This is a genomic window from Sphingomonas arvum (assembly GCF_026013565.1).
GTDB classification, from domain to species: domain Bacteria; phylum Pseudomonadota; class Alphaproteobacteria; order Sphingomonadales; family Sphingomonadaceae; genus Sphingomicrobium; species Sphingomicrobium arvum.
Map to the genome: position 1 here is coordinate 1,191,611 of NZ_JAPDOB010000001.1, position 115,343 is coordinate 1,306,953.

Genomic DNA, 115,343 nt, shown 5'->3' on the forward strand with positions numbered 1-115,343 from the left:
CCGGCAATCACCACGTTCGATGCCACGGTAATGGCGGTGGACCCGCTGGTCGCGCGCAACAGCATCCGCCTGCTGGTCCGGCCGGCCGATCCAAGCCTGCCGCCCTTGCTGCGGATCAATGTCCGCGAGCAGGATGCGCCAACTCGAGGCCTCGGTCCGGGCGCGCGGGTCCGGGTCAAGACCCGGCTCGCCCCACCCATGCCGATGCCACTGCCCGGTGCCCACGATTATGCGCGCGACGCGTGGTTCGCTGGCATCGGCGGCACCGGAAAGGCGCTGGGCGCGGTGGAGCTGCTGGAGCCGGCCACCGGCGGCGGGCTGGATGCGCTGCGTGACCGGCTGGACCGCCACATACGATCGCAGCTAGGCGCCAGCGAAGGCGGCATCGCGACAGCCCTTGTCACCGGCGACCAGGGCGCGCTGCCCGACGCCGACGCAAACGCCATGCGCCGCTCGGGCCTGGCGCACCTGCTGTCCGTCAGCGGCCTCCACATCGCGGCGGCGATCGGTGCTGCTTTCCTACTCACCTTGCGGCTCCTGGCCCTCTCGGAGCGCCTGGCCTTGCGGGTCAATCTGGTGCTTGCTGCATCCGGAGCCGGTGCGCTGGCCGGCGTCGGCTATACCCTGCTGACCGGAATGCAGGTGCCGACGGTGCGCAGCTGCATCGCGGCCGTTCTGGTCCTGATCGGCATTGCCCTCGGGCGGGAGGCGATCAGCATGCGGCTGATTGCCGCGGCGGCGCTGGCGGTGCTGCTGGTCCGGCCGGAGGCCTTGTACGGCGCCAGCTTCCAACTCAGCTTCGCGGCGGTGACCACGCTGGTCGCGCTATATAGCTGGCCCTGGTTCAAGCGGGTCAGCGAGCCCCGCGAGGACGGCATGGTCGGGCGGGTCGGCCGAAACCTCACGACCATGGTGGTGACCGGCCTGGCGATTGAGGTGGCGCTGCTGCCCTTCGCCCTTTACCACTTCCACAAGGCCGGGCTGTATGGCGTTGCCGCCAACCTCGTGGCCATACCGCTTACCACCTTCGCCATTATGCCGCTCGAGGCCGCAGCGCTGCTGTTGGACCTGCTTGGCCTGGGCGGACCGATGTGGGCGGCCACCGGGTGGTCGGTCGGACTGCTTTTGAAGCTGGCGCATGCGGCGGCGTCCGCGCCGGGTTCGGTCGCGCTGCTGCCGGCCATGCCGGCCTGGGCCTTCGGCGCCATGGTGGGGGGCGGTCTGTGGCTCTGCCTGTGGAGCGGTCGGTTTCGCCTGGCGGGCTTTGCTCCGATCCTCCTCGGCGCTGCGGCGGCGGCGCTGGCGCCCCGGCCGGACCTGCTGGTAACGGGCGACGGGCGGCACCTTGCGATCATCGGCGAGGACGGCACGCCGTACGTGTTGCGGGAGCGGGCAGGGGACTTCGTCCGCGACATGCTCGGCGAAAGCGCGGGCTTCGATGGCGAACTGCCGGCGCTGGATGATGCCCCGGGCAGCAATTGCAGCCGGGACAGTTGCGTGGCGTCGGTCGAGCGAGGCGGCCGGACGTGGCGACTGTTGGCGATCCGGTCCAGCCAGCGGCTCGATTGGGCGGAGCTCACCGCCGCCTGCAGCGTCGCGGACATCGTGGTTGCCGATCGCCGCCTGCCCCGGGCCTGCCAACCGCGCGCGCTGAAGCTGGACGGACCGGCGCTGGCGAGGCTCGGCGGAGTCGCCATCCGCCTCGATGACGAGCCGATCGTCGATAGCGTGGCCGGACGGATCGCCGGCCACCCGTGGGCGATCAGGCCGAGGTGAGCCCAACCGACAGGAACCCAGGCAGCGGCCCGTTCCAGCCCTCGTTGCCGGACGTGGGCTGCGGCTCGGGCTGGCGCCGCGGTTCCGGCCTGGGCTGGCGCCCGGGTTCGGCGGAACGTGCCGGGCGATCTTGGTCAGGCGCCGCTCGCGGCTCCTCCCGCGGCGGCCGCGGGTCGGCGCGGGAAGGGCCGGCCTTCCGGCGCGGCGCTCGCGCAGGCTTCTCGGCAGCAGCAGCAGCAGCAGCAGCAGGCGCCGCCTCTTGCGACTCGACCTCGTCCGCCGCACCCGTCTTCACCCGGGCGATCGGCTGACCGATCAACTTTTCGATCCGGGACAGGGCCTCCGCATCCTCGCGGGTGGCCAGGGTGATCGCGATCCCCTTGGCGCCTGCGCGCCCGGTGCGCCCGATCCGGTGGACATAGTCGTCCGGCTGCCACGGCACGTCGAAGTTTACCACATGGCTGACACCCCGCACGTCCAACCCGCGGGCGGCGACGTCGGAGGCGACCAGCACGGTGATCTCGTCCTGCTTGAATCGGTCGAACTCGGCGATCCGGTCGGCTTGCTCCATGTCGCCGTGGATCTGGCCGACGGCGAAGCCGGAGCGCTTGAGGCTGGTGTAGAGGTCACGAACCGTGGTCTTGCGATTGCTGAACACAATGGCATTCTTGACCTCGTCCGCGCGCAGCAGGTCGCGCAAGACGTCCCGCTTCTTGTCGGAGCGGACCTCGACCACCCGCTGCTCGATGTTGATGTTGGCCGTCGCCGGCCGCGCCACCTCGACCGTCTTCGGGTCGGTCAGGAACTTGGACGCCAGCTTCTGGATGGGCGGCGGCATGGTTGCCGAGAACAGCAGGGTTTGGCGCTGCTTGGGCAGCCGGCTGCAGATTTCCTCGATGTCCGGGATGAACCCCATGTCGAGCATCCGGTCGGCCTCGTCGATCACCAGCAGGTTGCAGCCGGTCAGCATGATCTTGCCGCGGCCATACAGGTCCATCAGGCGCCCGGGCGTAGCAATCAGCACGTCCACGCCCTTTTCGAGCGCCTTGACCTGGTCGCCCATCTGCACGCCGCCGATGAGCAGCGCCATGGAGAGCTTGTGGTACTTGCCGTACTTCTCGAAGTTCTCGGCGACCTGCGCCGCGAGCTCGCGGGTCGGCTCCAGGATCAGGCTGCGCGGCATGCGGGCGCGGCTGCGACCGTGGCCCAGGATATCGATCATGGGCAGCACAAATGCGGCCGTCTTGCCGGTGCCGGTCTGGGCGATGCCGACCAGGTCCTTGTTCATCAGGACGGGCGGGATCGCCTTCGCCTGAATAGGCGTAGGCTCGGAGTAGCCGCTTTCGCCTACGGCGCGCAGAAGTTCGTCGGAAAGGCCGAGGTCGGCAAAGGTCATGCAATATCCGGATAAAGGGGCCGCGAACCGCTGTCGCCGCCGGCGCTTCGCGCCCTGCGGAACCGCGCGCGAAAAGTCAAGGAGTCAGGTCTATTTGGGCGCCCGCGGCACCATTAGCCGGAACTTGTCGATCTGGCAGCTCCCGCCGATCCGGTTGCGGATTTCCTCGCGATCGGCGCAGATTTTGCCGCCGTCCGGCTGCAGATAGAAGCCACCGTAGAAGTCCAGCGTCGGGCACTGGCTTTCCAGCTTGGCCCGCATGCGTTGACCCCGGCGCAGCAGGAAATCGATGCTGCCATCGTCCACCAGCGCGGCCGCCAGAACGTCATTGGCCTTGATGCACTTGGGACCGCGCTTCTCTACCCAGCGGACCGGCCAGCCGACGTGCGGGCGGACCACCGGCACCCGCATGATCACCTCATCGCGCACCATCACGCGGGTGACCGACACGCCGGAAGGCGCCAGGCCGAATAGCGACAGAATGGCCGGGAAGAGGGTCAGGGTCGACAGGAACAAGCTCTTGCCTTCAGGAGGACGGGAGCGCCGGCTTCGGGGCAAGGCGTTGAACGATCAATGAACTTGCCCACCCCTTGCCATGGCCCGCTGCGCCACTTAGAGCGCGCTCCGCCCGCGACGGGTAGTGATTTTCAGGAGTATTTGTCACCATGGCGACTGCCGCGCCCGCCGGACTGCCGATCCTCTACAATCAGTTGGAGCCGCTCAACAGCCAGGAGCATGGTTCGCTGAAGGTCCGCGGTCTGCAGACGCTGCCGGCGCTGGCCACGCTGCACGCCGTGCCGGTGACCGTGGACGAATTCGCCTCGGCCCAGCGCCATTACCCGATCATCTTCTCGGTTGGCGACGACAGCGTGCCGCTGGCGCTGATGGGCCTCAACGAGGGCGTGAACACCTTTGTCGATACAGACGGCAAGCCGACTGATCCGAGCGTCTACATGCCGGCCTACCTGCGCCGCTATCCGTTCATGCTCGCCCGCCTGCGCCAGGACTCGGACGAGCTGTCGCTGTGCTTCGACCCGAGCGCCGGCGCCGTTGGCGACTTCGAGGATGGGCAGCCCCTTTTCGACGGCGACCAGCCGAGCGAGGCGACCAACACGATCCTGCAGTTCTGCGAGCAGTTCGAACAGGCCGGCCAGCGCACCCAGATGTTCATGGCCGAGCTCAAGAAGGCGGGGCTGATCATGGACGGCGAGGTGGCGATCCAGCCGGAGGGCTTCGATCAGCCGTTCGTGTACCGCGGCTTCCAGATGGTCGACGAAGAGAAGTTCCGCGAACTGCGCGGCGACGAACTGCGCAAGATGAACCAGAGCGGCTTATTGCCACTGGTCTACGCGCACCTCTTCTCGCTCGGGCAGATCCGCGACGTCTTCGCCCGCCAAGTCCAACAGGGGAAGGGGCCTGTGCCAGCGCCGGCGCAGCAGCCCGCGCTGGAGACCGCCGCCGAGGCCTGACCTCGGTAGGCCGTCTACTCGGCGGCCTCGGGCAGGGCCGCTCGGGCGAGCAACGCTTCGCCAAGTGTGCGGGCGACTGCCTCCAGCATCCTGGCCGTGCCGTCGAACCCCTTGCCGGGCGTCCGCTGGTCCCGTCCAAGATAGCAGGCGCGATCCAATTCGAGCTGCAGGGCGTGAACGCCAGCGGCCGGCCGGCCGTGTTGCTCGACCACATGGCCGCCTGCATAAGGGTCGTTGAAGGCCGTCCGATAGCCGAGACTCTCGGCCGTGCGCCGGGTCAGGTCGCCCAGCCAAGCACTGGCCGTCCGCCCATGCCGGTCGCCGATCACCAGCCGCGGCAGCAATGGACTGCGGGCGGGCATGCTGTGCACATCCAGCAGCATCACCTCGGCGTGCCGCACCCGTAACTTGCCTAGCTGGTTGGCGACCAGCTCATGGTACGGCAGCCAGGCCTCCGCCATTCGGCGATCGATCTCGTCTGCGCTCACCGGATGCTTCCACAGCTCGCCATGGCGAGGGGTGCGTGAGGGGATCAATCCCAGGCCACCGCGCGCCCTTGGTCCAGGGTCGGCGGCCCCCATGGCGGCGGGACCTTCCATCTCATGCGGCCCACGGTTGCAGTCGACCGCCGCCCGTGGCGCGCAGGCAACCACCACGCCGATGCCCAGCCCGGCGGCCCGCCACACCAATCGGTTGACCAGCGGATCCTCGAGCGGCTCCAGCGACGGACGGCCCTGCCGTGACTCCCGGAGCAGCCATTCCGGATAATTGGTGCCCGCATGCGGCACCGACAGCAGCAGCGGCCACTGACCAGTGCCAGGCAGATAGATGGGAGGGGCAAGCGCGGCGCGGGTCACCGTCAGGTCTCGGCTCGTCTGGATCACTGCACATGGCAACCCACCAGCCGACCGAATCGGTCCAGCCTTGGGCGAACCTTCGGCAGAAAAAGCGCGGAGGGCCCGTCCTGCTCTGGCACGGGCCACACGAAAGCATGGAAATCATTAAGCAGGAGGCGCATAGATTGCCGGCCATGTTCCGAATCCTCCTCGCCGAAGACGACACCTCCATGCGCGAGTACCTGGCGCGTGCGCTCACTCGCGTCGGCTATGAGGTGGCGGCGGTCGGCTGCGGCACCGAGGCGATGCCGCTGCTCGAGGCGGAGCGCTTCGACCTGCTGCTGACCGACATCGTCATGCCGGAGATGGACGGAATCGAGCTGGCCCAGAAGGCGGCCCACATCGACCCAAGCATCCGCGTCATGTTCATCACGGGCTTCGCCGCCGTAGCACTGCAAAGCGGCCGAACCGCGCCGGAAGCCAAGCTGCTGAGCAAGCCCTTCCACCTCAAGGACCTCGTGGCGGAAGTCGACCGCATCTTCCAGACCGAGGACGCGCACGGGCGCCTGTAGAAGGCGCCAACCTCGTCCGTCAGCTGAACCGGTTGCTTCTTGGAAAGCCGAGCGGCGCCATGCGGCCACTCGCTCCCCTGATCCCCTTCCATGCAGTCAGGTCGGCCTCCGTCCGCACCCGTCCGGTCTCGCCGCCCATGCTCCAGCTCAGCCCGTCGGCGAAGCGGATCGGCTTGAGGTCTGCCAGCCCACCCTGACGATAGCGCTGCAACTGCACGCCGGCGCCACGGCCCATCTCGGGTAACTCGGCGAGATTGAAGACCAGCAGCTTGCGGTTCTCACCGACAACCGCGACCGCGTCCGCTTCCTCCGGAACGATGCGCAGGGTCGCCAGCTTCGCATCCGCGCGCAGGTTCATCAGCTGCTTGCCCTTGCGGGTTTCCGCCAGCACTGCTTCGCCGCTGGTGACAAACCCGCGGCCGTCCGTGGACGCCGCCAGCAGCTTCATCGCCGGGCGTACCACGAACAGGTCGGCAATCTCGACGTCGGCGGGCAAGTCGATCGACAGCCGCACCGGCTCGCCGAACCCGCGCCCGCCCGGCAGCTTGTCGCCACCTAGTGTGTAGACCCGCCCATTCTCGCCGACGAGCAGCAGCTTGTCGGTGGTCTGGGCATGGAAGATGCGCGCCAACCCGTCACCCTCGCGGAACTTCAGCGTTTCGGCGTCGTCCAGCCCGACATGGCCCTTCATCGCCCGAATCCAGCCGCGCTGCGACAGGATCACGGTGATCGGCTCCTTCTCGATCATGCGCGACCAGTCGATCTCGGCACGGGTTGCGGGACCTTCCTCGATGCGAGTGCGGCGGTCATCACCGAACTTGTCGCGAACGGTACTCAGATCCTTCTTTAGTCGGGTACGCTGGCGCGCCGGGCTCTCGATCAGCTTGACGAGCTCTTCTCGCTCTTTCGCCAGCGCGGTCCGCTCGCGGCTGATCTCCATTTCCTCCAGCTTGCGCAGCGAGCGCAGCCGCATGTTGAGGATTGCCTCGGCCTGCCGGTCAGTTAGGCTGAACTCGGCAATCATCACGGCCTTGGGTTCGTCCTCCGTGCGGATGATCTCGATGACGCGGTCGAGGTTCAGGAAGGCGATCAGGAACCCGTCCAGCAGCTCCAGCCGGTCGTCGATCTTCGCCACCCGCGTCCGCGAACGGTTCAGCATGACATCGATCTGGAACGCCAACCAGGCGGTCAGGCACTGCTTCAGGCTCATCACGCCGGGCGTGCGATTGGCGTCCAGCACGTTGAGGTTGAGCGGGAAACGAAGCTCCAGGTCTGTCAGCCGATAGAGGCTTTCCAGCAGCAGCTCAGGCTCGACCGTGCGGCTGCGCGGCTCCAGTACGATGCGGATGTCCTCGGCGCTCTCGTCCCGGACATCGGCAAGGATCGGCAGCTTCTTGTTAGCGATCAGGTCGGCGATCTGCTCGATCAACTTGCCTTTTTGAACGCCATAAGGGACCTCGCTCACCAGCAAGTGCCAGCCGCCGCCCTTTTCCTTCTCCTGGGTAACGGTGGCGCGCAGGCGAAAGCTGCCGCGGCCCGTCTCGTAAGCGTGGGTGATCGCCTGCCGACTATCGACCACCACGCCGCCCGTTGGAAAATCAGGACCGGACACGAAATCCATCAAGTCGCGCGTCTCGGCGTGCGGGTTGTCGATCAGGTGGGTGGCGGCGTCGATCAGCTCCGCGACGTTGTGCGGCGGAATACTGGTCGCCATGCCGACCGCGATACCGCTTGCGCCATTCGCTAGCAGGTTGGGGAACAAGCCGGGGAAGACCTCTGGCTCTTCTTCCTCGCCATTGTACGTCGGACGGAACTCGACCGTACCTTCGTCGAGGCCGGCCATGAGCTGCATGGCAATCGGAGTCAGCTTCGCTTCGGTGTACCGGTAGGCCGCGGCGTTATCGCCGTCGATGTTGCCGAAATTGCCCTGGCCGTCGACCAGCGGGTAGCGGAGGGCGAAGCTCTGCGCGAGGCGGACCATCGCGTCGTAGACCGACGCATCGCCATGCGGGTGGTACTTGCCGATGACATCGCCGACCACGCGCGCCGACTTCTTGTAGGCGCCGGCGGGGTCCAGCCGCAGCAGCCGCATCGCCCACAGCAGGCGGCGGTGTACCGGCTTCAGTCCGTCGCGGACGTCCGGCAATGACCGGGCCGTGATCGTCGACAACGCGTAAACGAGGTAGCGCTCCGACAAGGCGGCCTCGAACGGCGTGTCGATGGTCGAAGAGGAGTCCGGTTCCATTGGCCCGGCTTAGCAAGCGGGCCGGAAGGGCGGAAGGGACTAGGAGGTGAACTTGGCTCCCCGAGTTGGATTCGAACCAACGACCAAGTGATTAACAGTCACCTACTCTACCGCTGAGCTATCGGGGAGCAGTCCGTTCGGACGCCGGCGCCTATGACTTAGCGCCAATCCTTTGGCAAGCCCCTCATGAGGCGAACTGTTCCATCGCGATCCGTTCGTCCAACGCATGCTCGGGATCGAACAAGAGCGTGAGCTGGCGTCCGCGATCGAGCCGGACCTCCACCTCGGCAACGTCGCGGACCTCGAACTGGTCCGCGACGGCGGCGACCAGCCGGTCGGTCGGCGAATGGATGCGGAAGCAGACCCGCGTGTCGTCCGGCAGGATCGCGCCGGACCAGCGGCGCGGGCGGAAGGGCGCGATCGGAGTCAATGCCAGCATCCGGGCCGACAGGGGCAGGATCGGACCACGGGCCGACAGGTTGTAGGCAGTGGAGCCCGCCGGCGTGGAGACCAGTACCCCGTCCCCGACCAGCTCCGGCAGAGCCACACGACCGTTCACCAGCACCTCCATCTTGGCGGCCTGGCGGGTCTCACGGAGCAGGGAGACCTCGTTGATGGCCGCGTGCGTCCATTCGTCGCCATGGATGGTGCGGGCGATCATGGTCAGCGGCGCGACGCTGATCATCTTGGCGTTCCCGATCCGGTCGGCGAGCCGGTCCAGGCGCCATTCGTTCATAAGGAAGCCGACCGTGCCGCGGTTCATCCCGAACACCGGGCGGAACTCCCCGCCATCCAGCATCTGGTGCAGCACGTGGAGCATGAAGCCGTCCCCGCCCAAGGCCACCAGCACCCTCGCATCGCGTTCTTCGGCCCAGCTGTATCGCCGGCGGAGCATGGCCGCGGCCGCCTGCGCCGCCTCGTTGTGACTGGCGACCAAGGCGATACCCCGAGCGGCAAGGTCGCGCTCGGCCGCGTGGCTGCTGGACAGCAGTTCGGCGCTCAACCTCGTCTCCTTCCTGTCGCTGGCGGCGCAGCATAGGGAGGGAAGGGGACCCGCGCCACCGTCCCGTTGTGGCACGCCCTCGACAGGGCCGATGCCATCACAAGCCACGTGACCTACAACGCGGCATGGTTGCGTCCTGCACTTTCCCCCGGCGCGGCAAGCGGTCGTCCGATCGTCTTGCCGCGCCACTTCCACCGCTTCCCGACAAGGCGTTGGAGGAAGCCATGGCGGGTGACGACCTGGGCCTTCACTTCCAACCGCAATTCGATGTGCGAAGTGGCGCGGTGATCGGCGTCGAGGCTCTCGCCAGGTGGCCTGGGGTGGCATCCCCGGAAGAGCTGTTCGCCCGCGCCGACTGCGCCAGTCTGTCCGAACGGCTATCGCGCACCATGCAGCGCAAGGCCTTGCAGGCCGCGGGACGCTGGACGGGCGACCTGGCGAGCCTCAAACTGTCGGTAAACGTGCTTGCCGAGGATCTCGCCCGTCCTGGTTACGAGTGCTGGCTGCTGGACGAAATCACCGCGGCCAAAGTCGATCCGCAGCGGATCACCGCGGAGATCATTGAAAGCAGCCTTGTCGCCGACCCGATCGCCGCCGCGGGGCGGCTGGCGCGGCTGCGCGCTGCCGGAGTCCGCATTGCGGTGGACGATTTCGGCACCGGTTACGCCAGCCTTGCCTATCTCACCACCTTGCCGCTCGACCTCATCAAGATCGACCGGGCGCTAATCCGGGACGTGGTCGGCGGCACCCGCGACCGCATCGTGGTCCGGGCGCTGATTGCGATGGCCCGTGAATTGGGTCTCCAGGTGCTGGTGGAAGGGGTCGAGGACCCAGCCCAGTTGGCGCTCCTGCAGGATTGGGGTTGCGACTACTACCAGGGCTTCCTTGGCGCCCAGGCGCTCGACGAGGAGGCGCTCGCCCGTTTCGTCAGCGCGGCGAGAAGCGGGCCGTCAGCGCCGCCAGCGAAGGATCGTGCGTGAGGTCGAGGTGTAGCGGCGTGACCGACACGAAGCCGTCGGCCACGGCCTCAAGGTCGGTCTGGTGCCCGGGCGTCTCGACCATGGGTCCCAATCCCAGCCAATAATAAGGAAAGCCGCGCGGGTCCGTCCGCTGGATGATCTTGGTGCGGCCATAGTCGCGGATGCCTTGGCGGCAGACGCGGACGCCCTGCACCTGCTCGGGCGGCAAGGCGGGGAAGTTGACGTTGACCAGCGTGCCGGCCGGCATCTCGGATTCCAGCAGGGGCCCAAGAACCTTTTCCGCCCACACCTCCGCCGCCGCGAAAGGTACGGTGTCGCCCATGCCCTCGCGGGCATAGGCCTGGCTGAGCGCGATCGACTTCACCCCGGCCAGCGCGCCTTCCATGGTGGCCGACACCGTCCCTGAGTACGTGACATCCTCGCCTAAGTTCGCACCCCTGTTGATGCCCGAAAGGATCACGTCCGGCCGCGCCTCCTCCATGACGTGGAACAGCGCCATTAGCACCGAGTCGGTCGGCGTTCCCGCGACCGCAAACCTCTTCTCGCCCAGCCGGCGCAGCCGGATGGGGCGGGTCAGCGTCAGCGAGTGACCAGTCCCCGACTGTTCCTCGAGCGGTGCTACCACCCAGATGTCGTCGGAGAACCGGCGCGCGACCTCTTCCAGCAGCCTAAGGCCGCTGGCGTTCACGCCGTCGTCGTTGGTGAGAAGAATCCGCATGAACGGGCCATGGCGGAGCGGACCCGACCCGGCAAGTGTCCCAACTTGCGCCATTTTAGCAACAAGAACGACGTTTTACATCTTTCTGCTTTGATATGGTGCTTGTTCGGAACTTTAACCGAAAGTATAGGCGCCGGTGGGGAATGGCCGACTTGCCCGGGTCCTAAGTCCCGGAAAAGTCTAGTGTTCGCTTCCGGCTGTCCGGTGGCCCGGATAGCGGTAGCGCCGTGCTTGTGAAGCCTCGTGGCGGCGATTGTGCCTGCGCACGGGCCTAAGGGAGGGGACTATGGCCACGGCTCTGGTCGAGATCTACGGGGATCAGCCCACTTCGTTCGACAGCGTAATCCTGCCGCCCGGCTACAAGCCGAGCGAAGACGAAGAATTCATGTGCGCGGCGCACAAGGCCTACTTCCTGCGCAAGCTGCTCGATTGGAAGGAAGCAATCGTCGAAGAGAGCCGGGCCACCATGGCCCAGCTCCAGGTCGACTCGCTTCGTGAGCCGGACCTCGCCGATCGAGCCTCGAGCGAGACCGACTGGGGCATCGAGCTTCGCACCCGCGACCGCCAGCGCAAGCTGATTGCTAAAATCGACGCCGCTATCCGCCGGCTCTACGCCGACGAATATGGCTACTGCGAAGTAAGCGGCGAACCGATCAGCCTGGGCCGGCTGGAGGCGCGTCCGATCGCCACCATGACTTTGGAGGCGCAGGAGCGGCACGAGCGCATCGAAAAGGTCAGCCGCGAGGACTGACCAGTTCGCCCCTCCCGTCCGTGGACAGGAGGGGCGGCGCAAATTCTAATGGACGAGACTGATGTTCAGCATTTCGTCCTTCAGGCGAAGCTTCTCTTTTTTCAGCCGGTGAAGAAGCACGGCGTCGGGGTAGCGTCGCTGCTCTTCCGCGTCGATCTGCGACTGGAGAGCGGCATGTTTGGATGCGAGGGCGTCGACGTGTGCTTTTTCCATCTGTGTCATTCCCTTCGTCGGTAGCGACCACATCAGAAAACCATAGAACCGTGGCTTTGTCTCGCAGCAAACGATCCGTTGGTCGCGGCGCGGCTCTCGTTCCGCCGTTTTGCTTGCGCTAGGGGAAGGGCGTGAACGACGACCTTCCGCTGGCCCGCCTGGCCCAACTCCGCGCCGAGCACCGTGTGCTTGACGAGCGGCTCTCCAAGCTCAGGGCTGAGCCGCTCGGCAATCAGCTGGAACTGGCGCGATTGAAGCGTACCAAGCTACGGCTGAAGGACGAGATCGCCTTTCTGGAGGACCAGGCGGTGCCCGACATCATCGCCTGAGCTGTGCCGGCGGCGACGCGCCAAACCTGACACATCGGGAGCATTGACCCGTTTTCACGGGGCTCGTTTGCTGTCAGATACGCACTCATGTTCGATCCGTCTGATCAGTCCAGCGCGCGTGCCCGCATCACTCCGCGGCTGATCGAAAGCCTGTACACCGAGGCCATGCTGCTGGCCGACGAGGCGCGGACCTATTTCGACCAGGAGGGCCGTGGCGAGCGGTCGGAACTGGATCCGTTCGTCCGCGTCGGCTTCGCTTGCGAATCGCTCAAAGTGACGACTCGCATCATGCACATCGTTGCATGGCTGCTGACCCAACGGGCGGTGGAAAGCGGTGAGCTCCCGTCGGGGGTCGAGCGCCGGCCTGAGCGGCGGCTGGGCCACGCGGCCGAAAGCGACCACGCCGTGGTTCAGCAACTGCCCCCATCGGCCCAGCGACTCGTGAATGCGAGCGTAGACCTTTATGCGCGCGTCAGTCGGCTGGACGAGGACGGCTTCGACGAGGCACCCGTGCCGAGCCCAGCGCGGGCGCTGATGGGGCGGCTGGAGCGGGACCTTCGGCGCGGCAGCGGCGACTCGCAATAGGCGCTGGATTCCGCAGCGCCGGCGAGTAGGAGCGGGGCCATGACCCCCTTCACTTTCTACCCTGGACCCCGGGTACTGAACGGCGCCGGGCGCAGCGGCGAGCTGGTCGACAAGCTGCCGTTCGGGCCAGTGCTATTCGTGACCGACGCCGACGTTCGGCGGTTCGGACTGCCCGACGACCTGCTGGCGGCTCTCGAGAGCAGCGGCCGGGCCGTCACCCTATTCGATGCCGTCGAAGCCGATCCGTCGAAGGCTACCCTCCTCGCCGCCGTGGAGCAGGGTCGGGTCGCCGGGGCCGCCAGCGTCGTCGGGTTCGGCGGTGGCAGTCCGATGGACGTGGCCAAGCTCGCGGCCTACCTGCTCGGCTCCGGCGACGAGCTGGACAGCATCTGGGGTGTCGGCCTGGTCAGGGGCATCCGCCTGCCGCTCGCCCTGGTTCCGACCACTGCCGGAACTGGCAGCGAGGCGACGCCGGTGGCGGTAATCACCGTGGAAGGCGCCGAGAAGCGCGGCGTCAACAGCCCCGCACTGATCGCGGACTGGGCGGTCCTTGATGCCGAGCTGACTGTCGGTAAACCGCGTGCGCTCACCGCCGCGACGGGGATCGATGCTATTGTCCATGCCGTGGAAGCATACACTTCGGCCAAGGCCAAGAACCCGTTGTCCGACATGTATGCGCGAGAGGCGTTGCGCCTGCTCGGCGCAAACCTGCTTGCCGCGTGCGAGCGGCCGCACGATCAGGACGCCCGCTCGGCGATGCTGCTGGGCGCCCACCTTGCGGGGCTCGCCTTTGCCAATGCGCCGGTGGCTGGGGTCCACGCGCTGGCTTACCCGCTCGGTGGCTTGCACCACTTGCCGCATGGCCTAAGCAACGCCCTGATGCTGCGCCATGTGCTGGCCTTCAACGCCGAAGCGGCGCGCGAACACTATGCCGAGCTAGCCGAGGTGCTGGAGCCCGATTGCGCGGGACAGAGCAATCAATCGAAAGCGGCGCTGCTGATCGAGCGATTGGATGAGCTGGTGACAGCCAGCGGCCTCCAGCCCCGCCTTCGCGATCACGGCATCGCATTCGAGCAGGCACCGCTGCTCGCGAGCGAGGCCATGAAGCAGCAGCGGCTGCTGGTGAACAATCCGGTTGAGATCCGCGAAGAGGACGCACGCCGGCTCTACGAGGCCGCCTGGTGAGCCGGCCAACGGCCCCGATCCGAGCCGACTTCCGCCATTGGCAACGGTTCACGACGCGGTGGGCCGACAACGACGCCTACGGGCACGTCAACAACACGGTTTATTACCAGTGGTTCGATAGTGCGGTGAACGCCTGGCTCGTTGGTCAGGGGCTGCTCAACATCGTTGCCGGCGATCCCATTGCCTTGGTGGTGGAGACCCGCTGCAGCTACTTCGCCGGGCTCGAGTTCCCCGGCGACGTCGAGGTCGGCCTAGCCATTGCTGAGCTCGGTCGTTCGTCGGTGCGCTACCGCATCGGGGTGTTTGCTCCCGCCCACGATCACCCGGCCGCGGCCGGCGAGTTCGTCCATGTCGCCGTCGAACGGGCAGGGCGCCGTCCCACCCCCTGGCCAGAGGCCTGGCGCGCCGCCTTCGCCACTATCAGCTAGCGCAGAGCTGCGCCTTGGCGGCCTGATACTCCGCGGTCCATCGCCCGATCAGTTCGGCCGCGGGCTGGACCTTGTCGATGACGCCGATGCCCTGGCCCGACCCCCAGATGTCGCGCCACGCCTTGGCGCCGGACGAGCCGGCGAAGGTCATCGCTTCCGGCCCGCTGCTAGGCAGGTTGTCGGGGTCAAGTCCGGCGTTCTCAATCGAGGAGCGCAGGTAGTTGCCGTGAATGCCGGTGAACAGGTTGGAGTAGACGATATCTCCCGCGCCGCCCTCGACGATACCCTGCTTGTACTCGTCGCTGGCGCGCGCTTCGTTGGTGGCGATGAATGGCGAGCCGACGTAGGCGAAATCGGCGCCCATCGCCTGCGCCGCCAGGATAGCGCCGCCGGTGGCGATCGAGCCCGACAGCGCCAGCGGGCCGTCGAACCAGCGACGAATCTCCGCCACCAGCGCGAACGGCGACCAGCGGCCCGCATGGCCACCAGCGCCCGCCGCAACCGCGATCAGCCCGTCCGCACCCTTTTCGATCGCCTTGCGCGCATAGCGGTCGTCGATCACGTCGTGCAGGGTGATCCCGCCCCAGTCGTGCACGGCGTGGTTGAGCTCTTCGCGCGCCCCCAATGAGGTGATCACGACCGGCACCTTCCACTTGGCGCAGGTCGCAACGTCCTCCTCGAACCGTTCATTGGAGCGGTGCACGATCTGGTTCACGGCATAGGGCGCGGCGGGCCGGTCGGGATCCGTGCGGTCGTGCTCCGCCAGTGCCTCGGTGATCTCGTGCAGCCACTCGTCCAGCTGGCTCTGCGGCCGCGCGTTCAGCGCGGGAAAGCTGCCCACCACGCCCGCCTTGCATTGGGCGATCACCAGCGCGGGATTGGAAACGATGAAAAGCGGCGCCCCGATCACGGGCAGGCGCAGGCGTTGGAGAACGGCGGGCACGGACATCGACAACTATCTCCCGGAACGGTGGCTGCAGCTACCAACGGCTTGCAGCGGTGGCAAACCGCCGTAGGACCTATCGCGACCGAAGATCGTTACGGCAATGCGCCCAGGAGGGCGCGAGCGGGAACTCTTGAGCATGGATGACATCACCCGACTTCGCGGCTCGGCCTCGGCCGGGGATCCGCTGGGGATGTGGCAGACCCTCGCCGATAATCTTCCGCAGCTCGCATGGATCGCCGGGCCGGACGGGAACTTCGAGTGGTTCAACCGCCGCTGGCACGAATATGTGGGCGAGGCCGGCGACACCCCGGGGACGGTCTGGAGCCTTGTCGATCCGGAGCAGCGGCAGCGCGCACTGGACGGCTGGTCCGCCGCCAGGGCGGCCGAGACGCCGTGGGAAGACGTGATCGCACTGCGTGGTCGCAGTGGAGAATATCGCCACTTCCTCAGCCGGGCGAACCCGGCGCGCGACCCGAACGGGCGGATCATCCACTGGGTGGGCACGCACACGGACGTAACGGCGCTGCGCGGGGCGCGGCGGCGCGACCGCTTCCTGATCAGGCTCGACGAAGGCCTGCGCGGGCTGGGCGATCCTGCCGCGATCAAGAAGATGGCGGTGGATCTTCTCGGCTCTGAACTGCAGGCCAGTCGGGTGCTCTATTCTGCGCCCGACGTCTGGCGCCGCGAGTTCACGGTTCACGAGGAATTCCTGTCGGCAGGGGTTTCATCGATCGCCGGGACGCATGTGCTTCCGACGGAGGTCTTTGCCGCCTACGTGAAGGGCGACCCGGTCGTCGTCGAGGATTGTTGCCGCGACCCCCTGTTCAGCGAGGCAGCGAATGATCCTGCCGCCGTGGCGCTGGCGATCCGGGCCGTGCTTGACGTGCCGCTGGTCCTTGATGGCGAGCTGAAGGGTATCCTGTCGGTTCACGATATCGCACCGCGCCGGTGGACCGCCGACGAGGTCGATCTGGTCGCGGCGACGGCCAACCGCACCTGGCAAGCCGTGGAGCGCGCCCGGGCCGAAGCCGAGGCAAGAGCGGCGGCCGAGGAGATCACGGCCATCTACGAAAGCGCGCCCGTCGGCCTGACAGTGCTGGATCGCGATCTTCGCTACGTGCGGATCAACGAGCGTCTGGCCGAGATGAACGGCCTTCCTGCCGCCGAGCACATCGGCCGGTCGGTGCGGGAGGTGGTGCCCGAATTGGCCGACCAGGCGGAGGTGACCCTGCGCGAGGTGCTGGCTGGGCGTGAGATCTGGGGGCTGGAAATAAGCGGGTCGACCCGCGCCGAGCCGGACCTGGTCAAGACTTGGCGCGAGAACTGGCTGCCGCTGCGGCGGGCGGACGGCGAGATCATCGGTGTGGCGATCTCCGCTGAGGACGTCTCTCGGGAAAAGGCTTCGGACCGGCTGCTGCGCGACAGCGAGGAACGCTTCCGCTTTACGCTGGAAGCGGCCAACGGCATCGGAACATGGGACTGGGATGTCCCGAAGGACGTGGTGTTCACCAGTGCCCAGTTCGCGCGCATGTACGGGGTCGATCCGGAGCGCGGGGCCAAGGGTCTGCCGGTTCGCGAGTATCTGGATGCAATCCATCCCGACGATCGGGCGAGCGTCCAGGAACTGATCGCCGAAGCGGTCGCCAGCGGAGTAGACTACAGGGCTGAGTACCGCATTCTGTCAACGGACGGCACGGTTCATTGGGTTATCGCCAGAGGGCGTTGCCTCATGGGTGAAGACGGGAATCCGATCCGCTTCCCCGGTGTGACCTTCGACATCACTGACCGCCGCCGCGTCGAGGAGCAGCTTCGCGAGACCTCGGTCCGCCTCAATGCCATTCTCGACAATACCAGCATGGCGGTCTTCCTGTTGGACGCTGAGCAGCGTTGCACCTTCGCCAATGCGGCCGCCGAGAAGCTGACGGGCTATAGCGCCGCCGAGCTGCTCGGGCGACCGTTGCAAAGCGTCGTGCACCGGATGCTGCCGGACGGAACGCCCTACCAGCCCGAGCAGAGCCTGTTTCGCCGGGCCTTCACCGAACGCGCGCAGACCCGCGGCGAGAAATTGTTCGTCGCTCCGGACGGAAGCTTCTACCCGATCGCCTTCACGGCCAGCCCGTTGCTTGATGCGTCGGGCCAAGCGCTGGGTACGGTCGTTGAGGCACGCAACATCGCCGAGGAGAAGGCGCAGAACGCGGCTCTCCGGGCGAGCGAGGAACGATATCGCGCCTTGTTCGAGTCGATGGAGCAGGGCTTCTGCGTAATCGAGGTCATGTTCGACGGCGACCAAGCGATCGATCACCGATTCATCGAGATCAATCCGGCCTTCAGCAAGCAGAGCGGGCTGCCGCCAGAGGTCCTCGGCAAATCCATCCGCGAGGCGGTGCCCGACCTGGAGGAAAGCTGGTTCCGGCGATACGGAAACATCGCGGTGAGCGGGCAATCCGAGCGCTTCGTGCAAGAAGCCGCGGCCCTTGGCCGCTGGTTCGAGGTCTATGGGTTCCGCATCGGCGACCCAGCCGACCGGCACGTCGCCATCCTCTTTACGGACGTGACCGATCGGGTGCAGCACGAACGAGATCTGCAGCTGCGGTTGAATGCCATTCCGCAGATGGTGTGGTCGACGCGCCCGGACGGATTCCACGACTTCTACAATGATCGCTGGTACGAGTTCACGGGCACACCAAATGGCTCGACAGACGGTGAGGGCTGGACCGGGATGTTCCATCCCGACGATCAGCCCGCAGCGCGGGAGCGTTGGCGCCGCTCGCTTGCGTCTGGCGAGCCGTATGAAATCGAATACCGCCTGCGGCACCATAGCGGTCAGTATCGGTGGGTGCTTGGTCGAGCGCTGCCGATCCGCGACGAGAACGACGCCATCGTGCGCTGGATGGGCACCTGCACCGACATCCACGATGCCGTGGAAGCCCGGAAGGCGCTGACCGAATCCGAGGCTCGCCTGCGCGCAGTGATCGACGCTGCTCCTGTGGGCCTGGTGTTCGCCGACGCCTCCGGCCAGATCACCGGCGGCAACAATCGTGTCGAGGAAATCTTGGGGCACCCCGTCCTGCCATCCAAGGACGTTGCGTCGTACAATGAGTGGATCGGCTTCCATGAGGATGGTCGGCGGGTCGAGGGCCACGAATATCCGCTTGGCCGGGTCCTGTCGGAGAACCTTTCTTCCGCTGAGCTCCTGACCCACTATCGCCGCGGCGACGGAACCATGACCTGGATCTGGTTCTCGGCTGCGCCCGTGCGCGACCTTGAGGGCAAGGTCATCGGCGGGGTGGTCGCCTCCGTCAACGTCGACCGGGAGAAGCGCCTTACTGAAAGCCTCGAGCGGGAAGTCGAAAAGGTCGTTGCCGAACGCGAAGCGGCGCAGGAAGCTTTGCGGCAGAGCCAGAAACTTGAGGCCATGGGCCAGCTCACCGGGGGCGTTGCGCACGACTTCAACAACCTGCTGACCCCGATCATCGGCAGCCTCGACCTGCTCCAGCGCAAGCCGATCGGCGACGCCCGGATGCAACGCCTGATCGACGGCGCACTTCAATCCGCCGAGCGCGCCAAGACCCTCGTACAGCGACTGCTGGCCTTTGCTCGGCGCCAGCCGTTGCAGCCGACCGCCGTGGATGTCGGCCGGATTGTGACCGACATGGCAGACCTTGTCGCCCGCACGTCCGGGCCACGGGTGCGGGTTGATGTCGACGTGCCGCCCGAGCTGCCCCCCGCCCGGGCCGACTCCAACCAGCTTGAGATGGCGCTGCTCAACCTCAGCGTGAACGCGCGTGACGCCATGCCCGATGGCGGAACCCTGTCGATCAGCCTTCGCCAGGTCGACGAACCGCCCGCCGACTTGCCGGAACTCGGCCGTCGACCGCATGTGGTGCTATCCGTTGCCGACAACGGGAGGGGCATGGACGAGGAAACGTTGGCCCGCTGCATCGAGCCGTTCTTTTCGACCAAAGGTGTCGGCAAGGGCACGGGCCTTGGTCTATCGATGGTCCACGGCCTTGCTGCGCAGCTCGGCGGAGCGCTCCGCATCACCAGCCGCGAAGGGGTCGGCACCGCTATCGAGCTCTGGCTTCCAGTCTCCAGCGACGAAGTATCGACTGGTGACGAAGATCGGCCGGCGGCCCGTGATGCTGGCCGGGGCCTCGTCCTGCTGGTCGACGACGAGGATCTCGTGCGTGAGTCCACGGCCTCCATGCTCGCTGATCTCGGCTACGAGGTTGTCGAGGCAGGCTCGGCCGAGCAGGCGCTCCGGATGGTCAAGGACGGACTCCGGCCCGACCTGCTTGTGTCCGACCACCTGATGCCGGGGCTGAGCGGCACCGACCTCGCCGTCCGGCTGCGCGGCCGCATGCCCGGCCTCCCAGTCCTGATCGTGTCGGGCTACGCCGACGTCGACGGGCTTGCTCCGGCCTTTCCTCGCTTGGCCAAGCCTTTCCGCCAGGCCGATCTCGCCGCCAGCGTCGGCGCGCTCCGCGGCGAGCGGGCGGTCAGCCCCAGCGCGGGCTCAACGGAGTAGGCAAGGAAGGCAGCGCTACCACGCGACTGAGGTACGCGCCGCTTCAGCTGGCGAGGCGCCGATCGAGGGCCGCGTGCAGCAGGGCGTCCAATGCGTTCGCCACGCTCTCTATCGAGAAGCGCTGCTCGACCAATTCGCGGCCGTGGTGACCCAGGGTACGGCGCAGGGCCGGATCGTCGCGGAGCCGCCCGATTGCCGCCGCGAGCATCGCGACATTTTCGCTCGGAAACAGCAAGCCGACGGCCGGTCCCTCGCTCGCCAACATGTCCGCCAGCCCCTGTGCCGTGGAGCCAATCACCGGCAACCCGCACGCCATGGCTTCCAGCGGCGCCACCGGCATGCCTTCGATCCGCGACGCCGAGACATAGACGTCTGAGGCCGATAGCCAGCGGCGGATGAACTCTCGATCGTTGGTGTAGGTATCGATCCATCGCACGCCGGTTCGCCCCTCAACCATGGTCGCGAGCTGCTCGCGATCCTGACCGGACCCGATCAGCACCAGCTCGCCCGGTCCGGTCCAGGCGGCGAGCAAGAGGTCCAGCCCCTTGCGGTGAATGTCGATACGGCCGTGCGTGACGGCGACGAAAGTGTCGTTCGCCAGCCCGAGCGCCGCGCGCGCCTCTGCCGGCGGGAACGGCCGCCATTCCTGGACGTCGATAGGGTTGGGGATGTTAGCCACCCGGGCGCGCCGATAAGCCGCAGCGACCCGCTCGCGCTCGGCCGACGCGGCGATGATCAGGCCGGCAGCCTCCGCGATCGAGCGCGCTCTGATCAGGCGTTCGACCCGAGACAGGGTGCGGTCGCCGCCCTGGAAGGTAGCGAACACCGGCACCCGCAGGGACCGGCCGAGCGCTACCAGGGCGTCGAATTGCGGTCGTTCATAGTCCTGCACGAGGAGGGCGTGGCAGCGCTCCTGCCGCAGCACTTGGCGAAAGGCGCGCAGGGGAGTCGCCCGCCATTGCCGAATTGCCTGCCGGCTGGGACTCGCGGTCCCCTGGCTCGAGTAGCCCGGCACCAGCCAGATCGGCGCGCCTGTGGCGGCATGCGTCAATCGCTCGACCTGCCGCACGGTGGAGGACGGAGCCAGCACGAGCGGCGACCAGCCCGCCTGCTGCAGCGCCTCGACATAGCCGAACAGCCACCCTCCGGACATGTCTTGCGCCAACTGGTGGACTGTCAGGCCGATGGGATCGAGGAAGTCTTCGATCACGTCGCCCCACGGAATGATGGCGACGACCTTATTCATTTGCGCCAGGCCAGCGCTATTTCCGTCCCCTTGGTGCGGTTTCCGTGCAGCGCATAGGCGCCCAGCACCAGCGGCGCTGCCGCCGCATAGAGCAGGGTGCGCGACCGGCGGCCCAGCCGAGAGAAGGCGACATCGTGGTAGAAGGCCGTTGCGGCGTTGATGAAGCTGGCACTGGCAACCGGCGCCGCTCCGAACAGCTTCGTCAACTCCTCCACCGTGTAGCCACGACGGACGTGGCCCCACTCGTCCATCAACTCGCGCTCGTGCGGGGCATGGCGGCGCAGCCAGCCGTACATTGGGTAATGCCAATCCGCCGCCGGCGTACTGACCAGCACGAAACCGCCTGGGCGAGTGACCCTCAGTGCTTCCGCGGCGGCCTGCTCGTGCTCGAGGATATGTTCCAGCACATCGAACAGAGTGACGACCGTAAAATGCTCATCCGCGAAGGGCAGGGCGCGGGCATCGCCGCACACGAAGCGGTTTCGGGCACCCGCAGGTTGATTGGCCGCATATTGCGGGTCGAGGTCGAGCGTCGTGACATCCGCGCCAGGGTAGAGCATCGCGGCCAGTCCGCTCCGCCCGCCGCCGATCTCCAGCACCCGATCGTCGGGCCCGAGCGAAGGCGGCGCGATGCGGTGGATGGCGCGCATCTTCTCGCGGTAGAACAGGCCCTCCGTCCAGCCGTGCGGAAAGGGATTGCCCGCCAGGAAGGGGCGCAAGCGCGCGCGTGCAATCACAGCTTCTGCCATTCGCCTCTCCGCCGCCGCCAGCCGGGCCGAGCCAGATAGGTAAGCCCCGCCAGCCAGCCCCTGATCTCGGCCGTCATCAGGCTCAGCCGCGTCCAACGGCCGTGCAGGAGCGAGCCTAGGCCGGTACGGACGAAATATTTCGGCAACTGCAGCCCGATCCGCCGCAGGTTGCCGCGATCGCCGAAGGCGTCGTGCTGCGCCACCAGCGCCGACACATGACCCCGCATGTAGACCCGCACCTGGCTTTTCAGCTCCTGCCATTCCGAACGATGATGATGCAGCACCACCGCGCGCGGCTCGTACAGGCAGCTGCCGCCCAGCGCGAGCAAGCGGTACCAGAATTCGGAATCCTCCGAGCACCCCGAGGCACCCGCGCCGAGCCGCTCGTCAAACAGCCCCGCGCGATCGAACGCGGAGCGGCGGAAGGCCATGTTCGCCCCAGCACCGATCCGCCAGACGTGGGCGCCATGTGGCCGAGTCTCGGCAAAGAAGCGTTCGTCGAACAGCAGCGGCACGAACGAATTGCCGAACGCACCCAAGGCAAACTGGAAGTTGCGCTGGGCCTTCGTCCCGAGGGTCGCAGGTAGCACCAGGCCGGTGACGCACTCCACGTCATGCTGCCGGAAGGCTCGGCTTACCTCCGAGAGCCAGGCGGGATGCGGCTCCACATCGTCGTCGGTAAAGGCCAGCACAGGCCGGCGCGCGGCCCGGATGCCAGCGTTGCGAGCCCGGCTCAGGCCTGGGGCAGGCTCGTGCACATAGTCGATCCCGCCATAGTTGGCGCATAGCGCTCTTGCCGAGCCGCTGGCGCTATTGTCGACAACGATGAACTGGCCCGGCTCGCTCACCTGCCGGGGGAGGCTGGCAAGGCAGCGTTCCAGTGCCCGGGGCCGGTCACGCGTGCAGATGATAAGGGCAATATCGGAGGCATCGCAGGGCGGAAGGGATGTCAGCTCTTCGAGCCGCTCCTCGAGGTGGTCCATGGTCGCCGCACTCTGCAGGCTCAGGGCGCGATGAGGCTGCCCCTCGCTGCCGGCGACCAGCGGCGCGCCGAGCGCGGGCTCGCGGCCGGCCAACTGGCGGGCGAGCAGGTCCGCGGCAAGTGCGCGCAACTGTCCGACGCCCAGCGGCAGCTCGCCCCGGGCGCTCGCTTTCGCGCCGATGGGCAAGTCCCCCCACCAGAACACGTCATAGACCAGCTCCGCGCTTGGAACGGGCGGCTCTTTCCGGCGCAGATCCAGGTGCCGAATGGCGGCTGTTTCGCTCATGCAGCGCTCGCACGAATGGCCGCGACCCGCGCCTGGGAGCGGTCATATTCGCCCCATACCCCCATTAGGCCGCCCCTCAGCTCCGCCAAGCCGAAGCTGGCGGCAGTGAGGTCGCCACGGCGCAGAGCACGCAACAAGGACCGCAGCTGATCAGCGAACCACCAGCGGACCATGGCCCGATGACGCTGCGCTAGGGCGCGGTCCGTGCGTCCGCTCTTCGCCAGGAACGCCATCAGACCGAGCCCCCAAGACCAGTACTGCCGCTTCAGCTCCGCCATCCCCTCGCGATGCTCGTGATAGACGGCGTAGTCCGGCTCGTAGATCATGGGCCGGCCGGAGCGCAGCACCCGATAGAAGATATCCAGGTCCCCGCCTCCGGGCAGCGGCGCGCCGGTGTCCAGCGCTTCGTCGAACCCGCCGAGGTCAAGCAGGAGCTGGCGATCGAACGCCATGTTGCAGCCCGCGCCGACCGAGCCCGCACCAACGGGGAACAGCGGATTGGCGTAGCTTTCCGAACGGAACTCGATGCGGCTGAAGCCCCGCCCGAAACCGCCGCGTTGCTCGAACAGCACCTGCGCCTCCGTGCTGAGCCGGTAGGGCAGGGCGAGCCCCGTGAACCCGCCCGCGTCAGGGCGGCTGCGCCACGCTCTCGCGAGGCCACCCAGCCACTTCCGGTCCACCACGACATCGTCGTCGAGGTAAGCGAGCAGGTCGCCGGTTGCGGTTCGAAGTGCCGCATTGCGTCCGAAATTGAGCCCTGCTCGTGGTTCGTGAACGTACCGCGCGTCAGCGAAGCTCGCCACGGTACCCCGCGTGTCGTCGCTCGAGCCGTTGTCGACGACGACTACCTCGACCGACCGGAAGGACGGGTCCGGATCGGCGACCTGAAGCGAGTGGAGTAGGCGGCCGAGCCGCGCGGCGCGGTTGCGGGTGCAGATGGCGATGCTGAGGCTCGGCCGCTCGGCTGGAGGCTGAGGCTCGGGTAGCGCTGCTTCGAGCCGTAGCTCCAGCACCTTAGCCGCGAACTCACGGTCGGCGAGGTCCCGCAGCTGGGCGGAAGAAAGCGTCGCGCCAAGAGGAAGCTGGATCATCTGAAAGCCGGCCAGGCGCCCCTGCCAGCGGGCGATTATGCCGCACCCACCCTGGTCCGGCGCCAACCGGACGGGCTCCAGCGGGCGCGACAACTCGACCTCCAGCAGCTGGTACCCCATCAGCCAAGCACGCTCGCGCCCTGCTGCTGCAGTTCGTACATCTGCTCGAAACGGCCGTTTGCGCGAACCAAGGCTGCCGGCGGCCCTACTTCGACGATGGCACCATGCTCAATCACCACGACCTGATCGGCACGCAGCACCGTGCTCAGACGGTGCGCGATGACGACGACGGTGCGCCCTTGCGAGAAGACAGCAAGCGCTTCCTGGAAGGCTCGCTCGGACTCGGGATCGAGCGCGTTGGTCGGCTCATCCAGCAACAGCACATCGGGGTCGCGCAGGATGGTTCGGGCCAGCGCGATCCGCTGGCGCTGGCCGCCGGACAGGCGGATCCCGCGATCCCCGACGATCGTTTGGTAACCCTCCGGCATGGCTTCGATGAACTCGTCGGCATGAGCCACCCTTGCGGCAGCCTTGATCTGGTCGTCCGACGCGCCCGGACGCGCGTAGGCGATGTTGGCCAGGATGGTGTCGTTGAACAGCTGCACGTCCTGCGACATCAGCGACAGGCGGCCGCGCCACGTCGCCAGCCGCAGTTGGTCCAGGCGGACGCCGTCGATCCTGATTTCACCGCCGCTCGGATCGTGGAAGCGGTGCAGCAGCGCCAGCAGGGTCGACTTGCCTGCACCCGACCGGCCCACGATTGCCGTCGTTTTCCCACCCGGGATGGTGAACGAGAGGTCTCGCAGCGCCAGCGCGCCAATTGGTGCGTAACCGAAATCTACGTTCCTGAGCTCGATGCCGTGCTTGACGGGCCCAGCTTCGAGCTCACCGTCGCGGAGGAACGGCGTACTAGTTTCCGCAAGCAGGTCGTCGACGTCGCGCACGGCGGCGGCGGCGCCATCCAGCGCGACCCGCGCCTCCATTAGCTCGCGGGCGGGTGCCTGCAGGCGATAGAGCAAGGTCAGGAAGGCGGCGAGCGAGGCGACGCCGACACCGGTACGCTGGGCCACCAGGATCAGCCCGCCGATCAGCACCAGGATGCCGGCTTCCGTCAGTGGTCCCGGCAGGCCCCACAACAGGTCAAGACGCAGCAGCCGTCCGCGCACCCGATTGGACAGATCGGCGAACCGGGCCTCCTCGTCACGCTCACGGCCAAACGTCCGGATCAGTTGCAGCATCTGGATGCTCTCCCAGATGTGCAGACCGAACGCCTTGTTTTCACGCACGACCTCCTCACCAACCGCAGCGGCGCTGCGGGTGGTCATTCGGACGATCAGCCCACCGATGGCGAGGAACAGTGCGGCGAACAGCAGCAAACGGATCGAAACCAGAGCGAGCAGCGCGGAGAAGACCAGGATCGTCCCGACCGCGATGACCAGCCGAAACCCCAGCCCAAGCGCCTTCGACACCTGCCAGCTGTTTTCCGCCAGTGTCGTGACGATTTCGGACCGGCGATGACCCGGCCTATAATCGATGCAGCTGCTCAGGACCTGCTCAAACATGCGGCAGCGCAAGCGGTGCGCTACCTGTCCTTCCGTTCGCCGGCTCACTGACATGCCGCCAAAGGCTGCGGCGTTCTTCGCGACTACCAGCAGCCACAGCAAAGCGACGCTGAGGACCACCCGTTGCCCCGGCGATACGGGAGCCAGCAGGTCGGCGAAGCGTCGCTCCAGGCCACCGCCGGACCAGGAGCCTCCCGACAGGCTCTGGATCAGCGGAATGAACAGCAGCAGGGCGAGGCCTTCGAATACGGCGGCAAGTGCACCAAGGCCCAGCACAGCGGCCGTGGGTGCAACTGGTCGCTCGGCCAACCTCCAGGTGCGCCGGAGAGTGCCGTGAACGGCGGTCACCCCTTCCTTGATCATTACACTAAGCCCACTGGGTGCCTTGCCTTGCCCTGTCCCAAGCTGCTGGCGATCACGAGACGAGGGAGCGCCGGTAACGTTCCGGCTTCGTATCACAAAGAGACAGAAGTGGGATGTTTTTCCGCATCTTTCTGTGATTATGGGGGTTAGCGCATCGCGCCCCTACTCTGAAGGGGACGACATCATGCCCGCCCGGCAGATGTGGTGCTCAGCGGGACGAAGGAGTTGCGTCGGCTTGCCCCTGGTCAGCGTCATCGTTCCGGCGTTCAATGCCGAGCGGACCATCGATCGTACGCTGCTCAGCGTGCGGTCGCAGACCCATCGCGAGCTCGAGATCATCGTGGTGGACGACGGCTCGTTCGACGCGACCGCGCAACACGTTCTAGCCCAGGCGGCCGAGGACTCCCGGATCCGGCTGGTCACTCAGCCCAACAATGGGGTCGCCGCCGCGCGCAACCGCGGGATCGCCGAGAGCTGCGCCGACTACGTGGCGCCAATCGACGCCGACGACCTCTGGCACCCAGAAAAGATCGCCCGGCAGTTGGCCGCCATGGACGGGCATGATGAGGTCGGGCTGGTGGCCACTGCCTATTGCGTGATCGACGAACATGACCGGGTCGTCGCTGAGATCGGCGGCCGCCCGCCCCGAAGGACCGGCTTCAAGGACCTTTGCCGCCGCAATTTCATCGGCAACGGCAGCTCGGCCCTGATGCGCCGTTCGATGGTGCAGCAGGTTGGCGGGTATGATCGGACGCTGCGAGCCCGCGGTGGACAGGGTTGCGAGGATCTGAAGCTCTATCTTCAGCTTGCCGAGGGCTCGAAGATCTCGTTCCTGACCGATCCTCTCACCGCTTATCGCCGAGGGCCGGCGAACATGTCGGGAGACACGGCGCAGATGCTGCGCTCGTTCGACATGGTGGCCGACGAATTCTGCGGCCGTCGGCCGGAACTGCGGCAATGCTTCAATGCCCACCGCGTCCACATGCTGTGCTGGCTGATCAATGGCACCCTGCGTTCCGGCAGCTATGCCCATGCCGCGCGCCTTGGCGGTCACCTGATCTCCACGCCGAGCCTGGCGCTGCCCCATGCCCTTGCGGGTGCGGCCAAGCGCCGGCTCAAAGTCGCGTCGGGCCGAGCGACAGGCAAGACCGCTCGTCGCCGCAAGCTCGGCTGGGTTCATCCCGTTGGCAGGTCAGGCGTATCGAACGCCTAATCGAAGGGTAGGACGCTGGTGGACGCTCTAGAGCGCGAACCCAGGGTCCGCGCTTCGCAGCAATGTGCGTTCTTTAGTGCTTGTGGCCGCCTAGCACCCATCCTGAAGGCGCAAGGCGACTGAACGATAGGTCGTGATCTTACGCGGCTGACGAGCCGCCCTCAGGCATGGTCTGGCGCGGGTACTCGGGACCGCTCGATCCCGTGCCTTTCTTCACCACGCTTTGATTGTTAACGCTCTTTCGGGGTGAGTAGCGGCCAACCTCGCTAGTGCGGCTGCAGTTGCTGGATTGAGTTGCGGATGAACCTGCACGACGCGTTATTACGAGAACCATCGCCTGGGTCCCTCCATGAAGGAGAGATGGCCAGGCTGGTGCGGGAGCACGACTGGTCGGCAACCCCGCTTGGTCCCATCAACGGCTGGCCGCAGAGCCTTCGGACAGCTGTCGATCTCATGCTCAGCTCGCGCCAGCCAGTCTATGTTGCCTGGGGTCCGGAGCTCACCTCGATATACAACGACGGCTACATTCCAATCCTGGGCGCCAAGCACCCGACCGGCTTGGGCCAGCCCTTCGACGAGCTCTGGTCTGAGATCCGAGAGGAATATCGCCCGCTGGTGAAAGCGGTGATGGCGGGCGCGGCGCAGCACTTCGTGGACCGGCCCGCTGCCCTTGCCGGCCGCGAGGGCGTCAAGGTCGGCTATTTCACATTCTCCTGGACGCCCCTGCGGGACGAGGATGGCGTGATCCGGGGCTTCCTCTGCAACGGTCTGGAGACGACGGAGAGAGTGGAAGCGGGCCGCTCATTCCGCCGCATGTTTGAAGCTTCGCCCACGCCTTTCCTGGTCGTTGCGCCCGATGCGCCCCGCTTCACCATCGTCGAGGTCAACGACGCTTATCTGGCCGCCGTCATGCGGACGCGCGAGGACCTTCTCGGCCGCGGCTTGTTCGAGGCGATGCCGGACAACCCCGATTTTGCGGGCGCTACGGGCGTCGGCAATCTCCGGGCCTCAATCGAGCGAGCGATCGCGAGCAAGCGTCCCGACACCATGCTTCGGCAGAGATATGACATCCCTCACCCGAGCGGCGGCTTCGAAGAGCGTTGGTGGGACCCCGTCAACTCGCCACTGCTGGACGAAGACGGCAAGGTCGAGGCGATCATCCACCATGTCGTTGACGTTACCCAAACGGCGAAAGCCGAGGAGGCGCTCCGCGAGACGGCCGAGCGCAATGTCGAGATTCTCGAAAGCATCTCGGACGCCTTCTACGCGGTCGATGCTGAATGGCGGTTCACCTACATCAACCGGAAGGCCGAGCAATGGTGGGGCCGCTCCCGCGAGGAACTGCTCGGCAAGGTCTACTGGGATGAGTTCCCGCAGGCAGTCGGTTCGGAGCCGTACAAGGCGCATCTCAGAGCGGCGGAGACGCGCGAGCCCGTCCGAATTGAAAGCGTCTCGCCCATAATCGGTCGCTGGGTCGACATCAGCATCTATCCTGCCGACCAGGGTGGATTGAGCGTCTACTTCCGCGACATATCCGGGCGAAAGCAGATCGAAACTGCGCACCGCGAGAGCGAGGCGCGCTTCCGCAACATGGCCGACCACGCACCGGTCATGATGTGGGTGACGAATGCCTTCGGTCGCTGCACCTACCTGAACCGCCGCTGGTACGAGTTCACGGGGCAGGCGGAGGGCGCAGGCGAGGGCTTCGGGTGGCTTGACGCAGTACATCCCGAAGATCGCCCGGCGGCGGAGGAGGCGTTCGTCTCCGCTAACGCCGAGTGTCGTGACTACCGGGTCGATTTTCGGCTCCGGCGCGCCGATGGGGTCTACCGCTGGTCCATCGATGCTGCGGCCGCGCGCTTCAGCGCGGACGGTGACTTCCTGGGCTACGTCGGCTCGGTCATCGACATCGATGAGCGTCGCGAAATGGAAGATGTCCTGCGCGAGCGCGAGGAGAGATTGAGGCTCGCCGTCGACAATGCCGAAGTCGGGTTTTGGGATGTCGACGTGGTCAACGACGTGCTGATCTGGCCACCGCGCACCAAGGCCATGTTCGGCATCTCGCCCGACGTGCCGGTTACCATGCGCGACTTCTACGAGGGACTTCACCCCGATGACCGGGACGCCACCTCCGAGGCCTACGCTGCGGCTGCCGATCCCAAGCAGCGCGCCCTTTACGACGTCGAGTATCGCACGATCGGCCAAGAGGATGGCGTGGTTCGTTGGGTGGCGGCCAAGGGCCGCGGGGTGTTCAAGGGCACGGGTGAGGACGCACGCTGCGTCCGGATCATCGGCACCGCCATCGACATCACGGCCCGCAAGACTACCGAGGATCGCCTACGCGAACTCAACGACAGGCTGGAAAGCGAAATCGAGGCGCGGACGGCAGAACGCAACCGCATCTGGGAGATGAGCCGCGACCTGTTCGCCGTGATGGGCTTCGATGGCCACCTGAAGGCCATCAATCCGGCATGGGAAAGCACGCTAGGCATGGACACGGCGACGCTGCTGTCGCTGCCATTCACCGAACAGGTGCACCCGGGGGATCATGACGCTGTAGAGGCGGCCATGGAGGTCCTTCTTCGAGGTGAGAGCGTCGGTCGCTTCGAAGACCGCCTGCTTCATGCTGACGGTTCGTGGCGCTGGATATCGTGGGCGCTCGTGCCCGAAGGCGACGTATTCTACGCGGTCGGCCGCGATGTCACGGCAGAGAAGGAAGCAGCGGCCGAGCTTGAGGCTGCGCAGGAAGCGCTTCGACAATCGCAAAAGATGGAAGCCATGGGTCAGCTCACCGGCGGCGTCGCCCACGACTTCAATAACTTGCTTACGCCCATCGTGGGCTCTCTCGACATGCTTCAGCGACGCGGCGTCGGAAGCGAACGCGAGCAGCGACTGATTGCTGGCGCTGCCATGTCGGCGGAGCGCGCCAGAACGCTGGTCCAGCGCCTGCTCGCCTTTGCCCGCCGTCAGCCGCTGCAACCTGTCCCCGTTGATCTTCGCAAGCTCGTCACCGGCATGGTCGACCTCGTAGCCAGCACGTCTGGGCCGCGGGTGAAGGTTGAGGTCGATCTTGCGCCCGAGAACCTGGCCGTGATTGCCGATCCCAATCAGCTTGAAATGGCGATCCTGAACCTCGCGGTGAACGCGCGGGACGCGATGCCGGATGGGGGTTCCCTGAACGTCGCTGCTCGCGAAGAGGCACTAGCGGACGGCGCCGCCCTGAGGCTTGAACCCGGCCGTTACGTGCGTCTCTCGGTTTCGGACAGCGGGGTCGGCATGGATGCGGGCACCGTCAGGCGTGCAGTTGAACCGTTCTTCTCGACCAAGGGTGTGGGCCGAGGCACGGGCCTGGGCCTGTCGATGGTACACGGACTCGCAGCGCAGCTGGGCGGCGCGATGAGAATCGACAGCCGCTTGGGTGTCGGGACAACTGTTGAGCTGTGGCTGCCTGTGTCCAAGGCGGTTGCACCTGAGGCGGAGCAAAGCAATCGCATGGTTGCTGCTGCAACCGCCGGGACCGCGCTTCTTGTAGATGACGAAGAGCTCGTTCGCGCGTCGACGGCCGACATGTTATTCGATCTTGGCTACGAGGTCCGGGAAGCAGCTTCTGCGGAGGAGGCGTTGCGGCTGATCGACAACGGCTTGGCAGCGGACGTGGTGGTGACCGATCACCTCATGCCAGGGCTCACCGGCACTGAATTGGCAAGGATCCTCAAGGAGCGCCAGCCGGCAGTGAAGATCCTCGTGATTTCGGGCTATGCCGAGGACGAAGGGGTGTCGGCTGACCTGCCGCGACTGACCAAGCCGTTCCGCCAGGCCGAACTAGCAGACAGCCTTGCCAATCTGACTGGAGTGGGCGGCACACCTTCTTGAGCAAACTCTCCAGCTCCACATTCTGCGTGCCGCGCAACAGAGTAGCTCCTCCCATTGCGCCGACCTGCTCGAAGTTGAAGAGAAGGCCGCAAGCACATGCCCGCGGCCTCCTCTTTGACTTTCTGCCTTAAGCGTCGATGTTGCGGATCGGCATGGTTTCTCAGTTCGTTAGCAAGGGCAAGGTGCCTGTCTTGTCGGCGTGCACCGACGCTCCAAAAGGCCAGCAATCCATATCGAAGCCGCAGCCACTGCCGCGCCGCCGACCAAGTCCACAAAGTAGTGCCCGCCTACAAACATGGCAGAGAAGGCCATGCCGACGTTGAGAGCGATCATTGGCCACCGCAGGTAACGAACCGGCCACGCAGCCCACGCGAAGATGCATCCGGCCGCCACATGGTAACTGGGGAACGTAACCAGCCCGGCGAGCAGGTCGCTAGTAACCAGCCGCTGCCCACCTTTGATGGCAAGGATCGAGTGGGCATAGTTCGTGCCCCAGTTGGTGTACTCCTTAGCGGGCGTGATGCCAAAATGGACGTAGGCACCGAGCGCCGGGACGAAGGGGTATATGGCGGCGGTGAGAGCGAGAGCGACTAGCCCTGCCAATACCAGCTGCCATGCTCGGTTGGGCTGCCGCAAGTAGAACAGGGTCGCGAGGATCAGGACAGGCTGCCACTCGAAGCTGCGATAAAACCTCGACAGGAGCGAAGGGTGGCCGGGAGGCAAGGCTGCAAGAATCGCCGGCCAATTGAAGCCAAGCGCCTGGTCCGCACTTGCAAGCAGGGGATCGGCAAGCGGTGCGCTGATGGTGGTGAGGGCAAGAATGAGACCCATGCACCCGCCGCCGTTAAGCATCACCAGACCGATCGCTTCCAGTGTATCGCCAATCCTACCGTGACCGACCCGGCGAACAGCCCACGCGCTGAAGATCAACCATAGGGGAATGAGCGGCAAGCCGACCGACATGGCCGGGTCTAAGTCCAGTCCCGCAAGCTGGAACGCCAGGATCGCAAGACCGACCTGGAGCAGTGATAAGACGTAGACCGGGACCGTGGCCGGGTTGAAGGCCGATTGCATCTCATCAGCCGGAACGCCGTGCCTCAGCCGGTACAGTATAGCCTGCATGTGCGCCCCCTATGGATTAGAGGCGTAACACGAGAGCGGGTTAACGCAAAGTATGCTGCACAACTTCGTGGGCGACCCGCAGGATCTGATGCGTTCTTCCTTCGCGAGGACGGCTGGAAGAAGACAATCCAGCTCAAAGGATTATGAAGGTCCGGCTTCCTCCGTCTTGATCTGCGGCATGCTCGGCAGCAGCAGCCATGAGGTGTTACCCACACCGTACCCGAACTTAATTCACGAAGAGCCCCAAATAGAGACCGAAGCTCTCATCCAAGGTCAAACTGAAAGGTGGTGGACGCACTAGGGCTCGAACCTAGGACCCGCTGATTAAGAGTTTGCCTAGACTTACGTTAGTGCAGGTTGTTTTAGGTTCTCGTAAGTAAGAAGAGTCGCAGTTTTCCTTGCTAAACACTTCGGAGACGTAAGACGTAGATTATCGTAAGTTCGGCCCATCGACTTACGGGCAACTTATGGAGGCGTCTCATGCCGGTGCTTAAGCTTACCAAGACCAACATCGACCGGGTCGCCAAGCCGGGCGGCAAGAAGGACGTGCTCTACTGGGACCGTGATACCAAAGGCTTCGGCCTCCGCGTCACGCCGACCGGGCTATCCAAGTTCATCGCCCAAGGCCGCGTCCGGGGCACCAGCAAAGACGTGCGGGTTACCATTGGTTCCTACGGAGCTTGGACCGTGGACGAGGCCCGACGCCGCGCCGACGAGTACCGCCACCAGTTCGAACAGGGCATTGATCCCAAGGACGTTGAGCGGGAGCGCAAGGCAGCAAGCATCACGCTTCAGCAGGTGCTCGACGATTACGTAGGCCGCCCCGGCAAGCTCAAGGACAGCACCGCCAAGGAGATGCGCCGGCACGTTGCCAAGGCGTACCCCGATTGGGCGGCTAAGCCGGTGGCCACCATCACCAGAGAGATGGTCAAGAGCCGGCACCAGCAGATCGCTACTGAAGGTCTGAACGGTAAACCGGCGCCAGCCAGCGCCAACGCCTGCATGGTGACTCTGCGTATCCTCGTGAACTTCGCCATGGACGAACACCGCCGTCCCAATGGATCGCCGATCATCAGTCACAACCCCGTGGGCGCTCTGAAGCGTCACTGGTCAAAGCTGGGAAGTCGCACCGAGCGCTACATCGACAAGGCGAAGGTGGGCGCGGTTTGGAACGCGCTACAGGCCGCCCGCGAATGCCCGAAGAACCGCGACGCACTGGCCGGAACCGATCTCACGATCTTTGCTCTTTTGACGGGGTGCCGCCGAGATGAGGGGGCAGCGCTGACCTGGGACCGGGTCATTCTGTCGGACGATCCTGCCGAGTGCCGCTGGCACCTGACTAATCGAAAGGTGGGCCAGGACATTTATTTGCCGCTGGCCAGCCAAGCGGTGTCACTGCTTCGCCAGCGCTTGGCTGCCGCAGACGCCCTTGCGGCCGCCCCTGAAGAGGAGCGCGATCCGTTCGTCTTCCCGAGCTGGTCTCGAGCAGGCCGGATCATGGATGCCCGGAGTGCGATGGCCACGGTTAGCGAGATCGTGGGCAAGCACCTCAGCCTCCACGACCTCCGACGTACCTTCACGAACATCGCGATGCGGGAATGCCGAATTGAGAAGTTCCGCACGGACCTTCTAACGGGTCACAAGCCAGCGCAGGCTGACACCACATCGCGAAATTACTTGGACCTTACCAACCTAAGCTGGCTTCACCCTGAGATTCAGGAAGTAGGCAGCTGGATCGAGCAGCAGGGCAGGGTGGCCGCCGCCCAGGCGTCCGGAGCTAACGTCGTGGCACTCCGAGCGTAGCTCAGTGGGCCGGAAAAGGGGCGTCCAGCGCCGATAGGCTTTCCAAGCTACGCAGGTAGCGGCACGTGGCTGGTGAGCGTGGACACCCCCTTGAAATTGGCAGAAAATAGCGCTTGCGCTTACGCACCTTTGCTAACTAAAACCTACCCCTGACACCCGATCACGGTGTTCGTTGCCACACTGGGGCGCGCCCGCGAGGAAAATTCCAGAGACCTAGCCGGTGAGGAGCAGGGGGGAAGTGCCCCGAGGCCCCGGACACTGCTAGCCGACTATGACGGTCTGCTGGTGCTGGTGGCCACAGCGCAATCCTAACAGCTTGCCCTGGGAGCTCCCCATGCACCAACCGATACAGCAGCTGCGTCTGCTCGACAGCGTTCACGTCGCCGCGATGCTCGGCATCACGCCCGGCACTCTCAAGTTCTGGCGCCATAAAAATCGTGGACCAAAATTCGTGAAACTGGGGGACTCTCCTCAGGCTGGTGTTGCCTACGACGAGGCCGATGTTCGGGCGTTCATCGAGAGCCGTAAGTTCGCCAGCACCAGTGCGTACAGCCCCGCCGGGCTGGCGAACGTCAGACCAACTATCAGCCGGACACCCGAGCTAACTCGCTGATCTGACTCGCCTATCCGCGAGCGGCGGCGAACCCGGAAGAATGTCGTCAGTCGCGCAAAGAGAAAGCGGCGAGACGCGCGAACGTCCCGCCGCTCGGAACCCCAAAGCCATCACACTCGGAGCATCCATGACAATGGACCCTATACCAGCAGCCAGCGGGGCCGGACAGCCCGATCGTGGCCCCAACCTACTCGACGAACTCAAGGCTCAGCTGGTCTGGCTGCTATGGAGGTCCGAGCCCAACCCCGACCCGACGAAGAAGCCGATTAAGGTGCCTTACTACGTAGGAGGTGGACGACGAAATGGGCAGCTGGACGGTCCTGAAGACCGCTCCAGGCTCGTAACCCACGCAGTCGCCGAAGCTAAGTTCGAGGAGCTGGCAGGGGCTTACACCGGGCTTGCGATAGCCTTGGGTCCCGATGGAAGAGGGGGATGCTGGCAAGGGATCGACCTTGACGACATCGAAGCCAAGGGTCTGTCAGATCTTGCTACACAATGGGTCCGCGGCGACAGCGCCGGGTGGGGGTACATTGAGATCACGCCCAGTGGTGAGGGCGCTCACGTGCTCGGATACGGGCAGGAGTTTCGCACCCTGGGTTCCAATGCCAGCGGCATTGAGGCCTACTCTGGCGAGCGCTTCTTCACCTTCACTGGAGTGAGTGCCAAGCACGATAGTCCTCACCGACCCATCGACCTAGCCCCATATGTCGAGAAGGTGCTTGCGCCTCGTCACAGCTGCGGTCGATCAAAGGCCCAGTCGGAAAGCGCTACCACTTCCGTTGACCCGAAGACCGTCACGGAACTGCGCTCCGCTCTTGCTCACATGCGATCGGATGACCGCGACATGTGGATGCGGATGGGCATGGCGCTCAAGGATCTTGGGGAGATTGGGCGAGGCCTTTGGTTCGAGTGGTCGCAGACCTCGGAAAGCTACGAGCCGCGTCAGGCCAGCCGGGATTGGGACAGCTTCGAACCTCGCGACACCGGCTACAAAGCCGTGTTCGCCGAGGCTCAACGCCAAGGCTGGGTCAACCCGGCTAGCAAGGAAGCGGCACTAGTACCGAGCGCTGCCGCCCCAGACAACGGCCGTCGAGAGCTAGTCTGCCGGCCTTTGGGGGGTGTCCAGCCTCGGGCAATCGACTGGCTTTGGACGGGCTGGATACCCCAAGGCTACATCACGATCCTTGCGGGTGAGAGCGGCGCGGGTAAGTCCACCGTGCTCGCCGACATAGCGGCACGCGTAACCACCGGACGCCCATGGCCCGGAGAGCGGCTTGACGCCCTGCGAGTCCCTGGCCGGGTTCTGTGGCTTGGCAGTGAGGACAGCGTTGAAGAGATGACCGTCCCGCGCCTGATGGCCTGCGGAGCGGCGTTAGACAACGTGACCGCGATCGACGGCGTAGCCTTGGCCGGTAAGCGAACAACCTTCTCCATGCAGGACGACTTAGAAGAGGTGTCGCGGCTGCTCGGGGCCGCCAAGGTGGAGCAACGGCCCTTCGCCATGCTCGTGATCGACCCCGTGACCAGCTACCTGCCCGGCCAGAAGCTGCGCAAGGTCGACCTCAACGATTCCGGCCAGATGCGCACCATTCTTGAGCCTTGGCTTGCCCTAGCTCAGCAGCACAACATCGCCATCGTATGCGTGACGCACTTCGCCAAGGATACGTCGCGGCAGATGATGCACCGTGTGCTTGGATCTGGTGCCTTTGTGGCAACGTGTCGCAGCCTGTGTGTCGTAATCGAGCGACAAGCGACGGAGGACTTCGAGCCTGAGCCTAACGAGAAGCTGATGCTGCAAGTGAAGACCAACTTGCCCGAAGACCCTGGTGGTAGCTGGCGTTTGGTCACCGAGAAGGTCGAGGTTTCCACCGACCCGCGCAACAGCAAGCCGATTGCGGCCACTCGCCCGAGCTGGCTGGAGCTCGACGCCACGTTGTCGGCTAGGACGGTTGTCGGGCCGAAGCGGGGGCCGAAGAGCCAGAAGGCTGAGGGGTTTGGCATTTGGGTCCGGGCTCAGTTCGCGCAGAACCCGCCGGAATGGCTCCCTGTCTCGGTGGTGCTTGCCGCTGCCAAGAAGGTCGGCGTCAGTGACAGCTGGTGGAACAAGAACTCATCCGACTTCCTCGACCGCGACAACCAAGGGGGAACGTGGATGTGTAGGCCCAAGAGCCTCCATTGAGGGGAGGTAAGGTGGGTTAACTGGGTAAGGTGGGTGGAATGTGGAAACTGGGTCATGTGAGTAAAAGCAAGCAGTTAGGCACCACCTTACCCAGTTTCCCACCTAGCCCACCCCACCCAGCTTGGCGGGGTCCTAGGCCAAAGTTCAGCCCGGTGGCACACGCCCATGGCATCCCGCCGATACCTAATCAGGTGTATACCCTAATCATATCCTTGAAATACAACAGGAATATGCGCCAGAGGCCAGATGCAAACTGCTGTCGTAAGCGTGAGTGCTCCAAAGCGAATACTTTAATACATTAATGCCAACTTTGCCTAGGAACGGGTGCACGCGTCACTGGGGCCTACCCGTAGAGTCATGGCATCGCGTAGGTGTTTACGTGCAGATACGTCGCGTTATGCTGCATCAGCCGTTCTGGAGGTTTAGCTTGAATTTCGAAGAAGCCGCGCGACGAATACATCTCGGACGCTCAATCGCTTTCTTTGGAGCGGGCTTCTCTCGCGATGCCAAGAACCACCAGGGCAGGAGCCTGGCGGACGCGGCGGACCTCGCCTTGGAGCTTTCTCAGGCAGCAGGAGAAGAGGAGGAGCTACCACTACGGTTGGCTGCTCAGATATACGAGAGTAGGAAGTGTGAACCCGGCATTCGGAACTTGATCCGGGAGTTCTACCGCGCTGCTGAAGTTAGCACTGGTCAGCTACACATCGCCAGCCTGCCTTGGGCGCAAATCTATACCACTAACTATGATGATGTGATTGAGGAGTGCCGCCGACGAGAAGGCACCTCCGTAAACAGTGTGACCGTCTTGGATCGCCCGCGCGATCTCGCTGGGTATACGAACATCGCTCATCTGCACGGGTATGTAGAGCGAATCTCTGATGCTGACTGGGAGTCTGCATTCGCTCTAACCGACCGCCAGTACGCAGCTGACATACTCACTCATTCGGGATGGCCAGAACGCTTTCGAAGCGATGCCGCGTATGCAGACGCGATCTTCTTCTTCGGCTACTCTCTCTCAGATCTAGACATCGCCCGGTTACTGTACCGAGACCCTTCGCTTCGGGCCAAAACGTTTTTCGTGATCGGCGAGAGCGCCGGCCGGGCCACTGAGCTTACAGTCGAGCCCTACGGAACTGTAGTCCCTAGGAACATAGAAGACGTCGCAACCATCTTTCCAGTGGCAGACGCGGCCGAAGCTGCTAGGCCGACGCCGTTCTTGGCTAGCTTGGTAGAGCAGGAACTCGCCGTCGCTGAATCCGCACCGACCCGCGAGCAGGTGACCGACTTTCTGGTGAAGGGGCAAGTCGAGTCGAAGCTGATCATCAGAGACCTAGTGAATGGCAGTCACGATTACTACGTCGCTCGAGAGGCCATTTCCGAGGCTACTCGACTACTCGACGCTGGTCCGATGCGAGTGCTGTTTCACTCACGCCTTGGCGAGGGTAAGACCACTGCGCTGATCGAGTTCGAGCACTATTGTCTGGCGGAAGGACGCCGGGTCCTAGTGTTCAATGGAGACCCCGACGGCCTTCCACACGATGTAAACTACCTTGCGAGTCTTGGATCTGCCGATCAGCAAAAGATCGTTGTGATTTTTGAACACTGCTTCTCATTTTCTCGACAGATAAAGCATCTCCTTGAGCGATTTCCACTCCTGTCGGTCATTTTGACAACGCGCAGTGGAGCGCTACAAACTCGGATCGGCGACCTGAACGAAGCCTTCGGAGACGACTTTCGGATCTTCGACATTGATGGAATTGGTGACCAAGAGGCTCCGGAATTTGATGATATTCTATACGCTAATGGTCTGTGGGGTCCTCGTCAGGGCGATCGGACTGAGGAGCGGCTCAGGTACATCGAGCGAGAATGCAAATCAAATCTAGCTACTCTTTTAGTGCACGTATGCCGATCTTCGGATCTCTTCGAGCGCATCAAGAGGGAATTCGTAGGGCTGGACAAGCAGCCGCCTGACATCAAACGGTCTGTCCTCGCAGCACTGAGCGCCGCGCACAGTGGTGTTAAACTCAACGTCGCTCAGTTGTGCGAAGTCGTTCAATCAGACCTATTTAAGTACGGCGCCAACCAAGCCAACGAGATCGTTCGCGAGTTTGTCGACTTTGCTCACCAGCAGGTATCAGTCCGATCACCGGCGTTTGCGCAAGCAGTTCTTCAAGACGTAGTTCCTGACCACGTGATTTTAGAGCACGTGCCAGGGCTCTTGGTGCGCTTGGATAGATTGAGAGAGAACTCGGCCGCGTACGATGATCTCTTCAAAGGCCTGATGAGATTTGGGTTCATCGAGAACATCATCACCAACCCTGACAAGGAACGAAAGCTAGTCGCTTATTTCGAAGCCATTCGGGCTAGCGGTGTTGGACTAAATAACCCTCAGTTTTGGCTTCAGTATGCGATTGCCTGCATGTCGTTCGAGGATTACCGAAACGCGGCCGATCATTTTGCCACCGCTTTCGGTCTCGCGAGCCGACGCGGAGGTTACGACCCCTACCAGATCGAAAACCATTACGCGAAATTTTTGCTGAGATCGCGACTTAATTCGAATTACTGGGACGACTATTTCGACGCCTTCGCAAAAGCCAACGACATACTTCAGCGACAGGTTCGTAATTTTCAAGAGGGGTTCTACCCATACCGGGTGGCCTCAAATTATCTAGACTATGTGGAGGCGCACCACAGTAAGTTCAGTGCCGATCAGTTGGAGCGCGTTGCAGATTGGTGCGCGCAAATTCTAGCGGTCTCTGAATCCGCACCACCTGCAGTTCGTAGATCAATCTACTGGTCTAGAGCACGAAAAACCTTGCAGGCGGCGCGGGATATCATCTCTGAGGTTCAACCGAGAGCCCGACGAATTCCTGCCGCTTAGGGCGCCCTAGATGCTTCTGGAAAGGCTCATGGGATCAGCCGTGGGCAGAAACTTGGCAGCGATTTGCCTGCCGAACCTGCACCCAGACGATTGAGGCCAGCCGGAAGACCTCGCAGGATGTCGAGGGCAGCCGTCCAGAACGGGCCGAGCATTGGCGAATTGCCGCGCGGGCTCTGACCACTTGTTCGCCAAAGCTATGCTTGCGCGCGCCCGACGGTGGGAGGCTGGCGCGGGTGCCCGAATCACCAATAGAGCGTGAGTTCGGCAGCTTTGAAGCTTGGGCCGACAGAATGGTCGCCGAGGAAATTTTCGACCCAGAGATTCGGTCAGTCATCGCCGCTGTTTGGAGGTGGTAACGACGAGCGTTTCAGCTACGAAGACGTACCAGATTGGAGACGCAAGTGTCTGAGGGGTACGTGTACGTTCTGACTAATGAAGCTATGCCGGGGTATGTGAAGCTCGGCCTTACACAAGGCGACGATGTCATGTCGCGAGTAAGGCAGCTGGATACAACGGCGGTTCCCCTACCTTTCGAGTGTTACTTCGCGGCGAAGGTGCCGGATTGTGCACGGCTCGAGCGAACTCTCCATTTCGTCTTCGGGGAACGACGGGTGCGGCGCAGTCGCGAGTTCTTTCAGATCGAGCCTGATCTGGCGAAGGCCATAATCGAGCTGGTCGCCATTGAGGATGTTCAGCTCTCTGATGCTCAGCAGGCGATCGATTCTGAGCAGCGACGGGATATTGAAGAGGTTCGGAAGAGGCGTGAGATCCGTACCTTCACAAGCCTGAACATCCCAATAGGAAGCAAGCTCACCTTCGCCAAGAATCCTGACGTGGTTTGTGCCGTCACGAGTCCTCGGAAGGTGCAATTCCGAGGTCAGGAGATGAGCCCATCTAGAGCAGCACTCGAGGCCGTCCACGAGATGGGTTACGACTGGAGCGCAGTCAGCGGCATGGATTACTGGCTCTTCAACGGAGTTCGCTTGTCGCGATTGTCGGAGGGAAGCGCGGAAATCGACCCTGCTGACGACTTAAGACTGATCGAAGGCGAGGGTTTGTAATGCCTGATCTTTCCGTGGGCGCTCGCTACTACACCATCGATGATCCGGAGCATGGTGTCACCCATACTGAACTAGGTGCAATGCCTCCCGACGAGCAACGAGAATACATGTTGAGTTGGTTTCGAGGGATGTTCGAGGACCCGGCCAACGAGACCCCGTATCAAAGCAGCGAGGGCGGGTATTTATATATCTGGGGTGGTCCCTACGACGCGCGCGAAGAAATAGAAGGCCAATTCCACGATGTGGTCAGCCAGGAGACCATGGAAGACGTCATAGATGAGCTGGAACGAAGCGGAATTACAGAGTGGGCACCCGGTCCGAAGCATCCCGATCACGTGCGTGCGGCTGAAGATTATGACGCCGCGATGGAGGAGCCTCCGCCTCAATTCGAAGAAGCGGTCAGGCAGCTTGAGGCCGGCAACGTGCCAGCCTTCGGTGCTGCGGTAGAAGTTGAGTTACGAGGCGCTCTTCACAAGAGCGCGAATGATCTACTTTCTCTCGTAAACTCACAGGAGCCGGTCCATGGCGGCATGGGCCACAACAAGCCACCGTTGGATGAGCATGAATATGAGCTCGCACTCATCGTGGGCGAAGTGCGCGCAGCTGCCACGATTATAGCGGCTGGAACTGCCAGCGAGACGCCTGATGCACTTGAAATTGCTAAGGCCAGCGGTCGACTTGCTAAACTAATTGGGTGGACAGGCAGCAAGTTAGACGCAGCCGCTAACGAATTCGCGAAGAGCTTTGGAAAGGCTGCAGGCAATGCAGCCGGTGTTGCTTTCGGCGCTCTGCTCTTGGCGGGGATCGCCCATCTTCTAGGGCTCAGCTGGGACTGGTTGATGGCCATCTTGCCGGGTCTCTGAGACAAGCCGTAGGAAGCCTGACAACCAATCAGAGGGTCGCCTCGGCTAAGCCCTTGGCGCTCCCACACTGGTAACCGTCGAAAAACGGCACGTCAGAGCATCGTAAGGATTGGCGCCACCTTATTTCCGTGATCTCTGAAACAAGCTGCTCCAATTTCCTGTGGATAACGTGCCGGTGGGACTGAACGGGGGAGGGCCGCGGCTTGCACCTGCCAGCGGGATTCCCGAAGCACCGGGGTATGGCCAAATTCAAGACGAACAAGCTCGATCCTACACTGCAGAAGCTCCGAGGTGGGTACTACACGCCGCTTCCTCTCGCGGACTTTCTGGCATCGTGGGCGATCCGTACAGGAGCCGAGTCAGTTCTTGAGCCGAGTTGTGGTGACGGCAATTTCATCGAGGTAGCGGCCAAGCACCTTACCGTTCACGGCAGTATCACGGGGGTCGAGCTCCTAGAGCAGGAGCTTGAGCGCGCTAAGAATCGTGGATCAACTGAGGCAAAAACGCGCTGGATACAGGGTGATTTCTTCGAGCGATTCGATGAGGTCCGAGCTGCGGGTCCCTACGACGCCATCCTTGGGAATCCGCCGTTTATAAGATTTCAGCACTTTGATGCCGAAGTGCGTGATCGGGCTTTCGGTTACCTGAAATCCTTCGGCTACCATCCAACGAAGCTCGCAAACGCTTGGTGCGCGTTTGTTCAACTTTGTGCAGAGCTTGTAGCGCCGGGCGGGCGGATGGCGTTGGTTCTACCAGCCGAACTCCTGCAGGTAGGCTACGCCAGAGAACTGCGCGAAAAATTGCCCCACATGTTCCGTGATATACTTCTCGTCGCATTCGACGAGCTGGTGTTTCCAGATATTCAGCAAGAGGTGGTTTTGCTGTTAGCTGAGGACCGTACGGAGCGAGCAGCTAGAAACGGCACCTTCCACACTGTGCAGGTGCGCAACGGGGCGGACCTGCTGCGGTCCAATCTGCTTCAGGACAAGGTAGGTCACCTCCCAGCTCGTCATACTCGTAGTGGAATGAAGTGGACTTCGCTTTTTCTAGATCCTGCAACGTTCGACATTCTGGACGAGGTGCAGCGTCAGCCGAATGTTCGCCCACTCAGCGACTTTGCTGAAGTCGATGTCGGTGTAGTCACCGGTAGGAACAGCTTCTTTGTCGTAACGAAGGAGCAAGCCGATCAGATTGGCGTGAACGGCTTCGCGCTGCCTACGGTAGGGCGAACAAGCGCGCTGAAATCGATCTACTTCAACGAAGCAGACCTCGATAATTATCAGATTAAAAACCCGTCGCGTCTTATCAATCTACGTGGTGTTCACCCGGACAGGTTCTCTCCCGAGCTCCGCACATATCTTGATGCCGGAGAAGCGGAAGGCGTACACAAGGGTTATAAGTGCAGTGTGCGGCCACGCTGGTATGACGTACCCTCAATATACGTCCCGGACGCGTTCATGTTTCGGCAGATACACAACGCTCCTTTCTTGGTGGCCAACTGCGCAAATGCTACTGCGACTGACACCATTCACCGCGTAAGAATAAGGAGTGGCATCGACCGAGATCGCCTCTGCGCCTCCTCGATCAACTCGCTTTCCTTCGCGTGGGCAGAAGTTTGCGGCAGGTCGTACGGCGGTGGTGTCCTAGAATTGGAGCCGAGAGAGGCAGAAGAATTGCCATCTCTGTACGACTTCAGTCATAAGCTGGACGTCGCTTACATAGATGCAAGCCTCAGGAGCGGCGATCTGAAGAAGGCCCTGCAGCACTCAGATCAAGTGCTACTAAGAGATGGCTTGGGCCTATCTGGAACAGACGTAGCGCGCATTAGCGCTGGTTGGGATACCTTGCGCAACAGACGCCAAGGACGTCGGCGCACTGCTGACTAGGCATCTCAGTTCAGGTTCTCGGGTCGGTGTTGGTGATGGCTAGCCCAAATCGACCCGACGCGTCCTTCGTGAGCTGAAGCCACTTATCAGTTAGGTTTCGATCCCGGAACTCGTCGGAAATCCCCTCGATGTGCAGAAGCGACGTGTAGTTGTTCTGGTCTGCCTCACGATTAGGTGCATAGCTGACCATCAAGGGTACCGTGCCCAGGTCTATACCGAGCACGGTGGTAGCAAATTGAATAGTCGCAGTCTCGCGAGGTACTCCGGTAGACGTAGTGCCCTTGACCCATGGCTCGCCCGCAAAGAAATTGCGGCGAAAGTACTTCTGCGCGTCAATGTTGTAGCCAGCCCTGACTAGCGAGATGCTACCGCGCTGATTACCCGCCTTCTTACGCTGCGCATCCGAAGCACTGAGCTTTTTGGTCCACTCAGCGACTGGCGCAGACAGTGGAGCGGGAGCAGCCGCCTCCGGTGGAGCAGGTGCTGGCACCTTCACGAGCGGCTTCAAACGAGTCCCATGGCGAGATTTCATCTTGGCGTCGGTGGGTGGGCTTGGAGGTGGCAACGGCCGGTCCAGCACGCCTGCGGTAATCAGCGCGTCGACTTCCTGGGTGCCCTGGACAACCGTCATGCCTTCGCGCTTGGCCGCAAACCACCAGTCCACCGCGGCGGCGATATCGGCTAGGCAGCCCACATCGTCCCCATCGCGAGAGTCTAGTAGGATGCCCGCTTCGATGTTGAGGGAAGTGATTCCGTTCTTCGTCAGATTGGCGGAGCCTACGTAAGCGGCTGCTGATCCGTCCATCCTCGTGATGTGAACGGTCTTTGGATGGTAGAGACCACCGGTGAAGCTTACCACCCCAATGCTGCGATCAGCTCGCGGCGGCCCAGCCAGTTGCAGCAGCTGCGTGATGTCTTTTGAGCGAGTGACGCCGTTGTTTGAGCCGATGAGAACTCGGAGAGGCCCACCGCTGGTCCTCAGGCTTGCAATTGACGGCGCAAAATAATCAAGGATCTCGCCGCCAAAGAAGCCTGCTTGCCACCTGAGTGCCGCTAGCTCTTTGTTCAACACATGCTGCTCAAGCCAGGAGCCAAGAGCATCAGCCGCGTCTCTAGAATTGCTGTCGATATAACGCATCGACGCGGCGTGATAATCACCGGCCGGTCGTGGTCAACTGCTTACGACCAGCTTACGAGTCTCACGTAGGTGCCAGCACTCTTCGCCGGACCAGGTGCAAACACCTGATTTTACTTCAGAAAGGTGGTGGACGCACTAGGGCTCGAACCTAGGACCCGCTGATTAAGAGTCAGCTGCTCTACCAACTGAGCTATGCGTCCATGCCTGTGAGGCGGTGCGCTGGTCCGCCCTGAGCGGCTGCGCGAGCGGGCATGTAGCGAGGCCTACCACCCTTTGCAACCGCTTTAGCTGAGGGTTGAACGAGTTCGCTGCTGGCGCTCGAAACTCATCAGGAGGCCGAGGCAGATCATCACGGTCATGACTGCCGAGCCGCCGTAGCTGATGAGGGGCAGGGGAATGCCCACCACCGGCGCCAGACCCATCACCATCAGCAGGTTGATCGCGAAATAGGAGAAGAGCACGGCCGCCAAGCCCGCGCACGACAGCTGGGCGAAGCGGGTCGGCGCATTGGCCGCGACCTTCATCGCCCAGCGGATCACGAACAGGTAGGCGAGGACCACGATCGTGCCGCCGACCATGCCCCACTCCTCGGTAAGCGTCGCGAATGCAAAGTCGGTGTGGCCTTCGGGCAGATACTGAAGATGGCTCTGGCTACCTTGGAGGTAACCTTTGCCGAACAGCCCGCCGGAGCCGATCGCAATCTTGCTCTGGGTGATGTGGTAGCCGGCGCCCATCGGGTCGCTTTCGGGGTCGAGAAAGATGTCGATCCGCTTTTTCTGATAGCCGTGCAGCAGGAACTGGTAGATGATCGGGATCGCCGCCGCGATCGCGCCTCCCGGGATCAGGAACCACTTCACCGGGAGGCCGGCCAGGAACATCACGGTCACGCCGGCGAATACCACCATCAGGCCGGTGCCAAGGTCCGGCTGCAGGATTACGAGACCAGCGGGGACCCCGATCAACGCGGCCGCGGGCCAGATCGCGCGGAAACTGCGGATATCCCCGGCGGGCAGCAGCTCGTAGAAGCGCGCCAGCATCAGGGCGATGGTGGGTTTCATGAACTCCGATGGCTGCAGCCGGATGATGCCGAGATCCAGCCAGCGCTGCGCACCCTTTCCGACGAACCCCAGCATGTCGGTCAGCACCAGCATGATTACGATCGATCCATAGATCGGAATCACCAGCTGCTTGACCGTCTCCTCGCGCACCTTGGACAGCGCGATGGCCAGGCTGAGGAACAGCAGCAGCGCGGCGCCCTGGCGCATGGCCCAGGGCTGGATCGACCCGCCGGCGGCCGAGTAGAGGTTCACCAGCCCGAACAGGCCGATGCCCATGATCAGGAAGATCAGCCGCCAGGGCAGGCGGGCGAGCGGTTGCGGGATGATGGCGGACGAGATCATGCGCTGGCCGCCGGTGGCACTTGTGCCGCGGCCTTGAAGGCGGCTGCCTGCCGCGCGTTGCGCTCGGCCAGGCTGCCGCCCCACTGTTTCTCCAGCGGCTCAAGCGTCGCCCAGGCCTTCTCCTGGTCAAACAGGTAAGTCATGCTGTCGCGCACGATCGGCGCCGCGGCCGAAGCGCCAAACCCGCCATGCTCGATGATGCAGCCGATGGCGTACTTCGGCTTGTCCGCGGGGGCGAACGCGATGAACAAGGCATGGTCCCGCAATGCCCAATTGGAGTTGGCCACCCCGCGGGCGGTGAGGCGGAACACCTGCGCGGTTCCGGTCTTGCCGGCCATCTGGATGCCGTCGAGCGGCAGCTTCGACCCAACGGCGGTGCCGCTGCCGTTGACCACGGCCGCCATGGCATTGCGAACGATCGCGAGGTGCTCCGGATCGACGGCGACCGGTGCAATCCGTTGGCGTCGCGCCCCCGCCAGCAGGCGCGGCTGAATGAGTTTGCCGGACGCCAGCCGCCCGGGCATCACGGCCAGTTGCAGCGGGTTGATCAGGACGTAGCCCTGGCCGATCGACGTGTTGGCCGAATCGAACCCTTGCCACTTGCGCTTGTACTTCTTCTCCAGCCACTTGGGGTTCGGCATGGTGCCGTAACGCTGGCTGATCGGCAGCTGGTCGAATTCCTGCCCGTAGCCGAGATAGTTGACCATCTCGGTGGTCAGCTCCGGATCGGTGCGCAGGCCCATGGCCCAGAAGTAGGTGTTGCAGCTACGCTCGATTGCCACGTGCATGTCGACCGAGCCATGCCGGGCGTCGCAGCTGAAGAAGCGGTTGCCGATCCTCAGGCCGCCCGGACAGAAGACCCGCTGCCGCGGGTCGATGCCCTGCTTCAGGAACGCCAATGCCATGGCAGGCTTGATGGTCGAGCCCGAGGGGTAGAGCCCCTGTGAAACCTTGTTGATCAGCGGCTTGTGGTCGTCCTCTGACAGCATCCGCCATTCGGTCCGGCCGATGCCCGCACTGAAGCTGTTGGGATCGAACGCAGGCATGGAGACGAAGGCCAGCGTGTCGCCCGTGTCCACATCCAATGCGACCAGTGCGCCCGAGTTGTCGCCCATGCGCCGCGCCACATATTCCTGCAGACCGGCGTCGATTGTAAGCTGCACCGTTCCGCCGCTGCGATCGGGCTTAGGGTCGAGTTCCTTGACGAGGCGGCCGCTCGCCGTGACTTCGATCCGCTGCCCGCCCGGGGTCCCCCGGAGGTTGGGCTCCAACGTCTTTTCAAGCCCTTGCTTGCCGATCTTGAACCCGGGAGTGAGGAACAGTGGGTCCTTGCTCTTCTGGTAATCCTCGGCCGACGGGGTGCCGACATAGCCGACCAAGTGGGCTACGGCGGGGCCAGCCGGGTAGAAGCGGGAAAAGCCCCGCATCGGCTGAACGCCTGGAAGTTCGGGCAGGCGGACAGTGACCGCCGCATAGCGCTCGTACGGCACGTTCTCGGCGACCTGTACCGGCTGGTAGCCGCGCGCAGCCTTGATGTCCCGATTGATCCGGTCGACCTCGTCAGGAGTGAGCGCCAGAAGCTCTGTGAGGATGGCGACCGTCCGCCCAGCGTCCTTGAGCTGGTCCGGGATCAGGTCCACTCGAAAGTCGGACCGGTTGATCGCGATCGGCTTGCCGCCCCGGTCGACGATCCAACCGCGGCGCGGTGGAACCAGAATCATCTGGACCCGATTGTCCTCGGACAGCAGGTTGTACTTCTGGTTCTCCTTCACGGACAACCAGCCGAGCCGCGCCACGAGCGCCCCGGCGACCGCAGCTTGCGCGCCGCCCACCACCAGCATCCGCCGCGAAAAGGTCAGGCTCTGGTGAACGGAGGTGAAACGCATTGGCGGGTTCATCGGCCGAGCCTCCAACGGTCAACCGCAGAGGCGGTAAAGGCGGCGAGCGGGAAGGCGAGCACGGCGATGATCCACGGCGACCAGATGAGGCGAAAGGCGTAAGATGCGCCCATAAGCGCGTCGACGTCCCAGCGTACCACCTGGCTGATGAACAGGAGAATGGCAGCCAGCAGCCATTCGATCCAATAATCGCGCCACATGGTGCGGCGATCGGCCAGGTCGAGCATCAGCATGGACGCGGTCCATACGAAGATCGACTGGCCGACGGGCGAGCCCGTGATGAGGTCGTTGAAGAGGCCAAGGGGCGCTGCCCACCAGGCGGGAATGGCATCGCCGCGCAGCAGCCGCCAGGCGATCAGCATCAGAAAACCGAAGTCAGGTCCCCAGCCGACCTCGGTGACGATCGGCAAGACTGACAGCGTGGACGCAATCGCGACGCTGCCGGCCGGCCAGTAGCGCGCAAGGCGTCGGGGACCACGGCCGATGGTGGCATTGTTGCCGAGGGCGGAGCGGACCATCAGCGCGCCTCGGGGGTCGGCTCGTCGGCGGCGCGCAACGCTGCTTCCTCGTACGGCTGCTCGACGACTGCAAAGCTGACGTCGGCCGGGTCAGCCATGGGAAGGGCGATGGCTCCATCGTCATCAAGCCGGACCACGCGCGCGACCGGAACTCCGGGCGGATACAGGCCGCCCGTGCCGCTGGTGACTACAATGTCGCCGCGGCGGAACGGATTGCGGCCGACTTCCAGCGGACGAAGATCAACGGTGCCGTCGCCACGACCCGTAGAGATGACTGCCTGACCGCCCCGCAGCAAGCGGGTTGGAACGATGTTTGCCCGGTCGGAGATCAGAAGCACGCGGCTAGCCGTCGCCCCCGCCTCCACCACTCGGCCCACGAGCCCGGCCGGCGCGCGCACGGGCATCCCGATGAGCACACCATCACCCCGCCCGACGGAGATCACCGCGAAGCGGCGCTGGCTTTCGAAGGAGGAGCCGACGATGCGGCCGGTGGCAACCGCCTGCAGCGCCTTCTCGCGAAGTTGCAGGGCCGCCTTCAGCTGCGCATTCTCGTTCAGGATGGCGCGCGCCTGAATGACCTGCTGCCGGAGCGCTGCCTGCTCCTTCTTCAGAGCGGCGTTCTGGCGGGCGGCGTCCCAGTAGTTGCCGGCGCCGCTGACCAGGCCGGTAACAGTGGTCGTGGCCTCTCGCAGGGCGCCCGTGACGGGGCTGGTCACGTCAAGCGTGGCGCCACGAACGCCGGCGTAGGCGTGCGGCGCCACGATGGAGAGGCCGAGCAGGAACAGTCCAATCAGGACACCCGCGATCGTCGCCAGAAAGCTGAAGAACAGGCCATATTGCGCCCGCCGCGACCAGCCCGGGCGCGCACCGACGGGCGGCGCCACCGTTCGAACGACCCCTTACGCGGTCTGGAGCACGCCGCGGAACTGCTCTTCCTCGAGCGCGCGGCCGGTGCCGAGCGCAACGCAGGTGAGCGGATCCTCGGCAACGGTCACCGGCAGCCCGGTCTCGTCACGCAGCACTTCATCAAGCCCCTGCAGCAGCGCGCCGCCGCCGGTCAGGACGATGCCCTGGTCGCAGATGTCGGCGGCCAGCTCCGGCGCGGTGTTCTCCAGCGCGATCCGGACGCCCTCGACGATCGTGCCAACCGGTTCGGACAGCGCCTCGGCGATCTGGCCCTGGTTGATCGAAATCTCCTTCGGAACGCCGTTGACGAGGTCGCGGCCCTTGATGTGCACCGTCTTGCCGATGCCATCGACCGGCGGCTTGGCAATGCCGACCTCTTGCTTGATCCGCTCGGCCGTGGCTTCGCCGATCAGCAGGTTGTGGTTGCGGCGGACATAGGAGGAGATCGCCTCGTCCATCTTGTCGCCCCCGACGCGGACCGACGTGGTATAGGCCAGGCCGCGCAGCGACAGCACCGCGACCTCGGTCGTGCCACCGCCAATGTCGACCACCATGGAGCCGATCGGCTCCGTCACCGGCATGTCGGCGCCGATCGCGGCCGCCATCGGCTCCTCGATCAGGTATACGGCCGAAGCACCGGCGTTGGAAGCGGCGTCGCGGATGGCGCGCCGCTCGACACTGGTCGAGCCCGACGGCACGCAGATCACGATCTCCGGAAAGCGCCAGGCGCGCATCTTGCCGCCGTGCACCTTGTGGATGAAGTGCTTGATCATCTGCTCGGCAACATCGATGTCGGCGATGACACCGTCGCGCAAGGGACGGATCGCCTCGATCTGGTCGGGCGTCTTGCCCATCATCAGCTTGGCGTCGTCACCGACCGCCTTGACCTTCTTGATCCCGTTGATGGTCTCGATCGCGACCACCGACGGCTCATTGAGAACGATGCCGCGACCCCGGACGTAGACAAGCGTGTTCGCCGTCCCGAGATCGATTGCCATGTCGTGCGACATCCACTTGAACCACCGAGTCCAGAACATGCCCGCTCGTCTTCCTGAAAAGTGATTAAGCCCCAACGAGGTAATCGCTGTTGAATGGCGATCCCACACAGCGCCTCGCCCCACGGACTCGATTGGGCTAGACCCCCTGCCATGTCAATAAGAAGGCTGCCCTCCCACCTGGTCGATCGTATCGCGGCAGGCGAGGTGGTGGAGCGTCCCGCGAGCGCGCTCAAGGAACTGATCGAGAACGCACTGGATGCGGGCGCGCGAAACATTCACGTGCGGCTGGCGGCGGGCGGGCTCGACCTCATTGAAGTGACGGACGACGGCCACGGCATGGCGCCGGCCGAGATGAGCCTGGCGCTGGAGCGCCACGCCACGTCCAAGCTGCCGGACGAACGGATCGAGGCTGTGGCGAGCTTCGGCTTCCGCGGCGAGGCGTTGCCCTCGATCGCGAGTGTCGCGCGCTTCACGCTGGAGAGCCGGCCGCGCGAGGGGGACGGCTGGCGAGTCACCGTCGATCATGGCGCGCGGGCAGGGGAGGGACCAGCCGCGCTCCCAGTCGGCACCCGCGTCCGGGTCGAAGGCCTGTTCGACAAGGTGCCCGCCCGCCGCAAGTTCCTGCGCAGCCCCCGGGCGGAATATACGGCTGCACTCGATGTTGTGCGACGGCTCGCAATGGCGCGGCCGGACGTGGCGGTCACGCTGGAGCATGATGGCCGCCGCGTGCTGTCCGTCCAACCGGCGGCCCTGCCGGTGCGGGTCGCGGCACTGCTCGACCCGGCCCTGGAGCGCGGCGGAATGCCGGTCGACTTGCGCCGCGGCGACCTTGAACTTGGCGGGGTGGTTTCGCTCCCGACGCTCAGCCGCGGCGCGGCTGACCAGCAATATCTGTTCGTCAACGGCCGCCCGGTGAAGGATCGCCTGCTCGTTGGCGCCCTCCGAGCGGCGTACAGCGACGTCATGGCTCGGGACCGCCATCCGATCGCGGCCCTGTTCCTGACGCTTCCGCTGGAGGCGGTCGACGTCAACGTTCACCCGGCGAAGACGGAAGTCCGCTTCCACGACCCACAGGCGGTCCGCGGCCTCATCGTTGGCGGTCTGCGGTCCGCGCTGGACGAGGCCGGTCATCGCAGCGCCACCCGCATGCAGCCCGCCGCCGACGTGCGCTGGATCAGCGAGCTGGACCGGATCCCGCAGCCGGCTCCGCCACCAGCAGCTTGGCCGGCACCTGCGCCACTGTCTGCGGCGCTCGTGCAGGAAAGCCGCGCCTTGTTCGAGCATGCGCCGGCCGCCCGTGCCGAGCCTGCCCATGCGCCCGTTCCATCCTACCCGTTGGGCGTCGCCCGTGGCCAGGTCGCCGCCACCTACATCGTAGCCGAAGCCGACGACGGCCTGGTGATCGTCGACCAGCATGCCGCCCACGAGCGGCTGGTGCTGGAACGGCTGAAGCGGTCCGCCGGGAACGGCGGAGTGCCGCGCCAGGCCATCCTGCTGCCGGAAGTCGTCGAGCTGGATGAAGCGGACTGCAACCGGCTAGAGGAAGCCGCGGCCGAACTGGCGCACTTCGGCCTCGAACTGGAGCGATTCGGCGCCAGCGCGGTGCTGATTCGGGCCATCCCTGCGCCGCTCGGACATCCCGACGTCAGGCAGTTATGCGCCGACCTCGCGGCCGAAATCGCGGAGCTTGGCGGGCCGCAGGCGTTGAAGGAGCGGCTTGACCTGCTGGCCGCCACTTTCGCCTGCCATCACAGCGTCAGGGCTGGGCGGGTGCTGTCCGTTCCCGAGATGAATGCGCTGCTGCGCGAAATGGAAGTCACGCCCCACAGCGGGCAGTGCAACCACGGCCGGCCAACCTGGGTGAAGCTGTCCATGAACGACGTCGAGCGTCTGTTCGGACGTCGGTAAGAAACTGGTAAGGCCTTGGAATTAACAGCCCGGCAGATTGGCTATCCAAAGGTGCCCGGCATGGAACAGATCATCTACATCAGCACGTCGCGCGCGCCCGTCCGGCCGACGGACGAGGAACTGCAGCACATCCTCAGCGTGTCGCGGCGCAACAATGCCCGCGACGGGTTGTCCGGGCTGCTGGTGGTCGGTGGCCGCCGATTCCTGCAGGTCTTGGAAGGACCTAGCGAGGCGCTCAATCGTGCGTTCAACCGCATCCGCGGTGATGAGCGGCACTTCGCGGTGGTAGAGCTCACCCGCCGCGCCATCGAGCAGCGCAGCTTCCCTGAGTGGGATATGGGCTTCGAAGTGCAGGGGAAGCACCTGACGGAGGTCGTCGGCAAGCTGATCGCAGACGTCGAAGATCCGCTCTTGCGAGCCCAGGTCGACGGCTTTGCCAAGATCCACAGCAAGGCGGCGTGACCCGCTTTTGAACGGTGGACCAGGTGTGCTAAACCCCGCCGCCCATGGGAGCGAGGCCATGACACAGGAAGCAAGCCGCATCTACTTCGCCCGCCGCGCTGCCGAGGAGCAGGAGCGGGCGGAGTCCGCATCCGATCCGATCACTCGCGAGGCGCACAGCCGCCTGCAGCGCGCCTATGTGGAGCGCGCCAGTGTAGGCGATCGGTGGCCCGACAAAGACGTCGTCGGCTAGGCCGGCGAAACTCAGCGGTTCTGTTTCAGCAAGCGAAGACGGGCCGCTTCCAGCGCGCCGGCCCTCGCTTTCTGGCGCGCAGCTCGAAGCCTGGGGTAATCGGCCTCGGCCTCATCGGATAGCGCCTGCACGAAGGCGCCGGACCGGACATCCGCCAGCACGCCCTCCATCCGGCCGCGGACCGCCCGATCCACGATCGCCGGCCCGCCGAGCAGGGCGCCGAACTCGGCAGTGTTGCTGATGGCTTCGGCCGTGCCCGCGATGCCGCGCGCCTCGATCAGCCCGGCCAGCAACTTAAGCTCTGAGACACATTCGAGGTAGGCGACCTCCGGCTGGATGCCGCCGGCGACCAGCGTCTCGAAGCCGGCCTGGAGAATGGCCGGGACCGCGCCCCACACCACCGCACCCTCGTTGAACAGGTCGGCGACGCATTCCTCCTCGAAGGTCGAGCGGATCACACCGGCCCGGCCGCAGCCGAGCGCCTGGGCATAGGCCAGTGCGAGCGGCCAGGCTGCACCGCTTGCATCCTGCGCGACCGCCGCCAGCGCGACCATTCCCTGGCCCTCCAGGTAAAGGCTGCGCAGCGCCGTGCCCGGTCCCTTGGGCGCAACCATGATGACGTCGAGGTCGGGACGCGGGGCGATCAGGCCGAAGTGGATCGCCAAACCATGACTGAACCCAACGGCCGCGCCGTGCCGCAAGCCGGGCGCCACCTCGTCGTAGATCGCGGCCAGCCGCTCGTCGGGCGCAAGCAGCATCGCCAGGTCGGCGTCGCGCACCGCTGCAGCTGGCGTCATGACGTCGAACCCAGCGCTCCGCACCTCGGCTTCGCTGCCGCTGCCGGGGCGCAGGCCGACCACCACCCGCACGCCGCTGTCCCGCAGGTTGAGCGCCTGCGCCCGCCCCTGGTTACCGAATCCGATGATGGCGACGGTTCTGCCGTGCAGCGGCGCTGGGTCGATCGCCTCGTCCTTGATCATGCCGGGTGGCTAGACCGAACCATCGAGCAGCGCCAGCGCCCGTTCGGCTGCGGCTTCGTCGTCGAGCGGCTCGGCAAAGCGGGGCCAGTCGGCCGGCGGCTGGTGCGCGAACCAGGTATATTGCCGTTTGGCATAGTTGCGCGTCGCCTGCGCGCCCGCCGCCACCGCCTGCTCCCGGGTGACTTCTCCACGCAGCCACGCCGCGATCTCTCGCACCCCGATCGCGCGCATGGCGGGCAGCATCGGGTCGAGGCGCCGGGCGAGCAGAAGGCGCACCTCGTCCGCCGCCCCGCCGTCCATCATCGCGGCGAAGCGCCCGTCGCAGCGCGCATAGAGCCGGGATCGAGGGGGCAGCAGGATCAGCGGCCTGAGCGCTATCTCCGCACCGATACCGCCCGAGCGCTCCCGCTGCCAGTCGGCGAGCGGGCGGCCCGTCGACAGGACGACTTCCAGCGACCGGGCGATCCGCGTGGTATCCGTCGGGTGCAGCCGTTCCGCCGCGCCTGGATCGAACTCTGCCAGCCGAGCATGATTTTCCACCACGCTCGCGCCGCGCACCGCACTTCTCACCGCCGGGTCGATCGGCGGGATGGGTGCGATGCCGTCCAGCAGGGTGCGCAGGTAGAGCCCGGTGCCACCGACCAGGATCGGCAGGCGCCCGCGCCGGTGCGCTTGCACCACCTCAGCCTTGGCCAGCGCCGCCCATTCGGCCGCAGAGCAGGGCTCGGCCGGGTCGCGGAACGCGAACAGCCGATGCTCGGCCCGGGCTTCGTCTGCCGGCGCCGGTCCGGCACTCAGCACCCGCAGCCGTGCATAGAGCTGGGCGCTGTCGGCATTGATGATGACGCCATTCGTCCGCTCGGCCCAGGACAATGCAAGCGCCGACTTGCCCGAAGCGGTTGGACCGGCGATGAGGCCAACAGGAGGACGCACTTTGCTCATTGCCACGCTGATAGCAGCCGGATCGCTCAACAAGGACAGCATTCATGCGGCCGCCACGCTGCTGGAGGACGCCCGGCTGCGGCTCGGCGGCTGGGGCTGGCTGGACGAGGGCGATGCCGCCGACATCGAAGTGGATGCGGACGCGGGCCAACTGGGCCGGATCCGCGCGCTGCTCGAGGGTGCGCTGCCCAAGACGGACGTGATCGTCCAACACGCCCACGGGCGCGAGAAGAAGCTGCTGGTCGCCGACATGGATTCTACCATGATCGGCCAGGAGTGCATCGACGAGCTGGCCGATTATGCCGGCATGAAGGACGAGATCGCGGCGGTGACCGACGCGGCGATGCGCGGTGAGATCGACTTTGCCCAGGCCCTGCATCAGCGGGTGGCGACGCTGAACGGCCTTGGCGTAGGCTGCATCGAGCGCTGCCGCGAGGAGCGGATCCGGGCCAACCCAGGTGCCCGGACGCTCGTGCAGACCATGCGGGCACGCGGAGCCGGAACGCTGCTGGTGACGGGCGGCTTCCATGACTTCGCCGACCCGACCGCGGCGGAACTGGGCTTTACCGAGGTTCGCGCCAATTACCTCGACTCCATGCACGGGCACCTGACCGGCCGGGTGACTGGCGCGATCGTCGACGCCGCGGCCAAGTGCGAGGCGCTGATCGACCTGCGCAACGAGCTCGGGCTGTCACCGGCGGCGGTGCTGGCGGTCGGGGACGGCGCCAACGACGCGCCCATGATCGCCGAGGCCGGCCTCGGAGTGGCGTTTCGCGGCAAGCCCAAGCTTCGCGAAGTGGCTGATGCGCGGCTGGACTTCAACGATCTCACCGCGCTGCTATGGGGGCAAGGGATCCGCCGCGCCGACTGGGTCGGCTGAACCTTACTTCGCAGCCACGGGAAAGCACGCCTGCCGAGCGCCCAGCGCCCGGCACGTCGCCTGTGCCTCTTCCTTGGAGCCAAAGGGACCTACCAGCAGGCGCGTCAGGCTGCCCAGCGGGACATAGCTTGCCTGCTTGCCCGGCAATTGCGGGGCTAGGCGGCCGAACAGCGCTTGCGCTCCGCCCGGTTGACGGAAGGCGCCGAGCTGGACCTGCCATGCTCCGCTCGGCCGAGTTGTCTTGACGTCCATGATCGCCGTTGAAGAGGGCAGCGCCGGATCGACGGCGCTCGCCAGCCGCTTGGCCGCCGCGATCTCCGCCGCGCCCATCACCAGCTCCATCTCGTCCCTGGTGCCGATCGCTTCGCTGAGGCCACCTGCGGCCGCGCGGGTGACCATTGCAAAACCCTGCGTCCGGTTGACCGGTACTCCGTCACCATTGAACAGCGCGGTGCCATAGAGCAGCAGCCCGCGTGCCTCACCCTGGTCTGCCGCCAGCTTCAGCCATCGCAGGGCGCCCGTCCTGTTGCCGTCGCGGAACATCAGCATGCCCAGCGCCGCCGCTGCCCCCGAGTGGCCCGCGCGCGCCGCCCGCTCGTAAAGACCGCGCGCCCGCACGGGTTGCACGGCGCGGATCGCCTCTGCCTGGCGATATTGCTGCTCTACTTCCGCCGACACCGTTGCACTCAACCACAAGGCAATAAGGAATGCCGTCATCTTACGCCCCCCGACGCCGCCATGGGTGCAAGCTTAGTACAGGCCGCGTCCGTCGTTAACTGGATTTTAGGCGGACGGGCGCATCCCCTCCTCAACACGGCCAATAGGCAAGGGGATAAGCATGCGCGTTCTGGCAATGGCATCGCAGAAGGGGGGCTCGGGAAAGACGACCCTGTCCGGACATCTTGCGGTGCAGGCGCAGCTGGCTGGGCAGGGCCCGGTCTGCCTGATCGACATCGATCCGCAAGGCAGTCTTGCGGACTGGTGGAACGAGCGTGAGGCCGACATGCCGGCCTTCGCCCAGACCACGGTGGCGCGTCTCGCGTCCGACCTCGAGGTTCTGCGCCAGCAAGGCTTCCGCCTCGCGGTGATCGACACGCCGCCGGCCATCACCATGGCCATCCAGAGCGTGATCGCGGTCGCCGAACTGATTGTCATCCCGACCCGCCCGAGCCCGCACGACCTGCGCGCCGTTGGCGCCACGGTTGACCTGTGCGACCGCGCCGGCAAGCCGCTGATCTTCGTGGTCAACGCCGCGACGCCCAAGGCCAAGATCACCAGCGAGGCGGCGGTCGCGCTATCTCAGCACGGCACGGTGGCGCCGGTCACCATTCACCACCGCACCGACTTCGCCGCCTCGATGATCGACGGCCGCACGGTGATGGAGGTCGATCCCAACGGGCGCTCGGCCCGCGAGGTGATCGAACTTTGGGAATACATCAACGAGCGGCTGGAAAAGCAATTCCGCCGCACGGTGTTCTCGGCTCCGGCCGCGGGTCCCGCCGCCGGCACCATGGCCGCTGCGCCGCGTCCCGTCGGTGGCTTCGGCCGCCGCGTCGTCGGTTAAGCGAAAGGGAAGGGTGCTCCCATGAAGAGCGAACCCAAGGCATTTGCGTCCCTTTCCTCGGGCCTATTGGCTCGCAAGGGCGCGGCTCGTCCGGCCATGCGACCGCAGGGTTTCGGGCAGGGCGGCAGCAACCTTGACGATCTCGGCTGGAACGACATGGGCTTCGACGCGCCCCGCCCGGCGCTCGCGTCGGTCGGCGATGCTGGCGAGATGCCCCATGTCTCACGCAGTCCGCTGATCGGCCTGACCCCGGTCTCGCCGGTCCACGACCAGCAGGCGGAGATCGAGGAGCGCTTTTCGGCCTACACGTCCGACGAGGGCGAGGAAGAAGAGTTCGAGGAAGAAGCGTCCCTGGGCGCCAGCTTCGCATCGCTGAGCGGCGCGCAGCCCGCTGATGTCGAAGATCACGCCGAGGAAGACGCGCTGGAGCTCGTCGAGGAACTGCCGCAGGCGATCGTTCCCGAGCGGCCGGTGATCATGCCCCCCGCTCCGGTGGTGGTGGCCGTTGCGCCTCCGCGCGCCGTGCCGGTCGCGTCCGAGCCGAAGCTGCGGGCGGAGCCGCTCGCCAAGGGCAAGGCCGCGTTCACGCTGCGGCTCGACCCGTCGCGTCACCTGAAGCTGCGGCTTGCGTGCGCGGTCACCGCGCGCTCGGCCCAGCAGTTGGTTACCCGAGCACTCGACGAGTTGCTCGCGTCCATGCCCGAACTCGAAGCCATGGCCGAACAGGCTCCGGTCGAGAGGGTCAGTAAGGGGGGTTAAACCATGTCGAAGACGCTTCGCGCGACCACTGCGCTCACCGCCGTTGTCGCCGCCAGCCTGATCGCGGGCTGCGCCGCCCCGACGTCCAAGTTCCAGGTCAGCGGCGGGTACGCCAGCAAGCCCGACCTGCGGAACATCGGCCTGGCCACCCGCGCCCAGATGGCGCTGACGGCCGGCGATCTGACCAACGCGGTCGGCCTTGCCGAGAAAGCGGTCGAGAACTCCCCGCATGATGCTGGCTTCCGAACGCTGCTTGGCAATGCCTATCTTGCCTCCGGGCGGTTCGCGTCTGCCGAAGCGGCCTACAACGATGCGCTCGGCATCTTCCAGAACCAGCCAGCCGTGGCGATGAAGCTCGTCCTGGCACAGATCGCACAGGGCAAGAACGGCGAAGCGCTCGCGATGCTTGACCAGTTGCGCGCCGTTGCCAACCCGGCTGATGTCGGCCTCGCGATGGCACTGGCCGGGCAGCCCGGCAACGCCATCGCATTGCTCGACGAAGCGGCCCGCGCCCCCGGAGCCGACGCGCGAACCCGGCAGAACTTGGCACTCGCCCATGCGCTGTCCGGCGACTGGGAGAATGCCCGCACCATCGCGGCCCAGGACGTGCCCGGCGACCAGCTCGACGCCCGCATGGCGGAATGGATGCGCACCGCCAGCCCGCAGAGTGTCGGAACCCAGGTGGCGGCCCTGATTGGCGTATCCCCGGCCGCGAGCGATCCCGGACAACCGGCTCGCCTGGCGCTTCGCACGGGAGGTCCGCGCATGGCTGCCGCCGTGCCGGCTACTCCGGTTGCGCCCATCCAATTGGCCCAGGTCGAACCCCAGCCGCAGCCGGCGCTTCCGGTCGCGGTGCAGCCGGTTGAGCCGGCAACCGTCATGAACGATGCCGGCTTTGCCGCGCCAAGCGATCCGGTCGCGGTACCGGTCAGCGTGGCAGCCGCCGCCGTCACGGTTCCTCTGCCGGCCGCAGCGCCGCCGGCGGAGACTGCCGGCCCGCTCGCTGATATCGCCCAGAACCTCAAATCGCTGCGTCACGAACCGGTGCGCCGGTCCGGTGCGCTGCCGAAGCTCAGCGAGCTTCGGCGCACGGCTGCCATCCGCTTCGGTCGGAGCGGCGTGGTGGTGCAGCTCGGTGCCTATGGTTCGCGCCAGACGCTGGAGACGGGCTGGGCCAAGCTCTCGCAGCGCCACGAAGTGCTGGCGCGCTACACGCCAGCCACTGCGCGCTTCCAGGCTCCGATCGGTCCGGTTTACCGGCTCAGCCTGCAGGGCTTCGCGTCAGCTGACGAGGCAAAGAACGTCTGCCAACAGCTGAAGGGCGCCGGCGCCGCCTGCTTCGTTCGCAACGTCGCGGGCGACACCGCCGTCCGCTTCGCCAGCCGCTAGCCGACCAGCATCTCCAGCACCGCCATGCGAACGGCCACCCCGTTCGCCACCTGGCGGCGGATCAGGGAGCGCTCGCCGTCCGCTACTGCATCGGCGATCTCCACGCCGCGGTTCATGGGCCCTGGGTGGAGGACCACGGCGTGCGGCGCCGCCAGGGCGAGCCGCTGCTCGGTGAGGCCGTAGCGGCCGAGATATTCACCGGGCGCGTCGCCGAGCTCGTCGGTCATGCGCTCACGCTGAACCCGCAGCATCATGACCGCGTCGGCGCCGGCGATCGCCTGCTCCACGTCACCGCTGGTGACATCGTCGGGCAGCAGGGCAGGCGGACCGGCCAGGCGAACCGTCGCCCCGAGCCGCCGCAGCAGCTTGGCATTGGACCGGGCCACCCGGCTGTGCCGGATGTCACCGACGATCGCGATTGTCAGCCTCTCCAGCGCTCCGAACTGCTGGCGCAGCGTCAAGGCGTCGAGCAGCGCTTGCGTCGGGTGCTCGTTGGTGCCGTCGCCGGCGTTGATCACCGGGCAGTCGACGATCTCTGCCACCGCGGCCGGCGCGCCATTGTCGCGGTGCCGCAGCACGATAGCGTCGGGCTCCATCGCCGCCAGAGTCGCTGCCGTGTCCGCCAATGTCTCACCTTTCTTCACGCTGCTATGCTCGACCGAGAGGGTGATCGGCTGCGCCCCCAGCCGCGCCGCGGCGGTGGCGAAGCTCATCGCGGTGCGTGTGCTGTTCTCGTAAAAGGTGTTGAAGACGATCTTGCCGGCCAGCTGGCTGGACGAGCCGCGCTGGTCAGCGAAGCCTTGGGCGGAGGTCAGCAGGCGGGCGATCTGCTCGTCCGACAGCGAGTCGATGGAAAGTAGGTCCACGAGCGCGCTTGCTAACCGGCTCGCGGCAGGTTGACCAGCGCGTCGATCGCGCCCTGCAGGATATGCGCGGCGGCGAGCTTGTCGACGGCTTCCGCGCGCCGGGCCCGGCTGACGTCCGCGGCGATCATCGCCCGCTCGACCGCCTGCGTCGACCAGCGCTCGTCCCACAGCAGGATGGGAAGGTTCAGGGGAGCGCAGTTGCGGGCGAAGGCCCGGACGGACTGGGTGCGGGGGCTGTCGGTTCCGTCCATGTTGAGCGGCAGACCGATGACCAGCCCGACGATCGCCTGCGCCGCGACGAACCGGCGCAGCTGTTCCAGATCCGCGGTGAACTTGGCGCGTCGGATGGTCTCGGCCGGCCCGGCGAAGCTCCAGTGGGCATCGCACACCGCCAGACCCACCGTCTTGGTGCCGACGTCGAGGCCTGCGAGCTTGCCGCCATCCGGAACGGCGGCGGCAAACTCGGTTGCGGAGGCGGTAATCAACGCGCCTGCCATGCCGCCAACCGGCGCTGAGCATCCTGGCGCAGGTTCGCCCAGAACAGCGCGTAATCGTAGACGTGGTAGTTGTTGCCCGGCAGCACATAGGGACCCATCGAAGGGATGTCGCCATCCAGCACCAGGAAGCCTTTGTCGCAGCGCGCGCCCACCGAACCGGGCTGCAGCGTTGCCTCTGTCAGGGCCGTGTTTGGCACCAACGTGCCGAGGTTGGCCGATGCCGGCGCCACGCCGTTCCGCGAACCGGTCAGCGGATTGACGCACAGCATGTCCTCGCGGCGGCGAGGCTGGCCGGTGAAGCCGGTAGATCCGTCGTACACGTCGGTCACCAATTGCGTGTTGGCGGGCTCGCCGTAGCTTTGCCAACTGGTTACGCAGCGCGCCTGGTCGGGGCGCTCGCAGGCGGCCAGGCCCATGGCCGGGAGGTCGGCCGCGACCGATACCGGCCAGCCTCCGACGTAGGCGGCGACCACTCGCGTGGCGACCGGCTTGCCGGCCACCTTGTCGCGCAGCAATCGGGTCAGATGCAGCGCGCCCTGACTGTGCCCGGCCAGAATGATCGGCCCTTCGGGCACCTGCGCGAGGAAGCGGTCGAACGCCCGCGCCACGTCGGAATAGGCGAGGTCGAGCGCTTTCTGGGCGTCCTCGCTGCGCAGCAGGAACGCGCCGAATGCCGCCTGCCGGTACTTGGGGGCATAGACCTGGCCGACACCGTTGAAGGCGCTTGCCTGGCTGCGGACGAACAGCGTCGCGCGGTTCTGGCTCTCGGGATCACTTAGGGGCGCGTTCCAGCGGTCCTTCTGCAAGTAGGTGGTCGGGTGGACGTAGAAGACGGCAACGGGGCGTGCACCCTCGGGAGCGGCAATCCCGGCTGGCAACCACTCGGCCGGTCCGGGCGGGACTGTGTCGGGCAGGGAAAGCCAGTTCTCGGTCTGGACATAGTCGGGGCCGGTCTGGGCCGGTGGTGCTTCGAAGTGCCCGCTAGGGGCGGCCTGCTTGACCAGGAAGGAGCTGCCAAACTGGTAGACGGCGAACGCACCGGCGACGAACAGCAGGATCAGGACAAAGACGGCAAGCAGGAAGCGGCGGACGCACATGGTGGGCGCAGGTAGGGGCCGCCGCGCCCTGCCGCAACCTAGTCGGCGGTCTCCCGGCGCAGGGTGAAGAAATACGGGTCGGCATGGCCGCGGATGTCCATGGCACCGACGAGGACGTCGGGCGAAACCATTCGGAAGCAGTCGGCGATCGGCAGCGCGTCGTAGAGCATCGCGGTCGAGGTCACGCCTCGGTAGGTGAGCAGACGGAGCCGGGCGCGCGGTTGGCGCGTCCGCAACATGGGAGAGGCAAAGCGGAACAGCGTGGCGGCGGGCGGCGACTTCGCGAGCTTGGGGAAGCGCTCGATCAGGGGCAAGGGCATGAGCGCCGGATTGCCGGCGAAGCGTCGGCCACGGCGCTCGAATACCAGCGGGTCGACGTCGTCTACAGAGCGGAAGCGCTTGCCCCACCAACCGGACGGTCCAAGCAGGCCGTCGTAAAGGTGCCCGGTCGCAATCTCGCCCCCGCGCCAGCTCCCGAGCATCGTGGCCGGCTCGACCGGCGGCAGGCTGTCGAAAAAGGCGAGCACGTCGGGCAGGGGCGCTGCCGGCTCGAGCTCGCACAGGCGTTCAAGCGGGGTCATGAGCTTGGCATAGCAGCTTTCGCAAAGTGCTGCCCAAGCCCCTTGCACCACCCGCCCGCCGCAGCTAGAGGCTCCGGCCGTGGGCGTGTAGCTCAGTGGTAGAGCACTGTGTTGACATCGCAGGGGTCGCAAGTTCAATCCTTGCCACGCCCACCATTTTCCCAACAAAGACAAGCCATTGATCTGTCGGGCAAAACCGCCGGACCGCTAGGGTCCGTCGTTTGCCCGAAAGGCCATTCGGCCTTGGCTCTTGCTGCACTTTTGACACAGCGAGGGTTTGAGTGGCGACTATCACGAAGCGTGGGAAGAGCTGGGCCGTGCAGGTTCGACGGAAGGGCTACCCTGCTCTCTGTCAGACCTTTCCTTCGAAGCAGGCTGCCGTGAAATGGGCTGCTGAGCGGGAATCCATGATCCTCAGCGGGAGATCAGGCGATTTGCGGCCAGTGGATCGCTCGCTGACCCTGAGATCGATCGTTGAGCGCTACCTTAGGGAAATCACGCCGAGCAAACGCAGCAATGAGACGGAGCGATACCGTCTGGAGAAGCTGCTGCGCGACCCAGTCTCTGAGACTTCATTATCATCTCTTAGCGCTGCCGTAATGGCCAGCTACCGTGACCGCAGAGCCGCTGAGGTTCGCCCCGGCACCATTCGGCGTGAACTGTCCCTGATGAACCACATGCTGGACCTCGCTCGACGCGAATGGGGCATCTCGCTGTTTACGAATCCAGTTGCCGAGATCACCAAGCCGAAGTTGAATAATGCTCGCTCCCGTCGTCTGAAGCAGGGAGAGTGGCTCCGACTGAGAGCAGAGCTAGAGGCATCCGGCAATCCGTGGGTGCTGGCGATTGTCGAGCTTGCGATCGAAACCGGCTTGAGGCGCGGAGAGATCCTTGATTTGCATTGGTCGAGAATAGAGTGGCGCTCTTCAACAGCCTTCATCCCGCACACGAAGACTGACAAACCGCGAACGATCCCGCTGACACCCAAAGCAATTGCTATCCTTCAAGGACTGACGCGCTGTAGTGATCGGGTCTTCGATACCACTCCGAATGCGGTGAAACTGGCATGGCGCAGGGCCACAGTAAGGGCAAAGCTCGCTGACCTTCGCTTCCATGACCTACGACATGAGGCCGTAAGCCGCTTCTTCGAACTTGGACTGTCCCTTCCAGAGGTCGCTTTGATCTCGGGACACCGGGACCCTCGTATGTTGATGCGCTATACACATCTCTGCGCGGCGGACTTGGCGACGAAGCTCGCAAGAATGAAGCGCTAGCTACCAGAAGCAAACAAGTAGTTTCTCAACTCGCGCGCAGTCTGTATTCCCGCGCGTCCGGGGGTAGTGCGTAGATGCCGATCGAGTTCGACGATCACGATTGCGGAGAAGTTTGTTCGCTAGCTGCGTGGCGTGTCGTAGATTCCGACACGTTCGCGAAAACGTTAGCTTGGCTATACCTTCGAAAGCCGCGTCATGCGCTGAACATCATCCAAGCATTGCAGCCCGGAGAAGCCAACTTTCCAGGCAATGAGTTCGATGCGGCGTTGGCTCTCCTGTCTTACAGAACGGACGACCTCCGCGCCGAACTGGAAAGCGGCGATCTCCAGGTTAAGCGTAAGGCGGAAAACACCCTTTCCAAGCGGATCGAGCAGAGGGATGGCCTGCTTTTTCAGCATGTCTCATGGCTTGCTGCTTACCTTAGGAACCCCGGCGCTCATCTCAGCCCGCCTCATGTAAGGAAAGCTGACAAAGGCTTTGATGGCGTTCTGGTTCGCTTTCGGGACGATGCTGCCAGCGTCTCGGCTGTGATCCTCTGCGAGGACAAGGCGACTACTAATCCTCGGAACTTAGTCACTCAGTCCATTTGGCCGGAGATAGAGGACATCATTGATGGTCGTAAGGACCTTGAAATTCTCGATTATGTCACGGCCATCCTCGACAAGATCCACGGGCTAGACCCTGAGCTAGCCCTTAGAGATCTATCGTGGGACAAAGTTCGCCGATTTCGAGTGGCCGTCACCGTGCCTGAGGCCCAAGCGCGAGACGGCACCTTTGCACACATCTTTGAGGGATTTGACGAGGTTGCTCCGCACCATCCGGAGACGCGTATTGGGGAGATCATGTCTCTCCCTGACGTGCGTGGGTTCCTTGATGATCTTGCCGGTGAAGTCAGAGCGAAAATCGACGCGATGAGGGCGGAACTCGATGTTTGATGCCGTCTCACGTCAGATACTTCGACTGACACCCGACCTGCCTGGCCTTCCAGGGGAACAGGTGGCCGACGAGCTGACCGCCGCATACGTTGAAATCGCAACTGCGCGGCTTGCTCTAGCTGAGCCTGATGCAGAGCGGCTCAAGCCCCTTGCCGACATCACCGATCGCATGAGCCGGTTGGCGGACGTTCTTGAGGCTCAAGTCATTCTCAATCTGAACCCAGAGCGCAGGAAATCGGCCGCCTTCGCGGCAGCTTCGGCGCGAATGGTTGTCGCCCAAGTCGCGACCTCACTCGGTCAGGGGGCAGTCCCGACCGCCGTCGACGAGAACGCTATCAGCGCTGACATCGCGGCTTCACTGCTCTTCCTGATCGCTGAACGTCCAGCGGACGCATATGAGACAGCTCGACAGATAGCTCCCCGAGAGATTCGAGGTGTTCGCAAGGCCGTCGCATTCGCTGTCCGAAGGCTGACTAGGGGGCAGCTCCGGACGACAGCCAGCCTTAACTACTGGCGTTATCGTCCAGCCGGCGAGGTTCCAACGGTTGAGCTTGCAGCGGACTGGCTGTTTTACCACCTTCTGCAAGGATTGGTGATCCTTGCACGTTTGGCTTAGGTGAAGCCGACGCTCGCATCGAGGAAGCACAGGCGTTCTTTCGGCAGGTGCGTTCTCTAGCAGTCGACGAACCGCAAGAGTTGCACTTGGAAAACCGGGAAACTCCGATCCTCGTTCGATCAGTTCTGGCGGGTGCGCACCACTTGGCGGGGCTATTGGAGCAGGTCGCCGGTTTATTCGCACAAGCTTCAATAGTTCACACTACCACCCCTGATGGCGCAGCAGGCGAAGGTTGGACCGACTGGCTTAGGGCTGAAGCAGAGCGCTGGCCTTATCTTTGGGAGAACCACCGGAGAGCGGTTCAGACTGGATATCTCAATGCCGGTGCGTCCTCCGTGATGTCCTCTCCGACCGGGTCGGGCAAGACAACGCTTGCCGTCATGAAGATTGCTGCAACGCTGACGGCGGGGCGAACGGTTGTTTACCTTGCTCCCACACATGCATTGGTTGGCCAGATTGAACGTGATCTAACAGAGCGTGTGGGTCGGCTAGCGCAAGCATCGAGCGTCGAGGACGCTCTCCCAGAAGAACTCGGACAACAGCTACCGGATCTAGCAGTTCTTACCCCCGAGAAATGCTTCGCGCTCCTGACCTTCGCTCCTGAGCTATTTCGAAACGTTGGGCTATTGGTCTTCGATGAGTGTCACCTGCTCGGTGTTACAGGCGCTGACGGTGCTGGTAAGTTCGATCGGCGCAGCATTGACGCAATGCTCTGCTTGCTCAACTTCATGTCAGTATGCCCCGCGGCCGATTACCTTCTGCTCTCGGCTATGATGAGCAACGGGGAGGACATCGCAGAGTGGCTCAGCGGGTTGCTTGGTCGCCCTGTCGTCGCGTTCCAAGATCAATGGAAGCCTACGCGCCAGCTCAAGAGCTGCCTCATATATGATCGGACGGAACTCATCCGTGTTCAGAACCAGCTTACGGACTACTGGAACAGCTTGGTCCGGAAGCCCTCTCGCCCAACGAGAGCGGCGAAAGATCTTGCGGTTGCCAATCCGTTCGCCGTCTTCGCTCTGAAGGAAGGCTGGAACCCCCGGGCAGCTGAAGCACTGGCGATCCGGCGCGTGTCAGACGGGCCGTGGAGTCTTGGCGTAGGGCAGAACGTTCGTGGATGGTATCCAACGGCTAACCGGTTCGAGATCGCCGGCGACCTCGCCGCACGCTTCGCTGAAGCCGGGCTGAAGGTGGTCGTATTCTGCGAGAGTATTGTTGGAACAGGAGCCGTTGCAAAGGAGGTCAATCGGCGATCTGCTCCTGCAAACGCGCGGCTAACGGAACGTCAGTCAGGCTGGAGAAGTGCTGCTCTTGAGGAGCTTGGCACTGCCGAGTCGCTGTATGACGTTGGACGTAGTCGTGCTGCGGTCCACCATGGCGAGTTGCTCTCCCAAGAGCGGCTCCTGGTGGAGTCTGTTTTCAAGGACAGGAAATCAGGCTTGCAGGTGTTGGCAGCGACCTCAACGATTGCACAAGGGCTAAATCTACCTTGTGACGTTGTCATTCTCGCCGGCACCGATAGGTTGGATGACACTGATTCAGAAGACATCCGGACCCCTCTAGAGCCGCACGAAATCTTGAACGCTTTAGGCAGGGCCGGACGCGCAGGTCTGTCTGCCACAGGGCTGGCCTTTGTGGTGCCGGCCGACTTGCTGCCCTTCGATGCGAGGACCGCGCGGATAGACCCTCACGATCTGTTCTCGACGGTATTCGGAGGAAGTGACCAATGTGTTCCTCTCAGCGATCCTATCTCCGGATTGTATGATCGCATCGCGGCTGAAGGAGGGGGCAGGGGTGACTCTGCATATTTGCTGCGGAGGCTTGCGCTAAGCTTTGAAGACGCTCCAGCTGGTATCGAGTCATTCGACGCTCTGAGCCGACGCTCCTTTGGCTACTATCAGCGCGCAAAGGCTGACCGCCAGGCAGCAGAAAGATGGCTTGAAGAGCGAAAGGCGACACTCACGGGTCTCATCAAGCAGGCCAGAGAGAAGGTTGTAGTCGTCGACTGGGAGGCGCAACTCGCTGCTAAGACGGGTGCATCCCTCGATTTCGTTTCGAAGTTGGTTGCTGCGTATCCGCAAGCGCCGCTTGAGGTAGACGATGCTGAAGCTTGGGTCGGGTGGCTTCTGGACCAGCTACCCGCCGACGGCGACGATTTCGAAGCCTTTCTACGGATGCGATCGCTTGAGAAGGTTTTTGGTCGCGCTCTCAATGAGGACGATCCGGTCCGGTCGCGCGAGCTAAGCCGGGAGGGGCTAAAGCTTGCTCTGCGCTCCTGGTTTGCTGGTGAGCGGCTGAACGAGATGGAGGCGCGTATTGTCGCCTTCATCAATCAGCATGAAGGCGCTGTCTCGAGACCTACGGCCATTGATGCACGCGCACAGCGAGCGCGTCGCTTCGTCATACGTGTCGCACCGGACTTGGGTTACCTGTGCGGATTGCTCGGTCAAATCAGCAAGAAGCTCCGAGCCGACGCCGACCAACCTCCTCTTCTGCTCCTGGAAGCTCTTCCTCAGCTTGTGCGAAGCGGCCTTCACAACATGACCCAGTTTTTCGTTCATAGGGATACATCGTCTCGGGTGCAGTCTTGCCAGATGCTCTCGAACATCGCTCAGCACGTGAACACCTCGATCGATGACAGCTGGGAAGTGCTGGCTGATAAGATCGACAGGGCGAACCTTCACCTCACGTTCGGTGAGGGGAACTTCGAAGAGTTGGTCCAGCGTCTCGGCATGTCCAAAGAGGTGACCACGGACCCGCTCGTGAGTTCGATAGGTTTTGGCGGGCCGGCAGCACTAACGGCACCTGGAGATCTGGGAAAGCAGCGCCAAGGCTCGTCGGAGCAGCCAAAGTTGTTACCTCCACCGTCTGACCGAGCGAGTGATGACGACACTAACCACCAAACTGACGAAGGTTAGTGAAATAAATACCATCAAGGATTGGCGGCTAACTGATTGTAGCTGCGATAATCAGTGGTTCAATGATGCAGGTCAACGGCGTCATAAAGCCAAGAGGATATTCACTCTATACCGCCTACACTTCCTCTTCGTTACCCTCATCTTGAAGCGGCACGCGCTCGTCGGATGTTATCTTTCGCTTACCGCGACGACGCGCCGCGGGCTGTGGGCTGTCTGCCGTCAGCACAAGACCCCTGGGAGGGTTCCTGTTGGCGTCACGATCCAACCTAATGTTGTCTAATGCGCCCTCAGCGGTCTCTGCCTCGTAGACGTATGCGAACGACATATTCGCCTCGTTGAAGTTAGCATACCTGAGATTAGCGCCAAACATGAAGGCAGAACTCAGGCTCGCCCCATCGAAACGGGCGGGAAGGTGGCCATCGAACCATCGATTCCGCGAGGTTGACGAATACGATAAATCACTTCCGCTTAGATCGGTCTCGATGAACGATGCGCCGCTAATCTCCGCTCTATGAAAGCGGCCATAGTGCAATGATGCACCATCGAGGCGTGCGTTGACGATGTTTGAGCCGCTGAAATCGAAGAACGAGGCGTAAGTCCAACCATCACCCCGATCAATGATGCGGCTTTCAATCTGCCGTGAGACATCAGGCCCGCCAAGCTCAAACAGGCAATATAGATGCGACATGACGAGGCCCTCCGGAACGCCGGGCCTAGATCGAATGCGGTGCATGAACTCGCGAAGATGCGTGGGGAAACGTTCGGTCGCCTCATCCTGGCCAAGTGAAGCCCAAGTGAGTTTCACCTTCCAATCATCTGACTCATCCACGAAACTCTTTTTCAGCAACGCCACTCGGATTGCGCTTAGGACCACCAGGGCCGCCTCTTCTGCATTCCCGCACTTCTGAAGAGCATCCGAGAAGTTGCTGGCTTCAGCAGGCAATGGCATCTGTCTAGATAGAACAAGTTCAAAAATCCGCTCAACAGTCCTCTTCACCCCGAGGGCAAGGTCCTCCCTGTCGGCGAAAGCAACCTCTAGTTCGGTCTGGAGGAACTCCCATTGGCGATGATCCATCGGCGTGGGGCCGAAAAGCTCCAGCCATTCCGATAACGCCCGAGTGTCAGACCAACCATCTTCCGCTTCGGGGGACATGTAGTCGCGCAGTCGCTCTAAGAAACGGCTAATCGCAACTGCGGTTAGGTATTCCCGAAAGCTCTTATGAGTGAACACATAGCGTTCCGCCAACCCGCTGTCTGGCGACGCTGCGTCCTCCGGGCGTGTGTAAAACGCGCTAAGTATCGCACCCATTCCGCTGTTGTGAGTGCGATCCGCCTGCTCGAAGTAGTGCTTCAACGGAGGACGATCAAAGCGAGAGCGTAGATCATCAACGCTGACCGAACGGTCGCCGGCATGCCAAGCAGCAATGCCGATTTCGCTCATGATCCTGCGGAACCGGTCAAGCGAAGGGCAGAGCGCCTCGAAGGTCTTCGATTTGCCTTTTGCTTGTCTATCGTAATAGCGCGCAAACAAAGTGCCATAAAGGGCTGAAAGGTTAGTAAGGCTCCCTTGATCGTATAGCTTAAGCACAGCCAACATGTAGTTAAGTAACGGCTGAGACGTGATCTCCTTAACCGAAACGTCCTTAGAGCCTTGTATTGCATCTGGAATGCCAGTTTCACGCTCACCCTTAGCTCTTTGCCACTTTGTCCACCAATCTTGTCGCTGATCGATAGAGAGAAGTTTCTCGGATGTTTGATCAGCGAACTTCTCGCGGCTGTTAGGCGCATCGCTCAGAAAGCCTGTAACGTGCAGGTGGTGGCCGCGATCCCTGAAACGTGCTGTTAACCCGGCTGCCGCTTCCGGCCTTCCGCAAAGTAGCAATCTCACGTTGTAGTCGTGACCTGACCATTCCTCCGTTACTTGTATCGCATGTTCGGCAAGCCGCGCGGCCGACATTGATACTGTCATGCCAGCGATGTCATACTCATCCAGGCCGTCCAGAACAATAAGCAATGGCCTTCCAGTGGCCTCGGGGTCACAAAGCTCCGCATCGATGTTTGGCGCTGCTTCTAGTTTCAAAACTCGCATCAAGTGCGTTGATAAGATGTCCTTCAGAGATAGTCCAAGTGAACGTATTGAGTTGGCCTGTATAACAACAACACGCCAACCCTCTGCAAGCAAATGCTGCGCAAACATCATCGAGAATGTTGATTTCCCGCAGCCAGGATCACCCGTAAGCAATCTGCTAAGCCCTCCCTTACTTGCGGGTATGCTAAGCCAACTCGTCTTCAAGAAAGTAGCAAGGTCGACAGCGTGCAACTCAACTTTCTTATTTGGATCGTCCTTGGTCTCAAAATCATGAGTTCTATAAATGGCGCGGCTTGGCACGTAGAGGTCAGCCAACCCAACGTCGGGATGATCCTCCATCTCATGGAGAAAGAGGCGGCTATAAATCTGCCGGTTTATCGCTGATCGATAATCATCCCAAAGCCATCCTCTCGAAGCCGGAACACTGAAAGGGTTTTCCTTGTAGTAGTCCAGAAACTCAGCAAACTCCTGTTTGCCCTTCGCGGACTGAACTATTAGGCTTAGCGCTTGAGCAAACTCATTGCCCAAACGGCTTCCAATCGCATCTGGCGTTCCTTCGGGCAGATCGCTGGCCAGGTTTTCAAGCATTTGCACGAAAGCTTCGCGCACTCGCACGAAACCAGGATTCAGGGCTGGCGTGGTGAAGAAGCGTCCATTTACAGTCAGCTCTTCCCTCTGAAGGGAAGACAAGACTAGCTCGGCAAGGCGCTCTCGCCCCTCTTTAGTCGCAAGCAAGCTTGGAGCATGTTCAACGAGCAAGCGCGACATCGCCGCCACTAGCGCTGTGACGTAGAGAGTAAAACCTTGCCCTTGAGCCTTCTTCGCGGGGGGAAAGTCGAAGCTCACCGCTCCCAATGCGTCCGGCAGATTAGATATAGCCGTAGGAATGCCTGTCGGGCCGATACAAACTGCCGCTATTCCTGCGAGAGCTTTGGCTGCTTTTGCAAAGGAAATTTCGAGCTGGCGGTCACCTGTGCGGAGTGGGGCCACCCTCAAGCTATCAGTGCGCTGAACAACCATGACTACTCCCTTTACACATTGTTTCGCGGTTGTTGCGATTGGAGGCAAGTGGGTCGTCTCCGTTGAGTAAACCCTGCCGAGACAGCGCCCGAGACAGCGTAGGGCGTCTCAATAGGGTTGACGGCCCGGCAATGAGACGGATATGCCTTCGGCTCTAGAGTCTATTGGGACAGCGTTCATGATTGTTGGGTATGCGCGCGTCAGTTCGAGCGGGCAAAGCTTAGAGGTTCAACTAGAAGCTCTAGCCGCAGCTGGCTGTCAGAAGGTCTTCTCCGAAAAGAGGAGCGGCAGAACAGCCGCGGATCGGCAGCAGCTCCAAGAGTGCCTGGATTTCGTCCGCTCAGGCGACACTCTGATCGTCACTCGCCTCGACAGACTGGCGCGGTCCGTTGCCGACCTGTTTCAGATCATTGAACGGCTTTCCGCGAAGAGCGTCTCTTTCCGCTGCCTCCAGCAATCCAGCGTGGACACAGACACCTCCAGCGGGCGCCTCATGCTCGCAGTGCTTGGCGCCGTTGCTGCATTCGAAGCAGACATTCGACGGGAGCGTCAAATGGAAGGCATCGCAAGGGCGAAGGCTGCTGGCGTTTACCAGGGCCGAAAGCCGAGTGTCGACGTAGGAAGAGTTCGCGAGTTAAGGGCAGCCGGCCTCGGGGCGAGCGACATCGCTAGAGAGCTGGGGATTGCAAGAGCGAGCGTCTATCGCGCACTTTCCTAAACTTTGTGCTTGGTTTGTTCTCACTTGCAGCTATACTGAAGGTAAGGCGCTGCTGTTCAGAGGGCGCCGGGCCTGGTTTCAGGATGAACATATCGCCAAAGCCCCATACGGGCCGCCCCCTCATGCCGACGAGCTTGAATGGGATCAGGGCGGAGGCACTCTGAACCAGCCGCAGATGTTGCGGCTGTATTCGCTATAAGCGGACCGGGCCAAGGCGCTGGGTCCGCGCGAGTGGGGAATGCCGAGCGGCGACCCACAAAGCGCGCGATTGTCGATGGACGGCTATGCGTTGCTTGCGTTGAATAGCAGCGGGTGAAGGGCAACCGCACAACCGTCCCTACCTCTAATCAGGTTCCGCTAGTCCATCTGTGTCCATGCCTATGGGTGTGGCTCCGAGGTTCAACTTGAACCCAGCTTTGTCTCGACCAGTGCTGTATCAATCGAATAATACAGCTCTGGTCGTCGAAGGCCGAGCTGTATCCGCCAGAGATGTTCACCAAGGTTCAAGGGAGATCCTATGAGAACCTTCAATCAACCTACCAAGCAGTTCGGAGATAGAGTCAAAGCTGATGACTATGAACCAGACTACGGTCTGATCATGGCAGGAGCAGCTCGTCGACAGCAAGCCTCACATGCAAGCAAACTACACCCGATCTACAAGCAATCGATTGCTCAACGTCTGATGACATTCCAGCAGTTCCAAAAGCCCGGTCAGAGGAACAAGATCCTTACTGACTATGGCTTGGAGAAGATTGTTACGCCTTACGACCCGAAGCCAAGACGGAAGTGCCGGCGAGCTACCAATCGGCAGTCATGATCAAGGGACAGGGGGTAACGTGGTGCAGAACTGCCGGCATCTTCTCTGATGGTTCCATCCAAAGGAAGACGAGGGCTGCAAGGCAAAATGCGACCCCCTGTTTATGGAAGTGCTTGAGCAGAAATCCAAAAACTGGATTATTGAAAAGTGATGCTGGGGAGGGCGATCGCCACCTGACATCAAGTTCGAAGCGCATGGTTCAGGTAGGCTGTCGCGCCCAATCGTCGTTGACTTCCTTGATGCCGCACTCTCGCAGGTAATCATAAGTGGCGTCGTAGAGCGAGCTTGGTCGGGTGGCGTCACATATATCCCCTTGCGGCACGAAGATAATCAGCCCCTGACGCGCCCGAGTCAGAAGAACGCGGTATGAGTTCGCGACGTAGGCTCGACGTTGTGGGTCGCTCACTTTCTCCCAACGTGATCCGCGAAATCGTTGCGCGGCCCATCCCTCTGAGGTCCAGCGAAAGTTCAAATCCCAACAAACGCCCGCCCAATCCAGCTCAAGGCCCTGAACCTCAAACTCCGTGGCAGCGTCTTCGAGAGAGTCGGACGAACGCACGTCCTGGCCAGGTGCCAAGAACCACAAAGGCGGATCAACTTTCGCTTTCACGAAGATCCCGTCAGGCTTCAGCCTTAGGGCGTTCGAAGAGGCGAGTAGGCCCATGCGCTCATTCGCTCTCCGGTGCTTCCGCAGCCAGTGACGGGCCGCTGTCAGCGAACGTGTGATCGCCATTGGATAACTGGTGAGGGTGCCTTTGATGTTTCGAGCATCGTCGGCCCGGCCGTCGATTAGAGCAGCCACAAACTCGGAAAGGCGCTCAGCCCGAAAAGATCTGATCGAGGTGGCTAGGTGCAGTGATCTATGGTGTTCGGCGCCATCAAGAAGCGCCCCGGTAAGATCCGCTCGATCGGAGATGTAAACTTTCCAGGTTGGAAAGGCTCGCGAGAGTGCGCTCGTCCATTCGGTCAGTCCGGCCTCGCCGGTGTTGATCTCCTGTCCACCACCAATGAGGCAGACAACCGCACACCATCCTTCGTGGCGATCCATCACTGACAGCAGGAACTCAGGTTCAGACATGCTGAAATCATGCTGGCCTCGCTTCTCACGCATGAAGCGGCTGGTTTGTTGTAGGTCCCAGGCACGCTGAGCTTCATCGAAAACAACCACCTTACCGACGGGCGGATCAGAAGAAGATAGCGCTTCGTCGCGGAAATGATGAATGTTTTGGATGAAGGCGTCAGCTTTCCTGGCTTCAGCTACAACCGATGCTCGAATGCCGGTCTTGCGAAGCTGGTGGACGGCATCGTCCGCCAAGGCTTTCCGAAGAACTTGCACTAGCGGACCATTGCCCGAGAGGAAGACCGCATGCTCCTCTTCGTCTGCCTTCATCCGCTCGTTCGCGATATTCAGACCAGCTAATGTTTTTCCAGAACCAGGCACGCCAGTTACGAAACAGATGATCTTGTCGCCTGTCTGCTTGGCATTCGCGATAGCGCTGCTGATGAAGCTGGCAGTCGTGCTGAGATTGTCTGCACCTGCTTCCGATCGTGAAATCTCATGAACGTCGTGGCCGCGGTAAAGGGCTTGTGCAGCCTCAATGATTGTTGGCGTGGGTTTGTAACGCCCTGCTGCCCACCGAAGGGGTTCGCGGTGAACTCCAGCTCCACCTGTGGGCGCTGCAGTCGACCACACTTGCATTATCTCGTCTAGGTCCGCTCCGTTTGTCTGGACCAGTTCAGCAAGTCCATCGAACCCCCATTCTGGCCTACCCGAGCTGTCGAGAACGGCTTCGGTGGCAATCAATATCGGCACAATCGGAAGTTCGTGGCTGGTTTCGTGAAAGTGCTTCAGATCCAGTGCGTAGCCAACGGTTTGATTGATTGCGTGCTTGTCGAAAGAGGCAGCTCCAACCTTGTATTCGAGGACGAAGATCACCCCTCGGTAGACAACCAATGCATCAGCTCGCCGGCCCATGCGCGGGATCATGAACTCCAGAAACATATGAGCTTCAGGCAGCTTGGCCGCCGTCTGCTTCAGATGCTGGATTTGATACAGCCATGCTCCGCGCTGAGCTGGCTCCAGTGCAAAGGGAAGGTGGCTGGTTAGCGCCCCCAAAATCTCATTAGGATTGGCGCTGTAAAACGTGGCCGCGTCAGCGTCGAAGTAGGCGCGCTGTAATCTCGACCTGCCTACATCTGCCACTCACACCTCCCACAAACTACTCCGTGCCGACGCCCTTACCGTCAGCCGGTCGCTTCATGCCACCCTGAGCGGGCGCCTTCGCGGGCGAGTCCTTGCGAAGCTGTTGCGAACCGACCCGACAAAAGCATACTCTTGCTTTCATGAGCTTCAGAGAGCCTTTTCGGGCAGAACCGGTAAAGCTCGGCCCTTACTGGCGTGCAGAGCAACGCCAGGCGCGACGGGAGCAGACTTTTCGCCAGATCCGAATGCTTGCATCCGTCACGCTTGGCGTTTTCGTTCTAGGATTGATCGTCTCTAACTGGGCCGTTCTGCGCGCGAAGTTGCCGACCTACTATCCAAACTGCGCATGGGCGCGAGCGGCAGGGGCAGCGCCCATCAAGCGTGGTTCGCCAGGTTATCGCGTCGGGCTTGATGCTGACGATGATGGGGTAGCTTGCGAGCAATATCGGAAAGGCTAGACCCAACTTGGAAGTGCTTCCCCGTCGCGAGCTGACGTTGACTTCCTTACTTCCCACAGGCTTGTTTCGACATCGCTCGTTTCGAACAGGGGGAAACTGCTAACGTGCGACAGTCGAGCTTAGTTGGATTGTCCGCTTTGCTGTTCTTTATCGATGGTCCGCTCAGGCCAGCCTCCGCCCACCCCGGAGGATTGAACGCGGAAGGCTGTCACAGCAATCGCAAGGCTGGGGGCTGTCACTGTCAAGACGGTTCGTCTTCAAGCTCACCTGCTTTCTCTATGGTCGTTCGGTCTTCCAAGGGCGGCAACGGTGGCGGCGCCTTCCGCAACTGTTCCACCGCACGCGCTGCGGGAGCGGCTCCGGTCCGTGCTGGCGATCCGGGCTATGGGTGCCATCTAGATCGAGACGGCGAGGGAGTGGGTTGCGAATGAGCATTGGGTTTCTTGGACTCTTCGCGCTTGCAGCAATCCACCAGGGTGCATCAGCTCCGCAGACCGACTTCGGAGTCAGGACTGCCCCAGGCGGTTTCAACGAAAGCCTCCGGTCCGTTGAGGTGGTCCGCGGAGGCAGCTCGGTGAGTAAGCGCTCCGACAGGTTTTCCTGCCAGGTGGCGAGTGTCACGGACGGCGATACGTTCCGCTGCGCTGACGGCACCCGCATCCGCCTGTCAGCCATCGACACGCCAGAAATGCCGGGGTCTTGCCGACCTGGCCGTAGTTGTGCGCCGGGCGACCCCTTCAGGGCAAAAGCCACGCTCGCGAACCTGATCTCCAATCGGACGGTTCAATGCGAGGCGTCGGGAAAGAGCAATAATCGTGTGGCTGCATGGTGTTCGATCAACGGGGCAGATCTGAGCTGCGCGATGTTGCGAAGCGGCCAGGCAATCAGGCTTGCTCAGTTCGACAGAAATGGGCGGCTGACACGATGCGCGAAATAGAAGCAGACCTACTCCGTCCTGTCCGCTTCTACACCGCTACTGATATTGTCGGCGCCGGTTGCGCGGCTCCGGCCCAGCCAGGCATATATGCTTGGTATTTCAACACCATTCCAGGCAACATCGACGTGTCTGGATGCCATGTTCACCACGGAAGAACCCTTCTCTACGTTGGTATCTCACCTTCAAAGCCGCCGACTAACGGCAAGCCGCCAAGCAGCTCTACGGTCAGGCGACGGCTTCAGACGCACTTCGGCGGAAACGCGTCCGGCTCAACACTGAGACTAACGTTGGGGTGCCTTCTGGCGGACGAGCTTGGCATCCAGCTACGCCGCGTTGGAAGCGGTGGGCGCTACACCTTCACTAATCCGGGAGAACGTAGGCTTGATGATTGGATGGCCGCGAACGCTTTCGTTGTGTGGCACGTTTGTGAGCAGCCGTGGAAGGTGGAGGAGGAGGTTCTGGCCAGCGGCTTGCCATTGCCATTGAACATCTCTGGCAATCCCTGTGCAGCTCACTCCGAATATCTTTTACCCGTGCGCCGCTCAGCTCGTCTGGGCGCAGACCAGCTGCCGGTAATCAGCGACAACGGGGGACCGCGAAGGGTTCCGGCAAAAAGCGCCGTTGAGAGCCTGAGGGTGGAGCCAATCAGAGCGGCAAAGCCAGCGGACCAGAGCAGCACCGAAATGTCAGACGCCCACCAACGGCTCAGGAGCTTCCTGACTAGCGAGATGCGGATGTCGCATATCTATCAGCCCGTGATGCTTAAGTGCCTTCTCTCGGCTGGCGGCTCCGCAGATCGGACGGCAATCGCCCGAGCAATCCTTGAACACGATCCCTCGCAGGTCGAGTATTACGAGCAGATCGTGCAGAATATGGTCGGGCGCGTCCTCACCGCAAAGCGCGACTTGGTTCGTCGAGACGGTAGGGCATACTACCTGATTGGCCGTGAACAGCTATCGGACAGTGAGAAGCGGGACCTGATCTCCATCTGCGAAGACCAGATCGACCGCTACTTAGAGGCGCGTGGCAAAGCGATCTGGGAGCATAGGCGGCGGCAGGGGCGGCTCATCTCCGGCAGCGTTCGGTACGAAGTCCTGAAGCGTGCGCGGTTCCGCTGCGAGCTATGCGGCACGCCGGCTGACGAGAAGGCGCTAGAAGTCGATCACATCATCCCGCGCAATCACGGTGGGTCCGACGACATCATCAACCTTCAGGCGCTCTGCTACACCTGTAATGCCGCAAAAAGAGATCGCGACGACACGGACCTCCGGGGCAACTCAAAGATCTATGACGAACGGGAAACTGGCTGTCTGTTCTGCGAGGTAGGCGAGCGAAACATGATTGCTGAAAATCGCCTCGCATTTGTTCGAAGGGACGGCTTCCCCGTTACGGAGCTACACACCCTGGTCATTCCTAAGCGCCATGTGAGCAGCTACTTCAACCTTTCGCAGCCAGAGCTGAATGCCATTCACCAGCTACTCGCTGAGGAGAAGATGCAGCTTGCGGCAGCAGACCGCACGATCGTGGGTTTCAACATTGGCATGAACGACGGAGCGGTAGCTGGCCAGACGATCATGCACTGCCATGTTCACCTTATCCCACGCAGGGCAGGGGACGTTGCAGAGCCGCGTGGAGGCGTCCGCCACGTTATTCCAGGCAAGGGCAACTATGAGAGCAAGTCGTAGTCTGTGGCGGACTCAATGGAGGTGAGGCGCGCAACGGACATTATCGACTTTTCATGAATACATCGCCTTGAACGGGCCAGTAAGAAAGCCCGCAAGTGCGGGCTTTGATCCAACTTGCAAGAACAAAGTCGATGACCTTAGATCTGGCAGGACAGCATGCTACCGCCTGTGAAAAGAGCAACGGCATTCACGACGAGCATGTAGATCGCCTCCAACGTGGTAGCTAAGATCAGCGGCACCAGCGCGATCAAGTTCCAGAGCGTGTCCCAGGGGTTGAACAAGGCCCCAACTACGACTGCTATAATCGAGTAGACGGTGCCAGCAGCAACCTCGATCACATCGAACAAAACACCCAACACAGTGTCGATGAACTGGGTAGTCTGCGGCGGCTCAGCCCTAAGCCTCTGCAACTGATATGCGAAGTAGCCTATCTCCTTCTGCGGAAGATTCACGATGGCGGCGTAAGCATGAAGCAGATGCGTACTGGCGTCCCAGTCCTCGATGGTTAGGTCGCCCGTGCCGTGGTGGTCGTACAGGAAGAAATGAAAGCCGTTTGCCCAGGTTCCCATCATGTAGGCGCGCTGCAAGTTTTCATCGCCGACCTCGAAAGGTGGGCGTTCCTCACTCCAAGGCTTACAAGTTGACCGATCGAGTCCACTGTGGAGCGTAGTGTTGAGCCAGATCGTGTTAGAGTCGTCAGTTCCGCCTGATCTACGTTGAATGACGTGTTGGGACTCGCAGGTCGCTCTGGTGGAGGTTAGCGCTTCGACAGGGTGTCGAAGTGTGCAGTAGCCCTTGCCAACGCTCTTGGGCAGCGCCTCTGCTGGTGCAGCAAGACCAAACGACCCTACGATCGATGCCAGTGCAATGAGCAGCGCGCTCCACGATTTAGACTGGCGCGCAAGCACGCCCACAGATCTCTTTGTCACGTTTCCCCCGACGATCGCAGCCTTGTAGCCATATGGCGCCCATTATCTAGGCAGGCAGTTGCGATCAGCTCCACTTTCTTGCGCGATCTCTGGCGCACCGAGCAAAGAGCAACACTTCCTTGATGACCTCTGCCTAATGGCGGATGGACACGAAGTGCCGATATGAGGGTTCGCGCATGTGGCGTCCGATTGCGATTTTGGCGGCTCTCACTGTTTCTACGTCATCAGCCGCCCACGCGCGGGAAGACGATCTGACCACAAGCAGCAGCGTTGCTCCTGTTTTCCAAGACGGCCAACTACAGGGCTGTGCTTTCACCTTTGATGTTGCCCACCGCGATCATGAATATGCCAAGGGAGGGGTGGTTAAACTCGCTGGCTCTCTGAACTATTATGCTTGGTCCGGGCGGTCGCCACTCGTTTCCATAAAACTGGGAGTCCATCCATTCACGGAGCAGGGTTCCAAGTTTGAGGCTCCCGCCGAAGTTTACCTTATCCTCGGGAACCGAACGAACCGGGCTGACAAACTGCAGACCATTGATGCCGAGACGGGCGGCTTCCGCATGTTCGCATTCAGCGCCGGAGACCTCACCATGAAGAGCTTAGTAGCACTTGCTGAGAATGGTCACCTTCTTCTCGGCTACGCTATGCGCGCTGGAGGCATGCTGTCCCTTGTGGAAGCTGATGCGCGTGTGAGGCAGATCAACATCGACGATCTAGATAAAAGTGAGATCGACGAGTCGGCACCGAAACGCTGGTTGGATTGCTTGGTCGAGGCAACCAACGTGGGACTTAGTAGCTCCCGGAGGAAGTAGGCCAGTCGGTTGATCGTTCGAGGGGCAACGTTGATAACCTTATTGTCGACCTCATCCTTCGATCGCCGCCTGATTGTTGCTGAGATTTCGCGCATAACCAGTCTACGTTCTTTTTGGCGAAAATCCGTCAACGACAACGTGCATGTGTGTTCATGGCTTTTCACGAACAGACATGACTTTTCATGATTTCCCATTGTCTCGCGAGGCAGCGCGAAAACCGGAAATGCTGACACAATCTTGATGCAACGAGGTTGCAAACGCGGCCATGAAGAGGCTACGAAGGTCATCGAGCGAAGGCTGAGTAGTGGCTGTTTTTCGCGGAAGATGGGTGTGGACCATGCCGGCGTATTGTCACCGGTCTGTGTTGACATCGCAGGGGTCGCAAGTTCAATCCTTGCCACGCCCACCAATTCCCCTTCCTCTCCGGTAGTGCTCACGCACCCTTGCTCGCGCGGTGAATGCCGTTAGCAGGGCGGGGATGATCTTGCGCACCCTCGGCCTGGCCGCCGCCGCTTCCGCCCTTGCCCTGTCCACCGCCGCCGTTGCGCAGCAGCCCGCCAAGCCGTTGACGCTGGAGCGGGTGTTCGCCGCGCCGAGCTTGACTGGCAGCGCACCGCGCGGGCTGAAGCTGTCGCCGGACGGCAAGCTGGTTACTCTGCTCCGGAACCGCACCGACGACGTGGAGCGCTACGACCTGTGGGCGATCGATCCGGCGACCGGCGCGGCCCGCATGCTGATCGACAGCAAGGCGCTGGGCAGCGGCGCGGCGCTCAGCGAGGCCGAGAAGATGCAACGCGAGCGCGCCCGCATCGGCAACCTCAAGGGCATTGTCGATTACCTGTGGTCGCCCAATGGCCAGGCCGTCCTGGTGCCGCTCGACGGCGACCTCTACCTTGCTGACCTTGCCGGCAAGGTGCGCCGCCTGACCAACACGCCGGTCGGCGAGCTGAATCCAGCGGTCAGCAAGACGGGCCGGTACGTCTCCTTCGTGCGGGACGGCAACGTCGTCGTGTTGGACCTTGCCTCCGGGCAGGAGAAGGTCGTGACCTCGGGCGCGTCCGACACGGTCAACTGGGGCGTCGCCGAGTTCATCGCGCAAGAGGAGATGAAGCGAACCGACGGCCTGTGGTGGGCGCCGGGCGACCGCCGCATCGCCGTTACGCGCGTCGACGAGAGCCCCGTCGAGGTCGCCACCCGTACCTCTATCGGTGCCGACAAGACGACCACCGTCCAGCAGCGCTATCCGGCGGCGGGCACGGCCAACGCTCGGGTCGACCTGTACCTGATGAACCCCGACGGCACGGGAGCTGTGAAGGCGGACCTCGGGTCGAACCCGGACGTCTACCTGGCCCGGGTGGACTGGTTGCCAGATGGTTCTGCCGCGATCGTTCAGCGCCAGAGCCGTGACCAGTCGCGCCTCGACTTCCTGCGGGTGGACGCGCGTACCGGGGCCTCGACCCTCCTGTTCTCCGACACGAGCGCCAGTTTCGTGACCCTGACCGACGACCTGAAGCCGCTTGGCGACGGCTCGCTGATCTTTTCGTCGGAGCGCTCGGGCTACCGACACCTCTACCGCTGGAACAAGGGGCGGGTCACGCCACTGACGCGCGGCAATTGGCAGGTCGACGAGGTCTCCGGCCTCGATGAGCGCGCCGGCCGCATCTACTTCAGGTCCAACCGCGAACAGTCGCGCGAGTACCAGCTCTACGCCTTGGGTCTCCGTCGTGCGGGCGCCCAGCCGGTGCTGCTGACCCAACCCGGCGCGGACACGACGGTCAAGATGGACGATAGCGGGCGCTTGGCGATCGTCAGCCGCACCGCGCCCAACCAGCCGACGCAGGTCTACCTGGCTGACGGCACCGGCAAGCGGCTGGCCTGGATCGACGAGAACCGCATCGAAGGCACGCATCCGCTCGCACAATATTTCGCGCCCGTGCAGCCCACCTACGGCCGCCTGACCTCGGCGGATGGCGTGACCCAGCTGGACTACCGCCTGATCATGCCGGAGACGGGCGGCGTGAAGGCGCCGGTGCTGATGACCGTCTACGGCGGGCCGCAGTCGCAGGACGTGCAGACCAAGTTCGTCTCGCCGCTCGACCGGTACCTGCTGCAGCAGGGGTTTGCCCTGTTCCAGGTCGCCAATCGGGGGCAGGCGGGCCGGGGCGTTGCCTTTCAGCGCCCGTCCTTCAAGGCGCTCGGCACCGTCGAGGTCGCCGATCAGCTGGCGGCGCTCAAGTGGCTTAAGGCGCAGCCTGGTGTCGATCCGCAGCGAGTATCCGTCTACGGCTGGTCCTACGGCGGCTACATGGTGCTGAAGCTGCTGGAGGCGGCGCCGGGGGCGTTCGCTGCCGGGATCTCCGGTGCGCCGGTGACTCGCTGGGACCTCTACGACACGCACTATACCGAGCAATATCTGGGGGACCCGCGCACCAACCGCGCGGGCTACGACCAGGCCGACGCGCTGCACGACGCCACCAAGATCAGCGATCCGCTGCTGCTGCTGCACGGGCTTAGCGACGACAACGTGCTGTTCCAGAACTCGACGGAGCTGATGGCGAAGTTGCAGGAAGCCCGTGTGCCATTCGAGACCATGCTTTACCCCGGGCGCACCCATGCCATTGCCGGGCCGAACGTATCGGTTCACGTCTGGGGCACGATCCTCAACTTCCTGGATCGCCGTGGGCTTGCCCCGCCCAAGGGTGGCACGCCTCGGCCGCTGGCGCGCTGAGACTCAGGGCTTCGCTGGCCTGGGCAGGATACGGTCGAGCCACTGCCCAACGCGCCCGTGTCCCCAGGCCAAGGCACCGTAGACCGTCAGGGCCACGCGCGCCGGCCGCAGGTACAGCGCCGGTCGTCCGGTCCGGTGCGCGGCCAGGGCAAGGCGGTGACTCCATCGGGCGATCAGCGCCCGGGTGCGGTAGACCAGCTTGCGGCGCAGCGGCAGGTCGCGCCCGCCCGGCGCGACCCGCTTAACCGGACGGACCCGCTTCAGCCGGGTACCCATCCAGCTCAGCCGATAGGCGAGGCCCTCGCGGCGATGGCGGAAGCCCGCGGCCTGAGTATCCGCCACAAAGTCGGCGCTGACCTGCTCAAGCGCCAAACGCCCGTCTGCAATGCCTTGCCGAATGAGCACCAGCACCTCGGGCGATCGCACCACGGCGACGTTGGTGCCGCGCCCATCCGAGCTGTAAGGCTCGACCCAGGCATCGCCGAACGCGATGTCGGCGGTCTCCGCAGCGACATCGTCGCACCAATTGCATGCCTCGGACTGGAAGAACCCCGCACCCCAGTCGCCGTCGGCGAGGTGCCACCAATCCTGCGATCGGGTCGACCCGTCGCGGAGGGTGAGATGCGCCCGATACCAGTTGGCGGGCCGACCAGCGTCCTTGATCCGGTAGTCGACGGCGCGGACCTCCGGCAGCGGCGCGCCTAGCTGCCAGGCAAAGCTTTCAACAAAGCGGGCGCTCTTCATGTGGCCGCAGAACAGGCCGAGCGTGTGCGTGATCCGCTCGGCAAGCACCGGCTCCGCCCGCCGCGCGAGGTGCACCGCCTTGATGAAGCATGGGATGCCGACGATCGCGTAGCGGCCAGGCTCTGCGCGCGCAGTGCGGAACACCTCGCTGAGCTCGACCGGATGATAGCGCGACTTGCCGCCCTCGAAGAGCTCGGACACAGAGCGGGACAGGCGAAAGCGGAAGAACTCGCCGCCCTCCGGATCAACCGGGATGACGTGCGCCACGGCGTCGACCCGACCTGAGCGCAGCAGCTCGGCCGCAACCCAGCTGACCAGGCCGCCCGAGCTGCCATTCTCGCGGAAGCCTGGTTCCGCCGCATGCCCGACGAAGCAGGCTTCCACCGCGCCGAGCCGTGCGTCGCGCTCGGCAGGCATGGCGAAACGCTCGGCGCTGATCCGGTCCTCATCCGCCGCCGCCGGCGAGAACGGGCAGCGCCGCGCAAGATCGGCCGAAGGTTGGCGTAACCACTCGTCGGGTCCCGTGGGCTCGAGTTGCCGGTAGCTGTTCCAACGCATCGCGGCGCGCTGGTCCGTGCTCGCGCAGCTGCCGCAGCCGATACATAGCCCAGATGCGATCATGTCGCGCGGCGACAGGGCCGGCTCAGGCAAGGGCGTTGTCGAGGAAGGTGTTCGACGCAAGGCGAAGCTCGCGTATGCGCTCGTCGATGGCCGGTGCCAGTGGCTCGGCTAGCAGGTGCGACAGCAGCCCGTTGGTTGGTTCCTCCAAAATCAGGCGGTCCTCGGCGCCGACCGTCGTCATGAGGTCGCGCAGCTTGTTGTGGCGGTACGGGGTCGACACCGCCGCGAACGGCTTGCCGTGGCGTAGCGCGAACACGCAGCCGTGGAAGAAGTTGGTCGCCACCGCCGAAGCGCCGGCCACAGCGGCCGCAAACTCCAACGGCCCGGCCGATAGAAGCTGTTCGTCCGCGAGCGGATTACGGTAGCCGATGCTGAGGAGCTGTAGCCCATGCTCGTCGGCAGCCGCCCTGACCTTACGCAAGTACCAGTCTGGGAAGCTGTGGCCGTACAGCAGCATGTACGGTGGACGCGATGGCACCTCGCCGACCGCGCTGACCTCCGGCCATTGCAGCACGGGATCGAGCACCACGGCGGGCTCCCGTCCGGTGCAGCCACGGACCAGCCAGTAGCTGTTCTCGTCGCGGACGGAGAGCCGGTCGAACCGCTTCAACTGCTCGGCATAACCTTCGCCTATGCCCCAGTGGCAGCTGTAATTACCAAAGCTGGCGGCGTATGATACGATCCGTTTTGTCGGCAGGCCGGACCCGTAGAACAGCGGCTTTCCGCCATACCAAGGGTGCGACAGGTTCCATACTTCGTCGCTGCCCACGACAATCGCGTCATAGCTTTCCAGCCCGGCCGGGTCGTGCAGGTCGAACGGTGCGCTTTCGGGCAGCGCATGGAACGCCTGGAGAAAACGACGGGCCTTGGCGGCGTAACTGGGGAAATCGCTGCGCGACGTGCGCTCAGGCAGGGTCGGTTGAAAGGCGCAGCGCCACTCGGCCCAGGTGACCTGTCCGTCCCGGTGGTCGAGCAGTTCCGCTTGGTGGCCCCGTTCGCGCAGGCCCTCCACCAGTGCCCGTGCCTGCCAATACGACCCATAATTGATGCACCGATGAAAGGTGAGAACCCCGATGCGCTTGTTGCCCGCCATGTCCGTCTAATGCCCTGTTTGCCGTCGCGGTTCCGGATCGGTACCGCGCCGCAATGAACCTGTATCGCGTCCTGCCCGTTTGCTGAGCGTGTTCAAGCGTCGTTACCTCGCCCCAGCGGTCATCCTGCTGCTCGGCCTGCTGGTATCCTGGCTGGCCGCGTCGCAGCTCGCCCGGGCCGAGGAGCGGCGCAGCCTGGCCAGGTTCGAGGGGGCCGCCGCGGGGGCGGTTACCGCCGTGGCCAACAAGATGAACCTGCAGCTTGCCCTCCTGCGCGGCACCCGTGGGCTGTTTCGGACCAGCACCGAAGTGACCGAAGCAGACTTCGCCGCTTACGTCGGAGGGCTGGAACTCGACCGCAACTACCCCGGCATCCTGGGTATCGGCTACGTCGAGGCCGGCTTGGAGGGGCGGCCGATCTCGGGCCAGGAGGCAAGCGGTGCCGGCCTGCGCTCCGCCATCCGGTTCATCGCTCCGCTGAACCGGCGCAACCGTGTGGCGCTCGGCATCGACATGCTGACGGAGAGCACCCGCCGCGAAGCCATGCTGCGCGCCTGGAACACGGACCAGCCGGCGCTGTCGGGCGTGGTGCAACTGGTGCAGGACACGCATGCCCACCGGCAGCCAGGCTTCCTGCTGTATATCCCGGCGCGCAGCGAGGACGGCGTGTTCCGCGGCTGGGTCTACAGCCCGCTGCGCGGTCGCGACCTGTTCGGCAGCATCTTTGGCAAGCCGGAATATGCCGGTTTGCGGATCTCAGTCTACGATGGTCCGGTCACGGCCGAGAACCGGCTTTTTGCCAACGGCACGGAGCCCGGACTGCCACGGCACCACCGGACCACAACGCTGCCGATCGCCGGCCGCGACCTGCAGATCTCCGTTGAGACCACTGACGAGTTCGAGCGTGCCGCACCGCTCACCCTGCCGATTCTCGTCGGGGTGCTTGGCGTGCTCGCCTCCGCCCTGCTGGCGGCGCTGTCCTACCAGCAGGGGCGCACGGTGGAGCGTATTGCGCGCAGAGTCGACGTCGCAACCGCCGAGCTGCGCGAAGCCAACGCACGGCTTCGGGCCGAGGCCGAAGCCCGCAGCGAGGCCGAGGCGCAGCTGTTCCAGGCGCAGAAGATGGAGGCGGTCGGGCAGCTCACCGGCGGCATGGCGCACGATTTCAACAACATGCTCGCGGTGGTCATTGGCAGCCTCGATTTCGCCCGGCACACGGACGACCCCACGCGCCTGCACAAGCTGATCGAGCAGGCGCTCAAGGGCGCGACCAAGGCGGCCGAACTGACCCAGCGGCTGCTCGCCTTTTCGCGCCGGCAGACGCTCCAGCCAAGCGTGCTCGACGTCAATGCGTTGGTCGGCGACATGAGCGAACTGCTTCGCCGCACGCTGGGCGGCTCGGTCCAGCTCCAGACGGTGCAGGCCGGCGACCTATGGTCCACCTTCGCGGACCCGAGCCAGCTCGAAAGCGCCATCCTCAACCTTGCTGTGAATGCGCGTGACGCCATGCCGGACGGCGGTCGGCTGACCATCGAGACGGTCAACTGCCAGTTGGACGAAAGCTATTCCGCCCGCCACGCAGAGGTTGAGCCAGGCGACTATGTGCTGATTGCCGTTACCGACACGGGACAAGGGATGACGCCGGAAGTGCAAGCCCGGGTGCTCGAACCCTTCTTCACCACCAAGGAAGTGGGCAAGGGCACCGGCCTCGGCCTGCCGCAGGTGTTCGGCTTCGTTAAGCAGACCGGGGGCCACCTAGGCATCTACTCCGAGCCGGGCCGCGGCACCACGATCAAGCTCTACCTCCCGCGGCACGCCGGCGCAGGGGCGATGGAGGAAGCCGTGCCCTCGCTGCCGCGCCCCGAGCAGCTGCCCCGCGGCCGGGCCGACGAGCTGATCCTGGCGGTCGAGGACGAAGAAGACGTGCGCCTGCTCAGCGTCGGTGCCCTGCGCGACCTTGGCTACACGGTGATCCACGCTGCGAATGGCGCGGAGGCGCTGCGCTGCCTCCAGAGCCACCCAGGGGTGCGCCTCGTCTTCACCGACATTGTCATGCCGGAGATGGACGGCATCGCGCTCGCCGCCGCCATCCGCGAGCGGCACCCAAACATCCGTCTGTTGTTCACCACCGGCTTCGCTCGAGGCGGCTTCGGCCGCAGCGGCGCGGTGGAGCAGAGGGTTGAACTGCTCGCCAAGCCGTTCACCATCACTCAGCTCGCGGCCAAGGTCCGCGAGGTGCTCGACGCGCCCGCACGCCCGGCCGTGGTCGTCTGAAATGCAGCCGGTCGGGCCCCGCCGCCCGCTGGTCGAAGCGGCTCCGGCGCTCATCCGTCATTCACCGTGTCGTGGTGTAGCGGACCCGGCATGACGAGAACTCTCCTTTCCAGCACCGCCCTTCTTGCCCTTGCCTGCACCAGCCCTGCAGCGGCCCAGACCATCCCCGACCCGGCAGCGACGGCCACGCCAGCTCCGGCCGGCGCCGCCGACGACCAGCCGACCGAGCAGAACCCGACTGCCGGTGTCGACGAGGATGACGCGGCCGAGATCACGGTTGTCGCCCGCCGCGACCCAACAGCAGTGATCGGGGACATTCCGCCGGAGAACACGCTCTCCAGCCGCGACATCCGGGCCTATGGCGCGACCAGCGTCAGCGAGCTGCTCGATGCCTTGGCACCGCAGCTCGGCAGCGCTCGCGGCCGCGGCGCTGGCCAGCCGGTCGTGCTACTCAACGGCCGCCGCATATCCGGCTTTCGCGAGATCCGCGACCTGCCGCCCGAAGCCATCCTGCGGCTCGACATCCTGCCGGAAGAGGTCGCACTCAAGTACGGCTATCGGGCGGACCAGCGTGTGGTGAACATCGTGCTGCGACCGCGTTTCCGCTCCACCTCGGTCCGGGCCGAGGCCGGCCTGCCTACCGGCGGCGGCTCGTCGAACCAGGAGGGGGACATCACCCGCCTGCTGATCGGCGAGAACACCCGCACGACGCTCAACGCCCACGCCGAGAACAGCAGCGGCCTCACCGAGGACGAGCGCGACATCTCCTTTGCAGGCTCCGGCCCCGATCCACGCCCGTTCCGTAGCCTGACCGGCGAGCAGCGCTTGGTTCGGGTCGGTGGCACGCACAACCGGCCGATCGGCTCCATGTCCGCCACCATCGATGGCCAAGTCGAGAAAAGCAGCCGAGACAATCTGCTCGGGCCGTCGCTGCTCGTTCCCGGCACCGCGCTGGACCGCAACGCCGACACCCTGTCCGGCCATCTCGGTATTGCGGTCAACGGCAACCTCGACCAATGGCGCTGGTCGCTGACCGGCGGCTACGACATCGCCCGAACGCAGACCGACACCGATCGCGAGAATGACGTGCCGGTCGGGTTTGCCGACCGCGCTCGCCTGCTGAGCCAGACCGGCAACCTGGAGCTGGTCGCCAACGGCTCCCTGTTCCGCCTTCCAGCCGGGCGCAGCGCGGTAACCCTGCGTGCCGGCGCCTACACGCAGAGCCTCGACAGCAAAGCGATCCGCGAGGGCGTGCCGACCAGCAGCGATCTCGACCGTCAGCGCGGAACGGCCGCGATCAACCTCGACCTGCCAATTTCCCGCCGTCGGTCGAGCTTCGATGCGCTTGGCAATTTGACGCTCAACGCCAATGCCGAAGTGGAGCAATTGAGCGACTTCGGCACGCTGACGACGCTCGGCGGCGGCCTGAACTGGTCGCCGGTCGAGCGGTTGCAGCTGATCGCCAGCTGGACTCGCGAGGAAGGTCCGCCAACCCTCAACCAGCTCGGCGACCCCGTTCTGATCACGCCTGGCAGCCGCATCTTCGATTTTACCCGTGGCGACACCGCACTCGTGGACGCCGTCAGCGGCGGCAACCCGCTGCTGGATGCCGACACCCGCCGGGTCATGAAGCTCGGCCTCACCTGGCGGCCGCTGAGCGAGACCGACCTCAACCTGCGCGCCGACCTGGTGCGTACCCGGACCGACAATCCGATCAGCAGCTTCCCTGGCGTAACAGAAGCCATCGAGGCGGCATTCCCGGACCGCTTCGTCAGGAATGGCGCCGGCGACCTCGTCCGTGTTGATCTGCGGCCCGTCAACTTCGACCAGTCCAGTCGCACGGAGCTGCGGTGGGGGTTCAATTTCAGCAAGCCGCTGCAATCCCGGCGCCCGCCGGCATCCGTGATCCAGGAGTTCCGTCGTCGCTTCGGCGTTGCTCCGGGCGGGGCAGGGCGCGGCGGGCCTGCGGGTGGTGCGCCTACGGCCGGCGCTCCGCGCGTGGAGGGTGGCCCGTCGCCCGGTGATGGTCGCGGTGTTGGTCCGGGCGGCCGCGGTGGCGGCGGCGGTCGAGGCGGCCGCGGCGGCTTCGGCCAGGGCGGTCGGCTCCAGCTTTCGCTCTATCATACTTGGGTGTTCAGGGATCAGGTGCGGATCGCACCCGGCCTGCCAACAATCGACTACCTGTCGGGCGACGCGGTCGAAGGCGGGTTCCGGCCGCGTCATCGGCTCGAAGCAGAGGCTGGCTACTTCAACAATGGCCTTGGCGCCCGACTGTCGGCCGACTGGCGCAGCGGCGGCAGCGTGCAGGGCGGGACCGGCGACCTCGACTTCAACAGCCTGACCCGCTTCAACCTCAACCTGTTCGCCAACTTAGGCGATCGGTGGGAGCTGGCGCTGAAGCACCCCTGGCTGCGTGGGACGCAGGTGCGGTTACAGGTCTCGAACCTGTTCGACGCCCGCCAGCGCGTCCGCACCCTCGCCGGTGAGGTGCCGCTTAATTATCAGTCCGACCTGCTCGACCCCCAGGGCCGCACAGTCAGCATCAGCCTGCGCAAGCTGTTCCTGCCGCCGCCGACCTTCTTCCGGCGAAATCAGCAGGGCTCCGGTCAGCGATAATCGGCCTCGGCAAGCTCCGCCCGCGCAACTTTGATGCGCGGCGGAGCTTCGGGCCGCCATCGGCTTGCTTTCCCGGGCTGCGCGGTTGCGCGGCGCTCACCAGCGCCGCACATGGCGCGCTCATGACTGCCGATCTTGCCATTCTCTACGAACACCCGCGTTGGTTCGCACCGCTGTTCGCCGCGCTCGACCGGCGCGGCATCCGCTACCAGGCGATCGACTGGACGGATCACCGGTTCGACCTCGCGGCGCCGCCACCGGCGCGACTGATCCTTAACCGGCTTGCGATGTCCGCGTTCCTGCGTGCAGCCGAGCACCCGATCTTCTACGCAGCCGCGGCGCTCGACCATTGGCAGCGCCAGGGCGCGCGGGTGCTGAACGGCGCCGGCGTGCTCGCGCTGGACAGCAACAAGGCCCGGCAGCTGTCGCTGTTTCGCTCATTGGGACTCGGCATCCCTGACACCCGCGTGGTCCACCGCGCCGCCGACCTGCCATCCGCGGCCGAAGGCATGCGCTTTCCGCTCCTGGTCAAGGCCAACATCGGTGGAGCCGGGGCGGGGATCGTCCGCTTCGACGATCTGGCGGCGCTCCAAGGCGCAGTGCGGCAGGGCAACGTTCCGGCCTCGATCGACAACGTCCTGATGCTGCAGGACTATGTGCCCGCGCGCGGCGGCACCATCCTGCGACTGGAGACGCTGGCCGGCCGCTTTCTCTATGCACTGGAGGTCGCCACTGGGGCGGCCTTCGACCTGTGCCCGGCGGACGCTTGCTTAGCGGAGCCGGGCCGCGCCGCCATTGCGATGCGCGCCGTCGATCCCGGTCCCGAACTGGTCGAAGCGGCAGAGCGGATCGCGGCTGCGGCGGGGCTCGACGTCGGCGGGGTGGAAGTGGTCATCGACGACCGCGACGGCACCCCACGCTTTTACGATTTCAATGCCTTGTCCAATTTCGTTGCCAAGCCGAGCGAAGTGCTCGGCTGGGACCCGCACGACCGGTTGGTGGACTATCTCGAACAGGAACTCGAAAGGGTGAGGGCATGAGGTTCGGTTACTGGATGCCCGTGTTCGGCGGGTGGCTGCGCAACCATCGGAATGAGGGCATGGAGGCGAGCTGGGACTATGTGCGCCGCCTGACCCAGCGTTCGGAGGAGACCGGCTGGGATTTGACGCTGATCGCCGAACTGAACCTCAACGACATCAAGGGGGTGGAGGAGCCGGCACTCGACGCCTGGTCGACGGCCGCTGCGCTCGCCGCGGTGACCAGCCGGCTGGAGTTGATGGTCGCCGTCCGCCCCAACTTCCACCAGCCGGCCCTGTTCGCCAAGCAGGCCGCCAACATCGACCAGATCAGCGGCGGTCGATTGGCGCTGAATGTCGTCAGCAGTTGGTGGGCGGAAGAGGCGCGGGGCTACGGACTGCAGTTCGACGCCCATGACGACCGCTACGCGCGCACCGCCGAGTGGCTGACCGTGGTCAACGGCCTGTGGCGGGAGAAGCGCTTCAGCTTCGCGGGTGAGCGCTACACCCTCGACAACGCCATCTGCGAGCCCAAGCCGCTGCGCCAGCCCCGCCCGACCATTTATGCCGGCGGCGAGAGCGACGCGGCCAAGAACCTAATCGCGACGCAATGCGACGCCTACGTCATGCACGGCGACGCGGTGGCGGCGATCGCCCCCAAGGTCGCCGACATGGAAGCGCGGCGGCAGGCGAGTGGCCTTCGCCGCATGCAGTACGGCATGGCCGCCTTCGCCATCGTCCGCGACAGCGAGGCCGAAGCGAAGCGTGAGCTGGAGCGGATCACGCAGATGCCCGATCGCCCACCCGCCGGCTTCGCCAACTTCGACCAGTGGCTGTCGGGTACCCAGCTGGAGCGCGAGCTCAAGCTGCAGGAATATAGCGTCTCCAACCGGGGCCTGCGCCCAAACCTGGTCGGCACGCCCGAGCAGGTGGCGCAGCGTATCGCCGATTACGAGGGCGCGGGGCTCGACCTGCTGCTGCTCCAGATGAGCCCGCAGGCCGAGGAGATGGACCGCTTCGCGGCGCAGGTGATGGGCAAGGTGCGCGAGCCGGCGCTCAGCGCGGCTTGACGAATTTCAGCGTCATGCGGTCGCTCTCGCCAATGGCGAGGTAGCGGGCGCGGTTCTTGTCCCCAAGCTCCAGCGTTGGGGGCAGGGTCCAGACCCCGTCCGGGTAGTCCTTCGTGTCGCGAGGGTTGGCGTTGATCTCGCTTGAACCCACGTACCGGAAGCCCGCCTGCTCGGCCAACCGCCGCACGGTCGAGACCTTGAGGTAGCCGCTGGTTTTCTCCCGCTCGGCCGGTGCGCTTTCCGGCAGGCGGTGCTCCTCGATGCCCAGCACGCCGCCAGGCTTCAGCATGGCGTACATCTGCCGAAAGGCGAGTTCCGCGTACGGCTGGTCGTCCATCAGCCAATTGTGGACGTTACGAAAAGTCAGCACCACGTCGGCGGTGCCCGAAGGGACGCCCTGCTCACCTTGTGCGCGGACTGGGAAGATGGCGGTGCGGGCCTTGCCGAACACGTCGGCTTTGGACTGCTGCAGCTTGCGGAAGCCGTTGAGGCCGCGATCCGGCGCGGCGGCATAGTAGGTCCCACCGCCGCCAAGCACGTAGGGGGCGAGGATTTCGCTGTACCAGCCGCCGCCCGGGAAGATTTCGACAACGGTCTGATTTGGTCGAACGCCAAAGAAGGTCAGGGTCGCTACCGGATTACGATAGCGATCGCGCGCGGCGTTTGCGGCGGAGCGGGTAGGGCTCTTCACCGCATGGACCAGCTTGGCCTGGTCGGCTCGGGCAAGCTGGCCGGCGGCAGGACTGGCGACGAGAACGGCGGTGGCGAGGACGGCGGCGCGGATCATCGGCTACTCCTACGTGATTGCAGGGCAGGGATGGTCTGGACGTCGGCCTGGCGCAAGTCCGGTTTAGAGGCAGGCTTCCAGATAAGGCTGGTCGAACCCGAACTGCTTGGCCTTCTCCAGCGTATAGGGGCGCAGGCCCATCGAGCGGTATTCGCCGATGATCTTGCCATCCGCGGTCTCGTCCAGATACTCGAACTTAAACAGTTCCTGGGTGACGATGACCTCGCCTTCCATGCCGATCACCTCGGTGACGTTGGTGGTGCGGCGGGAGCCATCGCGGAGGCGCTTCACCTGGACGATGATGTCGACCGAATCCGCGATCTGCCGGCTGATCGCCTCCTTCGGGATCTTGATGTCGCCCATCATCACCATGTTCTCCATACGCGCGAGGCATTCGCGCGGGGAGTTGGAGTGGAGCGTGGCCATCGAGCCGTCGTGACCCGTGTTCATCGCCGCCAGGAGGTCGAAGCACTCTTGGCCGCGGATCTCGCCCAGGATGATGCGGTCGGGACGCATACGCAGGGCGTTGATGACGAGGTCGCGGATGGTGATCGCGCCTTGACCTTCAAGGTTCGGCGGACGGGTTTCCAGCGGTAGCCAGTGCGGCTGCTGCAGCCGGAGCTCGGCCGCGTCCTCGATGGTGATCACGCGCTCGCCCGGGTCGATCATCTTCGACAGGGCGTTCAGCATCGTCGTCTTACCGGAACCTGTACCGCCCGAGATGATGATATTCATCCGCGCGGCGCCGGCGATCTTCAGCACCGTCGCCATCTTCTCCGACATCGACCCAAAACCGCGCATCATGTCGAGCGTGATCGGCTTCTCGGAGAACTTACGAATGGAGATGGCGGTGCCGCGCAGGGACAGGGGCGGGATGATGACGTTGACGCGGCTGCCGTCCGCTAGGCGGGCGTCGGCGAGCGGTGTGGTCTGGTCGACGCGGCGGCCGACTTTGTTCACGATGCGCTGGGCGATCTGGAAAAGGTGCTCCTCGTCGCGGAACTGGATTTGTGCGATTTCCAGCTTGCCCTTGCGCTCGACGAAGGTCTGGTCCGGACCGTTCACCATGATGTCGCTCACGGCCGGATCGGCCAGCAGCTCTTCGAGCGGCCCGAGGCCGAGCAGCTCGTCGACCAGCACCTTTTCCAGCGCGAACTGCTCGCGCCGGTTGAGCGTGATCTTCAGCTCAGCCAGAACTTCACCGATAATCGGTCGGAATTCTTCGGCCAGTTCGTCCTTGCCGAGCGTGGCGGCCGCTTCGGGGTCAACGCGCTCAAGGAGGCGGGGGAGGACCTGTTCCTTGATCCGGTGGACGCTGGCTTCGAAACCTTCGGCCTTGCCCTCCGCACGTTCGCCGCTGGCGTTCATGCGGCTGTTGAGCCGATCCATTGCGTCGCCGCCAACGACTCCGGGCCCTTCGAACGGAGCAGGGACGTCCTCGGCTTGGCCGATGGGCTCAGCCGTTCCTGCGGCGCCGCCCTTCATGGGCCGCGCCACGCCGAAGCTGGGTCGCGCTCCCGAGCCGCCAGTCATGCCGCCGCGCTTGCCGAATGCGTTCATCGTCACCTGATCCCGAGGTTGGTCGGAATGGTGAATAAGGGGCAAACTTAAACGAATGGATAATCGCTGGGCGGTCTGGCTTCAGTAGCCTGCGGGCAGGGTAAAGACCGGCGGAACGGCGACAGTGCTGGTGAAGAATTGGATTTCGCCGGGCACGCCGGTCAGCCCCGTGACATTCATCATCACTGGCTGGCCCCATTGCTTCACGCCTCAGGATCATGCCCTTGGCGATGCCTCGAGCTCTCCGTGGGACTCCGGGATTGCGCACTCTCCCCGAGCGGAGAGAAACTAGCCTGCCGTGATGATCGTCACCATCGCCGGAACCTAAGCTTCAGCCCGCTCCGCCAGCACGGTCAAGCCGCGGTCGCCGACCTCGGCGAATCCACCGCCGACCGTGATCCGCTCTGGGGTGGCGCCAGCAGTACGATACACCGCCAGTTCGCCGTCCCGGAGCGTGGTCATGAAGGGGGCATGGCCCGCCATCACGCCGAACTCGCCCTCAGTGCCAGGGACGACGACCATGTGGACGTCGGCCGCCATCACTTGGCGCTCGGGCGTAACCAGTTCGAAGCGAAGGTCGGCCATTTACGCCGCGTCCGCCGCCAGCTTCTCGGCCTTGGCGATCGCTTCCTCGATGCCGCCTACCATGTAGAAGGCGCTCTCGGGGAGGTGGTCGTAGTCGCCATTCACCACTGCCTTGAAGCTGCGCACGGTCTCTTCGACCGGCACGAACTTGCCAGGGATGCCAGTGAAAACCTCGGCGACGTGGAACGGCTGCGACAGGAAGCGCTGGATCTTGCGGGCACGCGCGACCGTCAGCTTATCTTCTTCGCTGAGTTCGTCCATGCCCAGAATGGCGATGATGTCCTGCAGGCTCTTGTACCGCTGCAGTGTCTCCTGGACGGCGCGGGCGGTCTCATAATGCTCCTGCCCGACGACCGCCGGCGACAGCACGCGGCTGGTCGAGTCGAGCGGATCCACGGCGGGGTAGATGCCGAGTTCGGAAATCGCGCGCGACAGCACGGTGGTGGCGTCGAGGTGGGCGAAGGAGGTCGCCGGGGCCGGGTCAGTCAGATCGTCGGCGGGCACGTAGATCGCCTGCACCGAGGTGATGGAGCCCTTGTTCGTCGACGTGATCCGCTCCTGCAGCGCACCCATGTCGGTCGACAGGGTCGGCTGATAGCCCACGGCAGACGGAATACGGCCCAGCAGCGCCGATACTTCCGATCCGGCCTGGGTGAAGCGGAAGATGTTGTCGACGAAGAACAGCACGTCCTGGCCTTCGACGTCGCGAAAATATTCCGCCTGGGTCAGGCCGGACAGGGCGACGCGGGCGCGCGCTCCCGGCGGCTCGTTCATCTGGCCGAATACGAGGGCAACCTTGGACCCTTCCGGAGTCGGGTTGCCGTCGGCGTCTTTGGCGATGACGCCCGCGTCGAGGAACTCGTGATAAAGGTCGTTGCCTTCGCGGGTGCGCTCGCCGACGCCAGCGAACACGCTGGTGCCGCCGTGGCCCTTGGCGATGTTGTTGATCAGCTCCTGAATGAGCACGGTCTTGCCGACGCCGGCGCCGCCGAACAGGCCGATCTTGCCGCCCTTGGCGTACGGGGCGAGCAGGTCGATGACCTTGATGCCGGTGACCAGGATGCTGGTCTCGGTCGACTGGTCGATGAACAGCGGGGCTTCGCGGTGGATCGGCGCCGTCTCGGTCGCGCCGATCGGGCCGCGCTCGTCGATCGGCTCACCGATCACGTTCATGATGCGGCCCAGCGTCATCGGGCCGACCGGCACGCGGATCTGCGAGCCGGTGGAGCTGACCACCTGGCCGCGGGTCAGGCCGTCGGTCGAGTCCATGGCAATGGTGCGCACGACGTTCTCGCCGAGGTGCTGCGCCACTTCGAGCACGAGGCGCGAACCGTTGTTCTCGGTTACGAGCGCGGACAGGATCGGCGGCAGCTCGCCTTCGAACGAAACGTCGACGACCGCGCCGATAACCTGCGCGACGCGGCCACTGAGGTTGCTGGTGGTGCCCTGCGGCATGAGTGTGTCGGCGGCGGTGGCCATGGCGTTCTTCCTTGCCTTGCTTGTTCGGTTAGAGCGCTTCGGCGCCCGAGATAATTTCCACCAGCTCGGTCGTGATCGCGGCCTGGCGCTGGCGGTTGTACTGAATCGATAAGCGATTGATCATGTCGCCGGCGTTGCGGGTCGCGTTGTCCATCGCGGTCATCTGCGAGCCGTAGAAACCGGCCTGGTTCTCCAGCAGCGCTCGGTAGATCTGCACGGCGACGTTGCGGGGCAGCAGGTCGGCAAGGATCGCTTCCTCGTCCGGCTCATACTCGACCACCGCCGACGCGGTGGTCGGCGCCGCGGCTGCTGTTGCCGCGGAGGGCCGGACCGGGATGATCTGGTCGACCGTCGGCTCCTGCGCAAGGACCGAGCGGAAGTTGGAATAAGCGAGGTGAACCACGTCGAACTCGCCATTCTCGAACCGCCGCATCACCTCGGAAGCCACCGCCTGCGCATCGGCATAGGTCGGGTTCTTCATCTCGCTGGTGTCGTGCTGACCGCTGATCCGACCCGGGAACAGCCGCTGCAGCACCGGCCGGCTCTTCCGGCCGACGATGAAGAAGCTGACGTCCTTGCCCTGACCGATCAGTTCGTCGGCCGCCCGGCGAACCGCCCGGACAATATTGGTGTTGAACGCACCCGCCAACCCGCGATCCGACGCAGCGACCACGATAAGGTGGCGCTGGTCACTACCAGTGCCGCCGATCAACCTGGGGCTCTCCGGCCCGATCGTGATCCGCCCGGCAAGGCTCGCCACGACATCCGACAGCCGCTGGGAATAGGGGCGACCCGCCTCCGCATTGCTCTGGGCACGGCGCAGCTTCGCCGCGGCGACCATCTTCATCGCCTTGGTGATCTTCTGCGTCGACTTCACCGAGCCGATGCGAAGCTTGAGAGCCTTGAGGCTGGCCATGGTCCGCTACGCCGTCCGGTGCTTAAGCGAACTGGTTGCCGAAGGTCGACAGCGCGTCCTTGAGCGCCGCCGCCGTGTCGTCGTCCAGCGCCTTGGTGTCGCGGATCTTCGCCAGCACCTCGGGCTTCTCGGAGCGCATGAAGCTCAACATCGCCGCCTCGTAGCGGGTCACGTCGCGGGTCTCGACCTTGTCGAGGAAGCCCTGCGTACCGGCATAGATGGAGACGACCTGCTCCTCGACCGGCATCGGCTGATACTGCGGCTGCTTCAGCAGCTCGGTCAGTCGGGCGCCGCGGGCGAGCAACTTCTGCGTGGAGGCGTCGAGGTCGGAGCCGAACTGCGCAAACGCCGCCATCTCACGATACTGCGCCAGCTCCAGCTTGATCGAGCCGGCGACCTTCTTCATCGCCTTGGTCTGCGCGGCCGAGCCGACGCGGCTGACCGACAGGCCGACGTTGATGGCCGGACGGACGCCCTGGTAGAACAGGTCGGTCTCCAGGAAGATCTGGCCGTCGGTGATCGAGATGACGTTGGTCGGGATGTAGGCCGACACGTCGCCCGCCTGCGTCTCGATGATCGGCAGGGCCGTCAGCGAGCCGTTGCCGTTGGCGTCGTTCATCTTGGCCGCACGCTCCAGGAGGCGGCTGTGCAGGTAGAAGACGTCGCCCGGGTAAGCCTCGCGGCCCGGCGGACGGCGCAGCAGCAGCGACATCTGACGATAGGCGACGGCCTGCTTGCTGAGGTCGTCATAGACGATGACGGCGTGCATGCCGTTGTCGCGGAAATACTCGCCCATGGCGCAGCCGGTGTAAGGCGCCAGGAACTGCATCGGCGCCGGCTCGGAGGCCGTGGCGGCGACCACAATGGAATATTCCATCGCGCCATTCTCTTCCAGCGCGCGGACGATCTGCGCGACCGTTGAGCGCTTCTGGCCCACCGCGACGTAGATGCAGTAGAGCTTCTGGCCCTCGTCGGTACCGGCGTTCGCCTGCTTCTGGTTGATGAAGGTGTCGAGCGCGACAGCGGTCTTGCCGGTCTGGCGGTCGCCAATGATCAGCTCACGCTGACCGCGGCCGACCGGCACCAGCGCGTCGAGCGCCTTCAGGCCGGTCTGGACCGGCTCGTGCACCGACTTGCGCGGAATAATGCCGGGCGCCTTCACTTCGACGCGGCTGCGCTGCTCGGCGACGATCGGGCCCTTGCCGTCGATCGGGTTGCCGAGGGCGTCAACCACGCGGCCGAGCAGGCCACGGCCGACCGGAACGTCGACGATGGTGCCGGTGCGCTTGGCGGTCGAACCCTCGATGATCTCGGAGTCGGAGCCGAACACCACCACGCCGACGTTGTCGGATTCAAGGTTCAGGGCCATGCCCTTGGTGCCGTTCTCGAACTCGACCATCTCGCCGGCCTGGACGTTGTCGAGCCCGTGAATACGGGCGATGCCGTCGCCAACCGAGAGGACCTGGCCAACCTCGGAGACCTGCGCATCGACGTCGAAGTTCGCGATCTGGTCGCGGATGACGCGGGAGATTTCAGCGGCGCGGATGTCCATGTTCAGCCTTTCATAGCCGTGGCTAGAGTGTTCAATTTGGTGCGGATGGAAGCGTCAATCATCTGGCTGCCGAGCCGGACGACGATGCCGCCGAGAATGGAAGGGTCGACCCGGGAGTCGATAGTGACCTCACGTCCGGCACGGACGCGGAGGTTGGCCTTGAGCGCCGCCACCTGCTCGTCGTCGAGCGGGCGCGCGGTGGTGACTTCGGCCGTGGTCTCGCCGCGGTGCTCGGCAGCCAGGCGATTGAACAGCCGGATGATCTCAGACAGCTGGCGCAGGCGGCCGTTGCGGGCAACCACGCCCAGGAAGTTGGTGGTGATCGGATCCAGGTTCAGGGCCGTAGCAGTGGCGGCGACCGCCTTGGCGGCGTCCTGGCGTCCGATCAGCGGGGAAGTGGTGACAGCGCGGAACTCGTCCGAGCTCTGCAGCGTGCCCTGGATCGTCTGCAGGCTTGCTCCAACGGCCTCGATCTGCCGCTGGTCGCGGGCCAGTTCGAACAAGGCCGAGGCATAGCGTCCTGCTAAGCTGGCTCGAATGCCGCCGGAAGTCTCCACGCGCCCAAAGCTCCGAAAAGATATGCAAAGCGGGGCGTCAGCGGCCCGCATGAACCGCCCGCCCCAGCCGGGTTGCGCCGCCCCTAGCAGCGGGTCTGGAACGATGCAAGGCAGCCTACAGGTCGAGGCTCATGAAGCGGGTGAACGGGCCGGGCAAATAGCCGCCGAATGGCTCGCAGCGGGTGAACCCTGCGCGCTCGTAAAGCAGGGTGGCGGCGGCGAACTCCGGTCCGGAGCCGGTCTCCAGTAGCAGGCGGGAATAGCCGCGGCTTCGCGCCTCCGCGACAATGGCGCGGAGGATGGTGGAAGCGGCCCCCTGCCGCAATGCTTCGGCATGGGTCCGCATGGACTTGATCTCGCCGGTGCCGTTGCCGAGCGCCTTCAGCGCGCCGATCGCCAGCAGCCGGCCCTCGTCGCGTACCGAGAAGAAGGTAATAGCCGGGTCGTGAAGACGGTCGGCGGGCAGCACGTGGCAGGCTTCCGGCGGCGAGTGGACGTGCATGGCCGCGACATGGCTGGCGAGAAGTTGCCGCACGTCGTCCCTGTCGAGTTCGCCCTGATGGATCGTGCGTGCCATGCGGCTACTCTTACCGGCGATGCACGCCGATCGACGAGGTGAAGGTTTGACCGCAAGGTTCGGGAAGCGGACGGCAAAGACCTTCGGCAGATAGGGGGCATGACCTACCGCATCACTGGGCTCGACCCCGCCGCTTTCCGACCGTTGTTTCACCTGCGTCCGGCAGCACTTGCCGAACGAGGAGTGCGCCGGATGCCGGTCACCAGCTTTCCCGGCTTTCCGTGCCGCTTGACCCTGGACGATGCCGAGCTCGGGGAAACGGTGCTGCTGGTCAATTACCAGAGTGTTCCAGCGGGGCCCTACCGGGCGAGGCACGCAATTTTCATCACGGAGGGATTGACGGAAGCCGCCTCGTTCATGGACGCGGTGCCGCCGGCGCTGGAGAGGCGAACACTTTCGTTGCGAGCCTTCGATCGCGACTGGGACATGGTCGCGGCCGAACTCGCGCAGCCAGGGGAGGCGGATGGCGCCATCCGGCGGATGTTGGCTGATCCGGCGGTAACCATTATCCATGCGCATAACGCGACCCGCGGCTGTTTCGCCGCGGCGGTGGAGAGGGCATGAGACTCGGCGAGGACGAGGCCTGGGCGGCGTTCGAACGACGCGATCGGCGTTACGACGGACGCTTCGTCGTGGCGGTGCTGACCACCCGCATCTATTGCCGCCCGTCGTGTGCAGCCCGGCGTCCACTTCGTCAGAACGTGCGCTTCTATGACGAGGCGACAGGGGCCGCAGCGGCAGGGTTCCGCGCGTGCCTGCGCTGCCGGCCCGACGCGGTGGCGCGCGATGAGGTGGCCGTGGCCGAGGCCCGAGACCTCATCGCGGCCGCGGAGCAGCCGCTCAGGCTGGAGCAAGTCGCCGCCGCCGTCGGCTATGCGCCGCACCACTTCCAGCGGCTGTTCACCCGGCGCGTGGGCCTGTCGCCTGCCGCCTTTGCCCGAGCGCTTCGCGCCGAACGAGCCGCCACCGCCCTGGAGGAGAGCGCCACCGTGACCGACGCCATCTACGAAGCCGGCTATTCCGGTCCGAGCCGCTTTTACGCCGACGCCGAGCGGCAGCTTGGCATGACGCCGTCGGCGTGGCGCGATGGCGGGCGCGGAGCCACTATCCGGTGGGCGATCGCGGAGACCGAGCTAGGCCCGCTACTGGTTGCCGCGACCGAGCGCGGGATATGCCGCCTGACCTTTGGAGAGGACGAAGCGGCGCTGCGGCGGCGGTTCCCTCATGCGGAGCTGGTGCATGATCCGGATACCCCGCTGATCGGCGCGGCGCTGTCCGCGGCGGCCGACCCCAAGGCCCCGCACGACCTGCCAATCGATGTCGAGGGCTCCTCCTTTCAACAGCGGGTATGGGCCGAGCTGCGCCGGATCCCGCCGGGCGAGACCCGTAGTTATGCCGACATTGCCGCCGCCGTCGGGCAGCCCGGCGCAGTCCGCGCCGTCGGCACCGCTAACGGGGCCAACCCTGTGGCAGTGCTGGTGCCGTGCCACCGGGTCATCCGCTCCGACGGAAGCCTCGGCGGCTACGCGGGCGGCCTCGACCGCAAGCGCAAGCTGCTGGCCGCCGAAGGGGTGCAATTGGGACAGCCCAGCCTGCTTTAGCGGGCCGCGGCCTTTCCTCGCCCCAAGCGATCAAAACGCGTCCCAGCAGCGTGACAATCCCCGAACAAGCGCAGCCTAGCCCGCCGTTTCGCCAGCGCAAGGACCTTCGTGGCGCGCCCAGCCCGGCTTGGCCGGCGTAAGGTCATCCAAGATGCGCCCCGCCCATTCGCGATAGGCGGCCTGCTTTTCGGTGCCCATCCGCCGCCAGGTCGCATATTGGTTGCGCAGCCGGTGGTTGCCGGCCAGCCGCGCTTCGTGTCGGGCCAGGAAGTCCCAGTAGAGCGCATTGTACGGGCAGGCGCGCGGGCCGATCTTTTTGCGCACGTCGTAGACGCAGTTCTGGCAATAATCCGACATGCGAGCGATGTAGGCGCCCGACGCCGCATAGGGCTTGGTCGCGATCCGCCCGCCGTCCGCCCATTGGCTCATGCCAATGACGTTAGGATGCTCGACCCACTCGTAGGCGTCGGCATAGACTACCAGGAACCAGTCGCTGATCGCTTGGGGCGCGACCCCGGCCAGCAGCGCGAAATTGCCGAGCACCATCAACCGCTGGATGTGGTGGGCGTAGGCATTGTCGCGGGTGTTGCGGACGCTTTCCGCCATGCACCGCATGTCGGTCTCGCCGGTCCAGTAGAAGTCGGGCAGGGACCGGGTGGCGCCGAGCACGTTGGCCTCCGCCAGCCGGGGCATTTCCAGCCAGTACATACCCCGCATATACTCGCGCCAGCCGATGATCTGGCGGATGAAGCCTTCCGCGGCGTTGAGCGGTGCCTTGCCGGCCCGCCAGGCAGCCTCGACCTTGCGGCAGGCGGCGAGCGGATCGAGCAGGCCGCAGTTCATCGAGGTGGACATGGCGGCGTGGAACAACAGGTCTTCGCCGACCACCATGGCGTCCTGATAGGTCCCGAACAGCGGCAGGCGGGTGGCCACGAACTCGTCGAACGCGGCCTCTGCGTCGGCGGCGGTGACCGGCAGGCCGAAGCCTTCAACCTGGCCGAAGTGGTCACCGAACCGCTCCGCCACGAGCGCGATCACCTCGCGCGTGACCGCGTCCGGCTCGACCGGGCAGCGGCTGGGAAAGTCGCCTTCATGCGGCGGGCCGGAGCGGTTGTCCTTGTCGAAGTTCCACTGCCCGCCCGCGGGCTTGCCGTCCGGCTCCATCAGCAGGCCGGTACGGCGGCGCTGGTCGCGGTAGAAGAACTCCATCACCGGCTTGTCCGCTCGCGCCGCCCAGGCGAAGAAGTCGGGCAGGGGGCAGATGAAGCGGTCGTCGGGCAGGATCTCGACCGGCAGGCCGAAGCGCTCGCTCCAGCTCTCCAGCATTTTCTGCACGCGCCATTCGCCCGCTTCCACGACGCGGACGGACTCCGCCCCGTGCCGCTCGATCGCGCGGCCGACCTCCCCCGTGAAGCTGCCGCCGTTCGCCGGATCGTCGAGCCGGATATAGTCGACGGTGAACCCGCGCGCGCGCAGCTCATCCGCGAAGTGGCGCATCGCTGAGAAGATCAGGACGATCTTGTGCGGGTGGTGGCGCACGTAGCCGGTCTCCTCGGCCACCTCCATCAGCAGCACGACGCTGCCCGCCGGGTCGGCGGCGCGAAGCGAGGCGAGGTGGTGGCTGAGCTGATCGCCGAGGACGGGAATGAGGGTGGTCATGGCTAGCGAGCAGTAAACGCGCGACTAACCACCTCGGCGCAGGGCAGTCAGACGAACGGTTCGTCGTTAACGGCGGTCGTTACGGCTTGCCAAGGAGTCCGGTCCGAGGAAGCATCTGCATCAACGAGTGGCCGGGGGGTCACTCGGGGCAGAGAAGCCGGGGTGGGCTGATGACACGAACAGGGGTTGTGGCGGCGCTTGGCGTCGTCCTGGGGATGATTGCTGCCGAACAGACGGCGGCCGCAAACCGGATGGTGGCAGCGCCACTGAGCTGGCGCGTGCTGGCGACCCACAATGCTGAACGGGCGCGGTGGCGGGTGCCGGCGATGCAGTGGGACCCTGGCCTCGCCGCGGCCGCCGATGCTTACGCCGCGCAGCTCGCCGTTACTGGTCGCTGGGGTCACAGCCCGCGTGCCGCTCGCCCAGGCCAGGGTGAGAATCTATGGATGGGCACGCGCGGCTATTTCACGCCCGAGCAGATGGTTGGCGGCTGGCTGAGCGAGGGGCGGATGTTCCGAGCTGGCGTGTTCCCGCAGGTCAGCCGCACGGGCAACTGGTCGGACGTTGGCCATTATAGCCAGGTGATCTGGCGCGGGACGACCAAGGTCGGCTGTGCGATCCGCTCCAACCGCAGCAACGACTATCTGGTTTGCCGCTACTCGCCGAACGGCAACGTCGACGGACGCAGCGTCGCCTAGAACGAAGCTGCCTAAACGAAACTGTACGGGTCGACGTCCACCGCGACCCGCACCTTGGAATTCCATTCCACCCCCGCCAGCCAGTCCCGGATGACATCTTGAACGTCCAGGCTGCGGGCGGCATGGACCAGCAGGCGGAACCGGTGCCGACCGCGCAGCATGGCGAGCGGGGCGGGGGCAGGGCCGAACACCGCCATACCCTCGACCTCCGGGGCAGCCCGGCCGATCCGGCGGGCCGTGGCGTCCGCCTCTTCCTTGTCCTCGCTCGAGACGATGATCGCGGCGAGGCGACCGAATGGCGGCATGGCCGCTTCGTGCCGCGCCTCCGTCTCGGCCGCATAGAAGCTTTCCGCATCCCCGCTGACCAGCGCGGCGATCACCGGCGCGTCGGGATCGTGGGTCTGGACCAGCACGCGGCCCGGCTTCTCGCCACGACCTGCCCGCCCGGCGACCTGGGCGATCTGCTGGAAGCTGCGCTCGGCCGCCCGTAGGTCGCCACCCTGCAAGCCGAGGTCCGCATCGACCACCCCGACCAATGTAAGGTTGGGAAAATGATAGCCCTTGGTCACCAGCTGGGTCCCGATCACGACGTCGATCGCGCCGCCTTCCATCTGCGCCACGAAGTCGGCCGCGCGGGCCGGTGACCAGATGGTGTCGCTGGTGACCACCGCGGTACGCGCTTGCGGGAACAGCGCCTGCACTTCGTCGGCAATCCGCTCCACGCCCGGACCGCAGGCGACCAGGCTGTCCTCGTCGCCGCACTCCGGACACTGCTTGGGCGGTGGCATCACGTGCCCGCAATGGTGGCAGGCCAGTCGGTGCATCAGCCGGTGCTCGACCATCCACGCGGTGCAATTGGGGCATTGAAAGCGGTGCCCGCAGGTTCGGCAGAGCGTGAGCGGCGCGAAACCGCGTCGGTTGAGGAACAGCAGGCTCTGCTCGCCTGAAGCCAAATTCTGCTCAAGCTCGGCCACCAAGCTTGGCGCCAGCCAGCGGCCGCGCGGCGGCGGGTCCTGAGTCAGGTTCACCGTCCGCATGTCCGGCAGTCGGGCGCCGGCAAAGCGGCTCGGCAGCTTGACCTCACGGTAGCGGCCGAGCTCGACCATGTGGCGGGTCTCGATCGCCGGCGTCGCGGAGGACAGGACCACCGGAATGTCCTCGAACCGCCCGCGCATCACGGCGACGTCGCGCGCATGGTACTGGACGCCGTCCTCCTGCTTGAAGCTCGGCTCGTGCGCCTCGTCGACGACGATCAGGCCAAGGTCGGCATAAGGCAGGAATAGAGCGGAGCGGGCGCCGACCACCACCTTGGCCTCCCCGCTGGCGATCGCGCGATAGGAGCGGCGGCGCAGCGAGGAGCGCAGGTCCGAATGCCACGCCGTCGGCGCGCAACCGAACCGCGCCTCGAACCGGCGAAGGAACGGCTCGGTCAGCGCGATCTCCGGCAACAGGACCAACGCCTGCCGGCCCTGGCGCACGCACGCCGCGATGGCCTCAAAATAGACCTCGGTCTTGCCCGATCCAGTCACCCCGTCGAGCAGCACCGGGTCGAACCCGCGCCCGACGGCCTGCACTAGGCTGTCCGCCGCCGCCTGCTGGTCGGAGTTAAGCTGGGGCGGTCCAAAGTCGGGGTCGGGGCAGTCGAGCGGTCGGTCGCCGTCCACCTGCACGGCTTCGAGCGCACCGGCGTTGACCAGCCCGCGCAGCACGGCGTCGCTGACCTCGGCATGCGCCGCTAGTTCGCGGATGGTGCCCTGCCGTCCTTCCAGCCGCTCCAGCGCGACCGTGCGTTGTGGGGTGAGGCGGGGAGGAACGAGGCCAGTCGGCCGGTATTCGGTGAGCTGCCGCTGGTCGTGCAACGCGTAAGAGGAGGGCAGGACCATCCGCAGCACGGCAGGCAAGGGGCTCAGGTAATAATCGGCCGTCCATTCGCACAGGCGGCGGAGGGCCGGAGCGATCCGCGGCCCTGGAAGGACGGAGCTGAGGTAGCGCAGGCGGTTATCGCCGACCTCCTCCGTCGGCAGCCGCTCCGGCTCCCACGCCACGCCGATCATCGGCCGCGGGCCAAGAGGCGCCACGACCACCTGACCCGGCTCGACCGCGGTTCCGTCCGGAACCCGGTAGTCGAGCGGACCCAATGCAGCGTTCAGCGTGACGATGCGGACGCGGGGCAGCGCCATCTAGGGGAGGACTAAAGCCCCTTCTTCTTGCGATGGCTGTCGAGGTCGAGAACGGCGAACTCCTCGTCGCGCAACAGGCCCAGCCTGCGGGCGACCTCCTGGTACGCCTCCGCTTCGCCGCCGAGGCTCTGGCGGAAGCGGTCCTTGTCCAGCTTCTCGCCCGACTTCATGTCCCACAGGCGGCAGCCGTCCGGGCTGATCTCGTCCGCCAGGATGATCCGTGCGAAATCGTTCTCGTAGACGCGCCCGAACTCCAGCTTGAAGTCTACAAGGCGGATGCCGATGGCCGAGAACAGGCCGGCCATGAAGTCGTTCACGCGGATCGCCATGTCGGCGATGTCGTTCATCTCCTCCTGGCTGGCCCAGCCAAAGCAGGCGATGTGCTCGTCGGCGATCATCGGATCGCCCAGGGCATCATCCTTCAAATAGTATTCGATGATCGTGCGCGGCAGCTGCGTGCCTTCCTCAATGCCGAGGCGCTTGGACAGGGAGCCGGCAGCCACGTTGCGCACCACCACCTCGATCGGCACGATCTCGCACTGGCGGATCAGCTGCTCGCGCATGTTGAGGCGACGGATGAAGTGGGTCGGGACGCCGATGTTTGCGAGGCAGGTAAAGATATGCTCGCTGATGCGGTTGTTGATGACGCCCTTGCCGCTGATCGTCCCGCGTTTCTGCGCATTGAACGCGGTGGCATCGTCCTTGAAATACTGGATCAGCGTGCCCGGCTCAGGACCCTCGTAGAGAATCTTGGCCTTGCCTTCGTAGATCTGGCGGCGGCGAGCCATGAAGAGGGGGTCCCCTTACGTAGAAAAGACGGCGCCCCGGCCGCTCTGGTCAGATGCCGAGAGGCCGGGGCGGATTAGGGCTCGGCCTATAGGCTAGGCGGAGGTCCCGTGCAATTCGCTCGCGCCGTGTGGTTCAGCCCTGCGGCGCAGCCTTGATCAGGCCCTTGCCCGTGAGGTCATCGAGCAACTCCCGCAGCTCGGTCCGACATTGCTCCGGCGCAACGTCATATTCTTCGCCCAGCGCAGACTGGAGCTCGGCCTCCGAGCGAGACTCGGCGAGCAGTTTCCACACGGAGGTCGCTACGGAATTGAAGCCGAAGCAGAGCCCGCCCTGCGGATCGAGCGCGACCAGCTCGTCATCCATGTCAGCCTCCATCAGCTCGCGTGCGCGGACGTAGCGAGGCTCCATGGGCTGCTCTCTCCCTAGATGATGCTGGTCGGGGAGACAGGATTCGAACCTGCGACCCTCTGCTCCCAAAGCAGATGCGCTACCAGGCTGCGCCACTCCCCGACTTGGGCGCGGTTAGCAGGGCTTGGCCCGAACCGCCAGCCTAGCGCTTCTGATCATTGCGGACATTGACGTCCACGTCGACATTGTCGGCCGTATTCTCGACCTTGTCGCCAGCCCGCTTGGCGGCGGCGCCGGTGCGGTCGGCGGCATTCTCCAGCGCCGGGCCGGCCTTGTCGGCGGCATCCTTGACCTCGTTGCCGGCCGACGTCAGCGCATCGCCGGCTTGGTCCAGACCATTGTCGACGGCTTCCCGATCGACCGAGATGACGGTGCTGCCATTGCCTTCGTCACGGGCCTGACAGGCACCCAGGCTGACCAGCAGGGCCGCGCCCGCCAAAAGCTTCGATACCATCACTTCGCCTCCACGCTGTTGTTCGTTGCCGCATCAGCGCCCATCCGGGCCTGTGCGTTCCCGGCAGCCTGCTCAGCCGCCGACATCAGCGCGTTGGCGCTCTCCGGGTTTGCCTGCGGCACCGGCTCAATTGTGTCGTCCGAAGCCCGCCCGCACCCGGCGAGTAGCAGGATGGCAAGAACGAGGGCCAGCCTCACCGGCGCCGCGACCGCGGGCGGGCAGCGGGCTCGATCGGACCGGCGAGGATGACGAGCGTAGCAGTCCACGCGGCGACGTTCTGTCGCAACTGGGCGGGATCGACCTTGTCCAGCGTGTCATCGGGCGTATGGTGATAATCGAAATAGCGCGTGCCGTCCTGGCTGAGGCCGACACCGGGCTGGCCGTCTTCCAGCATGGGCCCGATGTCGGAGCCTTCCGCTTCCTCGAAAGAGCCGGTCACGATCCCGAGCGGAGCCAACGCGGCACCGATCAGCCGCGCGTCATCGCGGCGGGCCTCTCCCAGCTTGCTGTTTACCCGCCAGATGCGGTCGGCGCCGAAGTCGCTTTCCAGCATCGCCCAGTGGGGCTGCTTGCCATGGCGTGTCCGATAATACTGGCCGCCAAATAGCCCGACCTCCTCGGAGCCGAACCACACGACCCGGATGGTGCGTAGCGGCCGGCCCGCGTCCATGATCCGCTTGGCGGCGGCGGCGGCGATGGCGACGCCCGACGCATCATCGATCGCGCCGGTGCCCAGGTCCCAGCTGTCGAGGTGACCGCCGACGAGTACTGGCGGCAGGCTCGGGTCGCGGCCTGGCACTTCGGCGATGACGTTGCCCGACTGGCCGTCCGGCCGGCGCTGGCTGACCAGGGTAAGGCGCAGGCTGACGGGCTGGCCCCGCTTGAGAATGCGGGCGAGCTGCTCGGCGTCCGGAATGCTGATCGCGCCGGCCGGGATCGGCTGCGCGCCTTCCCCGAAGGTCTGCACCCCGGCATGCGGGTTGCGGTGGTGGTCGGTGCCGGCCGAGCGGACGATGATGCCTATCGCGCCTTTCTGCGAGGCGACCGTGGGTCCGACCCGGCGCGGAGTGCCGCCTGGCCCATAGCTGGAGCCATCCTGGGTGGGCGCCATGCGATGATCCACGAACACGATCTTGCCGCGCACCGCCGAGTCAGGCGCCGCCTTGAGCGCGTCAACGCTGTCGAACGCGACAATCTGGCCGGTGATGCCCTGCGGCCCCGTCGACGCGCTGTTGCCGAGCGCGGTTACCGCCAGCTTCTGCGGAAAGGGCGCGACGATCTCGGCGCTCTCCGCACCCCGGGTCCAGACCGGCAGCGCGAAGGTCTCCACCCGCACGTTGCTGAAGCCCATGGCGGTGAGCCGCCGAACTCCCCAATCGCGGGCGCGCGCCTCGGCCTCGGTGCCGGCCAGCCGCTGCCCGACCTCGGTGGTCAGCCCCTCCGTGATGTCCCAGGCGTAGCTGTCGTTCGCCAGCGCATCGTCGCGGAGGGCGGCGATCTGCTGCGGCACGACGACCGGCGGGGCGGGGGGAGCGGACTGGGCGAGGCCCTGGGCGGCGGTGGCGGCGAGGAGACACGCGACAAACGGCTTGATCATGCCCCGCTGCCTAGTCCGCCCGACCGCTTACAACAAGCGCAGCTGAACACCGTCGGGCGCGCGGAAGAGGTCGCGGCGCAGGACCGTCTTGGTTGTGCCCAGGCCGTAGCGTCGCACTGCCTTGTCGAAGCGCGTCTTGAGCAGGTCCGCCCACGGCCCCGAACCGCCCATGCGGGTGAAATAGTCGGGGTCGTTGTCGCGTCCGCCGCGCATCGAGCGGATGGTCGCCATGACCTTGGCCGCGCGGTCGGGATAATGCTCGTCCAGCCAGGCCCGGAATAGCGGCGCGACCTCGTGCGGCAGGCGCACAGGCAGGTAGAAGCCGGCGCGCGCGCCCGCCGATGCGCCCGCCTCGACGATACTTTCCAGCTCATGGTCGGTAATCTGCGGCACGATGGGTGCCACCGCGAGCAGGGTTGGCACTCCCGCCTCGTTCAGCTGGCGGATCGCCTCCAGCCGCTTGCGCCCGGCCGGGGCACGCGGCTCCAGCGTCCGGCTGATCCGCGGGTCCAACGACGTCACGGAGACCGCCACCGCCGCCAGTCCCTCGTGTGCGGCGGGAGCGATGAGGTCGAGGTCGCGCAACACCCGGTCGCTCTTGGTCGTGATCGTGAACGGGTGCTTGGTTTCGACCAGCACCTGTAGGACCGAGCGGGTGATCTCCCAATGCTCCTCGATCGGCTGGTACGGGTCGGTGTTGGTACCCAATGCGATCGGCGCGCAGTCGTAGCCAGGTTGGCTCAGCGCCGCATGAAGCAGCTTGGCCGCGTCCGGCTTGGCGAACAGCCGGCTCTCGAAATCCACGCCGGGCGACAGGTCGTGGTAGGCGTGGGTCGGCCGGGCGAAGCAGTAGATGCAGCCATGCTCGCAGCCGCGATATGGATTGACCGACCGGTCGAAGCCAATGTCGGGCGAACGATTGCGGGTCAGGATGGAGCGCGGCTTCTCCACCGTGACCGTGGTGCGGCGCGGCGCGAACCCGTCCAATGCTTCCACCTGGTCGAGCCAGTCACCCTCGACCTCCCGCTGCTCCAGGTTGAAGCGGGACGGCGTCGCGTTGCGGGTTGCGCCGCGACCGGAGAGCGACTCGACAGCCATGGCGCGAGTCTATCCTCACGCCAGAACAAAGCAAGAACGGTTTACCGCGCCTGGGCCGTGTATGTACCTTGCGCCACTGGAAATGCCGGCCACTTGTGCTGCGCCATCTGGGTCAGCGTCGGCGTCGGCTGTCCGGCCAGTTGCTCGTACACCCACATATTGCGCAGCACCGTGGGAACATAAAAGCGCGTCTCCCAGTAGGGCACGCTCTCCATCCACAGCAGCGGGTCGCCGCGGTCGTTCACCTGCCAGCGCCCCACCGGCAACGAGCCCGCGTTGTAGCTGGCGATCACCTTGGGCAATTGCCCCTGGGTCTCCGGACGCCGGCGCATCGCCTCGATCCAACGCTGGCCGAACTCGATATTGGTTGCTGGGTCGCGCAGGTCGCCGGGTGGCACGTTCCCGATGCGCGCGAGCAGGGTCATGGTGGCGGGCACCACCTGCATCAGGCCAACCGCGCCAGCCGGGCTGATCGCCTCGGCGCGGAAGCTCGATTCCTGCAATGAGTGAGCCAGTGCCAGCGCCGGATCGATCCGCCAGCCACCGCGTGGCGTCCAGTTCGGCCGCGGATAGCGCGCCGCGGGCGCGACCCGTGCGCCCGGCTGCCCGAAGTGAGCGAGGTAGTGCTGGGTGGCCGCGAGGTCGAGCCGGCGGGCCAGCGCCACCAGGCTCGGCTGGTCGGCTGGGCGGCCGATGCGCGCTTGAAAGCGGAGGAACTGGCCGGCGAGATCGCGCTCGCCGATGCGGGCGAGTTCGAGCGCCCGGCGGATGTTCGGCTGTGCCTCGACCCGCGGGTCGACGGCTTCCGGCATGGGCGCGAGCCGCGTATCCATGCCCAGCGTGCGCCGCGCTAGCATCCCGTAGAAGGTCTCGGGCATGTTGGCCGCCGCCCGCATCAGCGGATTGACCTCGGCCGGGCGCCGGCAAGCCATCGCGGACCGCGCTGCCCAGTAGAGCCCACCCGCGCGCAGCGACGGTTCGGTGGCGCCGGCACCGACGATACGGAACAGCTGGGTGGAGGAAACGCAGTCGTTCTGCCGCCATGCCGCGAGGCCAGACACCCAGGCCGCCTGAACTGCCCATTCGCCGGTCGCACCGGCCCGGCCGAAGTCGGCGACGCGGCGCGCGTTCGCGTCCTCGCCACGCACGTAATAGATCCACGCCAGCCGCTGCGCCGCTTCGGCCCGCGCCTCGGGCGAAAGCAGGAGCGCCCGGCTATTGAACAGCGCCTCGGCACTCAGCGCATCGTCCGCCTTCACGTAAGCGTCCATGTCGGTCCGAAGCCGGTCTGCCTCCGGCTCGCCGACGATTGGGCGCGCGCGGATCCGGCGCGGCGCGGCGCCGATCTGCACCAATGGGTAGCGCGGCGCGATGCGCGGCGTATCAATGCCGCCACGCGCCTCCGCCATGCGCTGGATCTGGTCCGCCTTCGGCAGGTCCGGCGCCTCGATCAGCAGGTCGAGCAGCGCGTCCAGGCTGACCTTGGGGCTGCCCTTCGCGGTGTACAGCTCCGCCTTGGCGACGGGCGCCAGCGGACCGGCGGGCAGGGTTGCGATGCCGAGCTGCGCCGCCGACCACTGGCTGGAGCGGATTGCGTCGAACACGCCGCGCCAATCCCTGGGCGCGACCACCACCGCGACAGGGGGTGCGGGCCGCGGCTGTTCGGCCGGAGTGGCGTCGCTCGGCTCATTCTGGCTGGTCGTTGGCGGCAACGGGGCCAGCGGGTCGCCAGGCTGCGCCTGAACCGCAAGAACGGCTGCGAAGGCATGAAAAACGCTCATGAAACCTCTTCACTCATCAACAGCAGCAGGTCTCGCCAGGCATAGGCCTTGTCCGACGGCCGCTGCAGCAACTGGCGGGGATGGAAGGTGACGACCGCGGGCACATGATCGATCCGGTGGATGCGCCCACGCGCCTGCAGCAGGTTCTGTCCAGTCAAGGCGCGAGCCGGTCCTTCGCCCAGCAGCAGCAGCCGCTTGGGCGCGACCAGGGCGATGTGCCGCTTCATGTCGTCGACACACTGCGCCGCGATGCGCGGGTCCAGCCGCTTGGCCGGCGCCGGGAAGCAGGCGAGGGACGCGACATAGGCGTCCTCCGGCTTGAACCCGATCGCGGCCAGCATGCGGGTGGTCAGTTCCCAGGATGCACCGCCGATCGGCCGCCCTTCCGCGGCACACTCCCGGTCGGGCAAGTCGGCAATGAGCATGATACCGGCGTTTGCGGGCCCATGGGGCAGGGCACGCGCGGCGCCGGCCTGGAACAGCGGCAGGTCCGACCCCTCGCGCAGCCAGCCGTGGAACTCCTCAAGCGAGCTCAGCGCCTGCCGGTCGACGCTTGCTGGCGAGATCGCCAGGGAGGTTGCTGCCGGGGCAAGCTCCTCGTCGCTGGCGGCCTGCACGGGCGAGGCCGTCCGCAGCCATGCCCGCGGCGTCTCCGCGACCAGCGTATCGACGCCGGCCTCCAGCCACCAGCCGAGCAGGCTGGCCGCCTCCGCCGCGTCCACGGTTCCGCTATTCCCTCCCACGCGGACCATCATACCCCTTGTCGCCATTGACGCCACCATCATCTGAAGGGCAGGGCGAACAAGAAGTTTTCACGCCGGTTCGAATGGGTTGGGACGAATGAGCGAACGCGAGTCGATGGAATATGATGTCGTGATCGTCGGGGCAGGCCCTGCCGGCCTGTCGGCGGCGATCCGGCTGAAACAGCTCGCCAACGAAGCCGGGCGGGAGCTTGGCGTCTGCATTCTCGAGAAAGGCTCGGAGGTCGGCGCCCACATCATGTCGGGCGCGGTGATCGATCCAAAGGCGCTTGATGAACTGCTGCCCGAGTGGCGGGAGGACGACAGCTGCCTGCTGAACCGCGTGCCCGTCACCAAGAACGAGCATTGGGTGCTGACCAAAGGCAAGCACTTCCACCTGCCGCACCTGATGATGCCGAGTTTTCTCGACAACAAGGGCACCTTCACCGGCAGCCTGGCCAACCTGTGCCGCTGGCTGGCGGGCAAGGCGGAGGAGCTGGGCGTCGAGATCTTCCCCGGCTTCCCGGCGGCCGAGATCCTCTACAACGAGGACGGCTCGGTGAAGGGCGTCGCGACCGGCGACATGGGCATCGCCCGCGATGGCACCCGCAAGCCCGACTACCAGCCAGGCATGGAGATCCATGCCCGCTACACCTTCTTCGCGGAAGGCGCGCGCGGGTCGCTGACCAAGCAGCTCAAGCGCCAGTTCGACCTGGAGGCCGATTGCCAGCCGCAGGTCTACGGCATCGGCATCAAGGAATTGTGGGACATCGATCCGGCCAAGCACCAGCCCGGCCGCGTGATCCACACGCAAGGCTGGCCGCTCGGAGACGCCTGGGGCGGCGGGTGGATCTATCACCAGGACAACAACCAGCTGTCGATCGGCTTCGTGGTCGCGCTGTCGTACAAGAACCCGCACCTGTCGCCCTTCGATGAGATGCAGCGGTGGAAGCATCATCCTGCCATTAAGGAGATGCTGGAGGGCGGCCGCCGCGTTTCCTACGGCGCTCGCGCGATTAACGAGGGCGGCTGGCAGTCCATCCCGCGGCTGGCCTTCCCCGGCGGTGCGCTGATCGGCTGCTCGGCCGGGTTTGTGAACGTGCCGCGGATCAAGGGCACCCATACCGCCATGAAAAGCGGGATGCTGGCGGCTGAAAGCGCATTCGAGGCGATCGCAGCCGACCGCCGCGGCGACGTGCTGGATGGCTACGAGCCCGCCGTCCGCAACGGCTGGATCGGCGAGGAATTGCGCAAGGTGAAGAACGCCGAGCCGGCCGTGTCCAAGCTTGGCAATACCATCGGCACGCTGGTGGCGGGCACGGACATGTGGATGCGGCAGCTCAAGATCGGCCTGCCGTTCGAGATGAAGCACCATCCCGACCACGAGACCCTGTGGCGCCGCGACATCGCGCCGAAGATCAACTATCCCAAGCCCGACGGCGTGATCAGCTTCGACAAGCTGTCTTCCGTGTTCCTGTCGAACACGAATCACGAGGAAGACCAGCCGATCCACCTTACGCTGAAGGACCCGACGATCCCGACCCGGGTTAACCTGCCGCAATATGATGGACCGGAGCAGCGCTACTGCCCGGCCGGCGTGTACGAATATGTCGAGGAGAATGGGGCCGCTCGGCTGCAGATCAACGCGCAGAACTGCGTCCACTGCAAGACCTGCGACATCAAGGACCCGTGCCAGAACATCAATTGGGTGACTCCGGAGGGCGGCGGTGGCCCGAACTATCCGAACATGTAGCCTCGGACTGGCGCTCGCGCTGGCGGCCGCTCCGGCGCTCGCCAGCACGTCCGCCTACCGACCGAGCGGGCCCAGCACCTTCGTCGGCGCGCGGGCGGCGGAGCTGCAGGGTGATCCGCGCCGTGCGGCCGTGCTTTATGCCGCCTTGTCCGCCGCCGACCCGACCAACAGCATCGTTGCCAATCGCGCCATCAGCCAGGCGATCTCGGCTGGCGACATGCCGCTGGCGCTGCGGCTGGCCAGCGCCCGCCAGCCC

At 64.6% G+C, this 115,343-nt stretch carries 95 protein-coding genes and 5 tRNA genes (2 of these 100 running past the window's edge); 47 read left to right on the forward strand and 53 right to left on the reverse strand.

Annotation, left to right across the window (positions count from 1 at the left end):
• Positions 1-1,776, forward strand: the 3' portion of a protein-coding gene (locus tag OMW55_RS05925; protein WP_264881553.1) for a ComEC/Rec2 family competence protein. 345 nt of this gene lie to the left of the window's left edge; 1,776 of the gene's 2,121 nt are visible here — the last part of the coding sequence; its start codon lies beyond the left edge, outside the window; it ends in the stop codon at positions 1,774-1,776.
• On the opposite strand, the gene OMW55_RS05930 is transcribed toward OMW55_RS05925, so the two are convergent.
• Positions 1,763-3,172 (reverse strand): DEAD/DEAH box helicase, encoded by a 1,410-nt coding sequence (locus OMW55_RS05930; RefSeq protein WP_264881555.1) that lies wholly within the window; start codon positions 3,170-3,172, stop codon positions 1,763-1,765. The genes OMW55_RS05925 and OMW55_RS05930 overlap by 14 nt on opposite strands.
• A 90-nt stretch (positions 3,173-3,262) precedes the next feature.
• Positions 3,263-3,688: a hypothetical protein gene (locus OMW55_RS05935; RefSeq protein WP_264881556.1), complete on the reverse strand. Its 426-nt coding sequence runs from the start codon at positions 3,686-3,688 to the stop codon at positions 3,263-3,265.
• A 149-nt stretch (positions 3,689-3,837) separates the two neighbouring features.
• On the opposite strand from OMW55_RS05935, the gene OMW55_RS05940 reads away from it, so the two are divergent.
• Positions 3,838-4,641 carry a SapC family protein gene (locus tag OMW55_RS05940; protein WP_264881557.1) on the forward strand — a complete coding sequence of 268 codons (804 nt, stop codon included), beginning with the start codon at positions 3,838-3,840 and terminating at the stop codon, positions 4,639-4,641.
• Positions 4,642-4,655: 14 nt separating this feature from the next.
• Here the strand turns inward: OMW55_RS05940 and OMW55_RS05945 are convergent, their stop codons facing one another.
• On the reverse strand, positions 4,656-5,525 hold the full coding sequence (locus tag OMW55_RS05945) for an N-formylglutamate amidohydrolase (protein WP_264881559.1): 870 nt from the start codon (positions 5,523-5,525) through the stop codon (positions 4,656-4,658).
• A gap of 146 nt (positions 5,526-5,671) precedes the next feature.
• Here OMW55_RS05945 and cpdR point away from each other — a divergent pair, with 146 nt between their 5' ends.
• The gene (gene cpdR, locus OMW55_RS05950) at positions 5,672-6,049 is read left to right on the forward strand and encodes a cell cycle two-component system response regulator CpdR (protein WP_264881560.1); all 378 of its coding nucleotides are present in this window, start codon (positions 5,672-5,674) and stop codon (positions 6,047-6,049) included.
• A gap of 19 nt (positions 6,050-6,068) precedes the next feature.
• Here cpdR and parC read toward each other — a convergent pair whose 3' ends face one another.
• From parC to OMW55_RS05965, 3 genes are all read right to left on the reverse strand, one after another.
• Complete coding sequence (gene parC / locus OMW55_RS05955; protein WP_264881561.1) at positions 6,069-8,294, reverse strand: DNA topoisomerase IV subunit A; 2,226 nt, start codon at positions 8,292-8,294, stop codon at positions 6,069-6,071.
• Between the two features lie 53 nt (positions 8,295-8,347).
• Positions 8,348-8,422: transfer RNA gene (locus tag OMW55_RS05960), tRNA-Asn, on the reverse strand.
• Between the two features lie 56 nt (positions 8,423-8,478).
• Positions 8,479-9,237: an NAD kinase gene (locus OMW55_RS05965; RefSeq protein WP_264882021.1), complete on the reverse strand. Its 759-nt coding sequence runs from the start codon at positions 9,235-9,237 to the stop codon at positions 8,479-8,481.
• Positions 9,238-9,422: 185 nt separating this feature from the next.
• On the opposite strand from OMW55_RS05965, the gene OMW55_RS05970 reads away from it, so the two are divergent.
• Positions 9,423-10,277, forward strand: a complete 855-nt coding sequence (locus OMW55_RS05970) for an EAL domain-containing protein (protein WP_264881563.1) — start codon at positions 9,423-9,425, stop codon at positions 10,275-10,277.
• On the opposite strand, the gene surE is transcribed toward OMW55_RS05970, so the two are convergent.
• A complete protein-coding gene (surE, locus tag OMW55_RS05975; protein ID WP_264881564.1) occupies positions 10,225-10,995 on the reverse strand; it encodes a 5'/3'-nucleotidase SurE in 771 nt (256 codons plus the stop codon). The genes OMW55_RS05970 and surE overlap by 53 nt on opposite strands.
• Before the next feature lie 286 nt (positions 10,996-11,281).
• Here surE and dksA point away from each other — a divergent pair, with 286 nt between their 5' ends.
• Positions 11,282-11,746, forward strand: a complete 465-nt coding sequence (gene dksA, locus OMW55_RS05980) for an RNA polymerase-binding protein DksA (RefSeq protein ID WP_407822103.1) — start codon at positions 11,282-11,284, stop codon at positions 11,744-11,746.
• A 45-nt stretch (positions 11,747-11,791) separates the two neighbouring features.
• Here the strand turns inward: dksA and OMW55_RS05985 are convergent, their stop codons facing one another.
• Complete coding sequence (locus tag OMW55_RS05985) at positions 11,792-11,959, reverse strand: YdcH family protein (protein WP_264881565.1); 168 nt, start codon at positions 11,957-11,959, stop codon at positions 11,792-11,794.
• 131 nt (positions 11,960-12,090) lie between these two features.
• Between OMW55_RS05985 and OMW55_RS05990 the strand changes: the two genes are divergently transcribed.
• The 4 genes from OMW55_RS05990 (at position 12,091) to OMW55_RS06005 (ending at position 14,486) form a co-directional block, all read left to right on the forward strand.
• The gene (locus tag OMW55_RS05990) at positions 12,091-12,288 is read left to right on the forward strand and encodes a YdcH family protein (RefSeq protein WP_264881567.1); all 198 of its coding nucleotides are present in this window, start codon (positions 12,091-12,093) and stop codon (positions 12,286-12,288) included.
• A gap of 87 nt (positions 12,289-12,375) precedes the next feature.
• Positions 12,376-12,873: a DUF1465 family protein gene (locus tag OMW55_RS05995; RefSeq protein ID WP_264881569.1), complete on the forward strand. Its 498-nt coding sequence runs from the start codon at positions 12,376-12,378 to the stop codon at positions 12,871-12,873.
• 39 nt (positions 12,874-12,912) lie between these two features.
• Entirely contained in the window at positions 12,913-14,058 is a 1,146-nt protein-coding gene (locus OMW55_RS06000) for an iron-containing alcohol dehydrogenase (protein WP_264881570.1), read from the forward strand.
• Entirely contained in the window at positions 14,055-14,486 is a 432-nt protein-coding gene (locus tag OMW55_RS06005; protein WP_264881572.1) for an acyl-CoA thioesterase, read from the forward strand. The genes OMW55_RS06000 and OMW55_RS06005 overlap by 4 nt, the downstream gene beginning before the upstream one ends.
• Here OMW55_RS06005 and OMW55_RS06010 read toward each other — a convergent pair.
• Entirely contained in the window at positions 14,479-15,435 is a 957-nt protein-coding gene (locus tag OMW55_RS06010) for an NAD(P)H-dependent flavin oxidoreductase (protein ID WP_264881574.1), read from the reverse strand. The genes OMW55_RS06005 and OMW55_RS06010 overlap by 8 nt on opposite strands.
• A 133-nt stretch (positions 15,436-15,568) precedes the next feature.
• Here OMW55_RS06010 and OMW55_RS13935 point away from each other — a divergent pair, with 133 nt between their 5' ends.
• Complete coding sequence (locus OMW55_RS13935; protein WP_407822104.1) at positions 15,569-19,960, forward strand: PAS domain S-box protein; 4,392 nt, start codon at positions 15,569-15,571, stop codon at positions 19,958-19,960.
• A 43-nt stretch (positions 19,961-20,003) separates the two neighbouring features.
• Here the strand turns inward: OMW55_RS13935 and OMW55_RS06025 are convergent, their stop codons facing one another.
• Genes OMW55_RS06025 through OMW55_RS06045 form a run of 5 tightly spaced genes read right to left on the reverse strand, consistent with a single transcriptional unit; the run spans position 20,004 to position 26,239 of the window.
• Positions 20,004-21,206 carry a glycosyltransferase family 4 protein gene (locus tag OMW55_RS06025; protein WP_264881576.1) on the reverse strand — a complete coding sequence of 401 codons (1,203 nt, stop codon included), beginning with the start codon at positions 21,204-21,206 and terminating at the stop codon, positions 20,004-20,006.
• Positions 21,203-21,955: a class I SAM-dependent methyltransferase gene (locus OMW55_RS06030; protein WP_264881577.1), complete on the reverse strand. Its 753-nt coding sequence runs from the start codon at positions 21,953-21,955 to the stop codon at positions 21,203-21,205. Before OMW55_RS06030 ends, OMW55_RS06025 begins: the two co-directional genes overlap by 4 nt.
• Positions 21,940-23,223, reverse strand: coding sequence for a glycosyltransferase family 2 protein (locus OMW55_RS06035; protein WP_264881578.1), 1,284 nt, complete (start codon positions 23,221-23,223; stop codon positions 21,940-21,942). The genes OMW55_RS06030 and OMW55_RS06035 overlap by 16 nt, the downstream gene beginning before the upstream one ends.
• On the reverse strand, positions 23,220-24,434 hold the full coding sequence (locus OMW55_RS06040; RefSeq protein ID WP_264881579.1) for a glycosyltransferase family 2 protein: 1,215 nt from the start codon (positions 24,432-24,434) through the stop codon (positions 23,220-23,222). Before OMW55_RS06040 ends, OMW55_RS06035 begins: the two co-directional genes overlap by 4 nt.
• Positions 24,434-26,239: an ABC transporter ATP-binding protein gene (locus OMW55_RS06045; RefSeq protein ID WP_264881580.1), complete on the reverse strand. Its 1,806-nt coding sequence runs from the start codon at positions 26,237-26,239 to the stop codon at positions 24,434-24,436. Before OMW55_RS06045 ends, OMW55_RS06040 begins: the two co-directional genes overlap by 1 nt.
• Before the next feature lie 235 nt (positions 26,240-26,474).
• Here OMW55_RS06045 and OMW55_RS06050 point away from each other — a divergent pair, with 235 nt between their 5' ends.
• A complete protein-coding gene (locus tag OMW55_RS06050) occupies positions 26,475-27,452 on the forward strand; it encodes a glycosyltransferase family 2 protein (RefSeq protein ID WP_264881582.1) in 978 nt (325 codons plus the stop codon).
• 360 nt (positions 27,453-27,812) lie between these two features.
• Positions 27,813-31,325 carry a PAS domain S-box protein gene (locus tag OMW55_RS06055; RefSeq protein ID WP_264881584.1) on the forward strand — a complete coding sequence of 1,171 codons (3,513 nt, stop codon included), beginning with the start codon at positions 27,813-27,815 and terminating at the stop codon, positions 31,323-31,325.
• A gap of 168 nt (positions 31,326-31,493) precedes the next feature.
• Here the strand turns inward: OMW55_RS06055 and OMW55_RS06060 are convergent, their stop codons facing one another.
• Entirely contained in the window at positions 31,494-32,447 is a 954-nt protein-coding gene (locus OMW55_RS06060) for a phosphatase PAP2 family protein (protein ID WP_264881585.1), read from the reverse strand.
• A gap of 480 nt (positions 32,448-32,927) precedes the next feature.
• Between OMW55_RS06060 and OMW55_RS06065 the strand changes: the two genes are divergently transcribed.
• The 7 genes from OMW55_RS06065 (at position 32,928) to OMW55_RS06095 (ending at position 43,733) form a co-directional block, all read left to right on the forward strand.
• Positions 32,928-34,250: a tyrosine-type recombinase/integrase gene (locus OMW55_RS06065; protein WP_264881587.1), complete on the forward strand. Its 1,323-nt coding sequence runs from the start codon at positions 32,928-32,930 to the stop codon at positions 34,248-34,250.
• A 334-nt stretch (positions 34,251-34,584) separates the two neighbouring features.
• On the forward strand, positions 34,585-34,863 hold the full coding sequence (locus tag OMW55_RS06070; protein ID WP_264881588.1) for a helix-turn-helix transcriptional regulator: 279 nt from the start codon (positions 34,585-34,587) through the stop codon (positions 34,861-34,863).
• Positions 34,864-34,996: 133 nt separating this feature from the next.
• Positions 34,997-37,042: an AAA family ATPase gene (locus tag OMW55_RS06075; protein WP_264881590.1), complete on the forward strand. Its 2,046-nt coding sequence runs from the start codon at positions 34,997-34,999 to the stop codon at positions 37,040-37,042.
• 427 nt (positions 37,043-37,469) lie between these two features.
• Entirely contained in the window at positions 37,470-39,923 is a 2,454-nt protein-coding gene (locus OMW55_RS06080) for an SIR2 family protein (RefSeq protein WP_264881591.1), read from the forward strand.
• Positions 39,924-40,339: 416 nt separating this feature from the next.
• Positions 40,340-40,984: a GIY-YIG nuclease family protein gene (locus OMW55_RS06085; RefSeq protein WP_264881592.1), complete on the forward strand. Its 645-nt coding sequence runs from the start codon at positions 40,340-40,342 to the stop codon at positions 40,982-40,984.
• A complete protein-coding gene (locus OMW55_RS06090; protein ID WP_264881593.1) occupies positions 40,984-41,847 on the forward strand; it encodes a hypothetical protein in 864 nt (287 codons plus the stop codon). Before OMW55_RS06085 ends, OMW55_RS06090 begins: the two co-directional genes overlap by 1 nt.
• A gap of 239 nt (positions 41,848-42,086) precedes the next feature.
• Positions 42,087-43,733, forward strand: coding sequence for an SAM-dependent methyltransferase (locus tag OMW55_RS06095; RefSeq protein ID WP_264881595.1), 1,647 nt, complete (start codon positions 42,087-42,089; stop codon positions 43,731-43,733).
• 10 nt (positions 43,734-43,743) lie between these two features.
• Here the strand turns inward: OMW55_RS06095 and OMW55_RS06100 are convergent, their stop codons facing one another.
• From OMW55_RS06100 to OMW55_RS06130, 7 genes are all read right to left on the reverse strand, one after another.
• Positions 43,744-44,871 (reverse strand): phospholipase D family protein, encoded by a 1,128-nt coding sequence (locus OMW55_RS06100; RefSeq protein WP_264881596.1) that lies wholly within the window; start codon positions 44,869-44,871, stop codon positions 43,744-43,746.
• A gap of 124 nt (positions 44,872-44,995) precedes the next feature.
• A tRNA-Lys gene (locus OMW55_RS06105) sits at positions 44,996-45,071 on the reverse strand.
• A gap of 84 nt (positions 45,072-45,155) precedes the next feature.
• On the reverse strand, positions 45,156-46,271 hold the full coding sequence (gene rodA / locus OMW55_RS06110; protein WP_264881597.1) for a rod shape-determining protein RodA: 1,116 nt from the start codon (positions 46,269-46,271) through the stop codon (positions 45,156-45,158).
• Positions 46,268-48,157: a penicillin-binding protein 2 gene (gene mrdA, locus OMW55_RS06115; RefSeq protein WP_264881599.1), complete on the reverse strand. Its 1,890-nt coding sequence runs from the start codon at positions 48,155-48,157 to the stop codon at positions 46,268-46,270. Before mrdA ends, rodA begins: the two co-directional genes overlap by 4 nt.
• 8 nt (positions 48,158-48,165) lie before the next feature.
• Positions 48,166-48,687 carry a rod shape-determining protein MreD gene (mreD, locus tag OMW55_RS06120; protein WP_264881601.1) on the reverse strand — a complete coding sequence of 174 codons (522 nt, stop codon included), beginning with the start codon at positions 48,685-48,687 and terminating at the stop codon, positions 48,166-48,168.
• Positions 48,687-49,571 carry a rod shape-determining protein MreC gene (gene mreC, locus OMW55_RS06125; protein ID WP_264881602.1) on the reverse strand — a complete coding sequence of 295 codons (885 nt, stop codon included), beginning with the start codon at positions 49,569-49,571 and terminating at the stop codon, positions 48,687-48,689. The genes mreD and mreC overlap by 1 nt, the downstream gene beginning before the upstream one ends.
• Positions 49,572-49,586: 15 nt before the next feature.
• Positions 49,587-50,630: a rod shape-determining protein gene (locus tag OMW55_RS06130; RefSeq protein ID WP_264881603.1), complete on the reverse strand. Its 1,044-nt coding sequence runs from the start codon at positions 50,628-50,630 to the stop codon at positions 49,587-49,589.
• Between the two features lie 111 nt (positions 50,631-50,741).
• On the opposite strand from OMW55_RS06130, the gene mutL reads away from it, so the two are divergent.
• The 3 genes from mutL to OMW55_RS06145 are packed head-to-tail and all read left to right on the forward strand — an operon-like array spanning position 50,742 to position 53,193.
• Entirely contained in the window at positions 50,742-52,499 is a 1,758-nt protein-coding gene (gene mutL, locus OMW55_RS06135; protein WP_264881605.1) for a DNA mismatch repair endonuclease MutL, read from the forward strand.
• Between the two features lie 60 nt (positions 52,500-52,559).
• Positions 52,560-52,961, forward strand: coding sequence for a BLUF domain-containing protein (locus OMW55_RS06140; protein ID WP_264881607.1), 402 nt, complete (start codon positions 52,560-52,562; stop codon positions 52,959-52,961).
• 58 nt (positions 52,962-53,019) lie between these two features.
• The gene (locus OMW55_RS06145) at positions 53,020-53,193 is read left to right on the forward strand and encodes a hypothetical protein (protein WP_264881608.1); all 174 of its coding nucleotides are present in this window, start codon (positions 53,020-53,022) and stop codon (positions 53,191-53,193) included.
• Positions 53,194-53,204: 11 nt separating this feature from the next.
• Here OMW55_RS06145 and ilvC read toward each other — a convergent pair whose 3' ends face one another.
• Together ilvC and miaA are read right to left on the reverse strand one after the other, a co-directional pair.
• Positions 53,205-54,173 carry a ketol-acid reductoisomerase gene (gene ilvC, locus OMW55_RS06150; protein WP_264881609.1) on the reverse strand — a complete coding sequence of 323 codons (969 nt, stop codon included), beginning with the start codon at positions 54,171-54,173 and terminating at the stop codon, positions 53,205-53,207.
• A 9-nt stretch (positions 54,174-54,182) separates the two neighbouring features.
• Positions 54,183-55,115 (reverse strand): tRNA (adenosine(37)-N6)-dimethylallyltransferase MiaA, encoded by a 933-nt coding sequence (gene miaA / locus OMW55_RS06155; protein WP_264881611.1) that lies wholly within the window; start codon positions 55,113-55,115, stop codon positions 54,183-54,185.
• Between miaA and serB the strand changes: the two genes are divergently transcribed.
• Positions 55,108-55,995: a phosphoserine phosphatase SerB gene (gene serB / locus OMW55_RS06160; protein ID WP_264881613.1), complete on the forward strand. Its 888-nt coding sequence runs from the start codon at positions 55,108-55,110 to the stop codon at positions 55,993-55,995. The genes miaA and serB overlap by 8 nt on opposite strands.
• Positions 55,996-55,998: 3 nt before the next feature.
• On the opposite strand, the gene OMW55_RS06165 is transcribed toward serB, so the two are convergent.
• Entirely contained in the window at positions 55,999-56,712 is a 714-nt protein-coding gene (locus OMW55_RS06165; protein WP_264881614.1) for an SPOR domain-containing protein, read from the reverse strand.
• A gap of 121 nt (positions 56,713-56,833) precedes the next feature.
• Between OMW55_RS06165 and OMW55_RS06170 the strand changes: the two genes are divergently transcribed.
• From OMW55_RS06170 to OMW55_RS06180, 3 genes are read left to right on the forward strand one after another with little or no spacing between them, the layout of a single operon-like run.
• Positions 56,834-57,559 carry a ParA family protein gene (locus OMW55_RS06170; RefSeq protein ID WP_264881616.1) on the forward strand — a complete coding sequence of 242 codons (726 nt, stop codon included), beginning with the start codon at positions 56,834-56,836 and terminating at the stop codon, positions 57,557-57,559.
• A gap of 21 nt (positions 57,560-57,580) precedes the next feature.
• The gene (locus tag OMW55_RS06175; protein WP_264881618.1) at positions 57,581-58,318 is read left to right on the forward strand and encodes a hypothetical protein; all 738 of its coding nucleotides are present in this window, start codon (positions 57,581-57,583) and stop codon (positions 58,316-58,318) included.
• A gap of 3 nt (positions 58,319-58,321) precedes the next feature.
• Positions 58,322-59,707: an SPOR domain-containing protein gene (locus tag OMW55_RS06180; RefSeq protein WP_264881620.1), complete on the forward strand. Its 1,386-nt coding sequence runs from the start codon at positions 58,322-58,324 to the stop codon at positions 59,705-59,707.
• Here the strand turns inward: OMW55_RS06180 and OMW55_RS06185 are convergent.
• Genes OMW55_RS06185 through OMW55_RS06200 form a run of 4 tightly spaced genes read right to left on the reverse strand, consistent with a single transcriptional unit; the run spans position 59,704 to position 62,748 of the window.
• The gene (locus OMW55_RS06185) at positions 59,704-60,573 is read right to left on the reverse strand and encodes an aspartate carbamoyltransferase catalytic subunit (RefSeq protein WP_264881622.1); all 870 of its coding nucleotides are present in this window, start codon (positions 60,571-60,573) and stop codon (positions 59,704-59,706) included. The genes OMW55_RS06180 and OMW55_RS06185 overlap by 4 nt on opposite strands.
• A gap of 11 nt (positions 60,574-60,584) precedes the next feature.
• A complete protein-coding gene (gene ruvX / locus OMW55_RS06190; protein WP_264881624.1) occupies positions 60,585-61,058 on the reverse strand; it encodes a Holliday junction resolvase RuvX in 474 nt (157 codons plus the stop codon).
• Positions 61,055-62,167, reverse strand: a complete 1,113-nt coding sequence (locus OMW55_RS06195; protein ID WP_264881626.1) for a DUF3089 domain-containing protein — start codon at positions 62,165-62,167, stop codon at positions 61,055-61,057. The genes ruvX and OMW55_RS06195 overlap by 4 nt, the downstream gene beginning before the upstream one ends.
• 38 nt (positions 62,168-62,205) lie before the next feature.
• The gene (locus OMW55_RS06200; RefSeq protein WP_264881627.1) at positions 62,206-62,748 is read right to left on the reverse strand and encodes a DUF4334 domain-containing protein; all 543 of its coding nucleotides are present in this window, start codon (positions 62,746-62,748) and stop codon (positions 62,206-62,208) included.
• 81 nt (positions 62,749-62,829) lie between these two features.
• On the opposite strand from OMW55_RS06200, the gene OMW55_RS06205 reads away from it, so the two are divergent.
• From OMW55_RS06205 to OMW55_RS06225, 5 genes are all read left to right on the forward strand, one after another.
• A tRNA-Val gene (locus OMW55_RS06205) sits at positions 62,830-62,904 on the forward strand.
• 224 nt (positions 62,905-63,128) lie between these two features.
• Positions 63,129-64,022 (forward strand): site-specific integrase, encoded by an 894-nt coding sequence (locus tag OMW55_RS06210; protein ID WP_264881628.1) that lies wholly within the window; start codon positions 63,129-63,131, stop codon positions 64,020-64,022.
• A 74-nt stretch (positions 64,023-64,096) separates the two neighbouring features.
• Positions 64,097-64,957, forward strand: coding sequence for a hypothetical protein (locus OMW55_RS06215; protein WP_264881630.1), 861 nt, complete (start codon positions 64,097-64,099; stop codon positions 64,955-64,957).
• 61 nt (positions 64,958-65,018) lie between these two features.
• Complete coding sequence (locus OMW55_RS06220; RefSeq protein WP_264881631.1) at positions 65,019-65,573, forward strand: hypothetical protein; 555 nt, start codon at positions 65,019-65,021, stop codon at positions 65,571-65,573.
• A gap of 86 nt (positions 65,574-65,659) precedes the next feature.
• Positions 65,660-68,488 (forward strand): DEAD/DEAH box helicase, encoded by a 2,829-nt coding sequence (locus OMW55_RS06225; RefSeq protein ID WP_264881633.1) that lies wholly within the window; start codon positions 65,660-65,662, stop codon positions 68,486-68,488.
• 115 nt (positions 68,489-68,603) lie between these two features.
• Here the strand turns inward: OMW55_RS06225 and OMW55_RS06230 are convergent, their stop codons facing one another.
• Entirely contained in the window at positions 68,604-71,597 is a 2,994-nt protein-coding gene (locus OMW55_RS06230) for a pentapeptide repeat-containing protein (protein ID WP_264881635.1), read from the reverse strand.
• A 178-nt stretch (positions 71,598-71,775) separates the two neighbouring features.
• Here OMW55_RS06230 and OMW55_RS06235 point away from each other — a divergent pair, with 178 nt between their 5' ends.
• Positions 71,776-72,315: a recombinase family protein gene (locus OMW55_RS06235; protein ID WP_264881637.1), complete on the forward strand. Its 540-nt coding sequence runs from the start codon at positions 71,776-71,778 to the stop codon at positions 72,313-72,315.
• Positions 72,316-73,331: 1,016 nt separating this feature from the next.
• Here OMW55_RS06235 and OMW55_RS06240 read toward each other — a convergent pair.
• A complete protein-coding gene (locus tag OMW55_RS06240) occupies positions 73,332-75,335 on the reverse strand; it encodes a DUF2075 domain-containing protein (protein WP_264881639.1) in 2,004 nt (667 codons plus the stop codon).
• 245 nt (positions 75,336-75,580) lie between these two features.
• On the opposite strand from OMW55_RS06240, the gene OMW55_RS06245 reads away from it, so the two are divergent.
• The 3 genes from OMW55_RS06245 to OMW55_RS06255 all read left to right on the forward strand — a co-directional run bounded on the left by OMW55_RS06245 (position 75,581) and on the right by OMW55_RS06255 (position 78,415).
• Positions 75,581-75,793 (forward strand): excalibur calcium-binding domain-containing protein, encoded by a 213-nt coding sequence (locus OMW55_RS06245; RefSeq protein WP_264882026.1) that lies wholly within the window; start codon positions 75,581-75,583, stop codon positions 75,791-75,793.
• Positions 75,794-75,897: 104 nt separating this feature from the next.
• Positions 75,898-76,224 carry an excalibur calcium-binding domain-containing protein gene (locus OMW55_RS06250; protein WP_264881640.1) on the forward strand — a complete coding sequence of 109 codons (327 nt, stop codon included), beginning with the start codon at positions 75,898-75,900 and terminating at the stop codon, positions 76,222-76,224.
• A gap of 394 nt (positions 76,225-76,618) precedes the next feature.
• Positions 76,619-78,415, forward strand: a complete 1,797-nt coding sequence (locus OMW55_RS06255) for a GIY-YIG nuclease family protein (RefSeq protein ID WP_264881641.1) — start codon at positions 76,619-76,621, stop codon at positions 78,413-78,415.
• A 137-nt stretch (positions 78,416-78,552) separates the two neighbouring features.
• Here OMW55_RS06255 and OMW55_RS06260 read toward each other — a convergent pair whose 3' ends face one another.
• Positions 78,553-79,323, reverse strand: a complete 771-nt coding sequence (locus OMW55_RS06260; RefSeq protein ID WP_264881642.1) for a hypothetical protein — start codon at positions 79,321-79,323, stop codon at positions 78,553-78,555.
• A gap of 197 nt (positions 79,324-79,520) precedes the next feature.
• On the opposite strand from OMW55_RS06260, the gene OMW55_RS06265 reads away from it, so the two are divergent.
• From OMW55_RS06265 to OMW55_RS06275, 3 genes are all read left to right on the forward strand, one after another.
• Positions 79,521-80,156 carry a hypothetical protein gene (locus tag OMW55_RS06265; protein WP_264881643.1) on the forward strand — a complete coding sequence of 212 codons (636 nt, stop codon included), beginning with the start codon at positions 79,521-79,523 and terminating at the stop codon, positions 80,154-80,156.
• Between the two features lie 326 nt (positions 80,157-80,482).
• Positions 80,483-80,565: transfer RNA gene (locus OMW55_RS06270), tRNA-Val, on the forward strand.
• Positions 80,566-80,634: 69 nt separating this feature from the next.
• On the forward strand, positions 80,635-82,884 hold the full coding sequence (locus OMW55_RS06275; RefSeq protein WP_264881644.1) for a S9 family peptidase: 2,250 nt from the start codon (positions 80,635-80,637) through the stop codon (positions 82,882-82,884).
• A 3-nt stretch (positions 82,885-82,887) separates the two neighbouring features.
• Here the strand turns inward: OMW55_RS06275 and OMW55_RS06280 are convergent, their stop codons facing one another.
• Both OMW55_RS06280 and OMW55_RS06285 read right to left on the reverse strand, forming a co-directional pair.
• Positions 82,888-84,279, reverse strand: a complete 1,392-nt coding sequence (locus OMW55_RS06280) for a Coenzyme F420 hydrogenase/dehydrogenase, beta subunit C-terminal domain (RefSeq protein ID WP_264881645.1) — start codon at positions 84,277-84,279, stop codon at positions 82,888-82,890.
• Positions 84,272-85,342, reverse strand: a complete 1,071-nt coding sequence (locus OMW55_RS06285; RefSeq protein WP_264881646.1) for a polysaccharide pyruvyl transferase family protein — start codon at positions 85,340-85,342, stop codon at positions 84,272-84,274. The genes OMW55_RS06280 and OMW55_RS06285 overlap by 8 nt, the downstream gene beginning before the upstream one ends.
• Positions 85,343-85,430: 88 nt before the next feature.
• Here OMW55_RS06285 and OMW55_RS06290 point away from each other — a divergent pair, with 88 nt between their 5' ends.
• The 4 genes from OMW55_RS06290 to OMW55_RS06305 all read left to right on the forward strand — a co-directional run bounded on the left by OMW55_RS06290 (position 85,431) and on the right by OMW55_RS06305 (position 92,316).
• Positions 85,431-87,614, forward strand: coding sequence for a CHASE domain-containing protein (locus OMW55_RS06290; protein ID WP_264881647.1), 2,184 nt, complete (start codon positions 85,431-85,433; stop codon positions 87,612-87,614).
• Positions 87,615-87,704: 90 nt separating this feature from the next.
• The gene (locus tag OMW55_RS06295; protein ID WP_264881648.1) at positions 87,705-90,230 is read left to right on the forward strand and encodes a TonB-dependent receptor; all 2,526 of its coding nucleotides are present in this window, start codon (positions 87,705-87,707) and stop codon (positions 90,228-90,230) included.
• 122 nt (positions 90,231-90,352) lie between these two features.
• The gene (locus OMW55_RS06300) at positions 90,353-91,270 is read left to right on the forward strand and encodes an ATP-grasp domain-containing protein (protein ID WP_264881650.1); all 918 of its coding nucleotides are present in this window, start codon (positions 90,353-90,355) and stop codon (positions 91,268-91,270) included.
• Positions 91,267-92,316, forward strand: a complete 1,050-nt coding sequence (locus OMW55_RS06305) for an LLM class flavin-dependent oxidoreductase (protein ID WP_264881651.1) — start codon at positions 91,267-91,269, stop codon at positions 92,314-92,316. The genes OMW55_RS06300 and OMW55_RS06305 overlap by 4 nt, the downstream gene beginning before the upstream one ends.
• On the opposite strand, the gene OMW55_RS06310 is transcribed toward OMW55_RS06305, so the two are convergent.
• The 8 genes from OMW55_RS06310 to OMW55_RS06345 form a co-directional block, all read right to left on the reverse strand.
• Positions 92,303-93,103 (reverse strand): class I SAM-dependent methyltransferase, encoded by an 801-nt coding sequence (locus OMW55_RS06310; protein WP_264881653.1) that lies wholly within the window; start codon positions 93,101-93,103, stop codon positions 92,303-92,305. The genes OMW55_RS06305 and OMW55_RS06310 overlap by 14 nt on opposite strands.
• A 63-nt stretch (positions 93,104-93,166) precedes the next feature.
• Positions 93,167-94,663, reverse strand: a complete 1,497-nt coding sequence (locus OMW55_RS06315) for a CpaF family protein (RefSeq protein WP_264881655.1) — start codon at positions 94,661-94,663, stop codon at positions 93,167-93,169.
• Positions 94,664-94,987: 324 nt separating this feature from the next.
• Entirely contained in the window at positions 94,988-95,248 is a 261-nt protein-coding gene (locus tag OMW55_RS06320) for an ATP synthase F1 subunit epsilon (protein WP_264881656.1), read from the reverse strand.
• The gene (atpD, locus tag OMW55_RS06325; protein WP_264882028.1) at positions 95,249-96,703 is read right to left on the reverse strand and encodes a F0F1 ATP synthase subunit beta; all 1,455 of its coding nucleotides are present in this window, start codon (positions 96,701-96,703) and stop codon (positions 95,249-95,251) included.
• Between the two features lie 52 nt (positions 96,704-96,755).
• Positions 96,756-97,643 (reverse strand): F0F1 ATP synthase subunit gamma, encoded by an 888-nt coding sequence (locus OMW55_RS06330; protein WP_264881658.1) that lies wholly within the window; start codon positions 97,641-97,643, stop codon positions 96,756-96,758.
• A gap of 22 nt (positions 97,644-97,665) precedes the next feature.
• Positions 97,666-99,195, reverse strand: coding sequence for a F0F1 ATP synthase subunit alpha (gene atpA / locus OMW55_RS06335; RefSeq protein ID WP_264881660.1), 1,530 nt, complete (start codon positions 99,193-99,195; stop codon positions 97,666-97,668).
• 2 nt (positions 99,196-99,197) lie between these two features.
• Positions 99,198-99,752 carry a F0F1 ATP synthase subunit delta gene (locus OMW55_RS06340; protein WP_264881662.1) on the reverse strand — a complete coding sequence of 185 codons (555 nt, stop codon included), beginning with the start codon at positions 99,750-99,752 and terminating at the stop codon, positions 99,198-99,200.
• 115 nt (positions 99,753-99,867) lie between these two features.
• Entirely contained in the window at positions 99,868-100,329 is a 462-nt protein-coding gene (locus OMW55_RS06345) for a GNAT family N-acetyltransferase (protein WP_264881663.1), read from the reverse strand.
• A 99-nt stretch (positions 100,330-100,428) separates the two neighbouring features.
• Here OMW55_RS06345 and OMW55_RS06350 point away from each other — a divergent pair, with 99 nt between their 5' ends.
• A complete protein-coding gene (locus tag OMW55_RS06350; protein WP_264881665.1) occupies positions 100,429-100,893 on the forward strand; it encodes a DUF1203 domain-containing protein in 465 nt (154 codons plus the stop codon).
• Positions 100,890-101,930, forward strand: a complete 1,041-nt coding sequence (locus tag OMW55_RS06355) for a bifunctional transcriptional activator/DNA repair enzyme AdaA (protein WP_264881667.1) — start codon at positions 100,890-100,892, stop codon at positions 101,928-101,930. Before OMW55_RS06350 ends, OMW55_RS06355 begins: the two co-directional genes overlap by 4 nt.
• Positions 101,931-102,005: 75 nt before the next feature.
• Here OMW55_RS06355 and OMW55_RS06360 read toward each other — a convergent pair whose 3' ends face one another.
• Entirely contained in the window at positions 102,006-103,589 is a 1,584-nt protein-coding gene (locus tag OMW55_RS06360) for a cryptochrome/photolyase family protein (protein ID WP_264881669.1), read from the reverse strand.
• Between the two features lie 170 nt (positions 103,590-103,759).
• On the opposite strand from OMW55_RS06360, the gene OMW55_RS06365 reads away from it, so the two are divergent.
• Positions 103,760-104,287 (forward strand): CAP domain-containing protein, encoded by a 528-nt coding sequence (locus OMW55_RS06365; RefSeq protein ID WP_264881671.1) that lies wholly within the window; start codon positions 103,760-103,762, stop codon positions 104,285-104,287.
• A gap of 11 nt (positions 104,288-104,298) precedes the next feature.
• Here the strand turns inward: OMW55_RS06365 and OMW55_RS06370 are convergent, their stop codons facing one another.
• The 10 genes from OMW55_RS06370 to OMW55_RS06415 all read right to left on the reverse strand — a co-directional run bounded on the left by OMW55_RS06370 (position 104,299) and on the right by OMW55_RS06415 (position 113,364).
• Positions 104,299-106,467: a primosomal protein N' gene (locus OMW55_RS06370; protein ID WP_264881672.1), complete on the reverse strand. Its 2,169-nt coding sequence runs from the start codon at positions 106,465-106,467 to the stop codon at positions 104,299-104,301.
• An 11-nt stretch (positions 106,468-106,478) separates the two neighbouring features.
• Complete coding sequence (gene purC / locus OMW55_RS06375; RefSeq protein ID WP_264881673.1) at positions 106,479-107,255, reverse strand: phosphoribosylaminoimidazolesuccinocarboxamide synthase; 777 nt, start codon at positions 107,253-107,255, stop codon at positions 106,479-106,481.
• A 133-nt stretch (positions 107,256-107,388) separates the two neighbouring features.
• On the reverse strand, positions 107,389-107,664 hold the full coding sequence (locus tag OMW55_RS06380) for a PqqD family protein (RefSeq protein ID WP_264881675.1): 276 nt from the start codon (positions 107,662-107,664) through the stop codon (positions 107,389-107,391).
• 25 nt (positions 107,665-107,689) lie between these two features.
• A tRNA-Pro gene (locus OMW55_RS06385) sits at positions 107,690-107,766 on the reverse strand.
• 40 nt (positions 107,767-107,806) lie between these two features.
• Positions 107,807-108,118 (reverse strand): hypothetical protein, encoded by a 312-nt coding sequence (locus tag OMW55_RS06390; RefSeq protein ID WP_264881677.1) that lies wholly within the window; start codon positions 108,116-108,118, stop codon positions 107,807-107,809.
• Positions 108,118-108,315 (reverse strand): hypothetical protein, encoded by a 198-nt coding sequence (locus tag OMW55_RS06395; protein ID WP_264881679.1) that lies wholly within the window; start codon positions 108,313-108,315, stop codon positions 108,118-108,120. Before OMW55_RS06395 ends, OMW55_RS06390 begins: the two co-directional genes overlap by 1 nt.
• On the reverse strand, positions 108,312-109,715 hold the full coding sequence (locus tag OMW55_RS06400; RefSeq protein WP_264881681.1) for a M28 family peptidase: 1,404 nt from the start codon (positions 109,713-109,715) through the stop codon (positions 108,312-108,314). The genes OMW55_RS06395 and OMW55_RS06400 overlap by 4 nt, the downstream gene beginning before the upstream one ends.
• A 27-nt stretch (positions 109,716-109,742) precedes the next feature.
• On the reverse strand, positions 109,743-110,813 hold the full coding sequence (locus tag OMW55_RS06405; RefSeq protein ID WP_264881683.1) for a PA0069 family radical SAM protein: 1,071 nt from the start codon (positions 110,811-110,813) through the stop codon (positions 109,743-109,745).
• 41 nt (positions 110,814-110,854) lie between these two features.
• Positions 110,855-112,594, reverse strand: a complete 1,740-nt coding sequence (locus OMW55_RS06410; RefSeq protein ID WP_264881685.1) for a lytic transglycosylase domain-containing protein — start codon at positions 112,592-112,594, stop codon at positions 110,855-110,857.
• The gene (locus OMW55_RS06415; RefSeq protein ID WP_264881687.1) at positions 112,591-113,364 is read right to left on the reverse strand and encodes a uracil-DNA glycosylase; all 774 of its coding nucleotides are present in this window, start codon (positions 113,362-113,364) and stop codon (positions 112,591-112,593) included. The genes OMW55_RS06410 and OMW55_RS06415 overlap by 4 nt, the downstream gene beginning before the upstream one ends.
• A gap of 70 nt (positions 113,365-113,434) precedes the next feature.
• On the opposite strand from OMW55_RS06415, the gene OMW55_RS06420 reads away from it, so the two are divergent.
• Positions 113,435-115,087, forward strand: coding sequence for an electron transfer flavoprotein-ubiquinone oxidoreductase (locus OMW55_RS06420; protein WP_264881688.1), 1,653 nt, complete (start codon positions 113,435-113,437; stop codon positions 115,085-115,087).
• Positions 115,062-115,343, forward strand: the beginning of a protein-coding gene (locus OMW55_RS06425; protein WP_264881689.1) for a tetratricopeptide repeat protein. 1,377 nt of this gene lie beyond the right edge of the window; 282 of the gene's 1,659 nt are visible here — the first part of the coding sequence; it begins with the start codon at positions 115,062-115,064; the stop codon falls past the right edge of the window. Before OMW55_RS06420 ends, OMW55_RS06425 begins: the two co-directional genes overlap by 26 nt.

What these genes read in the sequence shown, in the direction of transcription:
- OMW55_RS05930 (WP_264881555.1), bottom strand. Translation starts at nt 3,172, where the DNA reads ATGACCTTTGCCGACCTCGGCCTTTCCGACGAACTTCTGCGCGCCGTA.
- OMW55_RS05940 (WP_264881557.1), top strand. Translation starts at nt 3,838, where the DNA reads ATGGCGACTGCCGCGCCCGCCGGACTGCCGATCCTCTACAATCAGTTG.
- cpdR (WP_264881560.1), top strand. Translation starts at nt 5,672, where the DNA reads ATGTTCCGAATCCTCCTCGCCGAAGACGACACCTCCATGCGCGAGTAC.
- parC (WP_264881561.1), bottom strand. Translation starts at nt 8,294, where the DNA reads ATGGAACCGGACTCCTCTTCGACCATCGACACGCCGTTCGAGGCCGCC.
- OMW55_RS05970 (WP_264881563.1), top strand. Translation starts at nt 9,423, where the DNA reads ATGGTTGCGTCCTGCACTTTCCCCCGGCGCGGCAAGCGGTCGTCCGAT.
- surE (WP_264881564.1), bottom strand. Translation starts at nt 10,995, where the DNA reads ATGCGGATTCTTCTCACCAACGACGACGGCGTGAACGCCAGCGGCCTT.
- dksA (WP_407822103.1), top strand. Translation starts at nt 11,282, where the DNA reads ATGGCCACGGCTCTGGTCGAGATCTACGGGGATCAGCCCACTTCGTTC.
- OMW55_RS05985 (WP_264881565.1), bottom strand. Translation starts at nt 11,959, where the DNA reads ATGGAAAAAGCACACGTCGACGCCCTCGCATCCAAACATGCCGCTCTC.
- OMW55_RS05995 (WP_264881569.1), top strand. Translation starts at nt 12,376, where the DNA reads ATGTTCGATCCGTCTGATCAGTCCAGCGCGCGTGCCCGCATCACTCCG.
- OMW55_RS06000 (WP_264881570.1), top strand. Translation starts at nt 12,913, where the DNA reads ATGACCCCCTTCACTTTCTACCCTGGACCCCGGGTACTGAACGGCGCC.
- OMW55_RS06010 (WP_264881574.1), bottom strand. Translation starts at nt 15,435, where the DNA reads ATGTCCGTGCCCGCCGTTCTCCAACGCCTGCGCCTGCCCGTGATCGGG.
- OMW55_RS13935 (WP_407822104.1), top strand. Translation starts at nt 15,569, where the DNA reads ATGGATGACATCACCCGACTTCGCGGCTCGGCCTCGGCCGGGGATCCG.
- OMW55_RS06025 (WP_264881576.1), bottom strand. Translation starts at nt 21,206, where the DNA reads ATGAATAAGGTCGTCGCCATCATTCCGTGGGGCGACGTGATCGAAGAC.
- OMW55_RS06030 (WP_264881577.1), bottom strand. Translation starts at nt 21,955, where the DNA reads ATGGCAGAAGCTGTGATTGCACGCGCGCGCTTGCGCCCCTTCCTGGCG.
- OMW55_RS06035 (WP_264881578.1), bottom strand. Translation starts at nt 23,223, where the DNA reads ATGAGCGAAACAGCCGCCATTCGGCACCTGGATCTGCGCCGGAAAGAG.
- OMW55_RS06040 (WP_264881579.1), bottom strand. Translation starts at nt 24,434, where the DNA reads ATGGGGTACCAGCTGCTGGAGGTCGAGTTGTCGCGCCCGCTGGAGCCC.
- OMW55_RS06045 (WP_264881580.1), bottom strand. Translation starts at nt 26,239, where the DNA reads ATGATCAAGGAAGGGGTGACCGCCGTTCACGGCACTCTCCGGCGCACC.
- OMW55_RS06055 (WP_264881584.1), top strand. Translation starts at nt 27,813, where the DNA reads ATGGCCAGGCTGGTGCGGGAGCACGACTGGTCGGCAACCCCGCTTGGT.
- OMW55_RS06060 (WP_264881585.1), bottom strand. Translation starts at nt 32,447, where the DNA reads ATGCAGGCTATACTGTACCGGCTGAGGCACGGCGTTCCGGCTGATGAG.
- OMW55_RS06065 (WP_264881587.1), top strand. Translation starts at nt 32,928, where the DNA reads ATGCCGGTGCTTAAGCTTACCAAGACCAACATCGACCGGGTCGCCAAG.
- OMW55_RS06070 (WP_264881588.1), top strand. Translation starts at nt 34,585, where the DNA reads ATGCACCAACCGATACAGCAGCTGCGTCTGCTCGACAGCGTTCACGTC.
- OMW55_RS06075 (WP_264881590.1), top strand. Translation starts at nt 34,997, where the DNA reads ATGGACCCTATACCAGCAGCCAGCGGGGCCGGACAGCCCGATCGTGGC.
- OMW55_RS06090 (WP_264881593.1), top strand. Translation starts at nt 40,984, where the DNA reads ATGCCTGATCTTTCCGTGGGCGCTCGCTACTACACCATCGATGATCCG.
- OMW55_RS06095 (WP_264881595.1), top strand. Translation starts at nt 42,087, where the DNA reads ATGGCCAAATTCAAGACGAACAAGCTCGATCCTACACTGCAGAAGCTC.
- OMW55_RS06100 (WP_264881596.1), bottom strand. Translation starts at nt 44,871, where the DNA reads ATGCGTTATATCGACAGCAATTCTAGAGACGCGGCTGATGCTCTTGGC.
- rodA (WP_264881597.1), bottom strand. Translation starts at nt 46,271, where the DNA reads ATGATCTCGTCCGCCATCATCCCGCAACCGCTCGCCCGCCTGCCCTGG.
- mrdA (WP_264881599.1), bottom strand. Translation starts at nt 48,157, where the DNA reads ATGCGTTTCACCTCCGTTCACCAGAGCCTGACCTTTTCGCGGCGGATG.
- mreD (WP_264881601.1), bottom strand. Translation starts at nt 48,687, where the DNA reads ATGGTCCGCTCCGCCCTCGGCAACAATGCCACCATCGGCCGTGGTCCC.
- OMW55_RS06130 (WP_264881603.1), bottom strand. Translation starts at nt 50,630, where the DNA reads ATGTTCTGGACTCGGTGGTTCAAGTGGATGTCGCACGACATGGCAATC.
- mutL (WP_264881605.1), top strand. Translation starts at nt 50,742, where the DNA reads ATGTCAATAAGAAGGCTGCCCTCCCACCTGGTCGATCGTATCGCGGCA.
- OMW55_RS06140 (WP_264881607.1), top strand. Translation starts at nt 52,560, where the DNA reads ATGGAACAGATCATCTACATCAGCACGTCGCGCGCGCCCGTCCGGCCG.
- OMW55_RS06145 (WP_264881608.1), top strand. Translation starts at nt 53,020, where the DNA reads ATGACACAGGAAGCAAGCCGCATCTACTTCGCCCGCCGCGCTGCCGAG.
- ilvC (WP_264881609.1), bottom strand. Translation starts at nt 54,173, where the DNA reads ATGATCAAGGACGAGGCGATCGACCCAGCGCCGCTGCACGGCAGAACC.
- miaA (WP_264881611.1), bottom strand. Translation starts at nt 55,115, where the DNA reads ATGAGCAAAGTGCGTCCTCCTGTTGGCCTCATCGCCGGTCCAACCGCT.
- OMW55_RS06165 (WP_264881614.1), bottom strand. Translation starts at nt 56,712, where the DNA reads ATGACGGCATTCCTTATTGCCTTGTGGTTGAGTGCAACGGTGTCGGCG.
- OMW55_RS06170 (WP_264881616.1), top strand. Translation starts at nt 56,834, where the DNA reads ATGCGCGTTCTGGCAATGGCATCGCAGAAGGGGGGCTCGGGAAAGACG.
- OMW55_RS06175 (WP_264881618.1), top strand. Translation starts at nt 57,581, where the DNA reads ATGAAGAGCGAACCCAAGGCATTTGCGTCCCTTTCCTCGGGCCTATTG.
- OMW55_RS06180 (WP_264881620.1), top strand. Translation starts at nt 58,322, where the DNA reads ATGTCGAAGACGCTTCGCGCGACCACTGCGCTCACCGCCGTTGTCGCC.
- OMW55_RS06195 (WP_264881626.1), bottom strand. Translation starts at nt 62,167, where the DNA reads ATGTGCGTCCGCCGCTTCCTGCTTGCCGTCTTTGTCCTGATCCTGCTG.
- OMW55_RS06200 (WP_264881627.1), bottom strand. Translation starts at nt 62,748, where the DNA reads ATGACCCCGCTTGAACGCCTGTGCGAGCTCGAGCCGGCAGCGCCCCTG.
- OMW55_RS06215 (WP_264881630.1), top strand. Translation starts at nt 64,097, where the DNA reads ATGCCGATCGAGTTCGACGATCACGATTGCGGAGAAGTTTGTTCGCTA.
- OMW55_RS06230 (WP_264881635.1), bottom strand. Translation starts at nt 71,597, where the DNA reads ATGGTTGTTCAGCGCACTGATAGCTTGAGGGTGGCCCCACTCCGCACA.
- OMW55_RS06235 (WP_264881637.1), top strand. Translation starts at nt 71,776, where the DNA reads ATGATTGTTGGGTATGCGCGCGTCAGTTCGAGCGGGCAAAGCTTAGAG.
- OMW55_RS06245 (WP_264882026.1), top strand. Translation starts at nt 75,581, where the DNA reads ATGCTTGCATCCGTCACGCTTGGCGTTTTCGTTCTAGGATTGATCGTC.
- OMW55_RS06255 (WP_264881641.1), top strand. Translation starts at nt 76,619, where the DNA reads ATGGTGTTCGATCAACGGGGCAGATCTGAGCTGCGCGATGTTGCGAAG.
- OMW55_RS06265 (WP_264881643.1), top strand. Translation starts at nt 79,521, where the DNA reads ATGTGGCGTCCGATTGCGATTTTGGCGGCTCTCACTGTTTCTACGTCA.
- OMW55_RS06275 (WP_264881644.1), top strand. Translation starts at nt 80,635, where the DNA reads ATGATCTTGCGCACCCTCGGCCTGGCCGCCGCCGCTTCCGCCCTTGCC.
- OMW55_RS06285 (WP_264881646.1), bottom strand. Translation starts at nt 85,342, where the DNA reads ATGGCGGGCAACAAGCGCATCGGGGTTCTCACCTTTCATCGGTGCATC.
- OMW55_RS06295 (WP_264881648.1), top strand. Translation starts at nt 87,705, where the DNA reads ATGACGAGAACTCTCCTTTCCAGCACCGCCCTTCTTGCCCTTGCCTGC.
- OMW55_RS06300 (WP_264881650.1), top strand. Translation starts at nt 90,353, where the DNA reads ATGACTGCCGATCTTGCCATTCTCTACGAACACCCGCGTTGGTTCGCA.
- OMW55_RS06305 (WP_264881651.1), top strand. Translation starts at nt 91,267, where the DNA reads ATGAGGTTCGGTTACTGGATGCCCGTGTTCGGCGGGTGGCTGCGCAAC.
- OMW55_RS06310 (WP_264881653.1), bottom strand. Translation starts at nt 93,103, where the DNA reads ATGATCCGCGCCGCCGTCCTCGCCACCGCCGTTCTCGTCGCCAGTCCT.
- OMW55_RS06315 (WP_264881655.1), bottom strand. Translation starts at nt 94,663, where the DNA reads ATGAACGCATTCGGCAAGCGCGGCGGCATGACTGGCGGCTCGGGAGCG.
- OMW55_RS06320 (WP_264881656.1), bottom strand. Translation starts at nt 95,248, where the DNA reads ATGGCCGACCTTCGCTTCGAACTGGTTACGCCCGAGCGCCAAGTGATG.
- atpD (WP_264882028.1), bottom strand. Translation starts at nt 96,703, where the DNA reads ATGCCGCAGGGCACCACCAGCAACCTCAGTGGCCGCGTCGCGCAGGTT.
- OMW55_RS06330 (WP_264881658.1), bottom strand. Translation starts at nt 97,643, where the DNA reads ATGGCCAGCCTCAAGGCTCTCAAGCTTCGCATCGGCTCGGTGAAGTCG.
- atpA (WP_264881660.1), bottom strand. Translation starts at nt 99,195, where the DNA reads ATGGACATCCGCGCCGCTGAAATCTCCCGCGTCATCCGCGACCAGATC.
- OMW55_RS06345 (WP_264881663.1), bottom strand. Translation starts at nt 100,329, where the DNA reads ATGGCACGCACGATCCATCAGGGCGAACTCGACAGGGACGACGTGCGG.
- OMW55_RS06350 (WP_264881665.1), top strand. Translation starts at nt 100,429, where the DNA reads ATGACCTACCGCATCACTGGGCTCGACCCCGCCGCTTTCCGACCGTTG.
- OMW55_RS06355 (WP_264881667.1), top strand. Translation starts at nt 100,890, where the DNA reads ATGAGACTCGGCGAGGACGAGGCCTGGGCGGCGTTCGAACGACGCGAT.
- OMW55_RS06360 (WP_264881669.1), bottom strand. Translation starts at nt 103,589, where the DNA reads ATGACCACCCTCATTCCCGTCCTCGGCGATCAGCTCAGCCACCACCTC.
- OMW55_RS06365 (WP_264881671.1), top strand. Translation starts at nt 103,760, where the DNA reads ATGACACGAACAGGGGTTGTGGCGGCGCTTGGCGTCGTCCTGGGGATG.
- OMW55_RS06370 (WP_264881672.1), bottom strand. Translation starts at nt 106,467, where the DNA reads ATGGCGCTGCCCCGCGTCCGCATCGTCACGCTGAACGCTGCATTGGGT.
- purC (WP_264881673.1), bottom strand. Translation starts at nt 107,255, where the DNA reads ATGGCTCGCCGCCGCCAGATCTACGAAGGCAAGGCCAAGATTCTCTAC.
- OMW55_RS06380 (WP_264881675.1), bottom strand. Translation starts at nt 107,664, where the DNA reads ATGGAGCCTCGCTACGTCCGCGCACGCGAGCTGATGGAGGCTGACATG.
- OMW55_RS06390 (WP_264881677.1), bottom strand. Translation starts at nt 108,118, where the DNA reads ATGGTATCGAAGCTTTTGGCGGGCGCGGCCCTGCTGGTCAGCCTGGGT.
- OMW55_RS06400 (WP_264881681.1), bottom strand. Translation starts at nt 109,715, where the DNA reads ATGATCAAGCCGTTTGTCGCGTGTCTCCTCGCCGCCACCGCCGCCCAG.
- OMW55_RS06405 (WP_264881683.1), bottom strand. Translation starts at nt 110,813, where the DNA reads ATGGCTGTCGAGTCGCTCTCCGGTCGCGGCGCAACCCGCAACGCGACG.
- OMW55_RS06410 (WP_264881685.1), bottom strand. Translation starts at nt 112,594, where the DNA reads ATGAGCGTTTTTCATGCCTTCGCAGCCGTTCTTGCGGTTCAGGCGCAG.
- OMW55_RS06415 (WP_264881687.1), bottom strand. Translation starts at nt 113,364, where the DNA reads ATGGCGACAAGGGGTATGATGGTCCGCGTGGGAGGGAATAGCGGAACC.
- OMW55_RS06420 (WP_264881688.1), top strand. Translation starts at nt 113,435, where the DNA reads ATGAGCGAACGCGAGTCGATGGAATATGATGTCGTGATCGTCGGGGCA.